General features: G+C 69.3%; 100 protein-coding genes (1 of these 100 running past the window's edge). 70 read left to right on the top strand and 30 right to left on the bottom strand.

The features are described 5' to 3' along the window. The 7 genes from VF557_00500 to VF557_00470 form a co-directional block, all read left to right on the top strand. Nucleotides 1-4624, top strand: the 3' end of a protein-coding gene (locus tag VF557_00500) for an SDR family NAD(P)-dependent oxidoreductase (protein ID HEX8078666.1). The gene continues 4913 nt to the left of window position 1, outside the view; only the last 4624 of its 9537 coding nucleotides appear in the window; its start codon lies off the left edge, out of view; its stop codon occupies nucleotides 4622-4624. After that, on the top strand, nucleotides 4621-5496 hold the full coding sequence (locus tag VF557_00495) for a 3-hydroxyacyl-CoA dehydrogenase NAD-binding domain-containing protein (protein HEX8078665.1): 876 nt from the start codon (nucleotides 4621-4623) through the stop codon (nucleotides 5494-5496). The genes VF557_00500 and VF557_00495 overlap by 4 nt, the downstream gene beginning before the upstream one ends. Nucleotides 5497-5546: 50 nt before the next feature. After that, entirely contained in the window at nucleotides 5547-5801 is a 255-nt protein-coding gene (locus tag VF557_00490; GenBank protein ID HEX8078664.1) for an acyl carrier protein, read from the top strand. Between the two features lie 2 nt (nucleotides 5802-5803). Then, a complete protein-coding gene (locus VF557_00485) occupies nucleotides 5804-6955 on the top strand; it encodes an acyl-CoA dehydrogenase family protein (GenBank protein HEX8078663.1) in 1152 nt (383 codons plus the stop codon). Next, nucleotides 6952-8034 carry an HAD-IIIC family phosphatase gene (locus tag VF557_00480; GenBank protein HEX8078662.1) on the top strand — a complete coding sequence of 361 codons (1083 nt, stop codon included), beginning with the start codon at nucleotides 6952-6954 and terminating at the stop codon, nucleotides 8032-8034. The genes VF557_00485 and VF557_00480 overlap by 4 nt, the downstream gene beginning before the upstream one ends. Beyond that, on the top strand, nucleotides 8031-8795 hold the full coding sequence (locus VF557_00475; protein HEX8078661.1) for an alpha/beta fold hydrolase: 765 nt from the start codon (nucleotides 8031-8033) through the stop codon (nucleotides 8793-8795). Before VF557_00480 ends, VF557_00475 begins: the two co-directional genes overlap by 4 nt. Before the next feature lie 171 nt (nucleotides 8796-8966). Next, nucleotides 8967-11135: an MMPL family transporter gene (locus VF557_00470; GenBank protein HEX8078660.1), complete on the top strand. Its 2169-nt coding sequence runs from the start codon at nucleotides 8967-8969 to the stop codon at nucleotides 11133-11135. Between the two features lie 101 nt (nucleotides 11136-11236). Here the strand turns inward: VF557_00470 and VF557_00465 are convergent, their stop codons facing one another. After that, on the bottom strand, nucleotides 11237-11743 hold the full coding sequence (locus VF557_00465) for a DUF1707 domain-containing protein (protein ID HEX8078659.1): 507 nt from the start codon (nucleotides 11741-11743) through the stop codon (nucleotides 11237-11239). A gap of 387 nt (nucleotides 11744-12130) precedes the next feature. Here VF557_00465 and VF557_00460 point away from each other — a divergent pair, with 387 nt between their 5' ends. The 5 genes from VF557_00460 to VF557_00440 all read left to right on the top strand — a co-directional run bounded on the left by VF557_00460 (nucleotide 12131) and on the right by VF557_00440 (nucleotide 23731). After that, entirely contained in the window at nucleotides 12131-12928 is a 798-nt protein-coding gene (locus tag VF557_00460) for an ABC transporter ATP-binding protein (protein HEX8078658.1), read from the top strand. Then, entirely contained in the window at nucleotides 12918-13712 is a 795-nt protein-coding gene (locus VF557_00455; protein HEX8078657.1) for an ABC transporter permease, read from the top strand. Before VF557_00460 ends, VF557_00455 begins: the two co-directional genes overlap by 11 nt. A 113-nt stretch (nucleotides 13713-13825) precedes the next feature. Next, complete coding sequence (locus VF557_00450) at nucleotides 13826-18601, top strand: SDR family NAD(P)-dependent oxidoreductase (protein HEX8078656.1); 4776 nt, start codon at nucleotides 13826-13828, stop codon at nucleotides 18599-18601. After that, nucleotides 18598-22584, top strand: coding sequence for an SDR family NAD(P)-dependent oxidoreductase (locus VF557_00445; protein HEX8078655.1), 3987 nt, complete (start codon nucleotides 18598-18600; stop codon nucleotides 22582-22584). The genes VF557_00450 and VF557_00445 overlap by 4 nt, the downstream gene beginning before the upstream one ends. Next, nucleotides 22571-23731: an acyl-CoA dehydrogenase family protein gene (locus VF557_00440; protein HEX8078654.1), complete on the top strand. Its 1161-nt coding sequence runs from the start codon at nucleotides 22571-22573 to the stop codon at nucleotides 23729-23731. The genes VF557_00445 and VF557_00440 overlap by 14 nt, the downstream gene beginning before the upstream one ends. Before the next feature lie 124 nt (nucleotides 23732-23855). On the opposite strand, the gene VF557_00435 is transcribed toward VF557_00440, so the two are convergent. After that, nucleotides 23856-24380 carry a hypothetical protein gene (locus tag VF557_00435; protein ID HEX8078653.1) on the bottom strand — a complete coding sequence of 175 codons (525 nt, stop codon included), beginning with the start codon at nucleotides 24378-24380 and terminating at the stop codon, nucleotides 23856-23858. 292 nt (nucleotides 24381-24672) lie between these two features. Here VF557_00435 and VF557_00430 point away from each other — a divergent pair, with 292 nt between their 5' ends. Next, complete coding sequence (locus tag VF557_00430) at nucleotides 24673-25236, top strand: DoxX family protein (protein HEX8078652.1); 564 nt, start codon at nucleotides 24673-24675, stop codon at nucleotides 25234-25236. Between the two features lie 12 nt (nucleotides 25237-25248). On the opposite strand, the gene VF557_00425 is transcribed toward VF557_00430, so the two are convergent. Beyond that, nucleotides 25249-27669 carry a helix-turn-helix domain-containing protein gene (locus tag VF557_00425; protein HEX8078651.1) on the bottom strand — a complete coding sequence of 807 codons (2421 nt, stop codon included), beginning with the start codon at nucleotides 27667-27669 and terminating at the stop codon, nucleotides 25249-25251. Between the two features lie 201 nt (nucleotides 27670-27870). Here VF557_00425 and VF557_00420 point away from each other — a divergent pair, with 201 nt between their 5' ends. From VF557_00420 to VF557_00410, 3 genes are read left to right on the top strand one after another with little or no spacing between them, the layout of a single operon-like run. After that, a complete protein-coding gene (locus tag VF557_00420) occupies nucleotides 27871-28428 on the top strand; it encodes a hypothetical protein (protein HEX8078650.1) in 558 nt (185 codons plus the stop codon). Further along, nucleotides 28428-28916: a hypothetical protein gene (locus VF557_00415; GenBank protein ID HEX8078649.1), complete on the top strand. Its 489-nt coding sequence runs from the start codon at nucleotides 28428-28430 to the stop codon at nucleotides 28914-28916. The genes VF557_00420 and VF557_00415 overlap by 1 nt, the downstream gene beginning before the upstream one ends. 38 nt (nucleotides 28917-28954) lie before the next feature. Then, a complete protein-coding gene (locus VF557_00410) occupies nucleotides 28955-29539 on the top strand; it encodes a hypothetical protein (protein ID HEX8078648.1) in 585 nt (194 codons plus the stop codon). Nucleotides 29540-29594: 55 nt separating this feature from the next. Here VF557_00410 and VF557_00405 read toward each other — a convergent pair whose 3' ends face one another. Then, the gene (locus VF557_00405; GenBank protein ID HEX8078647.1) at nucleotides 29595-31214 is read right to left on the bottom strand and encodes a DNA polymerase ligase N-terminal domain-containing protein; all 1620 of its coding nucleotides are present in this window, start codon (nucleotides 31212-31214) and stop codon (nucleotides 29595-29597) included. A gap of 90 nt (nucleotides 31215-31304) precedes the next feature. Between VF557_00405 and VF557_00400 the strand changes: the two genes are divergently transcribed. Both VF557_00400 and VF557_00395 read left to right on the top strand, forming a co-directional pair. Next, nucleotides 31305-32102, top strand: coding sequence for a putative protein N(5)-glutamine methyltransferase (locus VF557_00400; GenBank protein HEX8078646.1), 798 nt, complete (start codon nucleotides 31305-31307; stop codon nucleotides 32100-32102). Between the two features lie 290 nt (nucleotides 32103-32392). Continuing rightward, complete coding sequence (locus VF557_00395; protein ID HEX8078645.1) at nucleotides 32393-34885, top strand: fibronectin type III domain-containing protein; 2493 nt, start codon at nucleotides 32393-32395, stop codon at nucleotides 34883-34885. Between the two features lie 97 nt (nucleotides 34886-34982). On the opposite strand, the gene VF557_00390 is transcribed toward VF557_00395, so the two are convergent. Further along, the gene (locus VF557_00390) at nucleotides 34983-36053 is read right to left on the bottom strand and encodes a glycoside hydrolase family 43 protein (protein HEX8078644.1); all 1071 of its coding nucleotides are present in this window, start codon (nucleotides 36051-36053) and stop codon (nucleotides 34983-34985) included. Nucleotides 36054-36385: 332 nt separating this feature from the next. On the opposite strand from VF557_00390, the gene VF557_00385 reads away from it, so the two are divergent. Both VF557_00385 and VF557_00380 read left to right on the top strand, forming a co-directional pair. Further along, a complete protein-coding gene (locus VF557_00385; protein ID HEX8078643.1) occupies nucleotides 36386-39559 on the top strand; it encodes a S8 family serine peptidase in 3174 nt (1057 codons plus the stop codon). 305 nt (nucleotides 39560-39864) lie between these two features. Continuing rightward, entirely contained in the window at nucleotides 39865-40773 is a 909-nt protein-coding gene (locus VF557_00380) for a TIGR03621 family F420-dependent LLM class oxidoreductase (protein HEX8078642.1), read from the top strand. A 48-nt stretch (nucleotides 40774-40821) separates the two neighbouring features. Here VF557_00380 and VF557_00375 read toward each other — a convergent pair whose 3' ends face one another. After that, nucleotides 40822-43188 (bottom strand): BTAD domain-containing putative transcriptional regulator, encoded by a 2367-nt coding sequence (locus VF557_00375; protein ID HEX8078641.1) that lies wholly within the window; start codon nucleotides 43186-43188, stop codon nucleotides 40822-40824. A gap of 331 nt (nucleotides 43189-43519) precedes the next feature. Here VF557_00375 and VF557_00370 point away from each other — a divergent pair, with 331 nt between their 5' ends. From VF557_00370 to pepN, 15 genes are all read left to right on the top strand, one after another. Then, entirely contained in the window at nucleotides 43520-44608 is a 1089-nt protein-coding gene (locus VF557_00370) for a 3-oxoacyl-[acyl-carrier-protein] synthase III C-terminal domain-containing protein (GenBank protein ID HEX8078640.1), read from the top strand. 9 nt (nucleotides 44609-44617) lie between these two features. Further along, complete coding sequence (locus VF557_00365) at nucleotides 44618-46474, top strand: HAD-IIIC family phosphatase (protein ID HEX8078639.1); 1857 nt, start codon at nucleotides 44618-44620, stop codon at nucleotides 46472-46474. After that, nucleotides 46471-46731: an acyl carrier protein gene (locus VF557_00360; protein ID HEX8078638.1), complete on the top strand. Its 261-nt coding sequence runs from the start codon at nucleotides 46471-46473 to the stop codon at nucleotides 46729-46731. Before VF557_00365 ends, VF557_00360 begins: the two co-directional genes overlap by 4 nt. A gap of 16 nt (nucleotides 46732-46747) precedes the next feature. Beyond that, on the top strand, nucleotides 46748-48052 hold the full coding sequence (locus VF557_00355) for a SidA/IucD/PvdA family monooxygenase (protein HEX8078637.1): 1305 nt from the start codon (nucleotides 46748-46750) through the stop codon (nucleotides 48050-48052). Between the two features lie 19 nt (nucleotides 48053-48071). Beyond that, nucleotides 48072-48437 carry a cupin domain-containing protein gene (locus VF557_00350; GenBank protein HEX8078636.1) on the top strand — a complete coding sequence of 122 codons (366 nt, stop codon included), beginning with the start codon at nucleotides 48072-48074 and terminating at the stop codon, nucleotides 48435-48437. Next, the gene (locus VF557_00345; GenBank protein ID HEX8078635.1) at nucleotides 48434-50074 is read left to right on the top strand and encodes a class I tRNA ligase family protein; all 1641 of its coding nucleotides are present in this window, start codon (nucleotides 48434-48436) and stop codon (nucleotides 50072-50074) included. Before VF557_00350 ends, VF557_00345 begins: the two co-directional genes overlap by 4 nt. An 11-nt stretch (nucleotides 50075-50085) precedes the next feature. Beyond that, nucleotides 50086-51366: an ATP-grasp domain-containing protein gene (locus VF557_00340; protein ID HEX8078634.1), complete on the top strand. Its 1281-nt coding sequence runs from the start codon at nucleotides 50086-50088 to the stop codon at nucleotides 51364-51366. Then, entirely contained in the window at nucleotides 51363-52220 is an 858-nt protein-coding gene (locus VF557_00335; protein ID HEX8078633.1) for an arginine deiminase-related protein, read from the top strand. The genes VF557_00340 and VF557_00335 overlap by 4 nt, the downstream gene beginning before the upstream one ends. Further along, nucleotides 52217-52606: a hypothetical protein gene (locus tag VF557_00330; protein HEX8078632.1), complete on the top strand. Its 390-nt coding sequence runs from the start codon at nucleotides 52217-52219 to the stop codon at nucleotides 52604-52606. The genes VF557_00335 and VF557_00330 overlap by 4 nt, the downstream gene beginning before the upstream one ends. Further along, a complete protein-coding gene (locus VF557_00325; protein HEX8078631.1) occupies nucleotides 52603-54399 on the top strand; it encodes an ABC transporter substrate-binding protein in 1797 nt (598 codons plus the stop codon). Before VF557_00330 ends, VF557_00325 begins: the two co-directional genes overlap by 4 nt. A 72-nt stretch (nucleotides 54400-54471) precedes the next feature. Then, on the top strand, nucleotides 54472-55761 hold the full coding sequence (locus VF557_00320; GenBank protein HEX8078630.1) for an ATP-grasp domain-containing protein: 1290 nt from the start codon (nucleotides 54472-54474) through the stop codon (nucleotides 55759-55761). A gap of 6 nt (nucleotides 55762-55767) precedes the next feature. Then, nucleotides 55768-57090, top strand: coding sequence for an MFS transporter (locus VF557_00315; protein ID HEX8078629.1), 1323 nt, complete (start codon nucleotides 55768-55770; stop codon nucleotides 57088-57090). Between the two features lie 112 nt (nucleotides 57091-57202). Further along, nucleotides 57203-57553 carry a hypothetical protein gene (locus tag VF557_00310; protein HEX8078628.1) on the top strand — a complete coding sequence of 117 codons (351 nt, stop codon included), beginning with the start codon at nucleotides 57203-57205 and terminating at the stop codon, nucleotides 57551-57553. A 38-nt stretch (nucleotides 57554-57591) separates the two neighbouring features. Beyond that, nucleotides 57592-58104, top strand: a complete 513-nt coding sequence (locus tag VF557_00305) for a hypothetical protein (GenBank protein HEX8078627.1) — start codon at nucleotides 57592-57594, stop codon at nucleotides 58102-58104. 129 nt (nucleotides 58105-58233) lie between these two features. After that, nucleotides 58234-60726, top strand: coding sequence for an aminopeptidase N (gene pepN, locus VF557_00300; GenBank protein ID HEX8078626.1), 2493 nt, complete (start codon nucleotides 58234-58236; stop codon nucleotides 60724-60726). On the opposite strand, the gene VF557_00295 is transcribed toward pepN, so the two are convergent. The 4 genes from VF557_00295 to crtI form a co-directional block, all read right to left on the bottom strand. Further along, entirely contained in the window at nucleotides 60723-61178 is a 456-nt protein-coding gene (locus VF557_00295) for a VOC family protein (GenBank protein ID HEX8078625.1), read from the bottom strand. The genes pepN and VF557_00295 overlap by 4 nt on opposite strands. A 41-nt stretch (nucleotides 61179-61219) precedes the next feature. Beyond that, nucleotides 61220-62311 carry a phytoene/squalene synthase family protein gene (locus VF557_00290; GenBank protein ID HEX8078624.1) on the bottom strand — a complete coding sequence of 364 codons (1092 nt, stop codon included), beginning with the start codon at nucleotides 62309-62311 and terminating at the stop codon, nucleotides 61220-61222. Beyond that, nucleotides 62308-62955, bottom strand: coding sequence for a helix-turn-helix domain-containing protein (locus VF557_00285; GenBank protein ID HEX8078623.1), 648 nt, complete (start codon nucleotides 62953-62955; stop codon nucleotides 62308-62310). Before VF557_00285 ends, VF557_00290 begins: the two co-directional genes overlap by 4 nt. 68 nt (nucleotides 62956-63023) lie before the next feature. Beyond that, entirely contained in the window at nucleotides 63024-64517 is a 1494-nt protein-coding gene (gene crtI / locus VF557_00280) for a phytoene desaturase family protein (protein HEX8078622.1), read from the bottom strand. A gap of 217 nt (nucleotides 64518-64734) precedes the next feature. On the opposite strand from crtI, the gene VF557_00275 reads away from it, so the two are divergent. From VF557_00275 to VF557_00260, 4 genes are all read left to right on the top strand, one after another. Continuing rightward, complete coding sequence (locus VF557_00275; GenBank protein HEX8078621.1) at nucleotides 64735-65388, top strand: lysophospholipid acyltransferase family protein; 654 nt, start codon at nucleotides 64735-64737, stop codon at nucleotides 65386-65388. Beyond that, nucleotides 65385-66497, top strand: a complete 1113-nt coding sequence (locus VF557_00270) for a glycosyltransferase family 2 protein (protein HEX8078620.1) — start codon at nucleotides 65385-65387, stop codon at nucleotides 66495-66497. Before VF557_00275 ends, VF557_00270 begins: the two co-directional genes overlap by 4 nt. Next, nucleotides 66494-67672, top strand: coding sequence for a cytochrome P450 (locus VF557_00265; protein ID HEX8078619.1), 1179 nt, complete (start codon nucleotides 66494-66496; stop codon nucleotides 67670-67672). Before VF557_00270 ends, VF557_00265 begins: the two co-directional genes overlap by 4 nt. Nucleotides 67673-67820: 148 nt before the next feature. Next, nucleotides 67821-70127, top strand: coding sequence for a LamG domain-containing protein (locus VF557_00260; GenBank protein ID HEX8078618.1), 2307 nt, complete (start codon nucleotides 67821-67823; stop codon nucleotides 70125-70127). Nucleotides 70128-70143: 16 nt separating this feature from the next. Here VF557_00260 and VF557_00255 read toward each other — a convergent pair whose 3' ends face one another. Then, nucleotides 70144-70938, bottom strand: a complete 795-nt coding sequence (locus tag VF557_00255) for a class I SAM-dependent methyltransferase (protein HEX8078617.1) — start codon at nucleotides 70936-70938, stop codon at nucleotides 70144-70146. Between the two features lie 177 nt (nucleotides 70939-71115). Between VF557_00255 and VF557_00250 the strand changes: the two genes are divergently transcribed. Continuing rightward, nucleotides 71116-71751: a hypothetical protein gene (locus VF557_00250; GenBank protein ID HEX8078616.1), complete on the top strand. Its 636-nt coding sequence runs from the start codon at nucleotides 71116-71118 to the stop codon at nucleotides 71749-71751. Here the strand turns inward: VF557_00250 and VF557_00245 are convergent. The 6 genes from VF557_00245 to VF557_00220 form a co-directional block, all read right to left on the bottom strand. Then, entirely contained in the window at nucleotides 71692-72345 is a 654-nt protein-coding gene (locus VF557_00245; protein HEX8078615.1) for an SIMPL domain-containing protein, read from the bottom strand. The genes VF557_00250 and VF557_00245 overlap by 60 nt on opposite strands. A gap of 432 nt (nucleotides 72346-72777) precedes the next feature. Continuing rightward, nucleotides 72778-73311, bottom strand: coding sequence for a GNAT family N-acetyltransferase (locus VF557_00240; GenBank protein ID HEX8078614.1), 534 nt, complete (start codon nucleotides 73309-73311; stop codon nucleotides 72778-72780). A gap of 118 nt (nucleotides 73312-73429) precedes the next feature. Further along, a complete protein-coding gene (locus VF557_00235; protein ID HEX8078613.1) occupies nucleotides 73430-74038 on the bottom strand; it encodes a hypothetical protein in 609 nt (202 codons plus the stop codon). Nucleotides 74039-74047: 9 nt separating this feature from the next. Next, a complete protein-coding gene (locus VF557_00230; protein ID HEX8078612.1) occupies nucleotides 74048-75196 on the bottom strand; it encodes a zinc-dependent alcohol dehydrogenase in 1149 nt (382 codons plus the stop codon). Between the two features lie 125 nt (nucleotides 75197-75321). Then, on the bottom strand, nucleotides 75322-76107 hold the full coding sequence (locus VF557_00225; GenBank protein ID HEX8078611.1) for a cytochrome c oxidase assembly protein: 786 nt from the start codon (nucleotides 76105-76107) through the stop codon (nucleotides 75322-75324). Nucleotides 76108-76119: 12 nt separating this feature from the next. Beyond that, the gene (locus tag VF557_00220; GenBank protein ID HEX8078610.1) at nucleotides 76120-76593 is read right to left on the bottom strand and encodes a DUF2243 domain-containing protein; all 474 of its coding nucleotides are present in this window, start codon (nucleotides 76591-76593) and stop codon (nucleotides 76120-76122) included. 102 nt (nucleotides 76594-76695) lie between these two features. On the opposite strand from VF557_00220, the gene VF557_00215 reads away from it, so the two are divergent. The 3 genes from VF557_00215 to VF557_00205 all read left to right on the top strand — a co-directional run bounded on the left by VF557_00215 (nucleotide 76696) and on the right by VF557_00205 (nucleotide 79803). Next, nucleotides 76696-76983, top strand: coding sequence for a DUF1905 domain-containing protein (locus VF557_00215; GenBank protein HEX8078609.1), 288 nt, complete (start codon nucleotides 76696-76698; stop codon nucleotides 76981-76983). Nucleotides 76984-77078: 95 nt separating this feature from the next. Continuing rightward, nucleotides 77079-78779 carry a glutamate--tRNA ligase family protein gene (locus VF557_00210; protein ID HEX8078608.1) on the top strand — a complete coding sequence of 567 codons (1701 nt, stop codon included), beginning with the start codon at nucleotides 77079-77081 and terminating at the stop codon, nucleotides 78777-78779. A gap of 10 nt (nucleotides 78780-78789) precedes the next feature. After that, nucleotides 78790-79803 carry an alpha/beta hydrolase gene (locus VF557_00205; protein HEX8078607.1) on the top strand — a complete coding sequence of 338 codons (1014 nt, stop codon included), beginning with the start codon at nucleotides 78790-78792 and terminating at the stop codon, nucleotides 79801-79803. A 139-nt stretch (nucleotides 79804-79942) separates the two neighbouring features. On the opposite strand, the gene VF557_00200 is transcribed toward VF557_00205, so the two are convergent. Further along, complete coding sequence (locus VF557_00200; protein HEX8078606.1) at nucleotides 79943-80086, bottom strand: hypothetical protein; 144 nt, start codon at nucleotides 80084-80086, stop codon at nucleotides 79943-79945. A gap of 269 nt (nucleotides 80087-80355) precedes the next feature. Between VF557_00200 and VF557_00195 the strand changes: the two genes are divergently transcribed. Next, on the top strand, nucleotides 80356-82254 hold the full coding sequence (locus tag VF557_00195; protein HEX8078605.1) for a PhoX family phosphatase: 1899 nt from the start codon (nucleotides 80356-80358) through the stop codon (nucleotides 82252-82254). A 25-nt stretch (nucleotides 82255-82279) separates the two neighbouring features. Here the strand turns inward: VF557_00195 and VF557_00190 are convergent, their stop codons facing one another. Then, nucleotides 82280-82750: a hypothetical protein gene (locus VF557_00190; protein HEX8078604.1), complete on the bottom strand. Its 471-nt coding sequence runs from the start codon at nucleotides 82748-82750 to the stop codon at nucleotides 82280-82282. A 178-nt stretch (nucleotides 82751-82928) separates the two neighbouring features. On the opposite strand from VF557_00190, the gene VF557_00185 reads away from it, so the two are divergent. Then, entirely contained in the window at nucleotides 82929-83594 is a 666-nt protein-coding gene (locus tag VF557_00185) for a hypothetical protein (GenBank protein HEX8078603.1), read from the top strand. A 196-nt stretch (nucleotides 83595-83790) separates the two neighbouring features. On the opposite strand, the gene VF557_00180 is transcribed toward VF557_00185, so the two are convergent. The 6 genes from VF557_00180 to VF557_00155 all read right to left on the bottom strand — a co-directional run bounded on the left by VF557_00180 (nucleotide 83791) and on the right by VF557_00155 (nucleotide 87678). Next, nucleotides 83791-84057 (bottom strand): hypothetical protein, encoded by a 267-nt coding sequence (locus VF557_00180; protein HEX8078602.1) that lies wholly within the window; start codon nucleotides 84055-84057, stop codon nucleotides 83791-83793. A 17-nt stretch (nucleotides 84058-84074) separates the two neighbouring features. Then, nucleotides 84075-84467 (bottom strand): hypothetical protein, encoded by a 393-nt coding sequence (locus VF557_00175; GenBank protein HEX8078601.1) that lies wholly within the window; start codon nucleotides 84465-84467, stop codon nucleotides 84075-84077. Then, nucleotides 84464-85039: a hypothetical protein gene (locus VF557_00170; protein HEX8078600.1), complete on the bottom strand. Its 576-nt coding sequence runs from the start codon at nucleotides 85037-85039 to the stop codon at nucleotides 84464-84466. Before VF557_00170 ends, VF557_00175 begins: the two co-directional genes overlap by 4 nt. A gap of 453 nt (nucleotides 85040-85492) precedes the next feature. After that, nucleotides 85493-86008 carry a hypothetical protein gene (locus tag VF557_00165; protein ID HEX8078599.1) on the bottom strand — a complete coding sequence of 172 codons (516 nt, stop codon included), beginning with the start codon at nucleotides 86006-86008 and terminating at the stop codon, nucleotides 85493-85495. Nucleotides 86009-86020: 12 nt separating this feature from the next. After that, complete coding sequence (locus VF557_00160; GenBank protein ID HEX8078598.1) at nucleotides 86021-86569, bottom strand: MauE/DoxX family redox-associated membrane protein; 549 nt, start codon at nucleotides 86567-86569, stop codon at nucleotides 86021-86023. Nucleotides 86570-87153: 584 nt separating this feature from the next. Then, entirely contained in the window at nucleotides 87154-87678 is a 525-nt protein-coding gene (locus VF557_00155) for a DinB family protein (GenBank protein ID HEX8078597.1), read from the bottom strand. A gap of 54 nt (nucleotides 87679-87732) precedes the next feature. Between VF557_00155 and VF557_00150 the strand changes: the two genes are divergently transcribed. Further along, complete coding sequence (locus VF557_00150) at nucleotides 87733-88101, top strand: hypothetical protein (GenBank protein HEX8078596.1); 369 nt, start codon at nucleotides 87733-87735, stop codon at nucleotides 88099-88101. Nucleotides 88102-88251: 150 nt separating this feature from the next. Beyond that, nucleotides 88252-88599 carry a YnfA family protein gene (locus VF557_00145; protein ID HEX8078595.1) on the top strand — a complete coding sequence of 116 codons (348 nt, stop codon included), beginning with the start codon at nucleotides 88252-88254 and terminating at the stop codon, nucleotides 88597-88599. A gap of 104 nt (nucleotides 88600-88703) precedes the next feature. Here VF557_00145 and VF557_00140 read toward each other — a convergent pair whose 3' ends face one another. Further along, nucleotides 88704-89543: a class II fructose-bisphosphate aldolase gene (locus tag VF557_00140; GenBank protein HEX8078594.1), complete on the bottom strand. Its 840-nt coding sequence runs from the start codon at nucleotides 89541-89543 to the stop codon at nucleotides 88704-88706. A gap of 145 nt (nucleotides 89544-89688) precedes the next feature. Here VF557_00140 and VF557_00135 point away from each other — a divergent pair, with 145 nt between their 5' ends. Genes VF557_00135 through pfkB form a run of 3 tightly spaced genes read left to right on the top strand, consistent with a single transcriptional unit; the run spans nucleotide 89689 to nucleotide 92844 of the window. Further along, on the top strand, nucleotides 89689-91032 hold the full coding sequence (locus VF557_00135) for an FGGY family carbohydrate kinase (GenBank protein ID HEX8078593.1): 1344 nt from the start codon (nucleotides 89689-89691) through the stop codon (nucleotides 91030-91032). A gap of 43 nt (nucleotides 91033-91075) precedes the next feature. Further along, nucleotides 91076-91891, top strand: a complete 816-nt coding sequence (locus VF557_00130; protein HEX8078592.1) for a DeoR/GlpR family DNA-binding transcription regulator — start codon at nucleotides 91076-91078, stop codon at nucleotides 91889-91891. Then, the gene (gene pfkB / locus VF557_00125; protein ID HEX8078591.1) at nucleotides 91888-92844 is read left to right on the top strand and encodes a 1-phosphofructokinase; all 957 of its coding nucleotides are present in this window, start codon (nucleotides 91888-91890) and stop codon (nucleotides 92842-92844) included. The genes VF557_00130 and pfkB overlap by 4 nt, the downstream gene beginning before the upstream one ends. A gap of 31 nt (nucleotides 92845-92875) precedes the next feature. Here pfkB and VF557_00120 read toward each other — a convergent pair whose 3' ends face one another. Next, nucleotides 92876-93538 carry a hypothetical protein gene (locus VF557_00120; GenBank protein ID HEX8078590.1) on the bottom strand — a complete coding sequence of 221 codons (663 nt, stop codon included), beginning with the start codon at nucleotides 93536-93538 and terminating at the stop codon, nucleotides 92876-92878. 146 nt (nucleotides 93539-93684) lie between these two features. Here VF557_00120 and VF557_00115 point away from each other — a divergent pair, with 146 nt between their 5' ends. The 14 genes from VF557_00115 (at nucleotide 93685) to VF557_00050 (ending at nucleotide 108860) form a co-directional block, all read left to right on the top strand. Next, nucleotides 93685-94971 (top strand): AGE family epimerase/isomerase, encoded by a 1287-nt coding sequence (locus VF557_00115; GenBank protein ID HEX8078589.1) that lies wholly within the window; start codon nucleotides 93685-93687, stop codon nucleotides 94969-94971. Nucleotides 94972-94981: 10 nt separating this feature from the next. Further along, complete coding sequence (locus VF557_00110; GenBank protein ID HEX8078588.1) at nucleotides 94982-95536, top strand: AAA family ATPase; 555 nt, start codon at nucleotides 94982-94984, stop codon at nucleotides 95534-95536. A 124-nt stretch (nucleotides 95537-95660) separates the two neighbouring features. Further along, complete coding sequence (locus tag VF557_00105) at nucleotides 95661-96653, top strand: LacI family DNA-binding transcriptional regulator (protein ID HEX8078587.1); 993 nt, start codon at nucleotides 95661-95663, stop codon at nucleotides 96651-96653. Then, nucleotides 96650-98062: an FGGY family carbohydrate kinase gene (locus VF557_00100; protein ID HEX8078586.1), complete on the top strand. Its 1413-nt coding sequence runs from the start codon at nucleotides 96650-96652 to the stop codon at nucleotides 98060-98062. The genes VF557_00105 and VF557_00100 overlap by 4 nt, the downstream gene beginning before the upstream one ends. A 12-nt stretch (nucleotides 98063-98074) precedes the next feature. Next, complete coding sequence (locus VF557_00095; protein HEX8078585.1) at nucleotides 98075-99007, top strand: hypothetical protein; 933 nt, start codon at nucleotides 98075-98077, stop codon at nucleotides 99005-99007. 339 nt (nucleotides 99008-99346) lie between these two features. Next, the gene (locus VF557_00090; protein HEX8078584.1) at nucleotides 99347-100369 is read left to right on the top strand and encodes a zinc-dependent alcohol dehydrogenase family protein; all 1023 of its coding nucleotides are present in this window, start codon (nucleotides 99347-99349) and stop codon (nucleotides 100367-100369) included. A gap of 47 nt (nucleotides 100370-100416) precedes the next feature. Beyond that, nucleotides 100417-101958 carry an FGGY family carbohydrate kinase gene (locus tag VF557_00085; GenBank protein HEX8078583.1) on the top strand — a complete coding sequence of 514 codons (1542 nt, stop codon included), beginning with the start codon at nucleotides 100417-100419 and terminating at the stop codon, nucleotides 101956-101958. Nucleotides 101959-102030: 72 nt separating this feature from the next. Beyond that, nucleotides 102031-102801, top strand: coding sequence for an ATP-binding cassette domain-containing protein (locus VF557_00080; GenBank protein ID HEX8078582.1), 771 nt, complete (start codon nucleotides 102031-102033; stop codon nucleotides 102799-102801). Continuing rightward, a complete protein-coding gene (locus tag VF557_00075; protein HEX8078581.1) occupies nucleotides 102798-103883 on the top strand; it encodes an ABC transporter permease in 1086 nt (361 codons plus the stop codon). Before VF557_00080 ends, VF557_00075 begins: the two co-directional genes overlap by 4 nt. Nucleotides 103884-103894: 11 nt before the next feature. Then, a complete protein-coding gene (locus VF557_00070; protein ID HEX8078580.1) occupies nucleotides 103895-104956 on the top strand; it encodes an ABC transporter substrate-binding protein in 1062 nt (353 codons plus the stop codon). Nucleotides 104957-105118: 162 nt separating this feature from the next. Continuing rightward, nucleotides 105119-106168 (top strand): LacI family DNA-binding transcriptional regulator, encoded by a 1050-nt coding sequence (locus VF557_00065; protein HEX8078579.1) that lies wholly within the window; start codon nucleotides 105119-105121, stop codon nucleotides 106166-106168. A 9-nt stretch (nucleotides 106169-106177) separates the two neighbouring features. Beyond that, a complete protein-coding gene (locus VF557_00060; GenBank protein ID HEX8078578.1) occupies nucleotides 106178-106912 on the top strand; it encodes an SDR family NAD(P)-dependent oxidoreductase in 735 nt (244 codons plus the stop codon). A 40-nt stretch (nucleotides 106913-106952) separates the two neighbouring features. Beyond that, nucleotides 106953-107804, top strand: a complete 852-nt coding sequence (locus VF557_00055; protein ID HEX8078577.1) for a fumarylacetoacetate hydrolase family protein — start codon at nucleotides 106953-106955, stop codon at nucleotides 107802-107804. Nucleotides 107805-107825: 21 nt separating this feature from the next. Continuing rightward, nucleotides 107826-108860 (top strand): mannonate dehydratase, encoded by a 1035-nt coding sequence (locus VF557_00050; protein HEX8078576.1) that lies wholly within the window; start codon nucleotides 107826-107828, stop codon nucleotides 108858-108860. A gap of 17 nt (nucleotides 108861-108877) precedes the next feature. Here VF557_00050 and VF557_00045 read toward each other — a convergent pair whose 3' ends face one another. Next, nucleotides 108878-109642 carry an SDR family oxidoreductase gene (locus VF557_00045; protein HEX8078575.1) on the bottom strand — a complete coding sequence of 255 codons (765 nt, stop codon included), beginning with the start codon at nucleotides 109640-109642 and terminating at the stop codon, nucleotides 108878-108880. A 7-nt stretch (nucleotides 109643-109649) separates the two neighbouring features. Then, complete coding sequence (locus VF557_00040; GenBank protein ID HEX8078574.1) at nucleotides 109650-110618, bottom strand: MBL fold metallo-hydrolase; 969 nt, start codon at nucleotides 110616-110618, stop codon at nucleotides 109650-109652. A gap of 145 nt (nucleotides 110619-110763) precedes the next feature. On the opposite strand from VF557_00040, the gene VF557_00035 reads away from it, so the two are divergent. The 6 genes from VF557_00035 to VF557_00010 all read left to right on the top strand — a co-directional run bounded on the left by VF557_00035 (nucleotide 110764) and on the right by VF557_00010 (nucleotide 113991). Continuing rightward, the gene (locus VF557_00035; protein HEX8078573.1) at nucleotides 110764-110970 is read left to right on the top strand and encodes a type II toxin-antitoxin system VapB family antitoxin; all 207 of its coding nucleotides are present in this window, start codon (nucleotides 110764-110766) and stop codon (nucleotides 110968-110970) included. Next, a complete protein-coding gene (locus tag VF557_00030) occupies nucleotides 110904-111383 on the top strand; it encodes a PIN domain-containing protein (GenBank protein ID HEX8078572.1) in 480 nt (159 codons plus the stop codon). The genes VF557_00035 and VF557_00030 overlap by 67 nt, the downstream gene beginning before the upstream one ends. A 217-nt stretch (nucleotides 111384-111600) precedes the next feature. Beyond that, nucleotides 111601-111819 (top strand): hypothetical protein, encoded by a 219-nt coding sequence (locus VF557_00025; GenBank protein ID HEX8078571.1) that lies wholly within the window; start codon nucleotides 111601-111603, stop codon nucleotides 111817-111819. After that, nucleotides 111806-112132 carry a type II toxin-antitoxin system PemK/MazF family toxin gene (locus tag VF557_00020; protein HEX8078570.1) on the top strand — a complete coding sequence of 109 codons (327 nt, stop codon included), beginning with the start codon at nucleotides 111806-111808 and terminating at the stop codon, nucleotides 112130-112132. Before VF557_00025 ends, VF557_00020 begins: the two co-directional genes overlap by 14 nt. A gap of 65 nt (nucleotides 112133-112197) precedes the next feature. Further along, on the top strand, nucleotides 112198-113229 hold the full coding sequence (locus VF557_00015; GenBank protein HEX8078569.1) for a hypothetical protein: 1032 nt from the start codon (nucleotides 112198-112200) through the stop codon (nucleotides 113227-113229). Nucleotides 113230-113385: 156 nt separating this feature from the next. Next, nucleotides 113386-113991 carry a TIGR00730 family Rossman fold protein gene (locus VF557_00010; GenBank protein HEX8078568.1) on the top strand — a complete coding sequence of 202 codons (606 nt, stop codon included), beginning with the start codon at nucleotides 113386-113388 and terminating at the stop codon, nucleotides 113989-113991. A 27-nt stretch (nucleotides 113992-114018) separates the two neighbouring features. Here the strand turns inward: VF557_00010 and VF557_00005 are convergent, their stop codons facing one another. After that, entirely contained in the window at nucleotides 114019-115230 is a 1212-nt protein-coding gene (locus VF557_00005) for a class I SAM-dependent methyltransferase (protein ID HEX8078567.1), read from the bottom strand. Nucleotides 115231-115343 lie beyond the last annotated feature (113 nt).

Below are 115343 nucleotides of genomic sequence, written 5' to 3'. Positions count from 1 at the left end.
CACCGACCCGCAGCAGCGGCTGTTCCTGGAGGTCTGCTGGGAGGCGCTGGAGCAGTCCGGCTACGCCGCGGCAGAACACCGCGGACGGGTCGGGGTGTACGGCGGCGCCAACATCAGCACCTACCTGCTGCAGATGCCTGAAGAGGCGGTGCTGGGCAACGACGTCAGCACCTACGAGATCATCATGGGCAACGACAAGGACGCCCTGACCACGACGGTGTCCTACCTGTTCGACCTCTACGGGCCCAGCGTCGCGGTGCAGACCTTCTGCTCGACCTCGCTGGTGGCCACCCACCTGGCGATGCAGAGCCTGCGCAACGGCGAATGCGAGCTGGCGCTGGCCGGCGGGGTGTCGATCCGGGTTCCGAACAAGGTGGGCCACACCTTCGGCCCCGGCGGCATGGAGTCACCCGACGGTCACGTCCGCACCTTCGACGCCAACGCCCGGGGCAGCATGTTCGGCGACGGCGCGGCCGTGGTCGCGCTCAAGCGGCTGCCCGACGCCATCCGCGACGGCGACCACATCTGGTCGGTGCTGCGCGGCTCGGCGATCAACAACGACGGCGCGCTCAAGGTCGGCTACACCGCCCCGAGCGTGGTGGGCCAGGCCCGGGTGATCGCGGACGCGCTCGCCGACGCCGGTGTCACCGGTGAGGACATCAGCTACATCGAGGCGCACGGCACCGCGACCGAACTCGGCGACCCGATCGAGCTGGCGGCGCTGACCCGCGCCTTCGGCCCGACCACCGACAACCAGTACTGCCCGATCGGATCGGTCAAGACCAACATCGGTCACCTGGACCGCGCGGCCGGGGTGACCGGGCTGATCAAGACGTCGCTGGCGTTGCGTGAGGAGCTGATCCCGGCCAGCCTGCACTACACCAGCCCGAACCCCGAGATCGACTTCGAGAACAGCCCGTTCTATGTCAACAGCAACCTCTCGCCCTGGCGCACCCGGGACGGCCGGCTGCCGATGGCGGGCATCAACTCCCTCGGCATGGGCGGCACCAACGTCCACGTCGTGGTGGAGCAGGCGCCGACCCGCGCGCTGAGCGCGGCGCCGGAGTCGACGGCACGCCGTTACCAGGTGCTGCCGGTGTCCGCGCGGACCGCCGCGGCCGCGGGCCAGGCCTGCGACCGGCTCGCCGCGCATCTGGGCGGGGTGGCCGGCGCCCGGCTGGTCGACGTCGCCTACACCCTGCAGGTCGGGCGCAAGACCTTCGAGCACCGCCGGGTGGCGGTGGCCCAGGACCTGGCCGAGGCGGCCGGAGTGCTGTCCGGTTCGGAGAGCGCCGGCGGCGCGAGCCTGCTGAGCCGGGTGGACGCCGTTCGCGGCCGCCAGCTGGCGATGCTGTTCACCGGCGTCGGCGAGCAGTACCCCGGCATGGTCAGCGAGCTGTACCGCCGCGAGCCGGTGTTCGCCGCCGCGCTGGCGGAGTGCCTGACGCTGCTGAGTCCGGAGTTGCCCGACACCGACCTGCTCGACCTGCTGGCCGGCCCGCGCGGCGCGGTGGCGGGGCTGGCCGCGCTGCTCGGTCGCACCGACTCGACGCAGGACCCGCGGGCCGCTGCTCTGGAGCGCACCGAGGTGGTGCAACCGGCGCTGTTCGCCGTGGAGTACGCGCTGGCGCGCACCTTGCAGGCCTGGGGCGTGCAGCCGCAGGTGATGCTCGGGTACAGCCTGGGCGAGTACGTCGCGGCGTGCCTGGCCGGCGTGCTGTCACTGCCTGACGCCGTGGCGCTGGTGTGCCACCGCGCGAAGCTGATCGCCACCGTCGCGCCCGGCTCGATGATCGCGGTGTCCCTGACCGCCGAGCAGCTGCAGGCCCGGTTCCCGCTGTCCGAGCGGCAACTCGACATCGCCGCCTTCAACGGGCCGCAGGTCACCGTGGTCGCGGGTCCGGTACCGGCCGTGCAGGCCCTGGCCGAGGACCTGCGCAAGGCCGAAGTCCCGTGTCGGCTGCTGAGCACCACCCACGCCTTCCACAGCCGGATGCTGGAGCAGGTGGGCGAGCAGCTCACCAGCTGGGTCGCCGCGAACGTGCGCCTGAACCCGCCGCAGCTGAGCTACATCTCCAACCTGACCGGCGGGTACGCCGAGGCGGACCTGGTCTGCGATCCCGGTTACTGGGCCAAGCACATGTGCCAACCGGTGCAGTTCGCGGCCGGCGCGCAGACCCTGCTCGCCGACCCGGAGCTGGCGGTGCTCGAAGTCGGGCCCGGCCAGTCCCTGGGCGCGCTGATCCGCGGCGCGGGCGCAGAGCCCCGGCAGTGGCCGCTGATCCTGTCGCTGCTGCCGGCCGCCAACGACAACCGCCCGGACGACGCGGTCCTCACCGACGCCCTGGCCCGGCTGTGGCTGCTCGGCGTCGAGCTGGACTGGGTGAGCCACCACGACCGGCAGCCGGGCGCGCAGGAGCCTGAGCTCGACCTCCGGCCCGGCCGGGTGCCGCTGCCGACCTACCCGTTCCAGCGGCAGCGTTACTGGATCGACGGCGCGCCGCGCGGGCTGTCCGGGGCACTGCCGGCAACGGCGCCGGCCCAGTCCGAGCCGGCCTCGCAGGCCCCGTCGGAGATGAGCTTCGACACCATCGCCACGCTGCCCAAGCTGGACGAGGACGAGTGGCTGCATCTGCCGGTGTGGCGCCAGACCGCGCGGCCGGCAGCCGCCGAGCAGCAACCCGGCTTGTGGCTGGTCTACACCCGCGGTGGCACCGCCGACGAGGTGGTGGCCCGGCTGCGCCGGACGCTGCCGAGCACTGCCACGGTGGACGTGGTGCGCCCCGGTGACGGCTACGCCGCCGTCGAGGACGGCTACACCGTGCGGCCGGGCAACGTCGAGGACACCCTGGCGCTGTTGCGCGAGCTGCGCTCAGCCGGCCGCCCGTTGACGCGGGCGGTGCACCTGTGGGCCCTGGAGTCCGCGCCCGATGAGGTGATGCTGTCCCAGGGCGTGCACACCCTGGTGGCGCTGGCCCGCGCGGCCGGCGAGCTGGGCATGGACACCTGGTCGCTGGACGTGGTGGTCTCGGGCACCCAGCAGGTGCTCGACGACGACGTGTCCCGGCCCTACGCCGCGACACTGACCGGCCCGTGCCGGGTGATCCCGCTGGAGTACCCGAACGTCACCAGCCGGTTGGTCGACCTGGACCCGGCTCCGATCATGAGCCCGGCCGCGATCGCCGGCCTGCTGGCCGAACTGCAGAGCCCGCAGGCCGACGCGCTGGTGGCGTTGCGCCACGGCCGTCGCTGGTTGCCCGAGTACCACCGCATGGTGGCCCCGCCGGTCACCCAGGGCGCCGGCGGCGACGTGCTGCGCGAGGGCGGGGTGTACCTGATCACCGGCGGCCTCGGCGGCATCGCGCTGGCGATGGCCGAGCGGCTGGCCCGGGACTACTCCGCCAAGCTGGTCCTGCTGGGCCGCAACGGCCTGCCGGAGCGCTCGCAATGGCCGGCGATCCTGGCCGCGGACCCGGAGTCCGGGAAGGTCGATGACCGCACCCGGCGACGGGTGGCGGCGGTGTCGGGCCTGCTCGAGCACGGCGCCGAGGTCGAGATCGTCACCGGTGACGTCGCCAGCACCGACGACGTCCGCCGGGCTGTCGAGCTGGCTCTGGAACGCTTCGGCGCGCTGCACGGCGTGCTGCACGTCGCCGGCCTGCCGGCGATGGGGCTGATGCAGTTCAAGCGCCCGGCCGAGCTGGATCTGGTGCTGGCCCCGAAGGTCGCCGGCACCCTGGCGATCGCCGACGCGTTGCGGATCGGCAAGCCCGATGAGATCGAGCTGGACTTCCTGGCGCTGTTCTCCTCGATCACCTCGACCACCGGCGGCGGCCCGGGCCAGGTGGACTACTGCTCGGGCAACGCCTTCCTGGACAGCTACGCCTACCAGCTGGCGGCAACCGGCCGCCGGGTGCTGTCGATCAACTGGGGCGAGTGGACCTGGAACGCCTGGGAGGAGGGGCTCACCGGCTACGCCGACACCCTGGCGGACTTCTTCCGCGAGAACCGGGCCCGGATCGGCATCGGCTTCGAGGAGGGCTGGCGCTCGCTGCTGCGGGTGCTGGCCTGTGACGAGCCGCGGATCGTGGTGTCTACCCAGGACTTCGAGACCATGGTCGGTTACAGCTCGAAGTTCACGGTCGCGGCCGTGACCTCGACGGCGATGTCCGGCGGGGGCGGCACCAGGCACCCGCGGCCGGAACTGGTCACCTCCTACCAGGAGCCCAGCGGCGCCGTGGAGACGGCGATCGCTGCCATCTGGTCGGAGTCGCTGCGGCTGGAGCAGGTCGGCGCCGCCGACAACTTCTTCGAGCTGGGCGGCAACTCACTGCTGGGGGTGAGCATCGTGGCCGCGTTGCGCGCCGAGTTCACCTCGGTGGAGCTGCCGCCGCACATCCTCTACGAGGCGCCCACCGTCGCGGCGCTGGGCCGGGTCATCGAGACGGCCCAATCCGGCGACGCGGTGACCGGCGGCTCGGCGAACGGGGACGGCGAGGACGGCAGCCAGGTACGCGCCCAACTACGCAGATCAGGGCTGGAAGCCTCCGCCGGACGCCGCAAGGCACGGCAGGGCCAACAGCAGACCAAGGACCTAACAGGTACGGAGACGGAGCAGTCATGAGTGTGGTCGGAGTTATCGGAGCGGGAGTGATGGGTGTCGGGGTCGCGCAGGCCCTGGCGCAGACCGGGCACGACGTGGTCCTGGTCGACACCAGCGAGCAGATCCTCGCCGACGCGCTGGCTACCATCCGGCGCAACTGCCGGATGAGCCGGCTGCTGGGCGGTCCGGCGATCGACGCCGATCAGGTGCTGGCCAGGATCAGCACGGGGGTGGGCGCCGACGCGGTCGCCAAGGCCGACCTGGTCATCGAGAACGTCCCCGAGGACTGGGCGATCAAGCGCGAGGTGTTCGCCGAGCTGGACGCCGCGTGCGGCCCGGACACCGTCTTCATCGTCAATACCTCGGCGATCCCGATCGCCAAGGTCGCGACCGTCACGAGCCGTCCGGACAAGGTCATCGGGGTGCACTTCATGAACCCGGTGCCGATGAAGCCGACGGTGGAGATGATCCCGGGGTTCCACACCTCGGCCGAGACCATCGAGCGCACCCGGAGCCTGCTCGCCGCCATGGGCAAGAAGGCGGTCGACGTCAAGGACTCCTGCGGGTTCATCTCCAACCGGCTCTCGCACGTGTTCATGAACGAGGCCGCGTACCTGGTGTATGAGGGCGTGGCCACCGCGGAGGCCGTGGACGAGGTGTTCCGCAGTTGCTTCGGGCACCCGATGGGGCCGCTGGAGACGGCGGACCTGATCGGCGTGGACACCGTCCTCTACAGCGTCGAGGTGCTCTACCAGCACTACGCCGACAGCAAGTACCGGCCCTGTCCGCTGCTGCGTCAGATGACCGACGCCGGGCTGCACGGCCGCAAGTCCGGTCGCGGCTTCTACGACTACGCCGGATCCACCGACGTGCCGGCCCGCACGGCCGGCTGAGCACCACCTTCCTACAACCGCTGGTTTTACCGACATAGGAGTCGAAGACAATGTCAGAACACACGAATGCCCAGATTCTCGGTTTCCTGCACAGCCGCTTTCCGCAGGTGGAGATCGGCGAGGACGAGGACATCTTCCAGATCGGGTTCGTGAACTCGCTGTTCGCGATGGAGCTGGTGATGTTCGTGGAGAAGACCTTCTCCGTCACCGTTCCCAACGACGAGCTGCGGATCGACAACTTCCGCACCGTCACCTCGATGTCGGAGCTGGTGCACAGGCTCTCATCCCAACCCGTTGAGGTGTGAGCATGACTGATTCGGTCGTCCTCGCCAAGGATGTCGGCGTGGTTGGCGACCGGGCGTCGGCGCGTGCCTTCGTCGATGCGCACATCTCCCCGTACGCCAACGACTTCGAGCGTGCGGGTCGGCTGCCCGAGGAGCTGCTCGAGCGGATGAGCGCCGCCGGCATGTGGGCGCCGTTCCTGCCCGAGCGGTTCGGCGGCGCCGGCATGGACATGGTGACGTTGGGCCACCTGCACGAAGAGGTGGGTCGCGGTTGCTCCTCGGTCCGCAGCCTGCTCACGGTGCACACCATGGTGGCCTGGGCGCTGCAGCGGTGGGGGAGCGCGGCGCAGTGCGAGCAGTGGGCGCTGCCGCTTGCCACCGGCGCCACCCTCGGGGCGTTCTGCCTGTCCGAGCCTGAGGCCGGCAGCGACGCCACCGGTATCCGGACCAGCGCCGTGGAGTCCGGCGGCGGCTGGGTGCTGGACGGGGTCAAGACCTGGATCACCAATGGCCAGCGGGCCGATCTGTTCCTGGTGTTCGCCCGCACCGCCGGCAGCATCGGCGCCTTTCTGGTGCCGAGGAACACCCCGGGGGTCGAGGTCCGGCCGATTCCGGAGATCCTCGGCACCCGCGGGTCGATGCTCGGCAAGATCACGTTCACCGACGTCCGGCTCGGTCCGGACGCGCTGCTCGGTCCCAGCGGCTTCACCGCCGGCATGATGCTGACCGGCACCCTGGACCTCGGGCGCTACAGCGTGGCGGTCGGCTCGGTCGGGATCATCCAGGCGTGCCTGGAAGCCTGCGCGTCCTACACCAACCAGCGCAGCGTGGGCGGCACGACCCTGCGCAACCTGCAGCTGATCCAAGCCAAGGTCAGCGACATGGTCACCGACGTGCGGGCCGCCCGGCTGCTCTGCGGGGAGGCCGGCCGGCTCAAGGACGCCGGTGAAGCGGCAACCATCATGGCCACCTGGGTGGCGAAGTACTTCGCCTCCACCGCGGCCGCCAAACACGCCTCCGAAGCGGTCCAGATCCATGGCGCGAACGGGTGCGGGCCGGACTACCCGGTCGCGCGCCTGTACCGCGACGCCAAGGTGATGGAAATCATCGAGGGCAGCAACGAAGTCCAGCGGATCACCATCGCTGGCGCGGCATACCGGGAGATGAACCTGTGAGCATTGACCAGCAGAGCACCCTGACTCCTGCCCCACCGGCCGGCAAGCCGGTGCGGGGTCGGATCAAGTGCATCGTGTGGGACCTGGACAACACCCTGTGGGACGGGGTGCTGCTCGAGGACGAGGCGGTCACCCTGCGTCCCTGGGTGGTGGAGCGGATCAAGCGCCTGGATGAGATGGGCATCCTGCAGTCGGTGGCGAGCAAGAACGACCGCGCGGTGGCGATGGCCAAGCTGCGGGAGTTCGGTCTCGATGAGATCCTGCTGTACCCGCAGATCAACTGGAACGCCAAGTCCAGCTCGATCCAGCTGATCGCCAAGGCGCTCAACCTGGGCCTGGACGCGTTCGCCTTCGTCGATGACCAGGAGTTCGAGCGCGCCGAGGTCAACCACGTGTTGCCCGCCCTGACCTGCGTGGACATCCTGGAGCTGGACGAGGCACTGGAGCGCCCGGACTTCCGGCCCCGCTTCCTCACCGACGAGTCGGCCCAGCGGCGCGAGATGTACCGCGGCCAGATCGCCCGGGACGAGCTGGAGGAGGAGTTCGTCGGCACCAACGACGAGTTCCTGGCCAGCCTGGAGATGTGCTTCACCCTCGAGCGCGCCAAGCGGCAGGACCTGCAGCGCGCCGAGGAGCTCACGGTGCGCACCAACCAGCTGAACTCCACCGGGCACACCTACTCCTACGACGAGCTCGACGCCGTGCGCGAGTCGCCGGATCACCTGTTGCTGGTCGCCTCGCTCACCGACAAGCTCGGCAGCTACGGCAAGATCGGGCTCGCGCTGGTGGACAAGGGCGAGAAGGTCTGGAAGCTGCGGATGATGCTGATGTCGTGCCGGGTGATGTCGCGCGGCGTGGGCATGGTGATGCTGAACCACATCATGACCCTGGCCAAGGAAGCCGGCGTCGCCCTGCACGCCGACTTCGTCGAGACCGGCCGCAACCGGATGATGCAGATCACCTATGCCTTCGCGGGCTTTCGCGAGGTGAGCCGGGACGGCAACCTGGTGGTGCTGGGCGCTGACCTCGACGCGTTGCAGGAGCCGCCGCCCTACGTCCGGCTCGAGATCCTCACGTGACCCGGGCCGCCCAGCAGACCAGCCGCTGGCTGCCCTTGCACGCCTTTCCTGATCTCGGTGGCCTGCCGCTGTTCTGCCTTCCGCACGCCGGTGGCGGCGCCTCGGCGTACCGGGCCTGGCTGGGCCGGTTGCCCGGCGTCGACGTGCTGCCGGTGCAGCCGCCCGGGCGGGAGGCGCGGCTGCGGGATGCTCCCTACGAGCAGATGGCGCCGCTGGCCGCCGACCTGGCCGGCGTGATCACCGAGGCCGCGGCCGGCCGCCCGTTCGCCGTCTACGGCCACAGCCTCGGCGCGCTGGTGGCGTTCGAGACGCTGCGCGAGATCCGGCGGCGGGGCGGCGAGCAGCCGGTCCAGCTGTTCGTCTCCGGCTGCGTCGCGCCGCATTGCCCGATCGAGGACGGTCCACCGGTGACGGGGATGACCCAGCCGCAGCTGGTGCAGATGCTGCGCCAGCTCGGCGGCACCCCGGATTGGCTGCTCGCCGATCCCGAGGTGCTGCAGATGATCCTGCCCGCGGTCCGGGCCGATTTCAGCGTGAAAGAGACCTACTCCTACCAGCCGGAGCCCCCGCTGGACGTGCCGGTGACCGTGCTGTCCAGCACCGCGGACCCCCGCGCGCCGCACGAGTGGCAGCAGCGGTGGCACGAGCAGACCAGCGCCGGCTTCGCCCTGCACACCCTGCCGGGCGGCCATTTCGCGGTCTTCGAGCGCTCCGAGGTGGCCCTGGGCCACGTCGCCGGGGCGTTGCGCGGCTGGTTGTAGGCCTCGCAACTGTCACTTTGGTGACACTGGCAACTATCGGCCACGCGGCGGGTCTGTCGACCCACCTACTTCTCTGGGACCATTCAGGTACCGGGGCCTGACACTGATGTGCTGTGCGGAGGACGAAACATGTTCGCTTGGTGGGGAACGGTCATTGGCAGGCTCAGGTGGTTGGTACTGGTCCTGACACTGGGTTTCGTCGCATTCTCAGGGGTCTGGGGCATCGGGGTGTTCGACGCGCTGTCCGACGACTCCAGCCTGGACAACCCGGCAAGTGAGTCCCAGCGCATCAATGAGCGGGTGCTGGCCGAGGTCGGACCGCAGCACACCGACTTCATCGCGCTCTACTCCAGTGACACCCTGTCGGTCGAGGATCCGCAATTCCGCGGCGCGGTAGAGGCGGTCGCGACCCGGCTGCAGGCCTCGCCGGCGGTGGCCGAGGTGAACTCCTACTACAGCACCGGCTCGCCTTCGATGGTGTCGACCGACAAGCGCCAGACCTACCTGGCGATCCGGTTGTCATCCGAGGCCTCCGACGATGACGAGACGGAGATCCGCGACAATCTCGCGGCCACCGGTCTGCGCACCCAGGTGGGCGGCCAGACCGCCGTCGACCTCGACATCGACGGCCAGATCCCCAGTGACATCGCGCGGGCCGAGATGATCGCGATGCCGATCCTGCTGCTGCTGCTGCTCGTAGTCTTCGGCAGCGTGGTCGCGGCTCTGATGCCGGTGCTGATCGGCGCCGTCGCGGTGCTCGGCGCGTTCGCGCTGGTCCGGGTGATCACCATGTTCACCGATGTGTCGATCTTCTCGATCAACATCATCACCATCCTGGGCCTGGGACTGGCCGTGGATTACGGGCTTTTCATAGTCAGCCGGTTCCGCGACGAGCTGGACGCCAACGCGAGCGTCGAGCAGGCCCTGGCCCGCACGATGGCCACTGCCGGGCGGACCGTGGTGGTCTCCGGCGTGCTGGTGATGCTGGCGCTGTCCAGCCTGATGATCTTTCCGCAGGTGTTGCTGCGCTCGATGGGCCTGGGCGGCGCGGCCGCCGTCCTGGTGGCGATGGTGGCCAGCCTGACGGTGCTGCCGGCGCTGCTGGCGGTGCTCGGCCACCGGGTCAACGCGCTCAGGTTGCCCTGGGCGCGCAAGCGGGGGGTTGCGAGCGTGACCGGAGCGGTCGCGGCCGGCGCCGGCCGCGCGCTGCAAGACGGCCGGTGGGCCCGGATCGCCGGACAGGTGATGCGCCGGCCGGTGCTCTACCTGATCGGCGTGGTCGCCTTGCTGGCCGTGTTGACCATGCCGTTCCTGGGCATCCGCTTCGGCGGCATCGACGAGCGGATGCTGCCGCCCGGCACCGAGAGCCAGGTGGTGTCGGCCCGGCTGGCCGCCGACTTCCCGAACGGCACCATCCGGCCCATCCGGGTGCTGATCAGCTCTGCCGCGCCGGAAGCGGCGGCGGCCTTCAGGCAGCAGGTCGATAGCGTCCCCGGGGTCACCGACATCGCGGTGGCGGCGCAGCAGGGTGGGTCCACCTTGTTGACGGTCAGCTATGCCGGTGACGCCAGCAGCGAACCCGCGCGCCAGATCGTCTCCTCGATCCGTGACCTGCCGGCGCCGCCGGGCGCGCAGGTGATGGTGGGCGGGTCCACCGCGAGCGTGATGGACCAGCTCGACTCGCTGACCGAACGGCTGCCGTGGATGGCGTTGCTGGTCGCCCTGATCACCTTCGTGGTGCTGACAGTGGCGTTCGGCTCGGTGGTGGTCCCGCTCAAGGCCATCGTGATGAACGTGGTGTCGCTGGGCGCGGCTTTCGGCGCGGTGACCTGGATCTTCCAGGACGGCCACCTGTCCGGGCTGTTCAACTTCATCCCGACCGGATACGTCGAGTCCAGCCAGCCGATCCTGATGGTGGCGATCCTGTTCGGATTGTCCATGGACTACGAGGTGTTCCTGCTCTCCCGGGTCCGCGAGAACTGGGATGAGCTCGGCGACAACACCGAGGCGGTGAAGAGCGGGGTGCAGCACACCGGCTGGCTGATCTCCACCGCCGCCGTGCTCCTGTGCGTGGTGGTCGGCAGCTTCGCGACCTCGGGCATCACCTTCATCAAGATGATCGGCGTCGGGATGGTCGTGGCGCTGCTGGTCGACGCCACGCTGGTGCGGCTGATACTGGTGCCGGCCACCATGCGCCTGTTGGGCCGGTACAACTGGTGGGCGCCGTCGTTCGTGCAGGCGCTCTACGGCCGGTACGGCGTCAAGGAGACCCTGCCGCCGCAGGAGGCGACCGAGCCGACGGCACGCCCGGAGTCAGACCTGGCGTTGCACCGACACTGATCGGCTTCGCGCCACGGCGCGCGGCAACAGATCAGCGGTGTGCCGCACCGATCAGCGTTGTGCCACAACGGGAAAGCCCGGCGGATGGCCGGCTCCCGCGGTCAGCGCCGGCGGCGGGCCGCTGAGTCGCGCCGCTGGGCGGCCGCCGTGCGGCGGTTCCGCCCGATCACCGTCACCCCGATCGAGACTCCGAGCAGCGCGGCGCCGCTGGGGCCGGCCACCCAGGCGGGCCAGAAGTACTTCAGGTCCCCGGCCGCGCTGACCATGGCCCAGATCACCACGTTGATCAGGACCGCGCTCAACCAGATCGTCCAGAGCACCTTGAGGGCGATGGGCAGATCCCGGATGAAGCCGGCGGACGTGTCGGACAACCGCGGCGCGGGCGCGGGTGGCGGCGCGGGCCGCTTGGCGGCCGGCAGGTCGGCGGCCACCTCGGCAAGCTCGGCGTAGGTGCGCGCCTGGTAGGCCTGGGCCACCCGCTCGTTCCACTCGACCAGCCCGAGCCGGCCCTCGTCGACGGCGGTTCTGAGCTGATCGACGACTGCCTGCCGATCGCTGTCCGAGGCACGCACGCCGCCGGCCGGACGGGGCTCAGGTGACTGGTCCATTGGAAGTTCCTCCGCACGGTATGGGTAAAGCCAGTTCGCGGGGAGCCGCACCCTGAGGTGAGCGGCGCCGAGCACTGCAGCGATGATATCGACTCGACGGCGGCCGCCGGGCCACGCCGGCGCTGACAGGTAGCGGTCAGCGCCCGGACCAGCCACGCCGATGGCCTAAATTCTCAGACCACTTCTTGCCAATAGCGGTATCCCGCGGGCTTCCCTATCTTAGGAATTGCTCCTGGCAGATCACTTGATCGCCGCAGTACCGCCGAAGCACATTCGTGCGGCCCTAGCACCGATTTGGCGATGACGAGACGCCGCCATCGTCGGTGCACTTACCTGGGATGTGACACCTTGCTCGAAGTTCTGGACTTGACTAAACGTTACGGCGCAGTGACCGCGCTCGACGGGTTCAGCTTGCAGGTGGCCTCGGGCGAGATCGTCGGGCTCGTGGGCCACAATGGCGCGGGCAAGACCACTTTCGTGGAGATCGCCTCGGGCCTGGTCCGTCAGGACAGCGGCACGCTGACCATCAACGGCAGGCTGCCGGCGCAGGCCCGCGGCCAGGTCGGGGTGACACCGCAGCACATCGGCCTGTACCCCTCGATCACCGTGCGCGAGCACCTTGACCTCTTCGGCCGGCTCGCCGGCCTGCGCCGCGAGGCGCTCACCAACGCCATCGACGAGCTCGCGGTCGCGCTGCGGCTGACCGAGATCATGGACCGGCGCACCGGCGTGCTGTCCGGTGGTCAGCAGCGCCGTACCCAGGCCGCCACCGCCCTGATCCACCGGCCCTCGGTGTTGCTGCTGGACGAGCCGACCGCGGGCGCGGATCAGGAGACCCGGCAGGCGATGCTCGATGTCGTCAAGCAGCGGGCCGGTGAGGGCGCCGCGGTGGTCTACACCACCCACTACCTGCCCGAACTCACCGAGCTGCAGGCCACCATCGCCGTCATCCGCGCCGGGCGCATCGTCGCCAGGGGCAGTTATGACGAGCTGGTCCGGGGACTCCCGGGCGAGGTACGGGTGATCTTCGAGGACGAGGAGGACCTGCGGGTCTCCACCACCGAGCCGACCGTCACCCTGATCGAACTGCTCAGCTCCACCGACCGCCCGATCAGCGCGGTCGAACTACGTAACGCATCGCTCGACGATGTCTACCGGTCCCTGGCGGTCAACAATGCTTCTTGACACCCCGGCTGCTGCCGGCCCGATGGCCGGCCTGCGTGGCTCGGTCTACCGGATCTCGGCGATCACGCGGCACAACCTGACGATCCGGCTGCGCGACCCGGGCCAGATGATCAGCTACATCGTGATGCCGATGGTCCTGATGGTGGTGCTCAAGCCGCTCTACACCAGGGCGGTCGAGGGCGGCGCGGTGCAGGTGGTCACCGGCCTGCTGGTGATGTTCTCGGTCTTCGCGATCGCCATCGCCGGCAACTCGATCCTGGTCGAGCGGCAGTGGCACACCTGGGACCGGCTGCGCCAGAGCCGCGCCTCGGCGACCGAGATGCTGCTGGGCAAGACCCTTCCGATCTTCGCGGTGATGCTGCTGCAGCAGAGCTTGCTGTTCTGCTACGGCTGCCTGGTCATCGGGATCCCGTGGCCGCGCTCGCCCCACTACGTCGCGCTCGCCATCTTCGTCTGGACCTTCTCCTTGCTGGCCATGGGCGCCGCGCTTGCCACGGTCGCCCGCAGCCTGGGCGAGCTCGGCGTGATCTCGGACGTGGGCGCGCTGGTGCTGAGCTCGCTCGGCGGCGCTCTGGTGCCGTTGAGCATCCTGCCGGGTTGGGCCGGAACGCTGGCCCACATCTCTCCGGGGTACTACGCGCTGTCGATGTTCCAGGCCGCGGTCCGCGGTGACACCCGCGACGTGCTGGTGCCCGCCGCGATCCTGATGGGGCTGGGCCTGCTGGCCGGCGTGTACGCGGTGCGGCGGCTGGCTCGCGGATGGGGCCGAACCCGCCTGCTGTAGCCCGCCGGGCTGTCACCTCAACGGGCGATCCCGGACCCGTCCACCATGCCGAAGCGCGAGACGTCACATCTGGCCAGATGTGCGGTGATCGTTACTGATAGGGGCCGTGTTCCATGGAGCAGCACACCGTTCACACCGACGCGATGCCGTCGCCCCGTGAGCCAGAGATCGCGATCATCGGGATGTCCGGGCGATTTCCCGGAGCCGATGACGTCCACGACTTCTGGCGCAACATCAGCAACGGGGTCGAGTCGTTCACCCAGTTCACCGACGAGGACCTGCTGCTGGCCGGCGAGGACCCCAAGGTCTTCAACAACCCCGACTACGTGCGCTCGCGCCCGATCCTCAATGACATCCGGGGCTTCGACGCCAGCTTCTTCGGCGTCAGCCCCCGCGAGGCCACCCTCGCCGACCCGCAGCAGCTGATCTTCACCGAGTGCGTCTGGGAGGCGCTGGAGGCATCGGGTTACGGCACCCCGGAAGGCCGCGGCACCGTAGGGGTGTTCGCCGGCATGAACATCAGCACCTACCTGCTCACCCGGCCCAACGCCTTCCAGCTCAGCGTGGAGATCGACGGCCTGATGGCCGGCAACGACAAGGACGCGCTGGCCACCAACGTCTCCTACCGGCTGGACCTCAGAGGTCCCAGCCTGACGGTGCAGACGTTCTGCTCCACCTCGCTGGTCGCGGTGCACCTGGCCTGCGCGAGCCTGCGCCGCGAGGAATGCGACGTGGCCCTGGCCGGCGGCGTGTCGATCCGGGTTCCGGACCGGACCGGTTACCTCTACCACGAGGGCAACCAGGCATCGCCTGACGGGCACGTGCGGACCTTCGACGCCGACGCGCACGGCAGCATGTTCGGCGACGGGGTGGCCGTGGTGGCGCTCAAGCGCCTGGACCAGGCGATCGCCGACCACGACACCGTGCTGGCCGTCATCCGGGGCTCGGCCATCAACAACGACGGCGCCCTGAAGTTCAGCTACCAGGCGCCCAGCCTGGACGGCCAGCGCCGGTGCGTCACCTCGGCCATCGCCAACGCCGGCGTGCGCCCGTCCGACATCTCCTACGTCGAGGCGCACGGCACCGCGACCGAGGTGGGGGACCCGATGGAGGTCGCCGCCCTGACCAGCGCCTTCGGAGCCACCGCTGACAAGCAGTACTGCCTGCTCGGATCGGTGAAGCCCAACGTCGGCCACCTGGACCGGGCCTCCGGTGTCACCGGCCTGATCAAGGTGGTGCAGTCGTTGCAGCACGAGCTGATCCCGGGCACGTTGAACTTCCAGACCCCCAATCCGGAGATCGACTTCGACAACAGCCCGTTCCGGGTCACCGCCCAGCCCACCGCCTGGCCGCGCACCGCTGAGCGTCCCCGGGTCGCCGGGCTGAGCTCGCTGGGCACCGGCGGCACCAACGCGCACGCGATCATCACCGAGAGCCCGACCAGCCCGGTACGCGCGACGCGGTCCCGGCGCTGGCAGGTGCTGCCCATCTCGGCCCGCTCGGCCGCCGCGCTCGAGCAGGCCCGCGACCGGCTCGCCCAGCGCCTGGAAGGTTCTTCTGACCTCGACCTCGGCGATGTCGCCTACACCCTGCAGGTGGGGCGCAAGGTCTTCAGCCACCGCAAGGTGCTGCTCGCCGACACGGTCACCGGCGCGGTCACCGGCCTGGGCGATCCCACCCGGCTGCTCGGCCGGGTCGACGGCACCGCCGGGCGCAAGGTCGGCCTGCTGATCGCCGGAGTCGGCGAGCAGTACCCCGGCATGGTCGCGCAGCTGTACGCCGATGAGCCCGAGTTCCGCGCCGAGGTCGACGAGTGCGTCGCAATCCTGGGCCTCACCAACCCTGCCCAGCTGTCCGACGTCTTCACCGACAGCGCCCAGCCCAGCGGCGCCGGTGACCTGGCCAGGATGCTGGGCCGCGAGGGCCCGCAGGCCGCCCGGCAGCCCACCCCCGACGCCCACCTGATCCAGCCGGCGGTCTTCGTCGCCGAGTACGCCCTGGCACGCCAGCTGATGCGCTGGGGCCTGCAGCCGGAGCTGATGCTCGGCTACAGCCTGGGGGAGTACGTCGCAGCCTGCCTGTCCGGCGTGCTGTCCCTGCCGGACGCGCTGAGCCTGGTCGCCTACCGGGCCAAGCTGATCGCCTCGCTCCCCGAGGGCGCGATGCTAGCCGTGGCCGCCGACGAGGTCCGGTTGCGGGCCGTGCTGGGCAGCGGCTTCGACGAGCTGGACGTGGCGATCCGCACCGGCTCGCAACTCGTGCTCGCCGGCCCGATCGAGGCGGTGGACGCCGCCGCGCAGAAGCTGCTCACGGCTGAGATCAGCTGCCAGCGACTGCAGACCAGCCACGCCTTCCACTCCCGGATGCTGGCTCCGGCCGCGGCCGAACTGGTCGGCTGGATCGCCGACAACATCACCCTCAACGCCCCTCGCATCGACTACCTCAGCAACGTGACCGGTCAGCTGGCGACCGAGGCCCTGGTCACCGATCCGGAGTACTGGGCCAAGCACATGTGCCAGACGGTCGAGTTCGGCGCCGGGCTGGCCAACCTGCTGGCCGCCGGCGAGTTCGCGCTGGTCGAGATCGGACCCGGTCAGACCCTCGGCGCGCTGACCCGCGGCCACCCGGACTGCAAGCAGAGCCAGTGGCCGCTGATCCTGCGCACGCTGCCGGGCGCCGCTGATCGCGGAAACTCGCTGCTCAGCCTGACCGAGGCGGTCGCCCGGCTGTGGCTGACCGGCGTGCCGATCGACTGGGCGAGCCTGCACGGGATCGGGCAGAAGGGCAGCGAGGCGGCCGAGCTCTGGCAGCCCGGCCGGGTGCCGCTGCCGACCTACCCGTTCGAGCACCAGGACCACTGGCTGGAGGCCGAGCCCACCACCGGACCCACCGCCGCCGGACCGAACTTCGACGCCGATGACGCGGTCAGCGTGCTCAACGCGCTGCCGCTGCTGCCCGACACCGAGTGGATCAGCGTGCCGCTCTGGCGGCAGAGCACTCCTCGACCGCCGCGTGCCGAGGCGGCTCGCTGGCTGGTCTTCACCGACGACGGCGTCGCCGACGCCATCGCCGACACCCTTCGCAAACAACTGGAAAGCACCGGGGCGCAGGTGGTCTTCGCCCGCCCCGGCGAGCGGTTCTCGGTGAGCGGCGACGGCATCGTGCTGCGTCCGGGCTCGCCGCAGGACGCCACCGCGGCCTTGCTGCACCTGACCGAGTCCCAGCTCGCGCCGCAGCACGTGGTGCACCTGTGGACGGCGCAGGACGGCGAGGCCGGCGGCCCTGACGCCACCGCGCGCACCCTGGAGCGGGGCCTGCACACGCTGGTCGCGTTCGCCCGGGCTGCCGGTGACATCGGCCTGGAGCCCTGGCTGCTCGACGTGGTCAGCATCGGCAGCCACCGGGTGCTGCCCGGCGACGAGGTGCTGCCCGAGCGCGCCACCGTGCTGGGCCCGTGCCGGCTGATCCCGGTGGAGTACCCGAAGGTGCAGACCCGGCTGATCGACATCGACCTGGCGACGGCCACCAGCTCGCCGGTGGCCCTGCTGGCCGAGCTGCGCGCCGAGCCGGCCGACCAGGTGGTGGCCCTGCGCGGCGGGCGCCGCTGGGTGCCGGAGTACGAGGTGCTCGACGCCGCCAGCGCCACCGACCCGGCGGCCGCGGTCCGCGTCCGGCAGGGTGGCAGCTACCTGGTCACCGGTGGCCTCGGCGGTATCGGCCTGGCCATGGCAGAGCGGCTGGCCGCGGATTACCAGGCCCGCCTGGTGCTGCTGGGCCGCACGCCGGTGCCGCCGCAGGAGCAGTGGTCGGCGATCCTGGCGTCCCCGAACACCGCGGCCGAGGTCCGCCGCCGGCTGGAAGGCCTGCAGCGACTGCACAGCTACGGGGTCGAGGTGATCACCGTCGCCGGTGACGTCTCCAACCTCGCCGACGTCAAGGGCGCGGTGGACGCCGCTGTCCAGCGGTTCGGCCGGCTCGACGGCGTGCTGCACTGCGCCGGCGTTCCGGCAGCCGGGCTGATGCAGTTCAAGACCGCCTCCGACATCGCCAAGGTGCTGGCCCCCAAGGTGGCCGGCTCGCTGGCCATCGCCGAAGCCGTGCGAGGGCTTTCACTCGACTTCATCGCGCTGTTCTCCTCCACGACGTCGGTCACCGGTGGCGGCGCGGGTCAGGTCGACTACTGCGCTGCCAATGCCTACCTCGACGCCTTCGCCCAGAGCGAGCCGATCCCGGGCTGCCTGGTGAGCGCGATCGACTGGGGCGAGTGGACCTGGAACGGCTGGACCACCGGCCTGGAGAACTACGACGAGGGATCCATCCAGTTCTTCCAGGACTACCGGGCCAGGTTCGGGGTCTCCTTCGACGACGGCTGGCAGACGCTGCAGCGGGTGCTGGCCGCCGGTCAGACCCACGTGGTGATCTCCACCCAGGACTTCCCGACCCTGGTCAAGATGAGCCGGCGGTCCTCGATCGCCAGCCACTCCGCCACGGTGAAGAAGGCCCGGGACGCCCTCGGCCGCTCGCCCCGTCCGGAGCTCTCCACCTCCTACGTCGAACCGCAGTCCGTGGCCGAGCAGGCGATCGCCGGGGTCTGGGGCGAGGCCCTGGGCCTGGAGCAGGTCGGCGTGCACGACAACTTCTTCGAGCTCGGCGGCAACTCACTGATCGGCATGGAGATCATCGCCGAGGTGCGCAAGGCGTTGGAGATCGCCTACCTGCCGCCGCACCTGCTCTACGAGGCGCCCACCGTGGCGGCGCTGGCGGCAGCCGCGACCGCCGGACAAGAAACCGATGACCAGCAAGACCCACAGGCCACGCAGGCCGATGACCAGCAGAGGTCTCGGATCGAGCAGCGGCGCAGCACGCTTCGGAGCAGGAGAATGCCATGACGGAAACGGACTACAGCTCGGCGATCGCACTCATCGGGATGTCCGGCCGGTTCCCCGGCGCGCGCAGCGTCGATGAGCTCTGGCGCAACGTCCTCGCCGGAGTTCCGGGCTTGCGCGAGTTCAGCCACGAGGAGCTGACCGCGGCCGGCATCGATCCCGGCCAACTGGCCGACCCGCGCTACGTCCGGGTCGGTGGCTCGGTCAGTGACGCCGACCTCTTCGACGCCGCGGTCTTCGGGATCAACCCGCGCGAGGCCGAGACGATGGACCCGCAGCACCGGCTGTTCCTGGAGTGCTCCTGGGAGGCGATCGAGAGCGCCGGCTACTGCCCGACCGGCACGCCCGGCCAGGTGGCGGTCTTCGGTGGCTGCGGCTTTCCGGACTACATCGTGCAGAACATGGAGGCGCTGGCCTCCGAGCCCGGCGGCGCGTTGCTGCTGGCGGTAGGCAACGAGCGTGACTCGCTGGCCTCGCTGGTCTCCTACAAGCTCGGCCTGCGCGGCCCGGCGATAGCGGTGCAGACGTTCTGCTCCACCTCGATGGTGGCCGTGCACCTGGCCTGCCAGAGCCTGCTCACCTACGAGTGCGACATCGCGGTGGCCGGCGGCGCCTACATCCCGCTGCCCCAGCCCTCGGGCTACCTCTACGTGCAGGGCGGCATCACCTCGCCGGACGGCATCGTCCGCAGCCTGGACTCCGAAGCCAACGGCACCGTGATGGGCAGCGGCGTCGGAGCCGTCACCCTCAAGCGGATGTCGGAGGCGCTCGCCGACGGCGACATCATCCACGCGGTGATCCTCGGCTCGGCGGTCAACAACGACGGCCGGGTCAGGGCCGGTTACACCGCGCCCGGGGTCGAGGGCGAGGCCGAGGTGATGGAGCTGGCGATGGGCGTCGCCGGGGTGAAGCCCGACACCATCGGTTACGTCGAGTGCCACGCCACCGGAACCACCCTGGGTGACTCGATCGAGCTGTCCGCCCTGAACCGGGCCTTCGCCCTCGATCGCGAATCCCCTTGCGTGCTCGGCACCCTCAAGCCCAGCATCGGCCACCTGGACCGCGCCTCGGGCGTCACCGGGCTGATGCGCGCGGCGTTGAACGTCAAGCACGGCGTGCTGCCGGCCACTCCCAACTACCAGAGCCCGAACCCGGCGCTGGCCACCGCCCAGGACCGGTTCACGGTGCTCACCGAGCACCAGGCGTGGCCTGAGGGAGCGCATCCCCGCCGCGCCGGCGTCAACTCCTTCGGCCTGGGCGGCACGAACGCCCACGTCATCCTGGAGGAGCCGCCGACCCGGCCGGCTCGCCCGCACCGGGACGGGCCGCACCTGCTGACCTTCTCAGGGCTGGAGGACAAGGCGCTCAACGAGATCGGCGAGAACCTGCGCCAGTACCTGATAGCCAATCCGGACGCCGACCTCGCCGACGTGGCGTACACGCTGCAGGTCTCGCGCGGGGCGTTCGCGCTGCGCCGGGCCGTGGTGTGCCAGGACAGCGCCGACGCCCTGGAGGCACTCGCCGACTCGACCCGCTGGATCGAGGGCAAGACCCAGCGGCGCAACCCGAAGGTGCGGCTGCAGGCCGGCGACTCCCAGCCCGAGGGTTGGTGGGCCGAGCTGGCCTCGGTCGCCGACCGGCTGCGAGGCGCCGCCGGCGACAGCGCGGTTGACCGCGACAGCGCGCTCGGCAAGCTCGCCGCCGCGCTGACCGGCCTGGGCGTTCGACTGACCCAGGACGAGGCCGAGGACTCCGGCACGGTCGAGGAGGTGCTGGTCGCTCCCAGCAATGACGGCGAGTCAGCCGCCGGGTGGCTGCTGGCCACCCTTGCCCGGCTGTGGCAGGCCGGCAGCAGCATCGACTGGCCGACGCTGCACCAGGGCGAAGGGCGCCGCCTCGAGCTGCCCACCTATGCCTTCCAGCGCCGGCGGTACTGGGTCGAGACCAAGACCAAGGTCGAGATCCCGAACGTCTGGTGGTCAGCTCCCACCACCCTGACCCGGAGTTTCGACCGCTCGCAGTGGACCTATCAGCCCACCTGGCAGTTGCAGCCACGACGGGTCGCCAACCTCGACGAGCAGCTGCGGCTGGCCGGACCCTGGTTGGTGCTGTCGGCAGAGGCCCGGGGCGAGGCGCTGATCCAGCGGCTGGAGGCCGCCGGCGCCGAGGTGACCGCGGTCCGTCCGGGCCAGAGCTTCGAGCGCGACGACGCCGGCAACGTGCGGATCGCGCTGGACGCCCCGCAGGACATGGCCGAGCTGATCAGCTCGCTGCTGGTAAGCCCCCGGGTCATCGTGCACGGGTTCAGCCTGGCCAGCTCCGAGGCCGATCCGGCCGATCCGATCGGGCACTTCGAGGCCGAGCAGGAGCGCGGATTCCACTCGGCGCTCTCGCTGGCCCGCCAGCTCGTGGACGACAGCGGCACCGCGCCGCGCACCGAACTGGTGCTGCTGACCTCAGGAGCGGTCGGTGTGCTCGGCTCGGACCTGCTGCACCCCGAGCACTCCAGCCTGGCAGCGCTGGCTCCCAGCCTCGCGCAGGAGAACCCCCGGCTGCGCAGCCGGTGCATCGACGTCGACGAGGCGCCTCGGCTCAACGCCGGCGCCCTGGTCCGGATGGCCGATGAGGTGCTGGCCGCGACGGTGACCGCCCACGAGGGCCCGGTCGCTGTCCGGGCCGGCCAGACCTGGCTGCGTCGCTATCAGCCGCTGCCGCTGGAGGAGCCGACAGAGCTCGACGCCCCGGTCGGCGAGGGTGACACCGTGCTGATCACCGGCGGTCTCGGCGACGTCGGCCTGGTGATCGGGCGGCACCTGGCAAGCCGCTACCACTGCAACCTGGTGCTGACGGCGCGCTCGCCGCTGCCGCCGCGCGAGCAGTGGCAGCAGTTCCTGGCAGAGGTGCCCGAGGGCGGCGAGCGAACAGCCCGCCACATCACCAGCATTCTCGATCTGGAAGAGCGCGGCGCGCAGGTGATCGCCATGTCGGCCGATGTCGCCGACCGCGACCAGATGCAGGCCGTCGTCGACGCCGCGGTCGAGCGCTTCGGCCGGATCGACGTGGTGGTGCACGGCGCCGGCGTGCAGGACGGCCGGTTCTTCAACTTCGCCCACCTGTCCGACCGGGCCAGCTGCGACGCTCATTTCGCCGCCAAGGTCACCGGCTTCCACGTGCTGCAGCAGGTGCTGGGCGACCAGGCGCTGGACCGGCGGATCACCATGTCCTCGCTGGCCGCCGTGCTCGGTGGCATGACGCTCGGGCCCTACGCCTCGGCCAACGCCGCGCTGGACGCCTACTGCCAGGTGGCCCGGGCCTCCGACGCCGGGCGCTGGATCACGATCGACTGGGACACCTGGAACATCGACCCGGACCGGTTGAAGGGGCACAGCCAGGGCGTCACCGACTACGCGATGGTGCCCGCCGAGGCACTCGACGTGTTCGAGCGCACCCTGGCGGCCGGCGCGCATGTCGGCCAGCTGGTCATCTCCACCGGCCCGCTGGGCACCCGGCTGGACAAGTGGGTCACCGGAGACCTGCACGGCGGTGACGACGACGCGGTGGCCGATGACCGCGAGCGCTACCCGCGTCCGGAGCTCGACACCCCGTTCACAGCGCCGCGGGAAGGCACCGAGGCCACCCTCGCCGAGATCTGGTCGCGGGCCCTGGGCATCGAGCCGATCGGCGCCGACGACAACTTCTTCGAGCTCGGCGGCCACTCGCTGATCGCCATCGATCTCACCGCCCGGATCCGCAAGGCGCTCAACGCCGCCATCCCGGTCACCGGACTGCTGGAGTGCCCCACCGTCCGGCAACTCGCCCAGCTGATCGACTCACCGCCGGCGCCGGCGACCGATCAGGCGCCAGCGGCTGATGAGGCACCGTCGGCTGATGAGGCACCGTCGGCTGATCAGGCACCGGTGACCGGTCAGGCGCCGTCGGCCGAGCTCGGGAGCAATGACAGGGCGGACTCAGATGAGAGCGCCTGAGTACGTCCGCACCGTCCAGTCCTTCGCCCGCCGCGAGCTGATCGGGCAGGAGCAGCAGTTGGATTCCCGGGCGCTGCCGCCCGAGGTGCTCTACCAGCGCTTCGCCGAGACCGGGCTCGGCAACTGGTGGGTGCCCAAGGAGTACGGCGGCCTCGGCTTCGGCCTGCAGGAGAGCGTCAAGATCGTCACCGAGCTGGCCTACGGCGACGCCGGCGCGGCGTTCACGCTCTTCATCCCGGTGCTCACCACGAGCATGCTGGGCTGGTACGGCAGTGACGAGCTCAAGGACGCCCACCTGAACAGGATGGTCGCCGAGAACGGTTGCGCCGCCACGCTGGGCAGCGAGCACGCGGCCGGCAGCGAGCTGGCCCGGATCACCACCACCGTGCGTCGCGAGGGTGACAGCCTTGTCCTCAACGGGAAGAAGGCATTCTCCACCGACGCCGACTTCGCGCAGTTCCTCATCGTGCTGGCCAGGGTGGAGGGCAGCACCTCGGAGTTCCTGACCGTGCTGGTGCCGCGCGAGACCGCGGGGATCACCGTCGACAAGCGCTGGGACATGATCGGCCTGCGCTCCTCGGGGACCTACCAGATCAGCCTCACCGACTGCCGGGTGCCGGCCGGCAACGCGTTGAAGGGAAACGGCCTGCGATTGCTGGAGGTCGGCCTGAACGCCAGCCGGATCCTGATTGCCAGCACCGCGCTGGGCATCGCCCGCCGGGTGCGCGACGTCTGCATGGATTACGCCAAGACCAAGTCAGTCAAGGGCGCGCCACTGGCCAACAACCCGGTTTTCGCCGCCAAACTCGGCCAGTTCGAGATGCTGATCGAGGTGATGACCAACCAGTGCGAGGCGGCGGCCCGTGACTATGACGCGATCGCGAGCCGGCCGGACGCCGGTGAGGAGTTCCTGCGGGTGGGCACCCTGAAGTCGGCGCTGACCACCAAGATGTTCTGCGGGCAGACCGGCTGGCAGATCGCCTCAGCCGCTTCGGAGATGTTCGGCGGCCTCGGCTACACCCATGAGGCGGTCATCGGCAAGCTGGTGCGCGACGTGCGGTACGTGTCCATCGTGGAAGCCGGCGACGACGTGCTGCGCGATCTGATGTTCAACCGCTACGTGGTGCCGGTGTCCAAGCGTTCCTGACCGGCTGGCGACCGGTCAGCGGTCATCGCCGACCGGTCGGCCAGCCGGGCTGTGCCTGGCCGGGGGAGCCTTTCCCGTGGGGAGCCCTGTGCCGCGGGCCGAGCTTCGTGCCCCCGGGGCCGGGCTAGGAGAGGCTTAGCCTGCGGGTCAGCCCGCCCAGCACCGCGTGCGGCCGCTGCTGCTCACCCGCGTAGGCGCTGATCAGGACGAGCACGCCGGTAAGCGCCGGAACCGCCCACTGCAACGCGGCAAGCTGCTTCTGGGCGGCGGCCACCTCGGCCGGGGTGCCGGCGGTCGGCGTGGTGGCGTCAGAGGCCGGCACCGCGTGGTACTGCGAGACCTTGCGACCAAGAATCCGGGAGTAGCCGGTGGCAGCCAGCGCCGCGGCGGTCACTCCGGTCTTGATCATCGACATGGTGGCCACGCCCTGCTGGGCGGCCAACCGGTCGCTGTTGCTCACCAGCTGACCGACGCTGCCGATCAGGTGCGCGCCGATCGCGGCGGCGTTCACCGGCGTCCAGCGGTCCCAACCGGCATTGGCCACCGCGCCGGCCGAGCTGGCGTCGCCCGCCTCGCCGGCGGCGCGATTGAGGGCTACCGCGTTGGCCAGCGTGCCGCCGAACCAGGCCGCCAGACCGACGTCATGCATCGAGCGCGTAACAGTGTTGAAGAGCACAGGAACTCCAAGGAGGAGGAAGCGATGCGCACCTCGCGGCGCACGCCGGATCGCTGTTGATCCGCGGGGACCAAGGGCCCGTGATCCCACCGTAACTTCCGGGGGCTGCCCCCACAAACGTCCCCGGTCGCCGTGGAACCGCCCGCGCAGACCGTAGACAGCCGCCCGCAAGGCGGTAACGTGGGCAGGACCGGTGAGAGGTGAGTCACCCCGCCGCCCCTGTGAACAGCACTGGGACCCCTCGAAGCGACACGGGAGTACGAGCATGAGTGTGGGACGACTGGCGGCGCGTGCGGTCCTAGGTGGTCTGTTCATCGGCCACGGCACCCAGAAACTGTTCGGCTGGTTCGGCGGCCCGGGCCGCAGCGGCACCGAGGGGATGATGGAGTCCCTGCAGATGCGTCCGGCCAAGCTGCACGCCACCCTGGCCGGGGTCACCGAGACCGCCGGCGGCGCCATGCTGGTGGCCGGCCTGGGCACCCCGCTGGCGGCGGCCGGCCTGACCGGCGTGATGACCACCGCGATCAGCAAGGTCCACCTGCCCAACGGGCCCTGGGTGGCCAATGGGGGCTGGGAGTACAACGCGGTGATCATCGGCGCGCTGACCGCGCTGGTCGAGACCGGACCTGGAGCCCTGTCCTTGGACCACTACCTCGGCAGGGAGCGCAAGGGCACCCTGTGGGCGCTCACCGCGCTGGCTGCCGGGGTCGGCACGGCCTTCGCCACCATGGCTGCCGGCCAGCGGGGCACGCCCGATCCGGTGCTGGCCGTCGCCGCGCCGGTCGCGGCCGAGGACACCGCGGGCGATCCCAGCACCGTGGGCGCCTGAGCGCTCGCACCGTCACAGGTGGGCGGTGAACACCTGCTCCACCGCCGCCGTGGTCGGCAGGTTCTGCCCCCGGCGCAGTGCCTGCTCGAACGCCTCGCCGATGGCCAGCCTGCCCTGCGCGATGGTCCGGTCCTTCAGCTCCAGGTCGGGCAGGTAGTAGTTGTAGCCGCTGCCGAAGGAGCCGGCGAGGGTGGACTGGGCCGCTCCCATCAGCAGCGCCGCGCGTTCCCATCGGCCCGCCTGCCCCTCCACCACGGCGAGCGCGTCCAGGAAGTAAGCGATGTTGGCCCGGTCACCGGTCTCCTGTGACAGCGCCACGCCTTCGCGCAGCAGCTCAGCGGCGGAATCGAGCTGGCCGGCTGCGGTGGCGGCCTGGGCCAGGTTGTACAGCGCGATGTAGCTGACCAGCCGATCCGCTCGCTTGCGCGCCAAGGCCAGACCGCGCTCGAACAGCCCGGTCGCGGTCACCGCATCGCCGCGGACCAGCCGGACGGTGCCCAACCAGACCAGCACGAGCGAGTGCAGCCAGTCCGCGGCGGCCTGCTCGGCGATCCGCAGCGCGTCTTGGAGGAAGGCCTCGGCGCGGTCCAGGTCACCGGTCGCCAGTGGCACCAGGCCGAGGCCCGCGACGGCGTTGGCCTGCATGCCGAGGTCACCGGTACGCCGGGACAGCTCCCAGGCCTCCTGCCAGCGCGCCCGGGCGGTCTCATAGTCGCTCTGGACGTAACTCAGGCAGGCGGCGGCCGTCGCGGCGCGAGCCCGGACGTCGTCGCTCAACTGCTCCCGCAACGCCGCCTCGACCCATTCCTGGCCCTGCTGGTCACCGCCGCGCATCCACCAGGCCAACCACATCGACCAGCACATCCGGGCCGCGGTGTCGGCATCGCCGGCATCCAGCGAGTGCGAGATGGCACGCCTGATGTTGTCGTCCTCGCGCTCGAGCCGGCCCAGCCACTCGACCTGGGCGCCGGTCTGCAACGCCGGGCCGGCTTCTTCGACCAGCGCCAGGTAGTACTGCGCGTGGGCGGCCAGCACGGCCGGCCGGTCGGCCTCGCCCAGCAGCGACTCGGCGTACTGGCGGATGGGCTCGAGCATGCCGTAGCGGACCCGGCTCTGGGCGTCGCGCTCGACCGTGACGAAGGAGTGCTCGACCAGGCTGCGCAATGCGGGCAGCACCTCCCGCGGTGCCAGCTTGCCCGCCGCGACCGCCTCGGCGGCGTCGAGGCCGAAGCCACCGGCAAACGCGGCCAGCCTGGGCAGCAGCGCCTGGGCAGCCGGGTCGAGCAGCTGGTAGCTCCAGTCCAGAGTCGTGCGCAGCCCGCGCTGGCGAGCCGGCAGATCCCGGGTCCACCCGGTGGACAGCGCCTGGTCCAGGCGCTGCAACAGGTCCGCCGGCGACAGCAGCGTCAGGTTCGCGGCGGCCAGTTCCAGGGCCAGCGGCAGGCCCGCCAGCCGCCAGCAGATCGCGGCGACGTCGCCGGCGGTGGTCTCGGTCAGCTCGAAGGACGGCAGGACTGCCCTGGCCCGGGCGAGGAAGAGCTCGCCGGCCGGCGAGGCGCTGACCTCTGCCGGGACGGCTGCCTGCGTCGAGGGCGGCAGGCTCAGCGGGGGAACGCCGCGCTCCTGCTCACCGCGCACCCGAAGCGCCGCCCGGCTGGTGACCAGCACGCTGACGCCGGGAGCGCCGGCGAGCAGGGTGGTCACGGTCGGGGCGGCGTCGAGCAGCTGCTCGAAGTTGTCCAGCACCAGCAACAGCTCCAACGTCCGGAGCTGCTCGACCAGCGCGGCGGCCGCGGCCTCGGGGTCCGAGGTCGCCGAGCCCAGTTCTCGCAGACCCAGTTCCCGCGCGATGGCCGCCGGCACCGCCGCCGGGTCAGACACCGGCGCCAGCGGCACGAACGCCACCCCGTCGGCGAAATTCGGCGCGGCGCGCTCGGCCACCTCGACAGCCAGCCTGGTCTTGCCCACGCCGCCGGGGCCGGTCAGGCTGAGCAGCCGGCAGTCGCGCCGGGTGATGATCTCCAGGACGTCGGCCAGCTCGGCGTCGCGGCCCACCAGCGGCGTCAAGGGGGCCGGCAGGCCGCGCGCCGGCGACGCCGCCTCGCCCGCCTGATCACCGGCCTCGGCCTGATCACCGGTTCGGGTCTGGCCGCCGGTTCGGGTCTGGCCGTCGTCGCCGGAGCCGTTGCTCCGCAACGGCGCGATCAGCCAGTCCCGCTCGGAGTCCGACAGCCGCAACGCCTCGGCCAGGCTGCGCACGGTGTGCGGGTGCGGGCGCCGGCGGGTGCCGCGCTCGAGCGCGCTGACGCCGTTCGTGCTCAGCCCGGCCTGCTCGGCAAGGTCGTCCTGAGTGAGTTGCGCTGCCTGGCGCAGGATCCGCAGCCGTTCACCGAACGAGCTGACGGCTGCGGAGGACTCAGGGCGGGTCAGCACGAAATCCATCCTAGGAACCAAGGTCATGTAATGGGTCGGCTACTTCCTGCAACAGCCCTTTGCGCCACGGCACATTCCTGGCACAGCGCATCCGGAGTAACACAAGGCGGTTTGTGTGGGCAGTGTGCGGGTACTGAGCGTTCCGCATCGGCGCCCGCCCACGCAGGCTGGGAGACGACTTCAGCGGCCAAGGAGCGAGCAGTGACCATGACGGCACGGCAGGCGGTGTACATCCCGGACGACCTGGCGGGTACCGCCACGCCTTGGGGCGATGTGGTCACCGAGGTGCTTGCCGCGTCCCTGTCCGCTGGCGCCCTGTGCTGCCTGTCCGTCCGGCTGTCCACCGCCACGAATCGTCCGGCCTACGTGCACCATCGCTGCGACGAGGCGGTCTACGTCCTCAGCGGCCCCGTCACCATCACCGTCGGCGAGCGGCGGCTGGCCGGCCTGGAGCTGGGCGCCTGCGTCTACATCCCCAGGGGGCTGAGCAGGTCGTTCAGCACCGACAGCGCCGGCGCCCGTCTGCTGATCGTCCAGACACCGGCCGAGGAGCTGGACGAGGCGCTGGCTGCCCTGGCGCACGACACCGGCCTGGACCGCTCCGGCGGCCCCTTCCAGCCGTCGGCCCAGCTCATCCAGGCACTGGGCGCCAGTGGCGTAGAACTCATTTTCCAGCCGGAGCGTCCGGCGACCAGTGAGCCAACACCCCTTGTGACGCAAGGATGTCAACCCACCAGAGAGGAACCGAGAATCCCATGATGAAGCGAGCAGCACTAGCCGCTGTGGCCACCGCGGGCGCGGTGCTGGGCCTGGCGGCCCCCGCGGCGGCGGCGCCTGCCCAGAACACCCAGCCCGAGATCGCCTGGGTCAACGACAACGTCTTCCTGTCGGCCGACGGCAGCAGCGCGACGGTGCTGGGCAAGTACCGCTGCTCGGGCGGGCAGCCCGGCACCCACCTGTGGGTGTCGGTCAAGCAGGGGCCCGGCATCGACGCCGAGCACACCACCAGCAACTACGCCAGCGCCTGGTACGACACGAACTACTACTTCGGGCAGGACCCGGCGGGCATGACGCTGGACTGTGACGGGCGCTGGCACGTCAGCCGCATCACCGTCAAGCCCGTGTTCGGGACGCTGGACGCAGGCTCGGCCTACATCCAGTGGTGCGTCTACGACAGCCTCGGCGGTGACGCCGCGCAGAACCAGTTCAGCACCGTCAAGATCAACCACGGATCTCACGGCAGCTGAGCGAGCCCGATCCGCTTCGCAGAAAAGGGAAATCTGACATGAGACGTCTGGCCCGTACGGCGCTGGCGTCGGCAGCCGGCCTGGCGATGCTGGCCGGCCTCGACGGAGTCGCCTACGCCGAAGACCCGATCCTGGTGGCTCAGCACGGCAGCCACTCGGTCTACCTGGTCACCGGTGAGCAGTACATCACCGGGAATCCCCAGTCGTACTGGGACTTCGTTCCGCTGGACGGGATGTGCGGCTTCGCGGGCAGCGCGCTGACGCTGGCGAACATGGACGAGGTGTTCGGCATCCAGACCAAGACTCGGGGTGCGCAGGCGGGCTCGTTCACCGGCATCGGCAAGATCCTGAACGAGACGTTCACGCTGCGACAGCTGGCCGCGGACGGGACGGTGCTGCGCACCTTCACCGGCACCGGCACCGAACTGGCCCAGATGCGAGGCACCGGCGAGGCGGGGCAGCAGGCCGATGTCAGTGTCAACCTCCGGGTGTCCTTCCGGGGTTCGGCCGAGGACGGGACGAAGATCGCTTTCACCATCACGGCGCGGATGCGCACGGCCGCGGATGGCTCCCACCGGCCCGAGCGGTTCGACGCAGCCGTGACCAGCTGCCGGCTGAGCTGAGCCCGAGGCAGCCCGCACGGCCCGGGCGAACGGGGGCGCCCGGGCCGTGGGGCTGCTAGCCGAGCACCGGCAGCTGCTGATCGGCGTTGAGCAGCGGGCGGAACAGGTCGCCCTGCTCGGCGATGCGTTGCGGAACCGTCCGCATCGCGAAGCCGTCCGGTCTGAGGTCCGGGTCGTCGAGCTCGTCCCAGCTGATCGGCATCGACACCGGCGCTCCGGGCGCCGGGCGGGCGCTGTACGGCGCGACCAGCGTCTTGTTGATCGCGTTCTGGGTGTAGTCCAGTCGCGCCTTGCCGGCCCGCTCGCGCACCTCCCACTTCCAGCTCAGCAGCTCCGGCACGACCGCGCCGACGGTCTTGGACAGCTGCTCCACCCACCGCCTGGTGTCGGAGAAGCGGGGACCGCGGCTGATCGGCACCCAGATCTGGATGCCGCGGCGACCGGTGACCTTGGGACAGGCCCGCACCCGCAGGTGCTCGAAGGCGGTGCGGTGCAGCCGGGCGAGCACCAGCACGTCCTGCCACGACGTCGAGTCGCCGGGGTCGATGTCGATCAGGGCGTAAGTGGGCTGGCGCGGCTGGTCGGTGAGCGAGGTCCAGGCATGCCATTCCAGCGCGCCGAAGTTGGCCGCCCAGACCAGGGCGGCCGGTTCGTTGACCACCAGGTAGGTGCGCGAGTCGCCCTGGTCGGCCTCCGGGTTCTCCCACCTGGGCAGCCAGCCGGCGGCGTGAGCGGGCAACTCCTTGTGCCAGAAGCCCTTGCTGTCGGCGCCGTTGGGAAAGCGGTGCATGTTCAACGCCCGACCGGCCAGGTAGGGCAACGCGACCGGCGCGATCTGAGCCGAGTACCGCAGGAACTCGCGTTTGGTGATGGGCTCGTGGTCGGTCGAACCCGGGAAAAGCACCTTGTCGAGATTGGTGACTCTCAGCTCGCGGCCGAAGATCTGCCACTGCCCGGCGGCGGGCAGGTCATCCAGGGCCGCCAGCTCGTCCGGGCTCGGCCGCTCGACCTCGGCGCCCGTCACGCCCTTCAGCGCGATGGAGGCCTCGCCGGCCGGCAGGTCCGAGCGCCACATCCGGTCCGGGTCGGCCAGCACCTCGTCGTTGGTGCGGCCGCTCAGCACCGAACGCGGGTGCTCCTCGGCGTCCCAGCCAGGAACCGCGAACTCGTCGTGCTTGTGCAGCAGCAGCCACTGCTCCTTGCCCCCGGAGTCCTGCCTGGTCCGCACCAGGACGAAGCGGCCGCGCAGCTTCTCACCGTGCAGCTCGGCGTGCAGCTCGCCGGCCGCCACTGCCGCGGCAGGGTCGGCCTCGCCCGGCTCCCAGGTGCCGGCGTCCCAGACGATGACGTCGCCGCCGCCGTACTCACCGGACGGGATCACGCCTTCGAAGTCGATGTATTCGATCGGGTGGTCCTCGACATGAAAGGCCGCGCGCCGGGCGGCGGGGTCCAGGGTCGGGCCTTTGGGCACCGCCCAGCTCGCCAGCACCCCGTCGATCTCGAACCGCACGTCGTAGTGCAACCGGCGGGCCCGATGGCGCTGCACCACGAACCGGGGCGCCGCGGCCCCGGCGGCGCCAGCGGCGTCACCGGACGGTTCGGAGGTGCGGCTGAAGTCGCGCTTGCGCCGGTAGGCAGTCAGCTTCTCGGCAGCCGGTGCTGAGGTGCGAGCCATGAGGTCGAGTCAAGTACCTCAGCACCTGATACCGCAAACGTCCTCAGCTGCTGGCCGATCCCGTCGCCGGGTGCGAGGTAGATTAACGCGATGTCAGCCTCGGCAGATCCGCTGTCCGCGGCCACCGACGCCCTGCGGGCCGCCGGGTGCGTCTTCGCCGAAGAAGAGGCGCGCCTGCTGCTGGACGCGGCCCGGACACCGGAGGACCTTGCCGGCCTGATCCGCGAGCGGTCCGCCGGCCGGCCGCTGGAAGTCCTGCTGGGGTGGGTGGAATTCCGCGGCGTGCGGGTGGCGGTGGACCCCGGCGTGTTCGTGCCTCGCCAGCGGACCGCGTTCCTGGTTCAGCTGGCCGTCGCGCGCGCCCGGACCGGTGCCGTCGTGCTCGACCTGTGCTGCGGCACCGGCGCCCTCGGCCTGGCGATCGCGACGGTGCTGGGGCGGTTGGAGTTGCACGCCAGCGACCTCGATCCGGCCGCGGTCCGCTGTGCCCGCCGCAACCTGGCGCCGGTGGGCGGCCGGGTGTACGCCGGTGACCTCTACCAGCCGTTGCCGACCACGCTGCGCGGCCGGGTCGAGGTGCTGGTCGTCAACGCGCCCTACGTGCCCACCGACGCCATCGCGCTGATGCCGGCCGAAGCGCGCGAGCACGAGCCCCGGCTGGCGCTGGACGGCGGTCCGGACGGCGTCGACGTCCAGCGGCGGGTGGCGGCCGGCGCCCGCGAGTGGCTGGCGCCGGGCGGCAGCCTGCTGATCGAGACCAGCCGGCGCCAGGCCGTCCACACCGCCGAGGCCGTCACCGGCGCCGGGCTCGACGCGCGAGTCCTGGAGTCAGCGGCGTTGCAGTGCACCGTGGTGGTCGCAACTGACGATGAGAACAGCGCCCTCTGATCCGTATTCACCTCGTGAGAACCGTCCCCTACCCTTGGAACACGCCCGCGGTGGCTCAAGCGAACCCAGTGGTGACGGGGAGTAAGCCCTTTCTGTGTAAAGGTCAAGCCAGCTTGACAGGCCTGCTCGGGCAAAGTCAGGATCGGTGGGTTGGGATGTGCGCTGAAGCCTGCGCGAACCATATTCGCGGCGCGAACAGACGCGCTACGCGGTACTACGGGGGAACTAACTTGTTGTCTTCATTTCGTGCTGCCGCCGTTACCCGGCCCGCCAGGTCGCGCCGCTGGTCGGTGCGGGCCGGTGTCGTGCTGGCCGCGGTGAGTTCGATCGCCGCCTCGACGTTCCTGGCCGCGCCGTCGGCGTCGGCGCACAGCTCGACGCTGATGCGCTATCCGTACCTGACCGACCTGACGACGACTTCGGTGCAGGTCACCTTCGACACCAGCGTCAAGGTGGCCAGCGCCGCCAACGCGGTCCAGTGGGGGACGCCCAGCGGCACCACCGGCTGCACGCTGACCTCGAAGTCGGTGACCAGCTCCAACAACACGGTGAACGCTCCGATCACGGTGGCCGGCGTAGTGGAGTACCAGACCTCGATCCGGATCACCGGCCTGACCGCCGGCGCCACCTACTGCTACCGGATCTTCACCGGCGGCTCGGCGCCGGTCGACCTGCTGGAGACCGACGTCGCGCCGCGTTTCACCACGATGGGCCACAGCGGTGAGTTCAGTTTCGCCGTGCTGGGGGACTGGGGCGACAACAGCATCGCCGGCGGGCTGAACCAGAAGAACGTCGACGCGCAGCTCGCCAAGAGCGGCGTTAAGTTCGCCGTCTCCACCGGCGACATCGCTTACCAGAACGGCAGCCAGGACAACTACGGAAACCTGGTGGCGACCGGCCCCGGCGTGAGCCAGGTCTTCGGGGCCGACTACTGGAAGGCGCCCGGCGCGTCGATCCCGCTGTTCGCGACCAGCGGCAATCACGGTCGCAACGCCATCTTCCTGAGCACCTGGAAGCAGGCGGCGACGGTCGCGGCCTCCAACGGCAAGTACGTGATGGAGACCTACTCCGGAATCGACGACACCAACCCCGCCAGCTACCCCTCGGTCTGGTACGCCTTCAACTCCGGCGGCGCCCGCTTCTACATCCTCAACGCCGACTGGAGCAGCAGCAACGTCGGCACCGCGCCCGGCGGCGCCTACCAGGTCGACCGGGACTACCACTGGCAGACCACCAGCCCCGAGTACCAGTGGCTCAAGGCCGATCTGGAGGCGAACACCAACAGCGTCAAATTCGCCTTCTTCCACTACCCGCTGCGTGCCGACAGCGCCACCGAGGGCAGCGACGTCTACCTGCAGAACGACCCGAACACCCCGACCTCGATCGACTCGCTCGAGGGACTGCTGGCCAACAACGGGGTCGACCTGGCCTTCAACGGCCACGCCCACATCTACCAGCGCAACTATGCCCCGCCCGGTGGCGTGACCAGCTACGTCACCGGCGGGGGCGGCGCCAAGGTCGCGCCGGTCAGCGGATGCGACACCACCGACGCCTACGCGATCGGCTGGTCCAACAGCAGCGCCTCGGGCAGCCGGTGCGGCGCGGCGGAAAGGCCCACCTCGGACGCGCAGGTCTATCACTTCCTCAAGGTCACCGTGAACGGCGCCACCGTGACCGTCACGCCGACCGACTCCACCGGCGCCCCGTTCGACCCGGTGACCTACAACTTCACCCGCAACACCACGGCGCCGGCGGCTCCCACCGGGCTGGCGGCCGCCACGTCGGGCACCGCGGTCCGGCTGACCTGGACGGCCAGCGCCAGCAGCGACTCCAGTGCCCAGGACATCTACCGCAACGGCCGGTGGCTGGCCACCGTCGGGCCGAACGTGACCTCCTACAGCGACGCGGCGCCGGTGGCCGGAGCCAGCTACACCGTCCGGGCGCACGACCTGCTCGGCAACCAGTCCGGTGACAGCGCGCCGGCCACCGTGCCGGGCGGCACGACAGACACCACACCTCCGAGCGCGCCCGGCAACCTGACAGCCACCGCTACCGGACCCACCTCGGTGAACCTGAGCTGGACCGCGAGCTCGGACAACGTCGGCGTGACCGGCTACGAGGTCTACCGCAACTCCGCCAGCACCCCGCTGGCGACCCTGAGCGCCGGCGCCACCAGCTACACCGACACCACGGCGGCCGCTGAGCAGACCTACACCTACACGGTCAGGGCCAAGGACGCGGCCGGCAACGGCGCCAGCGCCACCTCGGCGCCGGTGACCACGCCGCCCGCCACCAGCGGCGCCACCGCGACGGCCATGGCCAGTGACGACGTGACGATCGCCCAGTCGACCCCGACCACGCAGCCCAGCGCCACCGCCACCCGGGTCAGCGCCGACGGCAGTCCGGTCACCGACGCGGTGCTGCAGTTCAAGCCCGTCCTGCCGGCCGGCTGCACCACGGTGACCAAGGTGCAGCTGAGCCTGACCGTAGGCAGCGGCACGGACAACGGATCGGTCAAGGGCGGTGACTTCTACCTCACCGACAACCGCTCCTGGGCACAGGCGGCGGTGAACTGGAACACCGCGCCGCCGCGGGTGGGCTCTGCCATCCACGTCCAGGGGGCGGTGGCCCTCAGCCAGACCATCACGATCGACCTGACCGGCAAGGTCGACGTCACCCAGCCGTTCACCATCCGGGTGGGCAACACCAGCGGGGACGCGGCGGCGTACTACTCCAAGGAAGGCTCGGCCACCCTCGGCCCGCGCCTGAGCGTGACCTGCTGAGCTCGTTCGGAGGGGTGAGCTGAGCGAAACGGACCGGCGCGGGTAGGCCTTCGGGCCGCCTGCGCCGGCCTTTCGCATAGAACCGGTGGGTCTGGTGTCAGTCCGGTGGCGCCACGCTCGGCTGCCCGTTGCGCCACTCCAACCGCTCCATCCAGAGCTGGCGGCCCGGAATGGTGGAGCCGATGGCGTCGGGCGGCCAGGCGTGGAAGAACATCACGCTGGAGCCGTCGGGCAGGTCGAGCACGAAGTTGTGCCCGGGGCCGGCCGCCGCCGGAGCCGTGCTCAGCAGGGGTTCGGCAGACCGGTCGACGCACGGGCCGGTCGGGCTCTGGCAGCTGGCATAGCCGACGGCGTACTTGTCCGAGCCGTAGTCGTTGGCCGAGTAGAACAAGAAGTACCGGCCGTCGTGGACGACCATCTCGGGCGCCTCGATGAGGTTGCCGTGCCAGGGCTTGGTGTTGGACAGCAGGGCCACCGGGGCGCCGCGCAGGCTGGCCGCGTCCGGGCTCAGCTGCTGCACCCACAGCCGCACCGGCTGCCCGCAGCAGTTGCCGTCGTTCTTCCAGTACAGGTACAGGGCGCCGTCGGCGGCCCGGATCGGGTTGGGGTCGATCGAGCCGCCCAGCTCGGCCTGGCAGACCAGGGGGGCCCGGCTGTCATCGACGAACGGCCCGCCGGGCTTGTCGGACCGGGCCCGGCCGATGCACTGCTTGCCCGACTTCTGGTCCTGCTCGGTGTAATACAGGACGTAGGCGCCCCCGACCGCCAGCACCTCCGGCGCCCAGGTCTTTCCGCCGGTGGCCCAGCTGCCCAGTTGCGGCAGGGCGTCGGGCGCCTGGCTCCAGCTCACCAGGTCGGGCGAGGTGAGCACCTGGATGTTCGAGCCGCCGCCCTGGGTGGCGTAGGCGTAGTACTGCGAGCCCACCCGAAGCACCGCGGGGTCGGGAAAGTCCTGGTCATACACCGGGTTCTCATACGAGCGCCCCAGCACCTTGTTGTTGTCGCCGGCCGCCGTGCCCGACCCGGACGGCGCCTCTGATGCGCTGGACTGCGTCCCGCCCGGCGACGGCGACCGTGGCTCCTCGCTGCCCCCGCAGGCCACGGTCAGGACCGCCGCGGCCAGCACCGCGGCACCCGTCTGAAATCGCCGGTGAGCAGCTCGTCGCATTCTCCGCACGGGCTCGCCTTTCGTCTAAAGATCTTTTACCACCGATTTGTACAACGATGTACAGCAGGCGATAAGGGCGCTGTGACATCGCTGATCTCTGATAGTGGCCGATGCCGGCGGCTGAGCGCCAGACCCCGCACTCACAGCTGCCACGTTCCAGTGGCACCGGTGTGACGTACTTCGCATAGGATGTTTAGTGGACGTATACGATTGCATCTTGACCTTATGCATCCGGCATGACTGAATTAGCACTGTCACCCCAACTCCCCCCCAACCTTTACAAGGTGGATTGCATGCATATTTCGCGTGGTTCGAGGGCTCGCCGTAGCACGGTGGCCCTCACAGCGCTCGGCGCACTCGTCGCCGCCGGCGTCTCCGCACCGTCGGCCTTCAGCGCCCCCGGCGCTCCGGCCGGCTCGGCCAAGCACTCCCAGCTCGGCAAGCACGACCGGGAACTGCTGGCCACCGCAACGGCCAAGGGCGCGTCCACGGTGACGCTGCTGATCGCCGCGGCGCCCGGCAAGAACAACGCTGTCATCAGCGGCCTGAAGTCCCTCGGCGCTGTGATCCGCAAGGCTGACGGCGACGTCAGCTACATCCGCGCCGACGTGCCGACCGCCAAGGCGGAGGCCGCGGCCAACCTGGCGGGCATCGTGGCGGCGGACCTGGACGAGATCGTCCCGCTGGACGACCCGATCCCGGCCGGCGCTGAGGACCCCACCCCGCAGGCGCCCCCGAACGCGACCACTCCGCGCGACAACCCCTACATGCCTGTCGGTGAGACCGGCGCGGCCGCCTTCACCGCGGCCAACCCGACCTGGGACGGCCGGGGCACCACCATCGGCATCCTCGACACCGGCATCGACCTAGACCACCCCGCGCTGTCGACCACCACGACCGGCGAGCGCAAGATCACCGACTGGGTGACCGCGACAGACCCGTTCACCGACAACGACCCGACCTGGCTGAACATGGCCGCCCAGGTCAGCGGCCCGGCGTTCACCTTCGGGGGCGTCAACTACACCGCGCCGGCCGGCGCCTACCGGACCGCCACCTTCGTCGAGGGTGACTCCCGCCTCGGTGGCGAGGTCGGCAGCGACGTCAACCGCGACGGCGACACCACCGACAAGTTCGGCGTGCTGTGGGACACCACCGCCAACACCGTGCGCGTCGACAGCAACCAGAACAACAACTTCAGCGACGACGCGGCGATGACCAACTACGCCACGAAGTTCGACGTCGGCCACTTCGGTGTCGACAACCCGGCCACGCCGATCCAGGAGACGATGCCGTTCGTCGTGCAGATCGACGGCCAGAACAAGTACGTCAACATCGGCATCGTGTCCGGCTTGCACGGCAGCCACGTCGCGGGCATCACCGCCGCCAACAAGATGTTCGGCGGCGCCATGTCCGGTGCGGCCCCCGGCGCGAAGCTCAAGAGCGTCCGGGTCTGCATGTTCACCACCGGCTGCACCAACCACGCCCTCATCGAGGGCATGACGTTCATCGCCAAGCAGGGCAACGTCGACGTGATCAACATGTCGATCGGCGGGCTGCCGGCGCTCAACGACGGCAACAACACCCGGGCGGTCCTCTACAACCGCCTGATCGAGCAGTACAACGTGCAGATCTTCATCTCGGCCGGCAACAACGGCTCAGGCATCAACACCATCGGCGACCCGTCCGCGGCCTCCGATGTGGTGTCCGTCGGCTCCTACATCAGCAAGGCGACCTGGCAGAAGAACTACGGTTCGGACTCCAGCCACGTCGACAACATGCACGGCTTCTCCTCCCGTGGCCCCCGTGAAGACGGTGGCTTCAAGCCCGAGATCATCGCTCCCGGAGCGGCGGTCTCGACCGTCCCGATGTGGCAGGCGCCCTCTCCGCTGGCCGGCACGTACCCGCTGCCCACCGGCTACGGCATGGCCAACGGAACCTCGATGGCCGCACCCCAGTCAGCCGGCGCCGCGGCGCTGCTGGTGAGCGCGGCCAAGCAGTCCGGCGTGCAGAGCCAGCCGGCTCAGCTCCGTCAGGCCATCACCTCCTCAGCCCGCTACATTCCGCGTTACGGCGCCTTCGAGCAGGGCAACGGCCTGTTCAACGTCCCCGCCGCGTGGAACCTGCTCAAGACCAACATCAAGCCGGTGACGATCACCTCTTCGGTTCCGGTCAACACCGTCCTCTCGGGCTTCCTGGCGACGCCGGGTCGCGGCGAGGGCATCTATGACCGTGAAGGGGTCAAGGCTGGCGACAACTACGTCCGGACCTACACCTTCACCCGCACCTCCGGCGCAGGCGGAGCCCAGAGCTTCAACCTGAGCTGGGTCGGCAACGACGGCACCTTCAGCACCGCGGCGACCTCGATCTCGCTGCCGCTGAACTCGCCGGTCACGCTGGCGGTCAACGTCAACCCGACCAGTGCCGGCGCGCACTCGGCGATCCTGAACCTCGACGACCCGTCGACGGCCGGTATCGACGGGCAGACGCTGAACACCGTTGTCGCGGCGGAGCAGTTCTCCGCGGCGAACAACTACTCGATCGCGCACTCGGGCACGATCGGTCGCAACCAGGTCACCAGCTACTTCTTCAACGTCCCGGCCAACACGCCGGCGCTGAAGGTGGACCTGGTGGGTGGCGGCGACACTCCGGGAGCCGGGCAGATCCGCTTCCTGCGGTTCCACCCGTACGGGGTCGCCCTTGACGCCAACTCCTCGTTGAGCTGCTACAACCCCTCGTCCGGCAGCTGCGTCGGCTCGCCGACCAGCCGTACGACGAGCAACCCCTTCGCCGGTGTCTGGGAGGTCACGATCGAGGCTCGGCGTACTTCCGATGCCGAGAACGCGCCGTACACCCTGACCACCTCGATCCTGGGCGCGACCGTCTCGCCCAACCCCGACACCATCGCGTCGGCCACGATCGGGACTCCGGTGGCTCGCAGCTACACGCTGAAGAACATCTTCGGTGAGTTCACCGGCCGGGCGGTCGGCACCGCGCTGGGCAGCGCCCGGATCGAGAAGCCGACCATCGCCAACCTGGCCTCGCAGCAGCGCCAGCTGACGGTGGCCCCGGGCTCCACCTCACTGCGGGCCACCATCGGTGGCACCAGTGACCCGGGGGCTGACCTCGACCTGTACGTCTACAACTGCACGACTGGCAGCTGCGTGCTGGCCGGCCAGGCAGCGGACGGCGACAGCGAGGAATCGGTCACCATCGCCAACCCGGCGGCCGGCACCTGGGTCACCCTGGTTGACGGCTTCGCGGTGCCGGCAGGCTCCACCACGTTCAACTACGTCGACGTCTTCGCCAACCCGGCCTACGGGACGGTGTCGGTGACCGACGCGAACGCGGTGCGGCCGGCCAACGCCAGCTGGACGGTTCCGGGATCGGTGACCGCGAACGCGGCTCCGGCTTCGGGCCGGGCGTTGCTGGGCACGGTTGACGTGCGCACCAACGGCAACGTGCTGGTCGGCTCCGGCGACGTGATCGTGCAGAGCGTCACCCCGTAACAGCCAATACGCACAACGACAAGGCCCCGCCGGAGCGATCCGGCGGGGCCTTCTCGCGTTTGCGATCAGCGCCCCCTGGCGGGATTTCTTCCTTGAACCATAGACATCTTGTCCTGAAGCGGTAATCTGCCTGTCTACGTGCTGACGAGCACGTGAGGCAGAGACCATTACCGCCAGCGGGCAGCTGGCTGTCGCAGGCGAACTCCCCGACCGGGCAGCGAAGCTCCGGTTCGTTACTCCAACCTGATGAGGTGTGTGTTGAGCGACTTCGACTTCTCCGACGCAATCACGCGGCTGGTGCGATCATGACGGCGTTGAACAAGCCCGCGGCCGAACGGGACTTCCGGTTCGGGTTCACCCTTGCCACCCCTCGCGGTCGGCAAGAACTCGTCGACACCTGCCAGCGTGCCGAGGCTTACGGCTTTGACGTGGCGGTCGGCGTGGACCATCTGGGGCCCAGCCGCACGTCACCGTTCCTGGCGTCGATGGCTGCCGCTTACTCGTGTGAGCGGATGCACGTCGGCACCTACGTGTTGGACGTCGGGTTCTGGCATCCCTGGTTCTTGGCGCGTGAGATCGCCACGGCCCAGCGGCTGACCGACAGCCGGCTGGAGGTCGGGATCGGAACGGGCCTGATCAAATCCCAATTCGACGAGTCCGGCATCGAGTGGCAGCCGTTCCAGCAGCGTTACGAGCGGGTGCGAACCACGATCGAGAAGGTCGAGGAACTGCTGGTCCTGGAAGAGGGCGTGACCTCACCGCCGTGGCTGATCGGCTCCGGCGGCGAGCGAATGGTGGGACTGGCCGCCGAGAAGGCGGACATCGCGAGCTTCGCGGGCCGGTTGCAGGTATCCGGACAGCCCCCTGCCACCTTGCGCCTCACCACCGCCGAGGAGACCCAGCAAGCGGTCGACTACTTCTGCTCCAAGGCAGGGGATCGGGTGGATCAGATCGAGCGCAACGCCTTCATCCTGGGCGTCGAGGTGACCGACAACCGGCGGCAGGCGGCCGAGAACGCCATGGAGGACTTCGGCCCCTACCTGACGATGGAGCAGATGCTGGAGTGCCCGTTCCTGCTGATGGGCACCGAAGAGGAGATCGCCCGTCAGATCCTGGAAAGCCGCGAGCGTTATGGCTTCTCCTACTTCAGCGTTCAGCGTCCGCACATGGAGGTTCTGGGTCCCATCATCAAGCGGGTACGCAGCCTCGTCTGATGTCCGACGCGGCGTCCACCGGGTAGGGCTTACCCGGTGGGCGCCGCGTCAGCCGTGCAGGTCGAGCTCGCGCTCGCCCGACAGCTCGCTGGCCAGCTGCGCCTGCGCCAGTGCGTCACGGTAGCGACCCTGCCGGTCCAGCACCCACGACAGCAACCGGTAGGAGTGCACCTGGCCGGTGCGGTGGCCGATTTCCTGATACAGCGCAAGGGCTTGCCGCGCGTGCAGCTCGGCGTCATGGTGCCGGCCCAATTGGGCGTAGGCGTAGGCCAGGCAGCCGTGACAGATGGCCTGCCCAGCCGGATGGCGCGGCTGCTCCTCGTGTGAGGGCCTGCTCCGGTGAGCGGTCCTGGAATCCCTCGGGTAGTCATCGCCTTCCAGGAATGACTCGAACGTCCAGGCCAGCTGCCGCAGGCTCTGGTCCACGCCATCACCGGCAGCTGGGCCGAGTGCGCAGCGCAGTCCTGGATGCTGGGCGGTGAACCAGTCCAGCGCGTCGTGGTGAGCGGGGGAATCGTCAGCGCTGACCGGTGATCGGTTCGGTCGCCAGATCCGGTTGTCTTCCCCGAACTGGCTGAGCAACCGATCCGCGCGGTGCGCCGGGTGCAGGCAATGCTCGGACAGCCCGCGCAGCGCCCGCCGCCGCTCCTCGTCGGTGTCATAGCTGAGACTGAGCTCGCTGGCATAGGCCCGGTGCAGCTCGTGCATGGCGTGCAGGCCGGGCTTGGTCTCGTTGATCAGGTTCGCGCGGCGCAGTTCGAACATGGGGGATTCCACCTCTGGCAGCTCGATCCCCGCCAGGCCGGCCACCACGCAGCCGGTGAAGTCCGGACGCGGCAGCAGCGGCAGCAGCCGGAACAGCCGGGCGGCGGCGGGGCTGAGGTAGCGATACGAGCCCGCCAGCAGGCTCCGCAGGTTCGCGGTCTCATCGCCTCCGTCGAAGGCGTCCAGGCTGCCCTGAGCCGCACGCAGCCGGTCTGCCACGACAGCCAGGGGAAAGTCCGGCACCGCGCGGGCGGCGACCACGGACAGCGCCAGTGGCAGCCCCGCGCACGCCTGGACGATCTGCTCCACCGCCGCGGCTTCCTGAGCGACCCGGTGCGCGCCGAGCCGGCGAGCCAGCAACGCCTGAGCGTCAGAGTCCGACAGCGGCTCGATGCCCAGCAACTGGGCGCCGTCGATCGCGGCCAGGCTGGTCAGCTGGTTCCGGCTGGTGAGCAGCACCCGGCAACCGGCTGAGCCCGGCAGCAGCGGGCGCACCTGCTCGGCGTCGTGGACGTTGTCGAGCACGATCAACACCTGCTGGCCACTGAGCACGCTGCGGTAGAGCGCGGCCCGGGCTTCCAGGCCGGCCGGGACCTGCGACGCCGGGACGCTAAACGCCTCCAACACCGTCCGCAGCGCCTCACCCGGGTCCATCAATGGCTCAGTTGGATCATGTCCACGGAGGTTCAAGTAAACTTGTCCATCTGAAAATCGGTCTCGAATTTGATGCGCCCAATGTACCGCTAGTGCAGTTTTGCCGACACCCGTCATTCCATGGAGCGCAGTCACCTCTGGGCCTTCTGAACCCGGCGCAGCATTTATCAACGAATTTAGTTGGTGCAGTTCAGAGTCGCGGCCGACAAAGGTGGACAAATCGCGAGGTAGTTGCGCCGGCATCGGAATATGCTCGCGGGGCGGACCGGCGCTCACCGTGATCGGCCCTGACGGGGCCGGTGGCGCCAGGTCCGGATCGGCGGCCAGGATCTGTTGCTGGAGCCGTTGCAGCGGGGCGGCCGGCGCCACGCCGACCTCGTCGCGCAGCTGTCGGCGGGCGTCCTGATAGGCGGCCAGGGCATCGGCCTGGCGCCCCGAACGGTAGAGCGCCGACATCAGCAGCCCGCGCAGCCGCTCCCTCAGGGGGTAGTCCGCGACCAGCGCGCGCAGCTCGGCGATGACGTCGAGATGGTTGCCCAGGGCCAGGTCCAGGTCGATCCGTTCCTCCAGCGCGCTGATCCGCCGCTCTGCCAGTTGTTCGCGTTGAGCGTCCAGATATGGGCTGATCAACCCGTCACAGGCAGGTCCGCGCCACAGCTGCAGGGCTGAGTGCAGCGCCGCGGCCGCCTTCGGAAGGTCACCGGCCACCCGGGCTGCCCGCGCCAGGCTGACGCTGCTGTCGAACTGCTCCAGGTCCAGGTTGCCCGAAGCCACGGTGAACAGGTAACCGCCGTCGGTCCAGACCACCCGGTCTGAGGCCGCGCGGGCAGAGCGCTGCGGCTCGAGCACCCGGCGCAGCGACGAGACGTGCCGCTGCAGCAGGTTGACCGCATGCGTGGGGTGCGCCGTGCCCCACACGGCGTCGATGATCTGCTGCCGACCGATGGGCCGATTGGTGTGCAGCAGTAGAACCGCCAGGACGACCCGTTGTTGCACTGGTCCGAGTGGCAGCGCGGCGCCGTCACGCCACGCACGAAGCGGACCAAGCACTTCGAATTTAATCCCAGCGCTTTGGACATCCTCCATTAGCGCCTCCTGCTGCGCTGAGCAGCAATGGCAAAAAACTAGGGGTTCTTGGTAGGCAGGAACAATACCTATAAAACTTCATAAGACCAGAGGTAACTGTCTAGTGCAGTCATTAGTGCAGTGACTGGTACAACGTCGATGGTCAGGATAGGCGGCGCGAAGCAAGCGCGAAGTAAGCCGGGAGCAACCCCCTCGTCGGGGCGCTCGGCCGCGCATCCACAACGACGTGAAGGACCAATAGATGGCTGACAGCGCCAGCATCCTCCAAGCAACCGCCGCCGGTGACTCTCAGAGGGCCCCAGGAAGCCCGGTCGTCGACTTCGGCATCCTGGCCTTCGGTTACGCCTTCGGGCAGGACCTCGACGTGAGCGAGACCGCCGGCTCCTACGTCACCGACCCCGAGCGGGTGATCCGGTGGGGGTACTCCACGTTCCACCGGGCCGCTCCGGAGGTCACCGCGACCGCCCTGGCCGCCGACGCGGCCCGCAAGGCGCTGGCCGAACTGAACATGGACGCCTCCGAGCTCGACCTGGTGGTGCTGGCCACCTCGGAGATGCCGGACTACCTCTACTGGGACACCTCGGCCGGGCTTGCCCGGGAGCTGGGTATCGAGAAGACCCAGACGCTGCTGCTCAACGAGGGATGCGCCTCCGGCGTCACCGGCCTCGGGATGGTCGCCGGCCAGCTGGCCATCCAACCCGAGCTGCGCACCGTGCTGTTCGTGGCGGTGAACCGGGTGAGCGAGTTCCACCGCAACCGGATGAACGTCAACAACGCGGTGCACAGTGACGGGGCGGTGGCAGCGGTGCTGCGCCGCGGTCACGACCAGCTGCGGTGGCTGTCCACCGCGCAGTTCACCGATCCTGACCTGTGCGACTTCTTCCGCTGCGACTTCGGTGGCGCGGTGACGCCGCAGCCGCCGGCCGACTGGTCGACCGCCACCGCCCCCAGCGGGCTGGAGCGGGTGCTCAACCACTTCCAGAAGGACCCGAACCGGCTTCGGGAGTTCCAGGAGAAGCTCAGCGGCCGGATGACCGAGGTGATCCAGCAGGCCTGCCAGCAGGCCGGTGTGGCTACCGACCAGCTGGCCCACGTGATCTACATCAACGACAGCGCGGACACCATCGAGGAGGTGGCGGCGCCCTTCGGCGTCACGGTGGAGCACACCAACGCCGAGATCTCGGCCCGGCACGGGCACATGGGCGCGGCCGATCAGCTGATCAGCCTCGGCGAGGCCCGGCAGCGCGGCGACATCAAACCCGGCGACCTGGTGGCGATGTCAGGCATCTCGATCGGTATGCGCTGGTACTGCACGCTGGTTCAGGTCTGACCCGGCCAGATGACGAACTCAAGCACGCTGCTGGAAGGGGTGCGCAGCGCGGTAGCCGAGCGCCGCGCGCCGACCACCGAGGTACGGGTGTCGCTGGCACAACTGTCGGATCCGGCGCTGGCCCGCAAGCTGGGCCGGCTGCTCGGCGGCCTCGAGCCGCAGGACGCGAGCCTGCCGCCGGTCACCCTCGCGGTGCTGGCGACCTGCACCGTCGGCCCGTTCGAGCCGCTGTTGCGGACCAGCCTGGTGGGGGTGGGGGCGCTACCTGCCATTTCGGTCGGTGACTACGGCAACTTCGAGTTCTCCCTGGCCTCCGGCGCCTTCGCCGCCGAGGGCGAGCCCGATGTCCTGGCCTGCCTGATGGAGGAGTCCTACTTCCTGCCGGGTGACTGGAACGGCGGGGACGTCGAGGCGGTGACCGAGCACCTGCAGGCCCGGGTCCAGGAGTTCCGGGCCCTGATCTCCTCGGTGTCGCAACGGAGTTCGGCAACCCTGGTGCTGCACACCCTGCCGTTGCCGGCCGAGGTGCGCGAGACCTTCCTGAGCTGGCGGGCCAGGGCCGCGCTGGCCCGGGCCTGGCACCAACTCAACGCCGACCTGCTGGCGCTGGCCGAGGAGCACCGCCAGGTGGTGGTGGTGGATCTGGTCGGCCTGCTTGCCGACCAGCCCTTCCCGGCCCGCGACGCGCGGCTGCACCGCTACGCCGACCTGCCCTACACCGACGGCGCCTTGCACGTGCTGGCCCGGCAGGTGGCCCGGGTGGTGCAGGCTCGAATGGGCTTGTCGCGCAAGGTGCTCGCGCTCGACCTGGACAACACGCTGTGGGGCGGAGTGCTCGGTGAGGTGGGCGCGCCCGGCGTGCAGCTGGGCGGGTTGTATCCCGGTTCCTGCTTCCTCAACCTGCAACGCAGCGCGCGCCGGTTGCGCGAGCAGGGCGTCATCCTGGTGCTGGCCAGCAAGAACGACGCCGCCATCGTCGATGACGCGCTGGGAAACCATCCCGAGATGCTGCTGCGCTCGGACGCCTTCTCCGTGACCGCGGTGAACTGGTCACCCAAGGCCGACAACCTGCGCCAGGCCGCCGAGTCGCTGAGCCTGTCGACAGGCTCGTTCGTCTTCATGGACGACTCCGCGTTCGAGCGCGGCCAGGTGGCCAGCGTGCTGCCCGAGGTTGCCCTGGTGGCAGCCGACGGCGACCCGGCCCACCTGGTCCACTCGCTGCTGGAACCGGGTTGGTTCGACGTCCTGGATCTCACCGAGACCGACCGCGATCGCCCGGCGCTCTACCGGACCCGCGCGCTGCGCAGCGATTTCCAAGGCGGCTTCGGATCGTCTGAGGACTACCTGCACGCGCTGAACATCGAGCTGAAGGTCGAGCCGGTCACCCAGTTCGGGGTGGCCCGGGTAGCCCAACTGGCGGCCCGCACCAACCAGTTCAACCTCACCGGCATCCGCTTCGACGAGGCGCGAACGGCTGCGATGGCTGCCGATCAGCGGCACCTGGTCGCCTCGCTGACGGTCGCGGACCGCTTCGGGGACGAGGGAGTCGTCGGGGCGCTGTGGGTGGACTGCGGCGAGCAGACCTGGCGGGTGCTGAACATGGTGCTGAGCTGCCGGGTGCTGAGCCGGGGCATCGAGCTGGCCGCCATCGACTGGCTCGCTCACCGGGCGAACGAGGCCGGCGCGACCACCCTGCAGGGCAGCTTCATCGCCTCCAGCAAGAACGGCACGGCGGCCGGCTTCTGGGAGCGCGCCGGATTCCGTCCGGCCGCCGAGGACGGCACCTTCACCCTTGATCTGCGCGACGGATGGGATCCGGCGCCCAGTTGGATAACGCAACCGGACAGAGAGCGAGCAACCCGATGACTGAAGCAGCCTCGATAGAGCAAACCGTGGTGAACATCCTCAGCGATGTCCTGCACGAGTCAGTGGACGACCTGAACAACCACCCGGTGCTGGCTGCCTATGACTGGGACAGCCTGAGCTCGCTGGAGGCGCTGGCCCAACTGGAGAGCCAGTTGGGCATCACCCTTGACCTGCGTTCCTACCAGGCCGCGCGCCGGATCTCCGATCTGGTCGACCTGGTGCGGGACGCCAGCACGACGACCGCCGGACAACGGTAGCCATCACATGACGAGATTGGGGAATACCTTGGACCGGCAGGAAGTAGAGGTACTGGCGATCGGCGCCGGACCCGCGAATCTGGCGCTGGCAGTCGCGCTGGAAGAGCTCGCGCCCGACGTGGCACGCGAGACCGTGATCGTCGAGCAACACGACACGGTGGTGTGGCAGCGCGGCCTGCTGCTGCCCTGGTCGCAGAGCCAGGTGTCGTTTCTGAAAGACCTGGTGACCCGGCGCAATCCGCGCAGCCAGTACTCGTTCATCAACTTCCTGCACTCCACCGACAGGCTGGACGACTTCATCAACCTCGGCAGTTTCACCCCGTACCGGTTGGAGATCTCGGACTACCTGAGCTGGGTGGCACGCAACCTCAACCAGGTTCGCATCCAGTCGGGCCGGCGCTGCGTCAGCATCGAGCCGGGTTACGGCTCGGACGGCGAGGTCAGCGAGTGGCTGGTGCGGCTTGCCGACGGTAGCGAGATCGCCTGCCGCAACCTGATCTTCGGCGCCGGCCGCGATCCGCACATCCCTCGGGTCTTCGAGCAGATCCCTCGTGAACGGCTCATTCACAGCACCGAGTTCTCATCACGGATCACCGGCCTGGAGCGCGAGGGCGAGCACCGGATCGTCGTGCTCGGTGGCGCCCAGAGCGCGGCGGAGATGCTGTGGGCCAGCCACCAGGAGTTCCCGAACGCCCAGTGCACCATGGTGATGCGCTCGATCGGGCTGAACTGCTACGAGAACAGCAAGTTCACCAACCAGCTGTTCTTCCCGTCGTTCGTCGACGAGTTCCACGCCGCGCTTCCCGAGGCCCGCGACCAGTTGCTGCGCGAGATGCACCGCACCAACTACTCGGGCCTGAACCCTGCCCTGCTGGACGTGCTGTACAAGCAGATGTACCTGGACAAGCTCACCGGCGTCGAGCGGTTGCACATGATGACGATGTCAGAGGTCGCCGACGCCAGGATGAACGACAACGAGGTCGTGCTGACGCTGAGCGACCGCAAGAACGGTGGCTCGGAGGAGTTGCGGTGCGACCTGGTGCTGCTGGGCACCGGCTTCAACCGCCAGATGCCGAAGGTGGTCCGTGACCTGGCCGCGTCGGTGTCGGTCGAGGAGGTCTCGGTCAGCCGCAGCTACCGGATGAACCTGCCGCCGAACGTGCGGGCCGGCTGCTACCTGCAGGGCGTCAACGAGGCCACCCATGGCATCGCCGACTCGCTGCTGAGCCTGCTGGCGGTGCGGTCGGAGGAGATCGTCCGCGATCTGCTTGCCCATCAGCCGAGCCACCAACTGGTGGCCACAGTTCCGGTACCGAGCTAGTCGAAAGGCATTCGAGAAAATGGAAATCCACAGCCTGTCTCGCGAGGACCTCAAGCTGGACAACGGCTTGCGGGCCCAGCGATTGATGCCGTGGCCGGCGTTGAACGCGCCGTTCGAGGGTTCCTGGTGCGTGGTCGCGCCGGGCGCGGCCTCCGGTCCGCACTCCCACCACGAGTACGAGATCTGGATCGCGCTCACCGGCTCGTCGAAGATCCATTGCGAGGGGGAGGAGGTGCCCTTCGTGGCCGGTGACATCGCCCACTTCAAGCCCGGGTCGACCCATCAGGTGGTCAACGACGGCGACGCCGACTTCCAGATGTACTCGGTCTGGTGGGACGCCGACCTCGCTGCCCAGTTCACTGCCCGGCACGAGGAAGAGAGATGACCGGCTCGGGCGGCCCCGCCCGCCCAGCGATCGTCATCGCCGCCACGCCGACTCCCAACGGCGACCTGCATGTAGGGCATCTGGCCGGTCCCTACCTGGCCGGTGACATCTACGCCCGCTACCTGCGGGCGATCGGGCGGTCGGTGATCTACACGACGTGCACCGACGACAGCCAGACCTACGTGGTGGCCACCGCCGCCAAGCGGGCGACCACGCCCCAGGCGTTGTGCGAGACGTCCACGGCGGCCATCCAGCGGTCGCTGACCGCCATCGGCATCTCGATGGCAGGGCTGCCGCCGATCGATGAGCGGTACCGCCAGAGCGTGCTGTCCTTCGTCACCAGGTTGCACGACGAGGGCCGGTTGCGCGCCCGGACGGTTCGGCTGCCCTATGCCGAGCACAGCGGGACCTACCTGTTCGACGGCCTGGTCACCGGCGCCTGCCCGGTGTGCCTGGCGGGAAGCTGCGGGGGCACCTGCGAGAACTGCGGCCATCCCAACAGCTTTGACGAGCTGCTGGATCCGCATTCCACCCTCGACCCGGCCGAGCCGGTGAGCTACCGGGAGCACACCATCCTGGTACTGCCGATGGAGGACTACCGCGAGCGGTTGAGCGCCTACTTCGAGGCGCGTGAGGACCGCTGGCGGCCGCACTCGATGCAGCTCATCCGTGAGCTGCTGGCCGGGCCACTGCCCGAGATTCCGATGACGATGCCGGGCGACTGGGGGATCGCCGCACCGTTCGCCGAGACGCCGGGTCAGATCCTCTACCCCTGGATCGAGGCGATGCCGGCGTCGATGTACAGCACCTGGTGGGCCGCCGGCCAGCAGGGCGAGCAGCAGCCGGAAGCGTTCGACGAGCTGTGGCGGGCCGAGCACGGCGCCGAGGTGGTGTACTTCCACGGTTTCGACAACACCTACCACTGGGGCCTGATGGACCTGGTGCTGTTGATGGCGCACGGCGAGCGTTACGTGCTGCCGGAAAGCAACGTCTGCAACGAGTTCTACAACCTGGACGGCGCGAAGTTCTCCACCAGCCGCAATCACCTGATCCGGGGGACCGAGCTGCTGGCCGACACGCCACGCGACCTGGTCCGCTTCTTCCTGGCGCTGACCGCGCCGGAGTACCAGCGCACCAACTTCACGCGGCAGGCGCTGCGCGAGGTGACCGAGCAGCGACTGGTCGAGCCGTGGAACGCCCTTGCCGAGGCGGTCTCACTGCTCATGACCGGCCGGGCCGGAACTACGCTGGCGACCACGCCCGCCGGCCGGGCCCGGGCCGGATTGGTGCTGGCCAGGCTGCGGAGCTGCTACGAGCTGGGCGGTTTCAGCGTCGCCCGGGCCGCTGAGACGATCGCCGACCAGCTGGCCAGGCTGCGGACGATGGCCGAGGACGGCCCGGCCGAGCCGGGTGACCTGCTGCTGGAGGTGCGGACGCTGCTGGCCGGCGCCGCCCCGATTCTGATCGGGCTTGCCGAGCAGGCCACCGCGGCCGGCCTGGAACTGGATCTCAGCGCCGAACCCGCCGGCGAGGTGCCGGTCTTCGAGCTTCCACGGCTGGCGTTCCACCACCAATCACTCGACAACCCCACGGCTGAGCTGATCACCCGCACTCCCGCGCTGGACGGCGCGGTCTAAAGGAGTCCGCCATGAAGTTGCTCGCGATTGAACCGCAGCAGTACATGCACTACTACCAGGCCCGCTACCAGCGGGCCGAGACCTACGGTCACGTCGTCTACGTGCTCAACGGCATCGGCACCACCGACTTCTGGCCGGAGGACCGCTACCGGCTGGTGGGCAGCAAGGACATCGGCGACATCATCGCCGAGGCCCGCCGCTGGCACGCCGAAGAGCACTTCGACGGTGTGATCACCTATGCCGAGTTCGCAGTGACGGCGGTCGCCGCCGTCGCCGAGGCGCTCGGCCTGCCCGGCATCGACGCGCAGGCGGCGGTGCAGAGCCGCAACAAGTACCTGATGCGCCAGGCCTACGAGCGCGGGGGCGCCCCGATCCCGTCCTACCGCTACGTCGCCGAGCTGCCGGAGGCGCTGGCCGCCGCCGAGGAGTTCGGCTACCCGGTGATCCTCAAGCCGACCCTGGGCGCGGCCAGCTACTACGTGTTCAAGGTGCACAGCGCGCAGGAGATGACCGAGCGGTTCACCCAGGCGCAGGAGGGCATCGCGCACCTGGGCGACCTGCTCGCTGACGCCGACGGCATGGACCTCGGCCCGAACGGCCTGCTGGTGGAGTCCTTCCTCAACGGCAAGGAGTACCTGATCGAGGGCGTGGCATGGGATGACGAGGTCTACCTCGGTTCGGTGGTCGACCGGATCACCCAGGAGGGCGACAACTTCGACGACGACGTGCACCACGCGCCCACCACGCTGGGGGCCGAGGACCTGGCCAAGGTCCACCGCGCGGTCACCGTCGCCGCGCACGCGCAAGGCCTGCGGCGCAGCATAATGCATGCCGAGGTGCGCTTTCACAACGGCGAGCCGCACCTGCTCGAGATCGCGGCCCGGGTGGGCGGCGGCGGCCTGGAGACGATCGCCCAGCTGACCGCCGACCACGATCCGATCGAGGCGACCGTGGACATCGGCCTCGGCCGCAAGCCGAAGGTCCGGCACTTCCAGCCGACCGGGACGCACATCACCGCGATGTGCCTGATCAGCGAAGCCGGCTACGTCGACGAGGTCATCGTGCCGGACGAGGTCAAGAACTCCGACAAGGTGTTCCTGCTCAAGATCACCGCCAAGCCCGGCGACAAGATCAAGCGGCCACCGGACGGCAACACCATCATCGGATTCCTCGGCGCCAAGGGAGATTCCTTCGAGGAGGCGTTCAACACCATGAACGACTTCGCGTCCAAGATCCAGGTCACCTTCAGGACACCGGTGGCCTCACATTCCGAGCTTTTGGAGCACGCGTGACACTGACGACCAGCACGCCGGCGCGTGCCCAGCGACCGGCGCGCACGGCCCGGCCCAGGCGGTACCTGATGTGCCCGCCGGTGCACTTCGACGTCTGTTACTCGATCAACCCCTGGATGGAGCCCGAGAAGCCGACCGATGGCCGGCTGGCAGTGGTGCAGTGGGAGCGCCTGATCAACCTGTTCCTGGGCCTGGGCCACCAGGTGGAGCAGATCCACCCGGTTCCCGGCCTGCCCGACATGGTGTTCGCCGCCAACGGCGCCACCGTGGTCGACGGCAAGGTGCTGTCGGCGCGGTTTCGCTACCCGCAACGGGTCGATGAGGCCGATGCCTACATCAACTGGTTCCGCGAGCGTGGCTACCAGGTGCACGAGGCCGAGCACATCAACGAGGGCGAGGGCGACTACCTGGTCACCGGCTCCCGGATCCTGGCGGGCACCGGATTTCGCACCGATCCGCTTTCCCATGACGAGGCCGAGCGATTCTTCGGCCGCCCGGTGCAGAGCCTGACCCTGGTCGACCCGCGGTTCTACCACCTGGACACCGCGCTGGCCGTGCTGGACTACGACGAGATCATGTACTACCCGAAGGCGTTCTCGGCTGCCAGCCAGGCTGTTCTGCGGGAGCTGTACCCCGACGCGATCCTGGCCACCGACTCCGACGCCGAGGTCTTCGGACTGAACGCGGTGTCCGACGGCCGGCACGTGCTGCTGGCCTCGCAAGCCAGCAATCTCATCGACGAGCTGTGGTCCCGCGGCTTCGTGCCGATCGGAGTCGACCTGTCCGAACTGCTCAAGTCCGGTGGCAGCGCCAAGTGCTGCACGCTGGAACTGCGCGAGCTGCCGGCCCGGTGAGCACGTTGACGCTCAATTACGACGGGCGGCGGTTCTCGCCGTCCGACGGGGTGCCCGGTGAGGGCAGCCGGGTCGCGGTGTACCGCCAGGACGGTGACCTGCTGTGGGGCGAGTTCTCCGGCGGCCGGGTACGGCGCGGAGCGCTGGCCGGCAACTGCGCGCCCGACGGCACGCTCGATTTCGCCTACAGCATGGTCTTCGAGGGCGGCGAGATCGTGTCCGGGCGCTGTCACAGCACTCCGACGCTGCTCGCCGACGGCCGGATCCGGTTGCGCGAGGAGTGGGAGCGCTACGGCGCCGGCGCCAGCCACGGGGTGTCCTCGATCGAGGAGATCCCGGCCAACGGCGCACAGCAAGAGCATTCGAGAAACCGGGAGGAAGTATGACCGCGCAGTTGACCGACCTGGCCAAGGCCGAGGGCCGACCGAAGAAGGGCGGCGTCGTCACCTGGGCATGCGCCCCGGGATTTCCGCCGGCGGTCATCTTTCCGTTCACCCCGCCGGAGCGGATGGGCACCCGCAACGTCATCGAGTTCCAGGCGCTGATGTACCGCACGCTGTACTACTTCGGCAACACCGGCAAACCCGAGGTCGACTATGACCTCAGCATCGGCGAGGAACCGCAGTGGAGCGAGGACGGCCTGACTGCGACCATCACCGTCAAGCCGTGGAAGTGGTCCAACGGTGAGACCCTGTGCGCTGACAACGTGCTGTTCTGGGTCAACCTGATGAAGGTCAAGGGCGCCCGGTACGGCGAGTACGTGCCGGGCTACTTCCCCGACAACTGCGTCGACTACGGCAAGGTCGCCGAGGACAAGGTCTATTTCACCTTCGACAAGGCCTACTCCAAGCGCTGGATGCTGATGAACCAGTTCAGCACCATCACGCCGCTGCCCAAGTCCTGGGACCGGACGGCTGCCGGACCGGCCAACGCCAGCGGCGACCTCGCTGACGTCGAGGCCGTCTACGAGTACCTGATGCAACAGCAGGGCAACGCCGTCGAGGAGGACAACGCGCACCGCACCCAGTGGGCCGAAAGCCCGATCTGGAGCACCGTCAGCGGTCCGTGGCGGCTGAAGAGCTACACCCAGGAAGGCATCGTCACGTTCGTGCCCAACGAGCACTACTCAGGTCCGAACAAGCCCCACCTGGACGAGTTCCGCCAGCTGCCGACCTTCTCCGACGAGGAGCAGTTCGAGATGCTGAAGTCCGGCCGCGTGCAGGTGGGTTACCTGCCGTTGAGCTTCGCCGACGGCTCCACCGATGACCCCACCCGGGGCGGGGACAACCCGCTGGCCCAGAGCCACAAGCTGGTGCCGCAGGTGGTGTACTGCATCCGCTACATCAGCCTGAACTTCAACAACCCGACGGTCGCGGGCAAGCTCATGGCCCAGACCTACCTCCGCCAGGCGCTGCAGAGCAGCCTGGACCAGGACACCGCGGTCAGCGAGATCTACCAGGGCTATGCCTACCGGCAGAACGGGCCGGTGCCGATGATCCCGGCGACCGACCTGGTTTCGCCCGGCCAGCGCGGCGTCGCGTGGCCGCTGCCCTTCGACGTCGCGCGGGCCAAGCGACTGCTGGAGGACAACGGCTGGGACACCAGCCGCACACCGGCGGTCTGCGTCAATCCCGGTACCGGCCCCGGCCAGGCCGGCGAGGGGATCCCGGCCGGAACCAAGCTGAGCATCCTGCTGCGTTACGTCGAGGGCCGCCCGGCGCTCACCGAGCTGATGACACGGTTCAAGCGGGCCGCCGCCGAAGCCGGCATCGAGCTTCGGCTGCAGGAGGTCTACGGCTCGATCCTGGTGGCCGAGGACGCCCCGTGCGTGCCGAGCGAGGACACCCCGTGCCTGTGGGAGATGTGCTGCTGGAACGGCGGCTGGGTGTATCACCACCCGACCGGAGAGATCGTGTTCAAGACCGACGCCGGCGGCAACTTCGGCCACTACACCGACCCTCGCGCCGATGAGCTGATCCAGCGGACCGTCACCAGTGATGACCTCGATGTGCTGTACGAGTACCAGGACTACATCGCCGAGCAGGTGCCGGTGATCTTCACGCCGAACTTCCCGATCCGGCTGCTGGAGGTAGCCCACAACCTGCGTGGCGCCGAACCGATCAACCCGTTCGCGAACATCGCCCCCGAGAACTGGTACTACGTCGAGGACGAGGCCTGAGATGGCACGCCGCCGGCGCTCGCACCGCTCACCCGTCCTCGGCTCGGCCCGGCCTGCTAGGAGGAAACGACGATGACCGATCTCCCACCGCGGCGGCGCCCACTGCTGCTGCTGATCTCGACCGGAATACGGCCCTACCGGCAGTACCTGCTCCGCTCGATCGGCTCCGAGTTCCGGATTCACCTGTTCCACACTGCCGAGCCGAGCTGGGAGAAGGAGTTCCTCACCGGCTGGTCGGTGCTGCCCAGCACCGCCGACGGCCCGGCGATGGCGGCGGCTGCCCGCCTGCTGAACGAGCAGGAGCCGATCGACGGGGTGCTCTGCTGGGACGAGGCGCGCATCCATGCCACCGCTCAGGTGGCCCAGGCGCTGGGGCTGCGCAACGGCGACCCCGAGGTGATCGCCCGGCTGCGGGACAAGGGCCAGACCCGGATCGCGCTGGATGCGGCGGGGGTCAGCCAACCGCGATCGGTGCCCGTGAAGGACCTCAGCGAGGCGCTGGCCGCGGCGGCGCGGGTCGGCTATCCGGCGATCCTCAAGCCACGCGGCCTGGGGGCCAGCCTCGGCGTCGTCCGGGTCGAGAACGCCCAGGACCTGCGGCGGATGTTCGGCTTCACCCGCGACACCCGCGCCCCCGAGCCGGTGGAACTGCCTGAACGAGCGGTCCTGGTCGAGGAGTGCGTGATCGGCGAGGAGATCAGCATCGACGCGGTGGTGCGCGACGGCCGGGTCACCCCGCTGTTCATCGGCCGCAAGGTATTGGGCTACCCGCCCTACGCCGAAGAGGTCGGGCATTACGTCAGCGCCTCGGATCCGTTGCTCACCAATCCGGCTCTGCTGGCAGCTCTCCAACACACCCATACGGCGCTGGGCTTCTCCGACGGCTGGACGCACACCGAGTTCATGCTGACCAGCAGCGGACCGCAGGTCATCGAGGTCAACGGCCGGCTCGGCGGGGACCTGATTCCCTACCTCGGGCTGCTGGCGACCGGCATCGACCCGGGGCTGGCGGCCGCGCGGGTGGCCTGCGGGCTGCCGCCGGAGCTGACGGCCACCCAGGACAGGGCCGCGGCGATCCGGTTCTTCTATGTCGCGGAGGAGAACACCGAGATCTCCTCGGTCAGCTTCGAGACGGCGTCGCTGCCCGATGAGGTGTACGAGGTGGTCGCGGTGGCCCAACCCGGCGCGGTTGTCTCGCCGCCTCCGAAGGGAACGGCCTGGGGCAGGATCGCCCTCGCCATCGCGGTCGGGGAGTCCGCCGCCCTCTGCGCCACGGCACTGGACGCTGCCGAGGCCGCGCTCGTCATCAGCGGCACGGTGCAGGCAAGCACCGTGCCGGACCCCTCCCTAGAAGAAGTGTGAGCAGGAATGTCGACTAAGGCAGCACGGGCGGAAAGCGCCGGCGTCTGGCGGACCTTCAACGAATCCCCGACCGCGGTCAAGGCGATCTTCGGCGGGGTATTCGTCAACCGGCTCGGCGCGTTCCTCAACATCTTCCTGGTCCTGTTCATGGTCTCGGAAGGGCATTCGGTGGCAGAGGCCACCTTCGCCCTCGGCGCCTACGGCGCCGGCGGGGTGCTCGGGCTGCTGATCGGCGGGATGCTCGCCGACCGGCTCGGCGCCCGCAACGCCACCGTGATCAGCATGTTCAGCTCCGCCGTGCTGGTCGCGTCCCTGCTGTACGTGCCCAACTACGGCATGCTGCTGGTAGCGGTGACCGTGGTGGGGCTGGTCAGCCAGATCTTCAAGCCCGCCTCGGCCACCCTGCTCTCGGAGCTGACCCCCGAGAGCCGCCAGGTCATGATCTTCGCGATGTACCGCTTCGGGTTGAACCTCGGCAGCACCGCGGCGCCGCTGCTCGGATTCGCCCTCTACCACCTCGACAACGAGCACTACACCCTGCTGTTCTGGGGTGAGGCGCTGGTGGCGGTGGCCTACGGCGCCCTGGCGATGGTGACGCTGCCGCGCCGCGAGCGAACCAGCGCCGAACCCGGCGCCGGGGTGAAGGCGGCCCCGGTCGGCAGCTACCTGTCGGTGCTGCGCGACCGCCGTTACACCCTGTTCCTGATCGCCACGTTCCTCAACGCCGCGATCTACGTGCAGTACCTGTCAACCCTTCCGCTGGACGTCAAGGCCGAAGGGGTGCCGATCTTCTGGTACACCGCCGCGGTGGCGCTCAACGGCCTGGTCGTGATCGCCTTCGAACTGCCGCTGACCAAGATCTCCCAGCACTGGCCGTTCAAGATCCTGGTGGGGTTGGCCTTCGGGCTGGTCGGGCTGGGCGTCATCAGCTACGGGCTGCCGCTGGGACCGGCGGTGATCATCCTGGGGACGTTGATCTGGACGCTGGGTGAGGTGATCGGCGCGCCGGCGGTGTTCGCCTTCCCGGCGATGGCCGGCCCGGCGCACCTGAAGGGCCGCTACATCGGCAGCTTCCAGTTCATGTTCGGCCTGGGATCGGCGATCGGCCCGGTGATGGGTGGCGTGCTGTTCACCGCCTTCGGCCGCCAGGTGTGGCTGCTGCTGGGGATCGTGTCGGTGGTGGCGACGGTGCTCGGGGTCTACGCCGTGCACACCCCGTCCAAGGGCGCGCCCGAGGTCGAGGCCGATGTCGAGGCCGAGGACAGCCCCCACGTGCCGCCGGTGGCCGACGTGCCCAGCACCAACCTCGTCAAGGACTCCCAGAGCTGAATGCCGAAAACCGACCGGTGACGCCGGACCCGAGAGCGGTCGGCTCGCGTCAACCGGCAGACAATCCGCGCGGCGCTCCTGCCGTGCTCATCACCACCCGAGGAGGCTCCACGTGACCGAAGCCGAGAGCTGGTTGCTGGAAATGCGACTGTTCAAGCTGCAGCCGGGCACCCGGTCGGAATTCGACCGGATCAGCCGGGACGGAACCATCCCGATGATGCGGCGCTACGGCATCAACGTCCTGGACTTCGGGCCGATGCTCAACGACGAGGACGGATACTTCCTGCTCCGCGCGTTCCGCTCGGAAGAGGATCGGGTCGAGAAGTCCCAGGCCATCTATGCCACCACCGAGTGGGAGGAGAACTACGACGCCCCCGTGACGGCGATGATCGCCGACTACCGGACGGCGGTGATCCCGGCGACCCATGCGCTGGCCCCATCGCTGGTCGGCGAACCCGTATAACGCGCGGTCGCCGAACGGGCCTGGAATACCATCCTCCGATGACTACACAACTGCCCGACCTGTCCAGGTTCGGAAACATCCCGAGCGACTACAAGCACATCGCCAAGCTTGCCGTTCCAGGCGAGGACGTCGTACTGCCCGACGGCTACCTCAAGTGGTACGACGTTCGCGCGGAGGACGCGGTGATTCCCGCCGAGGTCCGCGCGGAGGCGCGCGAGTTCCTGCGGAGCGAAAGCGACTCCGGCAATTTGAAGCTCGATGGCGATCTGGGTTTCGTCATCTTTCACCTCTGCGGCGAGTCCTTCTACTTCCTGATCGTGCTCACCTGGCGCAATCAGAACGAGATGTGGGAGACGCTCTACGCCCAGGACGTCAAGACCGGCGGTGGGTTCAGCCTGGTGCCTCAGGGAACCCATCTCGAGGTGATCTGCGTCTGGGAACTGGGCGCGGTGGTGCACGAACGACAGGCCTGGACCGACTACCTGAATTCAGCCCGCGACGAAGAGGCCAAGGCGGCCTACCTGCAAAGCCGGTTCACCGGATTGGTGTGAGGCGGTGAACCGGGTGTCCTGCGCGGGCGGACACCCGGCACCGCCGGGCCGGTGTGATGGGGCCGGCCAGCCGGTGACGAAGCTTCACCAACCGCGATATCGAGGAGATCAAGCCATGGAGATCACGTCATGCCCAGCCTGACCCGCACCGAGGCTGCCGAACGCGGCGCCGTCCTGACGGTCGGCTCCTACCTCATCGACCTGGACCTCACCACCGGAGCCGACACGTTCCGATCGAGCACCACCATCTCCTTTGACGCCCGGCCCGGCTCGAGCGCCTTCCTCGACGTCCAGCCCGAGACACTGCACTCGGTGCTGCTCAATGACACCCCGGTCGACGTCACGGCCCTGCGGGAGGGCCGGCTGCCGCTCAGCGGGCTGGCCGCCGAGAACCGCCTCGTGGTGGTCGCCGACATGCGGTACTCCAAGGAATGCGAAGGTCTGCACCGCTACGTCGACCCGGCCGATGACCAGGTCTACCTCTACGCCTTCGTCTACATCGACAACGCGCCCCGGGTGTTCGCCTGCTTCGATCAACCCGACCTCAAGGCCCCGTACACGTTCACGCTGACTGTGCCGCGGAACTGGCAGGTGCTGGGCAACAGCGAGGCGACCCAGATCGAGCCGGGCCGCTGGGAACTGGGCCCCACCCCGCCGCAAGCCACCTACCTCACCACCCTGGTGGCCGGGCCGTACGAGTCGGTCTACCACGACCACGACGGAATCCGGCTGGGCTTTCACTGCCGAGCGTCACTGGCCGAGTTCCTCAGCGTCGACCTGGACGAGATGTTCGAGGTCACCGGGCAGTGCCTGGACGAGTACGAGCGGCTGTTCGGGGTGCGCTACCCGTTCGGCAAGCTCGACCACGTCTTCGTGCCGGAGTTCAGCCTGCTGTCCCTGGACCATCCGGCCTGCGTCCTGTTGCGCGAGCTGTACCTGTTCCGCACGCCGGGCACCGCGAGTGAACGCGAGACCCGGGCTGTCGTGCTGGCGCACGGGATCTCGCTGCAGTGGATGGCCGCACTGGTGACCAACGCCTGGTGGGATGACCTCTGGCTCGGCCAGGCCTTCGCCGACTACATGGCGCACCGGGTCCCCAGCGAGGTGACCCGGTTCCCCGGCCCGCCGACGACGTTCGCCGCCCGGCGCAAGGGCCAGGCCTACGTCGCCGACCAGCGTGGCTCGACCCATCCGATCAGCCTCGACGGTCCGGACGTGCAGACCGTGCTGCTGGAGATGGACCGGATCTCTTACTTCAAGGGACATTCGGCCATCCGCCAACTCGCTGCCCGGGTGGGCACCGAGGCGTTGCGGGCCGGCCTGCGCACCTACTTCGACCGGCACGCCTTCGGCACCGCCACCTACGCCGACTTCCTCGCCGCGCTCAGCGACGCGACCGGCGAGGACATGACCGGCTGGTTCGATCGGTGGTTCAAGGAGTCCAACGTCAACACGCTCTATCCCGAGATCGAGGTGAGCGGCGACGTCATCTCCGCCGCGGCGATCGTGCAGACCGCTCCGGACTCCCATCCCGTGCTGCGGCCGCACACGCTGCACGTGGGCCTGTACGGCGGTGGCCGTAGCACCGCGATCAGGGTCGACATCGATGGTGAGCGCACCGAGCTGCTGGCACTGATCGGCCAACCGGCCCCGGAGTTCGTCCTGCTCAACGACGGTGATCTGACCTACGCCAAGATCAGGTTCGACGAGAGCTCGCTGGCGGCGCTGCCGCGGGTGCTGCCCACGCTGTCACCGCTGAACCGCGCGATGGTGTGGTGCCAGTTGCTGCTGGCAGTGCAGGACGCGGTGTTCCCGGCGGCGGACCACCTGGAGCTGGTCACTCAGATGGTGGCAGTGGAGTCCGAGCTGTCGATCATCACCGAAGTGCTGGAGCAGGCCCGCTTCGACGTCGCCGACCGGTTCCTCGCGCCCGCCGAGCGGCCGCACTGGATGGACCGGATCGCCGACAGCATCCGGCAGCGGCTGGCACGCACCGAGGCCGGCGACGAGCGGCAGATGTCGCTGTTCCGCAACCTGATCGACTTCAGCAGCGACGTCGCCGAGCTGCGCGGGTTCCTCGACGGGGTGGCGGTGCCCGACGGCATCGTGCTGGATCCCGACACCTGCTGGCGGATCGAGTACCGGCTGGCGGTGCTGGGCGAGCTGGACGAGGCGCAGATCCAAGCGGCCTTCGAAAGGGATCCGAGCACGGCAGGCGAGGTGTTCGTGGCCAAGGCGCGGGCGGCCCGGCCCGACCCGGCCGCCAAGAGCGCCGCCTGGCAGGCCATGACCAGCGACACCACGCTGTCCAGTTACCAGATCTGGGCGCTGGCAGAAGGGTTCTGGCAGCCCGAGCAGCTGGAGTTGACCGAGCCCTACGTGCAGCGGTTCTTCGCCGAGATGCCAGAGACCGCCAAGCTGCGCGGCGACCTGGTGCTCTCCGAGCTGATCCGCTTCTTGTACCCGAGATACGCGGCGACGCCTGACACCGTCGAGTTCGCCACCGGGCTGATGGAGCGCTCGGACATCTCGCTGCCGCTGCGCCGCCGGGTCGCTGACTTCACCGACGACCTCACGCGGGTGATCCGGGCTCGCGAGAGCCAGCTGGCGGTCAGCGGCTAGCTACCAGAGGCTGAATCGGCGGCTGAATCGGCAGTGATGACGCCGTACTGCACGAGTTCGATCAGCAGGGCGGCCGGCTTGGGAACGTACATGAACGCCACCCGCATCCCAGGCCGGGCGCCGGCGCACGGCGCCGCGTCCACCGGCACCAGGCCGCTGCCCCGCAGCCGGGACAGCTCGCCGTCCAGGTCATCGACCTCGAACGCGACGTGGTAGAGCGAGGGAGAGCGGCGCGAGAAGTGATCGCTGAGCGCGGAGTCCTCGCGCACCGGCGTCACGAGCTCGATGGCGGGCTGGCCACCGGCCGCCGGATAGGACCAGAATTCGCACGCCACCCCGTACTCGGCGGCTACCCCCTGATCGTCCATGCCCATGCCCAGCGCGGTCAAGAATGCCGCGACGCCAGCTGGGTCTTCGGTCGCGAGCCCGATATGGTCGATGCCGATGATCACAGCCCACACCCTATCGCCTGCCCAGCCGGGGTGGACGTCGATTAGCTGATCGTGCGGGCCCACATTGCCCGCAGCAACCCGCCGCCGGCCACCTTCACCCGACGCGGCAGGCTGACCGACGCCCGGCAGCTGAACACGTCGTGATCGAGCTTCTCGATCTGGTCGAGGATGGCGCCGTACAGCGTCCAGGCGGTCCGCAGGCAGTCCCTGGAACTGCGTTCGACGAGGTCGATGCCGGGCCAGGCCGAGCGGTACAGTCCGCGCGCCCGTTCGAGTTCGAAAGCGATGAGCTGCCGGATCGGCTCGCTGGCCGATCCGGTAGCCCGGGCCCGCAGCAGCGCCGCGCGGTCGACCCCGAACCGCTCGAGGGACTCCTGCGGCAGGTAGATCCGGCCACGGTCGAGGTCCTCGCCGACATCACGCAGGAAGTTGGTCAGCTGGAAGGCCAGCCCGAGGTCGGCCGCGTGCCGGCCCAGCCTGCTCCAGTCCACCCGCTCGTCCTCACGGCCCAGGATCGGCAGCATTTGCAGGCCGATCACGGCAGCCGAGCCCCACATGTACTTGGCCAGGTCATCGAAGTGCTGGTACTCGGTGACCGTCAGATCCATCCGCATCGAGTGCAAGAAGTCGACCAGGTGCTCCGGCGGTATCTGCCAGCGGTCGACGGTGTCGAGCACCGCCTGACAGATCGGGTGGGCCGAGACGCCCCGCTCCAGATCCGCGACGAAGGTCCGGGCCCAGGCGTCGAACCTGCGCGCTCGCTCAGCGGTGCTCAGCCGCGGGTCGAGGTCGTCGACGATGTCATCGGCGTAGCGGGCGAAGCCGTAGAGCGCGTGCACATAAGGCCTTTTGGCCGCTGGCAGCAGCCGGGTCGCCAGGAAGTAGGTCCTGCCGTGTTGGGCGTTGAGCGCCCGTGCCTGGACGTAACCGGCTTGCGCCGCCCGATCGTGGATTCCGGCTGCCCGCAGCTCGCGCCGGGCCCCCGCGCCGGGCTGGGACGCCGGGTTGAGCTGGCCCGGGCCACCGGGTGTGCTGCCGCGCCAGCGAGTGGCTGGGCCTGCGGACCCATCGACCGCGGCGGTGGCGACCCGGGTCGGTGACACCTGATTCTCCTTGTAGCGATTGCCTGTCATCGCGCTGCTTCCGTCTTGACCAGAGGGCCGAGCCCGGTGCGCAGGGTGCTGAAAACTTCGTCGATCAGGGGCTGCAGCTGCACCCGCGCCTGGCCCAGCGGCTGCCCATCGAGCAGCCGGGCCCGCAACTGCGCGCCGACCACCGCCTCGGCCGCCAGGTACTGGGCGGCAGCCAGCTCGACTGTCAAAGCAGGGGTGTCGGTGCCCAGTGCCTCAGCGAGGGCGCGGGTGAGAACCTGCCGGCGTTCGAGCTGGATGTGCTGCTCGCGGCGCTGCAGGTCAGGGCTCTCGACGACGGCCGCGTGGAAGCGAGCGACCTCGTCGGCGTCGGCGTCGGTGCGCCCGGCCGTCAGCTGGTAGAAGACCTGGTGGCGCAGCGCGAGAAGCACCGAGTCCCCGGGTGGGCAGCGTCGCACGGCATCGACCAGCGCGGCTTGCAGCGGCTCCACCTCGTCGAAGAACAAGTCCTCTTTGGTGTCGAAGTAGTTGAACACCGTGGCGACCGAGACGCCGGCCTGCCGCGCGACATCGGCGACCGTCACCGCGTCATAGCCGTGCTGGAAGAACAGCGACATCGCGGCCGCCCCGATGGCGTCCCGGGTTCGCCGCTTGTGCTGCTCTCGCAGTCCCAGTTGCTCGCTCACATCCACCTCTCGGGTCCTCGGCCGGTCGCCCCTGCTGTCAGGGCGCTCGCTGTCAGGGTCATCAGCCGCTAACCGCCGGTGATGCGGGCCGCCGCGAGCCGGCCCGACAGCAACACCATCGGAACTCCCACTCCCGGCTGGGTGTTGGAGCCGCAGAACACCAGGTTCTCGACCTGCCGGTCCAGGGTCGGAAACCGGAACGGCCCGGACTGGAAGAAGGTGTGAGCCGCCGCGAACGGGGCACCGGCGGCCAGTCCCTGGTCCTGCCAGTCCTGAGGGGTCACGACCACCTCGACCTCGACGCTCTGCTCGAAGCCGGGCAGGCCGCGCCGGTCCAGCGTGGCCATGATCTCGTCCCGGTAGCGCGGGCCGATGACCGGCCAGTCGATTGCCGCCCGGGTGTTGGGGGAGGGGAACAGGACGTAGTAGCTGGCCCGTCCCGGCGGCGCCATCGACGGGTCGGTCCGGCTGGGATTGCTCACCAGGAACGACGGATCACTCATCAGCCGGCCCTGGTCGATGATCTCGGAGAACGTCGTGCGCCAGGCCTGGCCGAAGAAGATGGAGTGGTGTGCCAGGTCGGGGTAGTGAGCCGTCGAGCCGGCGTGCACCAGCACGCACGACGGCGAGTACCGCAGGCGCGCCAGCCGGCGCGGGCGCGACCGGGCAGGCAGCAGCTGCTCGTAGGCAGTCGGCAGGTCGGCGTTAACGACCACGGCATCGGCGGGGATCCGGTCGCCGTCGCAGGTGAGCACCGCGCGGGCCCGGTTGCCCGAGACCTCGATTCGCTCGGCTTTCGTCCCGTAGCGAAAGGTGACTCCGTGCTCGGCGGCCGCGTCGGCCAGCGCCCGGGAGACGGCGTGCATGCCGCCGCGGGGAAAGTACACACCGGCGACCGTGTCCATGTAGGCGATCACGGCGTAGATCGCCAGCGCGTCCTGCGGCGCCAGCCCGGCATACATCGCCTGGAAGGAGAAGATCCGCCGCAACCGGTCGTCCTGCAGGTATTGCCCGACCTTGGGCGCCAGCCGCCGCAGGCCGCCCAGGGCCAGCAGCTTGATTCCGGCGCTGCCCAGCAGCTGCAACGGCGAATCGAGATTGCGGTCGATGAAGTTGCGCTGCTCCAGCCGGTACAGCTCGTTCAGGAACCGCACCAGCTCCCGGTAGCCGGCCGCGTCCCGGGGTGAGGCCACCTCGGCGATCTCGGCCGCCATCATCTCCAGGTCGGTGTGCACGTCGATCCTGGAGCCGTCGGCGAAGTTGGCCCGGTAGGCCGGGCTCAGCGGCAGCAGCTCGAGCCGGTCGGTCAGGCGCTCCCCGACGCAGGCCAGGGCGTCATCGATGAGCTCGGGCATCGTCAGCACCGTCGGGCCGGTGTCGAACTGGTAACCGTCCTGGCGCAGCACGCCGGCCCGGCCGCCGGGTTCGGCCGCCTGCTCGACGACGGTCACCCGGCGACCGGCGCCGGCCAACCGGAGCGCGGCCGACAGGCCGCCCAGGCCGGCTCCGATGATCACCACGTCATCGGTACGGCCGGGCACCACCCGCGATGTCCGGAGCATGAGGCGCCCCTCTCGGCTTCCCCCGCGCAGCCGCCAGGAGCTGTTGTCCCGCTGCGTCCAGTCAATGTTAGAGTCACTCTAGGTTCAAGAGCAGCCGCGCCACCACCCGAGGCCGTGAAACCAGCCACAGCGTGGCTTCAGACCCGGGTTCAGCCGCCCCGGGAGCTGCCATGCCCTGCATCGCGCGGACGAGCGCCGACCCGGCGGGCCGGCCGCGATGATCCAGCAACGGGCGCCCTTGCCGGCCCGAGCGCTGGGAGCCGGCTTCGAGCGGCTGGTGCGGCGCGGCCTGCGTGGGATCTGGACGCGCGGGCAGCTGCCGCCTGGTGGTTGCGTCTGGGCGGCGAATCACCACAGCTGGTGGGACGGCTTTCTGGCGGCCGCGGTGTTGCGCCGGCAGCGGCGGGCCGCGGCGCTGCTGATGGAAGGCGCCAACCTGTCCGACTACCGCTTCTTGACCTCGATCGGCGTTATCCCGACCGACCGCCCCCGGCAGGCGTTGACCAGCCTGCGCGACGGCCGGGTGCTGGTGATCTTTCCCGAAGGCGAGCTGAGACCGGCCGGTCCGCTCGGTGAGCTGGCGCCCGGCGCGGCGTGGCTGGCGCGGCGGGCCCCGGCGACGCTGCTGCCGGTCGCGGTGCGGGTAGCCGCCCGTGGCCACCAGTACCCCGAAGGCCTGATCGACATCGGAGCGCCCTGCCCGCCGGACCGGCTGGCCGCCGCTCTGGCCGGGCAGCTGGCCGGCCTGGACGCCACGCTGGCCGTCACCGATCCACGCGAGCCGCCGCCCGGGTTCCGATGCGTGGTGTCCGGGCGGTCCAGCTGGGACGAGCGGATCGATCGCTGGTCATCGAGGGTAGGCCGGCGGTGAGCGTCCTGTTCCGGGCAGTTCTGGGTTTCCTGCTGGTCAAGCTCACGACGCTGGCGATGAACCTGGCGTGGTTTCCGGTGCTGGGCAAAGGGCGTTCGGCAAGCGGGCAGCTCGGGTCACCGCACGACCCCGGGTCACCGCACGGCACGGTGTCGCTGCTGGTGCCGATGCGCGACGAGGCGGTCACCCTGATGCGGTTCCTGCCGGCGTTGCTGAACCAGTCGGGGGTCACCGAGCTGATCGTGCTGGATGACCAGTCCGGTGACGGCTCGGCCGCGCTGGCCCGGTCGATCATGGCCGGGTCGGCGCACGCCCGGCTGGTCAGCGGAACGCCGCCGCCGCCGGGTTGGGTGGGCAAGACCTGGGCCTGCGAGCAGCTGGCCGCCGAAGCGTCCGGCGAGCTGCTGGTCTACTGCGACGCCGACGTGCTGCTGGCTCCCGGCGCGATCGAGGCGGTGCTGCGGGCGATGGCCGAGCAGCGGGCCGACGTCTTCTCGGTCTTTCCCCGCCAGCTCACCGGCAGCCTCGGTGAGGCGCTGCTGACGCCCCTGATCGAGGATGTGCTGCTGTGCTTCCTTCCTTTCAGGCTGCTGTCGGTGGACGTGCCGGCAGCCGCCACCGCCAACGGGGCGTTGCTGGTGTTTCGCCGCCCGGCCCTGGACCAGCTTGCCGGGTTCTCCTCGGTGCGCTCGGAGATCGTGGAGGACGTCGCGCTGGCCAGGCGGACCCGGCGAGCGGGTCTGCGGCTCGGGCTCGCCCTGGGCGGTGACCTGGTGCAGACCCGGATGTACACCAGTTACCGCCAGGTCGTCGCCGGGCTGGGCAAGGGATTGCTCGCGGTGACCGGGGGATCGCGGTGGCGGCTGGTCGCGGCCGCCGGCTGGCACCTGGCCGCCTACACGCTGCCACTGGTCGCGGCGAGCCAGCGCCGGCGCTGGCTGTTGCCGTTCGGGTTGGGGCTTGCCGAGCGGCTGCTGGTCGGGCTGAAGTGCCATCCCAGGGCTGCCTGGCAGGCGGGCCTCACCCCGCTGAGCCCGATCGCGTTCCTTCCGGTGGCCATCCAGGCGATGCGCAGGCAGCAGAGCTGGAAGGGCCGCAGCTACCCGTGACAGCCCCCGCGCCTCGATCTCAACCGGTGGTCGGCCACCTCGGCCGGTGGGGCCGGCAACCGCTGCCGCTGCTGGAGGAGGGCGCGGCGCTGGGCCCGGTGTTCAGCCTGCGGCTGTGGCGAAGCACCATCGTGGGCTACTCACCGGACTGGAACCGGTTCGTGCTCGGTGACCTGGATCTTTTTCGCAGCAGGGGCAGCATGAGCGGGTTGTCACCGCACCTGGCGGCGGGCATCGTGCAGACGGAGGCGCCGCGGCACCGGCAACGCCGCGCCGAGCTGAACCCGCCCTTCGCCCGGCGACCGATCTCGGCCCTTCGCCCGCGTATCCGCGCGGTGCTCGACCGCACCCTGCCCAGTGGTGAGTTCGACGCGGTGGCCTGGTCTGCCTCGGTCACCCGCGAGATCCTTGCTGCCACGTTCTTCGGCGGCGCGCTGCCGGACCGGACGCTGGACGCCTTCCTGCGACCGCTGGACAGCCCGCTGCCCGGGCCGTTGCTGCGCCGGCCCGCCCTGTTCCGGCGAATGAACCGTGCCCTGGAGCGGGCGCTGCCCGAAGCGCCGGAGGGTTGCCTGGCCACCGCGTTCCGCGACCTTCCGGGCGGGCTGGAGGAGGTGCGGGTCGCCCTCAGCGCGGGCTATGACACCACCGCGCACACCATGGCCTGGTTGCTCTACCACGTCGGCCGCCAGCCGGAACTGCTCGCCGCCGAGCAGCGGCCGCTGGCGGTCAACGAGGTGTTGCGGCTCTACCCGGCGGGGTGGCTGGGCAGTCGCCGGGCCGCCCGGGACACGGCGTTCGAAGGCATCTCGATCCCGCGGGGCGCCCTGGTGCTCTACAGCCCCTACCTGACCCATCGCGATCCGCGGTTGTGGCCGGAGCCGCTGCTGTTCCGGCCACAACGATTCCTCGATCCGCTGCCGGCGTGGGGTTTCCTGCCGTTCGCGGCCGGTGAGCGGACCTGCCTGGGCAGCGCCTACGCCAGGCTGGTCCTGGACACCGTGCTGGAGGCGTTCGCCGGCAGCCGGCTCAGCGTGGTGGCCGGGGACCCGAAACCCCGGGCCGGCATCACGCTGGCGCCGGCCGGCCCGCTGCTGCTGCGGCGGGAGCAGCGCTCGATGGCTGCCCATGGCGACCGGGCGGCTGACGCCCCCGCCGGCCGCCAGCCGCGGTAGCGCCTTGCTTAACCCGCCAGCGCGGGTTAACTTATTAGCAAGGATCTAACAACTGGGCAGCCAGCAGGCGCTGACCCCCATCCGCACTGCCGCTTGGGCGTTGAGCGGTCAGCGGTTACCGTGAAGTGCCTATCAACACGGGGGAACAATGCGCGCTAAGCGCCTCATCGCGAGCATCGCCACGACCATTCTGGTGGCCTCCGGCCTCTCGCTCGTGCAGGGCGCCGCTCCGGCCGCCGCGATCGAGGGGCCGTTGCCGTCCAATGTCGCGCCGACCTGGCAGACCAACGGGCAGGTGACGGCCATCGCGGTGGTGGGGGAAAATGTCTACATCGGTGGCAGATTCACCAGCGTCCGGCTGCCCGGGCGGCCCATCGGCTCGGGTGAGATAGCTCGCAACCACCTCGCCGCGTTCGAGGTCGCCACCGGTCGGCTGGTCACCTCGTTCAATTACGACGTCAACGCTCCGGTGCACTCCCTGCAGTCCAGCGCCGACGGCAAGACCCTCTATGTCGGCGGTGACTTCAGCACCGTCAACGGCGTCGCCCGCAACCGGCTCGCGGCCATCACCGTCCCGACCACCGCTGTCCCGGCCGGCGTCCTGACCTCCTGGAACCCCGGCGCCAACGCCCGGGTGACCAGCATCGCCGCCTCCCATTCGGCGGTCTACGTCTCCGGCTCGTTCACCTCGGCCGGCGGCGCCGCCAAGCAGCGGCTGGCCGCGCTGAACCCGGGCACCGGCGCGGTGCTGCCGACCTTCACAGCCGCTGCGGACAACGTGGTCTACCAGCTCGCGCTGTCGTCGGGTGGCACCAAGCTCTACCTGGCCGGCGCCTTCCAGAGCGTGAACGGCGACCCGGACTCTCACGCCGCGGCGGTCCTCGACAGCGCCACCGGCACGATCCTGCCGTTTCCGGCCGGTTCGGTGATCCCGCCCCGGACCGCCTCCTGCATCGTCGAGGCCAAATCCGTCAAGACCGACAGCAGCGGCGCGTACTTCGGCGTCGAGGGCTCGGGCCTGGGCTGCTTCGACGGAACGTTCGCCGCCAATAACGATGGCACGCTGCGCTGGCAGAGCAAGTGCCTGGGCGCGACCCAGGCGGTGCAGCCGATCGGCGGCATCCTCTACACCGGTTCGCACACCCACGACTGCAGCGGTGATCGGCCCGCCGACCCGAACGCCTTTCCCGAGCTGGGCTCACTCAAGGGGCTGTCACGGCACCTGCTGTCACGCTCGACCACGAACGGGCTGCTGGGCACCTGGTACCCCAACACCGACGGCGGTCCGAACAACGCCGGCCTGGGCCCGCGGGTGATGGCCACCGACGGCAGCCAGCTGTTCGTCGGCGGTGAGTTCACCACCGTCAACGGCCTGCCCCAGCAGGGTTTCGCCCGGTTCGACCCGGCCACCGGTGATCTGGCCAGCCCGTCGCGCCCGGCCCCGCCCACCGCGGTCGCCCGGGCCGGCGGCAAGGTCTCGATCTACGTCCAGACCTCGCTGGACACCGATGACACCCACTTGACCGTCCGGCTCTTCCGGGACGGCGGCAGCACGCCGATCGCCACTGCGGCGGTGAACTCGCTGTTCTGGAAGCGCCCCGTGCTGACCTTCAGCGACGACGCGCTGCCCGTCGGCACCAGCCACAGCTACACGGCCGACGTCAAGGAGACCTCCGGCCCTCGCGTCGGTCCCAGGTCGCTGCCCAGCCGGACCATCACGGTGATCAGGACGGCCACGGGCTACCCGGCCGCGGTCGACCCGGACAGCCCGGTGCTGTTCTGGCGCCTCGGTGACGCGGGCAGCCCGCTCACCGCGGACAGCTCCAACACCAAGAACCCGGGCGGCCTCACCCTCGGCGGCGGCGGCCTCAGCTACAACGCCGCCGGCGCGATCGCCGGAAACACCGCCGTCACGCTGAACGGCACCACCGGCTACATCTCCGCCACCCGCGGCCAGAACTCGCCGGGCACCTTCTCGATCGAGGCCTGGTTCAAGACCACCAGCGTCAAGGGCGGCCGCATCTTCGGCTTCGGCAACCAGCAGGGCGGCCTGGACCTCTACGGCAACCCGGTGCCCAGCCGGCAGTACGACAAGCACCTCTACCTGGCCAATGACGGGCGGCTGGTGTTCGGCGTCCACGCCGGCCGGGCCATCACCCTGACCACCCCGGGCCGCTACAACAACGGGGCGTGGCACCACGTCGTCGGCACCCAGGGACCGCTGGGCATGACCCTCTACGTCGACGGCCGCAAGATCGCCCAGAACACCCAGGCCACCAACGCGCAGTACTACGGCTACTGGCGGATGGGCGGTGACAACCTCACCGGTTGGCCGCTGGCACCGACCAGCAGGTTCCTCGCCGGCACCCTGGACGAGGTGGCCGTCTACAACCGGGTGCTCGCCCTCACCTCGGTGCAGCGGCACTACGTCGCCTCCGGACGCCGGCTGTCCTGAGCGGGACTGCCGGCGGCTAGGACGGCTTGCGGGCGCTCACCACGAACGCCGCCAGGTCGCCGTCCACCGGCCCTGCGCCCAGCCTGGCGGTCATCTCCTCCCGCAGCGAGCGGGTAAGGCCCTCCAGCGAGCCGCGTTCCTGCAAGGCAAAGCGCAGCGGCGTCCCCAGGCAGAATCCTCTGGCGAGCTCCTCAACGGTGGAGCTGCCGCGCAGCACGACCCGCTCGATGCCCTCGACCACCAGCCCACCGGCCTGCAGGTCCGCGGTGATCCGCTCCGGATCGTGGTAGCCGTGCGGCACCCGGACGACGAAGTCCGGTGAGCCGTCTCCCAGCATCGCGGTGAGGCCGTCGACCATCGCCGCCGGGAAGTCCGAGGTCTCCACCGCGTCCCACACGGTGAACAGCAACGGCGCGCCCGGTTCCAGGACCCGCGCCGCTTCGGCGAAGGCGGCCGGCTTGTCCGGAAAGAACATCACGCCGAACTGGCAGACCACCAGGTCGAAGGAGCCCTCGGGCAGCTCGAGTCGTTGCGCGTCGGCCTGCAGCCAGGTCGGGCCGGGGACCCGGCCGGCGGCCCAGGACACCATCGCGGGATTGAGGTCGGTGGCGGTGATCTCGGCGTCGGGCAGAGTGCGCAGGAGTTCGGCCGTCAGGATGCCGGTGCCGGCGGCGAGTTCGAGCACTCGCCGGGGAGCCAGCCGCGCGGCCGCCGCGGCGACGTGCTGGGCGTACGGCGCGAACAGCGCCGGCCCGAGGCAGGTGTCATACACCTCGGGCATGCTGGTGACCCACTGCGAATCGGTGTCCATCCTGCTGATCATGGGGCAACGAGCCCACCGGGGCCAACTCGACCGGTCGGAAGGTCAGAGCGAGCCGATCCACTGTGAACCGTCGGGCGGGCGTTGCATCCTGGGTAGGGCGTTGCGTCCTGGGTAGGGCGTTGCGTCCTGGGTAGGGCGCTGCACCCTGGAGGGGAGGAGGTCGTCATGTCCATCGACGCGTCCACATCACTGTCGAGCGATGCCGCACCCACCGTGCTCGGCTTTCCACGCCGGCTGGCCGAACGCAGCCGGCTGCTGCGGCGCGAGCGGGCCAACGAGCTGTTGGTCGAGCTGCATTCGGCCCGGGCGCTGGTCACCGACGCCGCCAGGGTGGTGGCTGCCGGCTGGGTCCAGCGGGCCTGGTTCGCCTACCGGGACGAGCAGGGCCGCGAGCGTTTCGTCGGTGCGCACGACCTGCACCGGATCACCGGCCGGCAACCCACCGCCGCCTGCCTGGTCGGCGCGGTGGTGCATGCCGCGGGTGGCCTGCCGGCCGCCCGCACCGAACGGGTTCACCGCGCCCTGAACCTGACCTGGCAGGCGTGGTCCGGCGGCAGCGCCGAGCCGATCGGCTTCTGGCCGTCTCCGGTGACCCGGCTGGCCCGGGTCCGCGACCTCACCGCGTGGAACGATCAACCTCAGCGCCGAGCCGAGGACGTCACCGCTCTGCTCGATGCCGCCAGCCAGGTAGCTGCCCGCCAGCTGGCCGGAATGTCGCACCGGCGGCAGGGCAGTCGATGCTCAACTGATGTCGTAGACGAGGTCGACCGAGACGATCAGCTCCAACTGGCCGGCTTGTAACGGCACCGACTCCGCCGCCCCGGCAGCTGAGCGCATGTCATAGCTGATCGAGTGACCTGGATCCATCAGTTCGGTGAGGGACCGGATCCGGCCCAGGCTGACGCCGGCCGCCTTGGCAAGCTCGGCGGCCTGGGCCTTGGCCTGCTCGACCGCCCGGGCTCGGGCCTGGGCGCGCAGGGCGCTGTCGTCACCGACCGAGAACGAGATCTGCTGGACCCGCACGGCGTTTCCGACGGCGCGGGCGGCCGCGTCGATGAGCGCGCCGGCGCCGGCGATGTCGCGCGTCGTCGCCTGCACCATGTTGTCGACCTGGTATCCGGTGATGGTTGCCTTGTCGCTGTAGGTCGGGTGGATGTTCAGCTGGCGGGTCTGCAGGTCCTTGGCGGCGACGCCGCTTGATCGCAACAGGTTCAGCAGCGCGTTGCTCTTGGCGTTGTTGGAATCCAGGGCTGCCTTGGCGCTGGACGCCTGCGTCGAGACGCCGATCATGATCGTGAGCGTGTCGGGGGTGCCGCTGGCCCTGCCCACGCCACGAGTCGTGATGGTGTGGCCGTCCAACGTCGCGGGCGTGCTGACCGGCGCGGCTGCTGCCATGGGAAGCGCTCCTCTCATCTGGCTCGACACGCTCACCGCCGCCGCCGCGTCAATGGTTGTCGGGCCCATCGGTTTCCCTGTCCCCATCGACCCACCCCCCATCGACGTCCCGCTTCCCATGGACGTTCCTCCGCCCATCGGCTCCGGGGCGCCGACCATCGGTTCCTGGGCGCCGACCGCGGTCCCCCCGATCGGCGCCGTGTCGACAGGGGCTGGGCGGTCCTTGCTGCCGCCGCACGCGGTGAGCAGCAAGCCTGCGACGGCGACCGGGACTGCGGTGCGTGCGACGGTGAGCATGTCGGTCCTCCAGGTGGCGTGCCGGCAGCTGGGCGTGCCGACATACCCCCTAGATGACGTCGGGCCCGGAAAACGTTGCACCCGGTCAGCCGGTCACCCGGTCAGCCGCGCGCGGAGTGATCTCGCTCGCCCGTCTCACCAGGTGTCGCCGTCACGCCAATCGCAGACCAGCTCGCCTCGCCAGTCCAGCTCGGCCGACATCGGCAGGACGTAGATCCAGCCGTCCTCCTCCTCGGTCCGCACGACGCCGGTCAGGGTGAGCGCCGAGGTGGGTCCTTGCCAGCGACGCCACCCGCGGCCGGTGTAGAACGGCACCGCCTCCTCGGTGGCTCCCAGGGCTCCCAGCTCGTAGGCGTTGCGCGCCAGTTGCTCCAACGCCGCCATCATCGTCGCGCCGTGCCCGCGCCGCCGGGCCGTCGCGCGCACCCCCACGCCTTCGAGGTAGCCGGTGCGCAATGCTCGGCCGTTGTGCAGCAGCCGTCGTTGGATCAGGGCGGCGTGCCCGACCAGCTCATCGCCTTCCCACACCAGGGCATGCACTCCGCCGAGGCAGTGCTCCCAGTCCTGCTCGGTCAACTCCCCGTCGAAGACCTGGTCGAGCAACTGGTGGGCCGCGCTCAGGACGGCCGGGTCGAGCTGGCCGGTGTGGGCCAGGACAAGCTTGGTCATGCCGGCATTCTCCACCGAGCGCCGGCTGGCTTCCTCCCACCGAGCGCCGCTGGCTTCCTCCCACCGAGCGCCGCTGGCTTCCCACCGAGCGCCGCTGGCGCGGGGACGCCGGATGGGGCTAGCCGCGCGAGCGCCGCACGCGCCGCACCGAGGCCCTGACCAGCCGGTAGCCGAGCACGCCGCGCAGCGCCCACGGAGCGCCGACGATGATCGGGTCCAGCCACTGGTGCTTGACGTCGGTGCGCTTCTTGCCCAGCCGGGAGGACAGCCCGTGATGGGAGAACTCGCTCAGGACGCCGGTCTCGGTCACCGGGTTGTCCGGCCGGCGGCTCACCATCGAGGCCAGGTTGGCCTCCACGGAGTTCACCCGGTCAGCGGCGATCAGGAGCAGCCAGTGGGCGGCTCGCGCTTCGCTGTAACGGCGGTAGGCGTACTTGCGGATCGCTCCGGACAGCCCGGTGGGCGGGCAGGAGGTGCCGAAGACCGGGGTGAGAAAGGCGTGCTCGATCGAGCGCTCCCGGGGCCACTTCTCAGGCTGGCGCTCGGGAAAGTCCCAGTGCGCGCCGGTGGGCTCGAAGCGTTCCCGCGGCACCGAGGGGCGGTCGTGGGGGTCCAGGTCGGCTCCCCAGCCGGGAATGGTGGCCCGCAGCTCGTCGATCGGAACCGGCAGCGATGGCTTGTCCGGCGTGTAGACCGGCAGCGACGGCTTGTCCGGTGTGTAGACCATGATTGCTCCCTACGCGGCGTTCGGAACGACGAGCGGCTTGATGCAGTCATCGAGCTTGGCGGAGAAGATGTGGTAGCCCTCGGCGATGTGCTCCAGCGGGATGCGATGGGTGACGATGTCGCTGGGCTTGAGGTAGCCGTTGCGGATGTGCTCGAACAGCCGGGGCCACTGCCGCTTCACCGGGCACTGGTTCATCCGCAGCGTCAGGCCCTTGTTCACGGCGTCCCCGAACTTCACCGCGCTGAAGATCGGGCCGTAGGCGCCCACCACCGAAACGGTGCCGCCCTTGCGCACCGAGTCGATCGCCCAGTTCAGCGCGACCGGCGAGCCGCCCTGCAACTTCAACTTCGCGGCCGCCACGTGCTGCAGGAAGTTGCCGTCGGCCTCCGCGCCCACCGCGTCGATGACGACGTCCGCGCCGAGGTGGTCGGTCGCCTTCTTCATCTCCACCACGATGTCGTCGTACTCGGTGAAGTTGTAGGTCTCGGCGTGGGCGAAGCTCTGCGCCTTGTCCAGCCGGTACTGCAGGTGGTCGATGACGATCACCCGGCCGGCGCCCATCAGCCACGCCGACTTGGCCGCGAACAGGCCCACCGGGCCCGCGCCGAACACCACGACCACGTCGCCCTCGACGATGTCGCCGAGCTGGGCTCCGAAGTAGCCGGTCGGCAGGGCGTCGGTCAGCAGCACCGCATCCTCGTCATCCATCCAGTCGGGGATGATGCTGGGCCCGACATCGGCGAAGGGCACCCGGACGAACTCGGACTGGCCGCCGTCATAGCCGCCGCAGGTGTGGGAGTAGCCATAGATGCCCCCGACCGCGGTGGCGTTGGGATTGACGTTGTGGCAGTTGGAGTAGAGCCCGCGCGCGCAGAAGAAGCACGAGCCGCAGTAGACGTTGAACGGCACCATCACCCGGTCTCCGGGCTGGAGGTTGCGCACCGAGGGCCCGACCTCGTGCACCACGCCGATGAACTCGTGCCCGAACGTCATGCCGATTCGGGTGTCGGGCATCATGCCGTGATAGAGGTGCAGATCCGATCCGCAGATGGCGCCCAGGCTCACCCGCACGATCGCGTCATTCGGGTGTTCGATGGCCGGGATGTCTTTCTCCTCGACCCGGATCCGGTACGGCCCGCGATACACCATGGCTCGCATGTGTCCCTCCGCAGGGAAGCGGCCCTGAGGCTCGGTCCGGACGAGTCACAGCTTGACTTCGGGACCGGCGACCGCGTCTTCACCCTAACCCCGCGCCGCGCTGACCCGCCATGCCCTGGCTGCCTTCAGTCCGATCGACGAGCCGGCCGCCGCGCCGGAGGGCGCGCTGCCCGGTACCACTGGGCGCAGAACAGCACGATCAGGGCGAGTGCCAGCAGGTCGCCGCCGTAGTACATCAGCAGCGCGCCGCTTTCGGCCGCCGCGGCCGGCGTCCCCGCGGGAGGGTGGCCGTAAAGGTGCTTGGCCAGGATCGAATGGGCGGCGATGGCGAGCACCACCACGACCAGTCGCAACCGGAAGCTCCTGCGATGCGGCGCGGGGTCGACGCCGACGATGGAGGCGGTGAAGAGGTAGCCGGTGAGAAAGAAGTGGGTCAGCAGGAGAGGGTGCAGGGCCGGCTTGCCCAGCATCGCGGCGCCGAGCGGGGTCGCGTAGAGCGCCCACAGCGAGCCGACGTTGAGGATCGCCGCCGGCGCCGGGTCGGTCAGGAACCGGGCGGGCCGGCTGTTGAGCAACCGTGAGACCCGACGCGCGCGGCCCACGTCGAGCGCGCGCAGCGCCAGGGTCACGGGGGCGGACAGCACGATCAGCAGCGGGGCGAGCATCCCGACCAGCAGGTGGGCGGCCAGGTGCGCCGCGAAGTCGTGGTGTGCCGCGTCGGCGAGCGGGCCGAGGGCCGCCGTCGCGATCGTGGCGAGCCCGAGCAGCCACAGGATGCCGCGATGAGCGGGCCAGGCGGTGGCGCCGGCCCGCGTCCGGGAGCGGGCGGCCGCCAGGTAGAGCACCGCGGCCACGGTCAGCGACGCCAGCAGCAGCCAGCTCGCCCCGGGCTGGCCGTGATCCTCGGGCACTGTCCTCGGCGCTCAGCGGGACGGGCGCCGGCCGGCCGCGACCGTCAGCGCGACACCCAGTGCCAGCAGTGCCAGCGCGAAGGCGTTCCACGCGAGGTCATAGGGCAGGATCTCGACGCCGTAGCGGATCTGGTGCACGCCCAGGACCTTGTGGTCGATGACGCCGTCCCAGAGCTGGAACAACCCCGCTCCGGTGAAGAAACCGGCCCAGGCCGCGACGGGTGAGAACGCGTTCCTGCGCCGGGCGTCGGCGAGCAGGAAGAAACCGGCCACCAGCGCGACCAGTTCGGCCGCGTGCAGCACCCCGTCGGAGAGCAGGCCGATCTCGGAGGTCGACCTGTCATAGAAGTGGTGCCAGTTCAGCAGCTGGTGGAACACGATCTCGTCGACGCCGGCCATCACGGCGGCGCCGATGGCGAACGCCGACCAGTACGACTTGTCCCGCAACGCAGACGCCCGCTCGAAGCGGGGTGCAGCTGGCGCCATCGGCCCCCCCGTTCGAGTCGGCGCTTCTTCCATGGAAACCCTACGTGCGCTGTCGAAGCCGCGCCTCGACCGCTGGAACCGGCCGGCGCCTATCCTGGGCGGATGAACCTGGAGTTCAGCGGCGAGCTGTGGTTCTGGAAGGGCCCCGCACCCTGGCACTTCGTCACCGTGGGGGAGCCGCAGTGCCACGAGCTGGAAGCTGCGTCGGCGATCGTGTCCTACGGCTGGGGCATGATCCCGGTCACGGCGCGGATCGGCCGGACCAGCTGGGCGACGTCGCTGTGGCCCAAGGACGGGCGCTACATCGTGCCGGTGAAGGCCTGGGTGCGAAAGGCCGAAGGGCTCGAACTGGGTGACATCGTGACGGTGCGGCTCGGCCTGGGGGCCTGACCGCCGCCGGCGATCACGTCGGCCGAGGGTGAAGTAGGCTTGCCGGATTCGACGAATCCGCGGGCCAGCTGAGCCCCAAGCCCGGCGAGGCGGTTATGTCCAATCTGCGTGCGACGGCCCTGGACCGAGCAGACGTCGATCAGCTGTTCCCCTCCGACCTTCCGTCGCCGGCCGACTGGGAGCGCGCCTACCCGCCCCGTGACCTGCCCAGCGGCGCGCAGGTCACCCGGTTCGGGCCCTCACCCACCGGGTTCGTGCACATCGGCGGCCTCTACGCCGCGCACATCAGCCAGGACGTCGCCCGCCACTCCGGCGGCGTCTACTTCGTCCGGATCGAGGACACCGACCAGTCCCGTGAGGTCGAGGGCGCCCTCGTCCAGTTCGACCGGGCCTTCAGCTACTTCGGCCTGCACTCCGACGAGGACGACGTCACCGGGGGCTACGGGCCCTACCGGCAGTCCGAGCGCGCTCGCATCTATGAGACCTACGCCCGCGAGCTGATGCGCACCGGTCAGGCCTACCCGTGCTTCGCCACGGCCGAGGAGCTTGCCGGGATCACCGAGCGCCAGAACGCGGCCAAGGAGGCGCCGGGTTACTACGGCAAGTGGGCGATCTGGCGTGACGCCGACCCCGACCGGGTGCGCGCGATGCTGGACGCTGGCACGCCCTACGTCATTCGGCTGCGCGCCCCCGATGACCCGGGCCGGATCACGTTCACCGACGTGGTGCGCGGTGAGCGTGAGCTGGACGGCAACCGCAACGACGCCGTTCTCCTCAAGTCCTCCGACCGCTCGCCGCGGTTGCCGACCTATCACTTCGCCCACGCCGTCGATGACCACCTGATGCGGGTGACCACGGTGGTGCGCGGTGACGAGTGGTTCTCCTCCATCCCGTTGCACGTGCAGCTGTTCGAGGCGCTCGGGTTCGACCGGCTGGACTACGCCCACATCGCGCCGCTGTCCAAGCCGGTCAAGGGCGGCCGGCGCAAGCTGTCCAAGCGCAAGGACGTCGAGGCCAGCGTCGACTTCTACATCGAGGCCGGCTACCCGGCTGAGGCGGTGCTCTACTACCTGCGCGGCCTGGCCAACGGCCGGCTGGCCGAGCTGCCCGAGCCCGAAGCGCTCAGCACGCCCATCCGGCTGGACCTGCTCGGCGTCGCCGGCCCGCTCGTGGACCTGGTCAAGCTCGAGGACATCAGCGCCGATCACATCGGCACGATGGCGGACCGGGCCGTGTACGACGAGCTGCTGGTGTGGGCGACGGCGTATGACCCGGAGCTGGCCGTGGTGCTGCGCGCCGAGCAGGAGCAGGCGCTGCGGGCGCTGTCGGTCGAGCGCGGCGGCGTGGCCAACCCGCGCAAGGACCTGCGCAAGTGGAGCGACTTCCGCGCCCACTACGCCTTCTTCTTCACCGCGCTGTTCCAACCGGTGACGGGATTCGACGATGAGCGCGTGCAGGCCCTCGGAGTGGACGCCGACGCGGGCGCGGCCTTCGTGCGGCTGCTGGTGGAGCGCTATCGCGCCGATCCGGACTCAGACGCCTGGTTCGCCCAGATCCGGTCGGCGGCCGCCGAGGCCGGGTTCGCGGCCAGTGCCGCCGAGCGCCGGGCCGATCCCGATCGCTACGCGGGGGTTTTCAAGGACGCTGCGCAGCTCGTCCGGGTCGCGATCACCGGATCGCCCCGCAGCCCGGACCTGCACGCGATCAGCGAGGTGATCGGGGCGCAGGAGTTCCTGCGGCGGCTCACCCCCTTGGTGAGCCACCCACCCGGTGACCAGCCACCACGCGCTGGCTAGGAGTCAGGTAGTGAGCGAGACAGAACACGACGTCGCATGGCAGCCCGACATCCTGGGTGAGGGCTACGTCCAGCAGGTGATCGACCTGGGCGCTGACCCGGACGGCGAGGGTGACATCGCGGCGGTGCTGGTCCGGCGCGACCGGCGTGCCACGGAGGTCTCGCACGGCGCGGTGCTCTACGTGCACGGGTTCTCGGACTACTTCTTCCAGACCGAGCTGGCCGACTTCTTCGCCGACCGCGGGTTGGCGTTCTTCGCCCTGGACCTGCGCAAGTCCGGCCGGTCCCGCCGGCCGGGGCAGACAGCGCATTACGTCTCGGACCTGGCCCGCTGTGACGCCGAGCTCGAGGCGGCGCTGGACATCGTGGCCGGCGAGCACCCCGGGCAGCCGGTCGTGGTCGTCGCGCACTCGACGGGCGGGCTGATCACGCCGCTCTGGCTGGATCGCCGCCGGCAGGCCGGCCGGGTCGCTCCGATCGCCGGGCTCGTCCTCAACAGCCCGTGGTTCGACCTGCAGGGCAGGGCCGTGCACCGTGGCCCGCTGACCCAGGCGCTGCGCGTGCTCGGCCGGGCGCAACCGCTGCGCCAGCTGAGGCTGCCTACCGGCGTGTACGGCTCGACGATCCACACCAGCGGCACCGGTGAGTGGTCCTTCGACCTGGAGCTCAAGCCGCTGGAGGGGTTCCCGGTGACCGTCGGCTGGGTCAACGCGGTTCGCCGTGGTCACGCCCGGCTGCACCGCGGCCTGGACATCGGGGTGCCGTCCCTGGTGTTGCGCTCGGACCGCACGCACTTCTCGACCCGGTACTCCGACATCAGCGACCGGGCTGACGTGGTGCTCGACGTCCGGCAGATCGCGCGCTGGGCCGGTTGCCTGGGCGGCGAGACCACCGTGGTGCCGATCGCCGGGGCGCGGCACGACGTCTTCCTGTCCCGGGCGGAACCGCGGCAGCAGGCCTATGCCCGCCTGGACCGCTGGCTCGGCGAGCACGCGCTGATGGCGGAGTTCCCGACTCGCGATTGAGTTCTGTCCCGAGGCGCGGAGCATTTACTTCGATGGGGTGCTTCGATGGGGTGCTTCGACGGCGATGACCGGAACATAGGTCCCGGCCGGGTACTCGGTCACCGAGTAACCCGGCCGGGCTGTCGTTTTCGTCCTCGGGTCAGGTCGGAGCCGTGCCGCCGCCCATGTACGGATTCGGCTCCATCGGCGGGTCGTCGTCTGCGGAGTCCTTATCCGGTAGCGGTGGCAGCGTCTGGTCGCTGTCGTCCTCAGCGGTCGGGTCGGGGATGACTGGTTCGCTCATGAGACGCTCCTCGGGGTCGGCGTTGCTTCACACACATCAGACGCACGGGATGGCTGATTGGTTGCTTGCTATCTCAGTGCGGTACCGGCGTCGCACTGCCTGATACGGCTTGGTCACCAGGTTGGGCCGTCTCGTCTAGAAAGGCATGGCGCAACGTCTGACGTGAGGGCGAGGCCTCGACTCCACCGGTTGTTCACTCTGGCGTGGGTCGCGGGTCATGGAGCTCGCTTACGTTCGCTGGGCAGCCAGCGACCCTAGGAGAGCGATCGATGATCCAGCCTTACGACGACGAGGCCGACCTGAACCCGGCCACCGGCACCCACCTGCGCGAGGTGATCGCCTCCCGTGTCTCGCGCCGTTCGGTGTTGACCGGTGGCGCCGCGCTCGCGGCCGGGTTCTTCTCCAGCGGACTGCTCGCCCCTGCCGCGCGCGCCGCGGCGCCGCGGGCGGCGAAAAAGGGCCTACTCGGGTTCACACCGATCCCGCTCAGCCGCGGTGATGAGGTGGCGGTCCCGCCGGGTTACAGCGCGCGGGCGTTCATCCCGTGGGGCACGCCGCTGCTCGGCGACTACCCCGACTTCGTGCCCGGCGCCAACACCGCCGACGAGCAGGCCCAGCAGGTGGGTGCGCACCACGACGGCATGCACTACTTCGCGCTGCACCACGGTCGCAAGGGCAGCACCCACGGGCTGCTGGTGCTCAACCACGAGTACGTGGACGAGGGCTACCTGCAGACCGGCACGCTCACCGTCCCGCCCGCGAGCGGGTGGACGCCGGAGATGGTCCGCAAGTCGCAGAACGCGCACGGCGTCAGCGTGGTGGAGATCAAGGAGTCCGGCGGTGACTGGGAGGTGGTGCGCGGCCGGTACAACCGGCGGATCACCGCGAACACCCCGATGACCTTCGCCGGCCCGGCCACCGGGCACCGCCTGTTGCGGACCGCTACCGACCCGGCCGGCACGACGCCGCTGGGCACGTTCAACAACTGCGCGCACGGCTACACGCCGTGGGGCACGTACCTGACGTGCGAGGAGAACTTCAACGGCTACTTCCGCCTCGATCCCGGCGCCTACACCGCCGAGCAGGCCGCGAACCAGGGCCGCTACGGCATCGGCGGAGACCGCAACCGGTGGGCGACCAACGATCCGCGCTTCGTCGTCACCCCGACCGATCCGAACGAGCCCAACCGCTTCGGCTGGGTCGTCGAGGTCGACCCGTTCGATCCCCACTCCACCCCGGTCAAGCGCACCGCGCTCGGCCGGGTCAAGCACGAAGGCGCGACCGTGCACGTCAGCAAGGGCGGCCGGGTGGTCGTCTACCTGGGCGACGATCAGGTGAACGAGTACCTGTACAAGTTCGTCAGCGCCGGCAACTGGAAGGACCTGCTGCGCGAGCAGGGCAAGAGCCCGCTGGACGAGGGCACGCTCTACGTCGCGAAGGTCAACGACGACGGAACCGGTCAGTGGCTGCCCCTGGTGCACGGCAGCGGGCCGCTGACGGCAGCCAACGGCTTCGCCGACCAGGGCGACGTCCTGGTCAAGACCCGCCTTGCCGCGACCGCGCTGGGCGCGACGCCGATGGACCGGCCGGAGTGGACCGCGGTCGACCCGATCACTGGCACCGCCTACCTGACGCTGACCAACAACACCAGCTCGGCGAAGGTGCTCAGCGCGGCCAACCCGCGCAAGCCCAACGTCTGGGGCCACATCCTCGGCTGGAACGAGGCCGGCGGCGACCACGCGGCGACGTCCTTCAGGTGGGAGCTGTTCCTGGTGGCGGGGCAGGGCCGCGGCAGCGGCGACGGCTCGACCATCGCCGACTCCGACGCCTTCGGCTCGCCGGACGGCCTGTGGGCCGACCCGGACGGCCGGCTGTGGATCCAGACCGACGGTTCCCAGCCCAGCGGCGCCAACGACCAGATGCTGGCGGCCGATCCCGGGGTCCGCGACGCCCACGGCGCGCCCGAGGTGCGCAGGTTCTTCACCGGTGTCACGAACGGCGAGGTCACCGGCGTGGTGTGCACCCCCGACCAGCGCACCATGTTCGTCAACATCCAGCACCCCGGCGAGGGCGGCGGCAGCACCTGGCCGCGGCTGGACGGGATCACCACCCCGAGGTCGGCGACCGTCGTGATCACCAAGGACGACGGCGGGGTGATCGGCTCCTGAGCTCAGGGTCTGCCGGCCACGTTGGTCAGCTGCTGCTTGCCCGACCGCGCTCCATCTGCTGGATCACGTCGAGCAGAGCGGGCTTGGCATAGGCCCAGTTGTGGCACTTGAAGCTGCGAAGCCCCTCGAACGAGGCGCCGCAGTTGACGCAGCTGACGTGGGCGATCGCCTTCGGCGCCTCGGTGTTGACGTACTTCTGCTCGCCGAGGATGACGTTGGCGATCATCTCGGCCGAGTGCACGCGGGCCAGCCCCGACGCGACGATGTCCAGCCAGCTGATGGTGCGATCGCACTCGGCGCAGGTCTTTCGCTCACCGCTAACCCACAGCGGCGCGCCGATGGTGTCCGGCGGCATGTTGAGCAACTTCTCGATCTCGCGCACGTCCTGATCGCTGGTGAGCCAGCGGTGCCGGCCGGGCAGTGAGGCCGGCGAGTCGTACACCTGACGGAACACCGCGTCGTCGACGGCGACGGTGTGGCGCTGTTCGTCCTGCATGGGGAGCCTCCAGGGTGATCAAGGTGACGCACGAGCGCGCGCCGACGTAAGAGCCGGAGGCGGTTGAGGCCAGCAGCCTGTGTAGTAGGGGAGCGCGATGATCCGGTGATACGTCCGATGTGCCAGCGCGCCTCGGGCAGCCGCTCCGCCTAGCGGCGAGGACCGCTACCGTCTGAACATGCTCATCGCTGGTTCAGTCGATTTGAACGAGGTGTTGGCGCAACTGGCCGTCGCCCGTCCGGTGTTCCACTCCGAAGCCGACTTCCAGCTGGCCTTCGCCTGGCTGGTCCAGCGACACGATCCTGCGATGCGGGTGCGGTTGGAAACCCGGCCAGTGCCGGGCGTGCGCCTGGACTTGGACTTCGCTCGTCCGGACCTCGGCCGCGCGAGCGCAATCGAGCTCAAGTACCTCACTCGGCGCTGGACCGGCCAGGTGGACGACGAGTGGTTCGAGCTGAAGGATCAGGGGGCACAAGACATCCGCGGCTACGACTGCGTTAAGGACATCGTGCGGGTGGAAACGTTCGTGGCCAGCCGCTCTGGCTGTGACGGGGCAGTGATCGTGCTGACCAACGACCCGAGCTACTGGAAGCCTGGCACGGGGTTAAAGGACACCAACGCCGCTGCCTTCAGGCTCGGCGAGGGCACTGTGCTCTCCGGCCTCAAAGCCTGGGGCCCTAACACCGGAGCCGGGACACGTAAGGGCCGAGAGTTGGATCTCGCGCTCACGGGAACCCACACGCTGGGCTGGGCCGACTACTCACAGCTGCCGGGTGAGGCGACAAGAGGCCGGCTGCGTGCGTTAGTTGTGGAGATCCCAGCAACCCACAAGCCTGCTGTGTAGCACTGTTTCCTTCTGAACGCGGGTGATCCGATGCTGAGGCTCAACGTCCGGTGCGGATCAGTTCGCCAGGTTCACGCGCGGGACCGGCTTGCTTCGGGTCTAGAAGCCCGGCGGCCGGCTTGGCGGGTGCCGACCATGCCGGCAACGGCCACCGGCGCTCGGACGCATAGGAACCAGGCCGGTGCGTCCTTGACGACTACGGGTGGTTGTCATACCTCGGGTAGCGGACGCTGACCACGCCGTCGACGCTGCCGATTACCTCGACGATCTCTTTGGTGTACCGGTCCTTGCCGTGGGGAGTCAGTTTGACATCGGGGTCGATGTTCACCTGCCGCGCATGGTGGTGTTGGGCGTAAACGTCGGTCGGCTTGCCGTTGATCACCTTGGCGCAGACCGACAGGGACGTCGTTCCATCGGCCTCTGCGTGGACGACGAGCATGCCACGATCGGTGGGAATGGGCATGGGTGTGTCTACCTTTCTTATCGATCATCGGTTGGGAATTCCAGTGGCGAAGGCTTGGGCTGGCCGGCGCCGAACATCACCTGCCGCCAGTCGCCGGCGTAGCAGAACACTCCGGCGCGGGTGTTGATGCCGAGGCGGTGAGGCACCCGCGAAGCGTAGATGTGGCGCGGCACGCTGCCCATGGAGTAAACGCTGTCAAGGTCGCGCCACAGCGACATGCTCAGCACCGTGCGGGCCCGCCAGTCGCGCAGCATCACCGCCCCGAGGTATCCCTCAGCAAGTTGGGCCACCTGCCGTTTGATTCGTGCGTGTAGCACCACGACGACTACCATGGCAAAAAAGCTTGGGCATTCGAACCGGGTGATCATCACCTGACCTCGGGTCGGGTCGATGTCGAACGCCGGGCTCAACCGGTCACGCTCATGAGAAGCGTGCCCAGTCCCGCGGCCAGCATCGTCGCGCCGGTCGCCCAACGAGTCCGTCGTATCCATGTCCAGTCCAAGCCGCCTCTCATGGCCACGGCCCAAGCGGTCATGCTCAGGGTAAGGACCCCGGCCGTCGCGGCCAGGCTGAAAGCAATCAGGGCGGCTGGGACCAACCCCGGATCCAGCAAAGTCACCGCGGCGATGGACAGCCACAGCAGTGATGACGCCTTCTGGGTGGTGACGAGAAGACCCAGGTCGAAACCCCATGTCAATCCGAGGGCTCCGGGCGGCAGCGACCGGACCAGGCGTTGGGGCACTTGACGCCACACGTGCGGCGTACGCCCGGTCAAGTCCGCCAGGCCGAGTGCGAAGGCTAGGCCGACGAGCAGGACCATCTTTACCGGTAGTGGCATGACCCTCCCGGCGAGGTGCCCGGCCAGGTACAGCGGTACGGCCAGGACCAACCCCGCGCTGATGCCCCCCACCGCGAGACCGGTCAGGAAGCGGGCGCCGCTGGCGCGGCTTCGCTGCAACATCGGGCCGGCGACCCCAGCCATGGACAAGCCTCAAGGGCTCAGTATCTGCAACAGCGCCCCAGCCACACCCATGATCACCCAGACGGTCACTGCGCAAGTCCTATCGGGGCCAACACGCGTAGGCGGAATACCTGTAGCCGGAGGTCTCGCAGCATTCGCACTGATACGGAATTCCATTCCTGGAGTAATAACAGCGCCACGAGTAAACCGCATTCGACATGCAGTTCTGATAACCGATGTTCGACGGGCAGTGGGCGAGATTGCAACACCCGCAACCACCAGCGGCGGAGGCGCTAGAGGCGCGGCCGAAAGTTGCGCCAGCTACGGCGAGTCCGCCGATACCGACGCGGGCTAGGAACTTGCGCCGCCCCAGCCCTGGCGCATTTTCTCTGGGGGTCGGGTCAGGTGGCTGCGCTGTCATACCGTCTCCTTGGTTTGTAAAAGCGTCAGTTAGGTGGTGGGTCGTCCGTCCGGCTACGTGACCGGGGAAACTGCGGACTGCAGGGCCGCGACATCGGTGAACACCAGCGCCGAGCTCACTTGGCCGTCCCGCAAAATCAGCGCCGACGGGCTGGTCAGCACGCCGAATTCCTTGGTCACCCAAGCCCCGTTGACGTCGACATACACCGAAGCCCGGGGGAGGCCGTGCTCCCGCACGAAGGCCTCGGCACGGTCAGGATCGGCAGTGGATAGGACCACGCCCGTGTCATAGCCAGCCATCGGTTCGAAGCGGTCACGCAACTGCCCCGCGACCTGGGCGCAACTGGCACATGAGGTACTCAGCACCAGCAACACCGCGTCGGTGGCCGTCGCCAGTGGAGCCAACTCCTGAGGCCAGGCCTGGGGGCGCTGTCCGACCTTCGCCTCTTCGAGCGGACCGGTAGCGGCGGGCGCGGGCCCAACCCGGGAGTACAACTCTCCCAGCATTGCGAAAAACATGATCATCACAGCCACCATCAGCAGGATCATGAACGCCAGGGCATAGATCATCAGCCGGTACTCCTAATTCTGTGAGACTTTGCGGCCACGCAACCCGAGTGAGGGAGCCAGGTCCCTGATCATGTCCCGGTACAGCCATCCGGCGAGCACCGCTGCCGCCGCAGCCGTGCCCAGCATGGGGAGACCCTCAGGCGCCGCCCAACCACCGGAGCCGCCCCGGAACAACAACGCCGACAAGCCAGCGAGTATGAAGCCGAAGACCACGTTTCGTGCTCCCAGCGACCGGCCACCGGCCCGGCCGAAGCAACCGCAGGGCGTGCCGAGCCCGCGGCTCGAAGCGAGGATGCCGGCACCGGCGAACGTGGCACCGAGCACCACTCCAGCGGCAGCGCCTGCCCCGCGTGCCATCGGCACCGACAGGGCGAGCGCCGTACTGATCTCGGCCACCGCCACCAAGCGGGCCAGCACCATCGCGCGCGACCCCACCGCAGGCACCAACTCACCGATGGCCCGGCTCAGATGCGACGGGACCGCCAGCTTCGTCATCCCAGCACAAAGGAGGGTGCCGGCGAGCAGAACGGCGAGAGCGTCAAAGAATGCGGCTACCGCCATCGCATCGCCTTTCGCCAACTATGCGAGGCAATACGGTATCAGCTAGTACATAAACCGACCAAGCATTAGGTTATGGCATTGTTTACCCAACAGGCGAATTGCACACGAGTGCACTGCGGAGATTGGATCGCTGTGCCCGGGGAACCGGACACATGCCCGGACCGACTCAGCCGCGCGGCCGGGATAAGTTGAATCACGCTCTCGGGCCACGTCGCCCTTAACCGGCATCACACTAACCGTGCCCTCAGGGCTAAGGGTCTACCGGACGAGTACGAATTGACTCCTACGGTCGGGACAACGCCTTATGACCATCGGAACGCTCCTGGCTAAAGCTGAAGCCACAGTTGATAGCAGCGATGCAGGACACCATGACGACGAGCCCACGCGACAACTCGACGAGGCGAAAACCCGAGATCGCAACCATCGATTGGAGCGACCCGATGACGCGCGGCGCGAGCCGGCGGCACTGGCGGACCAGCCTCGGACCTGCAGCGTCAGCTCTCCACGCTGGAGGTGCGGCAGATCAGCAATGGTGTGCGCGCGGGTGACGCACGCCGACAGGGCAGCGCTGATCCATGGAAGGCTCAGCGGCCGGTGGCGCCGTCGATCAGCTCGCGGAGGATGTCGGCATGGCCCGCGTGCCGGGTCGCCTCACCGGTGGCGTGCGCGATCACCCAGCGCAGGCTGAGGTATTCGCCGTCGATCGGCACCACCACGCGAGCCTCGGGGTCACCGACGCGGCGGATCAGCTCGTTGCTCTCCTCGATCGCGGCACGGTAATCGGCGATGACCTCGGCCCCGCCGCGGTCGGCAGGGACCGCCATGTCGAAGTCGAAATCGGCGTCCTCGCCGATGCCGGCGAGCTGGTGTCCGAACCAGAACCGTTCGCCCACGGTCAGGTGCTGGATCAAGCCCAGGATCGAGGTGCCACTCGGGACGACGGCCCGGCGCAGTTGCTCCTCGGTGAGACCGGCCGCCTTCTTGAGCACGCAGGACCGGACGAAGTCCAGGAAGGCCAGCGCGGTGTCGAGTTCGCCGGTGTCGACGCGCGGGACGGGCTCGCGTTGGGTCTCGAAGTCCGGCGGCCGGCTTGGTGTGGTTTCGACCATGCGGCAACGGTAAGACTTGCAACCGGTACCTGGGTACAGGCTTACCGTGTGCTTATGACAACGACACCGGGCGCGGGCCTGGGGTGGGCGCCCGCCGCCTGCGCCCTGCCGACAGAAGAGCAACCGTTGCGGATCGCCGAGTTCGACACCCTGTTCTCCCGCCACGTCCAGCAGGTGCGCCGGGAGGGCACGACCCGGCTGCTGCTGGCGCTGTCGAGCGGGCCGGAGGTCGCGGCGACGGCAGCGGCCCTGGCCGTCCGCGAGTCCCGCTGCTGCTCGTTCTTCACCTTCGACCTGCGGATCACCGACAGCGCGCTGACCCTCGTCGTCAGCACGAGCGACGCGCACGCCGGCGTGCTGGCCGCCCTGGCGGACCGGGCCGCGTCGCTGTCCGGGCGGTGTGACCGGGCTGCGGACCGGTGAGGTCGCCAAAAGCTTCGCCCTGCCCGCTGCCGTTCGTCGAGCTGCGGTTCGTCGAGCTGCCGTTCGTCGAGCTGCCGTTCGTCGAGCTGGCGCGAGCGCAGCAGCAGGCGTGACGCGCGGGGCCGAAGCCTGTCGCTCTACGATCGGTCGGTGACCATCGCCCGCTCGATCCTGCTGTTCGTGCTAGCGGCGGTGGCCGAGATCGGCGGCGCCTGGCTGGTCTGGCAGGGCGTCCGCGAGAGCAAGGGACTGGCATTCGTCGCCGCCGGCATCGTCGCGCTCGGCGCCTACGGCTTCGTCGCCACGCTGCAGCCGGACGCCAACTTCGGGCGCATCCTCGCCGCTTACGGCGGCATCTTCATCGCCGGCAGCCTGCTCTGGGGCATGGTCGTGGACGGCTTCAAGCCCGACCGGTGGGACCTGTGGGGCGCGGCCATCTGCCTCATCGGCGTGGCCGTGATCATGTACGCACCGCGCGCCGGCGCACTGGAGGCATGACCCGGCGCGCACGCGGCCAGGGGCCCGACGGCGAGACGAGCGATCACCATCCTCGACGAGGTCGGCGGGTGGCGGATCGGCTGGCGAGCCGCTGAGACGTCGGGTCAGGCCGGCCGGGACACCGTCGCGGCCAGCCGCGCCACGACGGCGGCGAGGTCAGCGCGAGCCGGGGTGAGGTACTTGCGCGGATCGACCAGCGAGCCGTCGGTGAGAGCTTGGCGGATCGCGCCGGTGAACGCGACGTTGAGGATCGTTCCGATGTTGACCTTGACGATGCCGCTGCGCACCGCCGCCTGAAGGTCGGGGTCGGGCACTCCGGAGGAGCCGTGCAGCACCAGCGGAACGGGCACCACCTCACCGATCCTGGTGATGAGGTCCAGGTCGAGGGACGCCGTGCGCTCGGTCATGGCGTGCGAGCTGCCGACCGCGACGGCGAGCGCGTCGACCTCGGTGTCGGCGACGAACCGCGCTGCCTCGTCGGGATCGGTCCGCACCCCCGGGGTGTGCGCGCCACCCTTGCCGCCCACCGCCCCGAGCTCGGCCTCGACGTAGAGCCCGTGAGCCCGGCCCCAGCGGGCCGCGTCGCGGGTGGCGGTGACGTTGTCGGCGAAGTCCAGCTTGGAAGCGTCATACATCACCGAGCTGAATCCCGCGTCCGCGGCGCGATGCAGCAACTGCTGGTCCTCGACGTGGTCCAGGTGCAGTGACAGGTCGACCGCGGCGCCGGCAGCGACCGCGGCGGACGCCGCCGCGATCGGAAACACATTTCCATGGTGGTAGGCGACGGCGTTCTCGCTGATCTGCAGGATCACCGGCGTGCCGGCTGCCTCCGCGCCGGCGGCGATCGCCTCGGCGTGCTCGAGGGTGATGACGTTGAAGGCCGCGACGCCCCGACCTGCCTTCCGGGCGGCGTCCACGATCTGGCGGGTCGATGCCAGCGGCATGTCCGTAGGCCTTTCGGTTGTCTGCTCCGCGGTCTCGCTGCCGCGCCGTCGCCGAGGCTTGACGAAATCCCATCGAAACGCAACGATACCCAAGAACAAGCAACGAAGGCAATGGGTGCGTGGCCTGGCCCCGAGGGTGAGCGGCATGGACTATCTGGTCGGTCTCGATGTGGGCACCACCTCGAGCAAGGCTGTCGTCCTGGACACCGGCGGAGCGGAGGTGGCACACGGCCGCGCCCCGACCTCGTGGCACGCCGCCGCGGCCGGTGGCGTGCAGACCGAGGCGCCGGCCGTCCTCGAATCAGCCCGCCGCGCGCTCGCCGCGGCGCTGCGCAAGACCCCCGGTGGTCCGATCATCGCCGTGGGCGTCGCGAGCATGGGGGAGTCCGGGGTCCTGCTCGACCGCGACGGCGACCCGATCGCCCCGGTCATCGCCTGGCATGACAACCGGGACGAGAAGGAAGTGCGTCAGCTGGGCGAGACGTTCGGAGCCGAGGGCTTCGCACGCCGGACAGGTCTGCCGCTGCGCTCGCAGTGGAGTCTGACCAAGCACCGCTGGCTCATCGATCATCACGCTCCCAGCGAGAACGCCGTGCGGCGCCTGGGCATCGCGGAGTGGGTCGTCCGCCGGCTCGGCGGCGAGGAGGTCAGCGAGGAGTCGCTCGCCTCCCGGACTGGTTGGCTGCAGCTGGAGGCCCGGGACTGGTGGCCCGAGGCGCTGGAATGGTCCGGAATGAAGGCATCGCTGCTGGCCCCGCTGGTCACGGCCGGCACCGCGGTGGGCCGGGTCTCGCCCACGGTGGGCCTGGACGGCTTGAGCGGCGCTGTGCTGACGGTCGCCGGACACGATCATCAGGCCGCCGCCATCGGTGCGCGGGCCGCGGCCGCCGGCGACGTGCTGGACTCGTGCGGCACGGCAGAGGCTCTCATCCGGACGGTGCTGCCAGGACTGGACGCGGATGCGGTGCTGGCTCTGACCGGCGCGGGAATCACCGTCGGATGGCACGCGCTGCCCGACCACTGGTGCCTGCTCGGCGGCACTCAAGGTGGCTTGGTACTCCAACGGGTCCTGACCGCTCTCGGCAGGACCGGGTCGGACCTGGCCAGTCTTGACCCGCAGGCCCTCGCCGCCGATCCGGCAGGCGTGCGGATCAGCGGTGACGACCCGGTCGGCATCAGCGGCATCACCGAGGGAACGGGGCCCGCGCAGATCTGGCGCGCCGCTCTGGAAGAAGTCACCCGGCGGGCCGGGGTCCTCGACGCGGCCATGACAGCCGTCAGCGGCCGGGGCAACAAGTTCATCGTGACCGGCGGCTGGGCCCGCAGCGCGGCTCTGCTCGAGATCAAGCGGCGCGCGTTCGGACCGCTGACCCACACCGACGTGCGCGAGGCCGGCGCGCGCGGAGCGGCGATCCTGGCGGGCGTGGCGGCGGGTGTGTACCGCGACGTCGACCATGCCCAAGCGCTCACCAGGGCCGCGAGCTCCTAACCAGCCGATGGCCGACAACCTGTCATGAGGGGCGGAAGAGACCGTGGCCCGTAACGCGAGCAGGTCTACCGGGCGGGCGGACTCCGACAACGGTCGCAGTCCGTACTCGCCGCAACGGCAGCAAGCGATCATCTCCACCCTCCGGACGTCCGGACGGGTCGACGCGGCCGACATGGCACGCAGGTTGCGGGTCACCAGCGAGACCGTCCGCAAGGACATCATTCAGCTCGAGCGGCAGGGATTGCTGCGCCGGGTGCACGGGGGAGCGGTGCCGATCGGCGAGCTGCACTACGAACCGGCGGTGACCGCCCGGACGGAATACGCCGCGGAGAAGGACCGCATCGCCACCGCGGCGCTGGCACACCTGCCCTCATCCGGCTCGGTGTTCATCGATGCCGGGTCCACCACCGCTCGGCTGGCCGCGTTGCTGTCCGATGACCGTGAGCTCACGGTGTTCACCACTGCCCTGCCCATCGCCCTGACGCTGCTGGCGCGGCCACATCTGACGGTGTTCGTGATCGGTGGCCGGTTGCGCAGCCGGACGGTCGCCACCGTCGGCAGCTGGGCGGCCCGGATGCTGGCTGAGATCAACGTCGACGTGGCCTTTCTCGGTACGAACGGCATCCGCGTCGACCGCGGCCTGACCACGCCCGATCACGAGGAGGCGGCGATCAAGCGGCTCATGCTGAAGGCAGCCCGGCGCAGGGTGCTGCTCGCCGATCACAGCAAGGTCGGGCAGCTGAGCGTCTGCCAGCACGCCGACCTCGCCGACATCGACCTTTTTCTCACCGACACCGGGCTGGCCCCCGACGACCTCGCGGCCCTCCGAGCGACCGGACTCACCGTGGAGCTGACGTGATCATCACCCTGACCCCCAATCCGAGCGTCGACCGCACCCTGGAGATCTCGTCGCTGACTCCCGGCGGCGTCCACCGTGCCACCGCGGAGCACGAGGAGCCCAGCGGCAAGGGCGTCAACGTCAGCCGCGCCCTGACCAACAACGACGTGGCGTCGCTGGCGATCCTACCGATCGGCGGCTCCGCCGGAGCCCAGCTCGAATCGCTGCTGCGCGCCGAACGGGTCGACTTCGAAGCGATCCCGATCTCTGAGGCGGTTCGGGTGAACATCTCCCTCACCGAGCCCGGCGGCCGGGCGACCAAGATCAATGCGACCGGGCCGGAGCTGAGCGCCGCCGAGCTGAGGAGTCTCACCTCGGCGCTGCTGGACCGGGTCAGCGAAGGCGACTGGGTGGTGGCGTCGGGAAGCCTGCCCCGCGGCGTCAGCAGCGACTACTACGCCACGGTGGGCGGGCTGGTTCACCAGGCCGGTGGCTGCTTCGCCCTCGACGCCAGCGGACAGCCGTTGCTCGCAGGCCTCAGCGCGGGACCCGACGTGATCAAGCCGAATGTCGAGGAGCTTGAAGAAGCGGTCGGCCGCCCGATCCACACCCTCGGCGACGCGGTTGCCGCTGCTCGGCAACTGATCGAGCGGGGCGCCCGGTCAGCGGTGGTCAGCATGGGTCGCGACGGGGCGCTGCTGGTCGATGCGGATCAGGTGCTGCACGCGTCGGCGCAGGCGCCGAACCCGCGCAGCACCATCGGCGCCGGTGACGCGCTGCTGGCCGGTTTTATCGCCGGCGGCGGGGACGGTGAGACGGCGCTGCGCGAGGCTGTCGCGTGGGCTACCGCCGCAGTGGGGATGGAAGGAAGCCGGGTACCCGTCATCACGGAGCACCACAGGTCACTCGTGCGCGTCAGCGAGCCCGCGCCTGCCTACCGGCTGCACCGCGACGGCGCCCCGGCCCTCGGCTGAGCAGGAATCCCTCGGCTGAGCAGAATCTCGATCAGGCCTGAAGCAGGAGCCGGTGGGTACGGATGATCTCCTGGAGATCCAGCCGGACCATCACTTCCAGCCACTCGGCGGCATCGGCTGACAGGACCTCGAACTCTTGCTCGTGTCGCAGGAAGGTAGCTGCCACCAGCATCGTCGCGGTCACGGAGTTCCTGCCGGGCCGGCTGCTGTGCAGCGCGACCACGAACGGTTCGGGAGTGCCGAAGTCCGGCGCTGACAGGCAGGCATAGCGGTAGCCGGTGACTTCGTGCGGCTCGAGGTCGCCCGGGATGATCCGCCGGAGGGTGGACACGTTGCGCGGGTCGGTGAACAGCATCGACACGCTGACCGGATTGCTCCTGCTCGGGTCTGCGGGGCCTCCGCGCAAGGCATGGGAGATGGCGTCGAGCTCGGCGACGGTCAAGTCCTCGGGGAGCCCCTTCTCGGCGAGCAGGGCCCACACCGGTTCGGACTCGGACACCGCGCGAAGCACGTCCTCGGCGACGCGCCCTTCCACCCCGATGTCCCGGCGGCGCAGCAATTCCAGGTCCTCGCTGCTGAGCGCCTCCCCGGCGAGCCGCATGGCTGCCTTGCGCACCAACCCGCCGTCGTTGTAACGGCTCAAGCGCACCCGAAGTTCTTGGGTGTCCTCGGGGCCTGGGCCAGGGAGCTCCATGACGTCGTCCCGCCTGTCAACAATGGTCGGCGTGCACCAGCCTACTCGGGGAGAAAGGGGGTCATCGGCCTCGCGAAGGGGCGTGCTGTAGCCGCACCGGAGGTCCCGATGCCAGCGGATCTCCGGGCAGGTGCACAGTGGTTGCCATGGAGAACACGCAGTTCGCGGGACCGAAGTGGACGACCCTGCCGTCGCACCGCGCGTGGCTGGCCGAGGAATGCGTTCGGCTGCTGGATTTCGCCATGGCCTCGGCGCACCCCGACGGGGGATTCGCCTGGCTCGACGACAACGGCGTCGCGCTGCTCGATCAGCCTGTTCATACCTACATCACCAGCCGCATGACTCACGTGTTCTCTCTCGGCCAGCTTCTGGGCCTGCCGGGGATGGGCCGGCTTGCCGATCACGGGGTCGCGGCGCTGTCAGGCCGCCTGCGAGACCTTGAGCACGGCGGATGGTTCACCGCCGTCGGACCGAATGGCCCTACCGCAGGGCAGAAGCGCGCTTATGAGCACGCGTTCGTCGTGCTCGCCGCCTCCAGCGCGGCTGCTGCCGGCCGCGACGGCGCCGCGCGACTGCTCAGCGATGCCTTGGCGGTGGTGGAGGAGCAGTTCTGGGTCGAGGAGGACGGGCTGCTCGTCGATGAGTGGGACGAGCAGTTCCGAACGCTGGATCCCTATCGAGGGGTCAACGCCAACATGCACGCCGTCGAGGCCTTTCTCGCCGCGGCCGACGTCACGGGTCTGGCGCTGTGGCGGGACCGGGCGCTACGCATCGTCGAGCGCGTCGTGCACGGGTTCGCCCGCTCGAACAGCTGGAGCCTGCCGGAGCATTTCGATTCCTCCTGGCAGGCGCTGCCGGACTACAACACCTCTGATCGGGCCCACCAGTTCCGCCCGTACGGGGTCACCATCGGGCACCTGATGGAGTGGGCTCGGCTGGCGCTGCACCTGCGCGCCGCGCTGGGGCCGGCGGCTCCGGACTGGCTGCTTGCCGACGCCGAGTCGCTGTTCGGAGCGGCGGTGCGCCTCGGCTGGTCGGTCGACGGGGCAGAGGGGTTCGTCTACACCGTCGACTGGGACGGGACCCCCGTGGTGCGGGACCGGCTGCACTGGGTTCTCACCGAGGCACTGGGAGCGGCCGCGGCCCTCGGCGGGGTCACCGACGACCCGCGGTACGAGCACTGGTACCGCCTCTGGTGGGATCACGCGGCCGCGCTCTTCCTCGACCCGGTCGGCGGGTCGTGGCGACATGAACTCGACCCCCGCAACCGGCCGGCTGCCACCGTCTGGAGCGGAAAACCCGATGTGTATCACGCCCTGCAGGCCACGATCATCCCGGTGCTGCCGCTGGCGCCCACGTTCGCGACAGCGCTGGCCAGGGAGCTGGGGCCTGGAGTGAACGCCGACGCGCGACCCCGTTCAGCCAGCCGGTGAGGTCCTTGTCGTGAGGCCTCCCGTGATCCTGGTGACCGGAGCCCCCGCGACCGGCAAGAGCACCTTGGCGGCCGCCCTGGCCGCGCGGATGACCGCAGCGCTGATCGACCAGGACGTGGCCACCGGCGCGCTCGTCGAGGTCATCGGCTCGCTCATCGACGTCCACGACCTGGACGACCCCCGGCTTGTCGCGCTCACCCGTGCCGCGCGGTACGAGACGATCCTCCACCTGGCCGAGGACAACCTGCGCTGCGGTTCGGCCGTCGTGCTGGTGGCCCCGTTCACGACCGAGCGGCGTCAGCTCGACGCGTGGCAGCAGCTGGAGCGCCGGCTGGAGGCAGCCGGCGGGGTGCCGGTCCTGGTGTGGCTGCAGCTGGAACCGCACCAGCTCCTCGCGCGGATGCGGGCGCGGGCGGCGCTGCGAGACGTCGACAAGCTCCGCGACGAGGCAGGCCTGCTCGCTCGGCTGGATCTCGATCCACCGGTCGGGCCGCACCTTCGGCTGGATGCCGCGGCTCCGGCCGAGGACTTGGCGGAGCTGGTTTCAGCGCGACTCCGGCGCTAGCTCGCAGGGGTTTGCCATCGATGGCAAAGCCGTGCCATAGTGGTTTCAGTGCAGCTTTGCCATCGATGGCAAAGCTGGTGTGAAGCCCCGATCAACCGATCGACGAGAGGTCGATGACGCTGGCATGAACGGCCGAACCATCCTGCGTGATGTCGCCGAGGCGGCAGGCGTGAGCCTGCGCACCGCGTCCCGGGTGCTCAACGATGACCACCGGGTGGCTTCGGCCACCAGGCAGCGCGTGCAGCAGGCGATGCGTGAGCTGCAGTTCCAACCGGACGCGATGGCGCGCTCGCTGCGCGCCGGCACGGACACCACGATCGGCCTGATCGTCGAGTCGGTCGCCGATCCGTTCTTCTCGGCGCTGACCGAGGCAGTCGAGGCGGCCATCACCGTGGACGGCAAGTCGGTTCTGGTCGCCAGCACGCACCGTGACAGCGCCGCGGAGCGCCGCATCGTCGACCGGATGCTGCAACGGCGGGTCGGCGGCCTGCTGATCTCGCCTACCGGTGACGACCACAGCTGGCTCGCGCACACCCCGGCGCCCGTCGTGTTCGTCGACCGCGCCGCCTACGGCCTGCAGGCCGACCTGGTCGGTATCGATGACCATCGAGCCGCTGTCGAAGCGGTCAGTCATCTCCTGAAGCACGGCCATCGCCGGATCGCCTATGTCGGAGACAGCCCGGCGATCACGACATCGGCGGCTCGCCTGGCCGGCTACCGGGATGCCCTTGCCAGCCACGGTGTGACGGTGGAGGAGCAGCTGGTCCGCTTGGACTGCGTCACAGCGCCGGACGCGGCGGCGGCCACAGCGGCGTTGCTGGACCTCGAGGAACCTCCCACCGCTATCTTCAGCGCCGGAACCCGCAGCTCGCTCGGCGTCGTGCCCACCCTGCACGCGCGCGGCCGCGCCGGCATCGCGCTCGTCGGCTTCGGCGACTTCGCCATGGCTGACACGTTGCGACCGGCGATCACCGTGATCGACCATTCCGCATCCGAGGTCGGGCGCGCGGCGGCGGCTCGACTCCTCGCTCGAATCGCCGATCCGGGACTTCGGGTCGAACACCTCCAGGTGCCGGTGCGCCTCATCCAACGCGGTTCCGGAGAGCAGCGCCCATGACCTCATCGTCCGACGTCTTCATCGGCCTGGACCTGGGAACCACAACGTCCAAGGCGCTCGTACGCACCGATGACCACCGTGACCTCGCCATCGTCGAAGCTCCCACGCCATGGCACAAATATCCCGACGGGCGTACCGAGACCGGTCCAGAGATCCTGCTGAACCTTGCGACGCAGCTGATCTCCCGGGCGACCTCCACCGCGGAGTCAACCGTCGGGCCGGTTCGCGTTCGTGGCATCGCGGTTGCGGGCCTGGCCGAAAGCGGTGTTCTGCTGGACCCCGCCGGACGCCCGATGGCTCCCGTCCTGGCGTGGTTCGACCGCCGCGGCCACCAGCAGGTCGATCGGCTCGCGGCAGCCGATCCGGGATTCGCCGAGCTGTTCGCCGCCAGGACCGGCCTGCCCTGGGACTGCCAGGCGAGCATCGCGAAACTGATGTGGTTGCGGGACAACGGCTGGACCATCGGGCCGGGCGCTCGATGGCTCAGCGTCCCCGAGTGGATCGTCCACCAGCTCGGGGGTGACCAGGTCCGCGAGCCGTCACTGGCATCGCGAACCGGCTTGATCGATCAGAACACCGGCGATCCATGGCTGGACGGGCTCAGCGCCGCGGGGCTGCCGGCCGGGCTGCTGCCGCCGGCGCTGCCCGCCGGACAGTGCGCCGGGCGGCTCCGCCAGGACCTGGCGCCCACCGGCAGCGCCCAGGCCGCGCTGACCGTGGCCGGCCACGATCATCCCGTCGCGGCGCTCGGCAGCGGCGCCGTCGGACCCGACGAGCTGTTCAACTCCAGTGGCACTGCCGACGTGGTGGCCCGCTCGATCCCTGGCCGCCTGGACGACCGGCAGCGCGGGATCGTTGTCGGCTCCGGTTGGTCGGCAGGCAGCCACGTCCTGCCCGACAGCACCCTCATCCTCGCCGGGGTGCGGGGTGGCCTGCTGCTGCGCCGGGTCCTGACCTCGCTCGGAGCCGACTCGCCCGAGGGCCGCGCCGCCGTCGATCGGGCAAGCCTGGCCGTCGACACGCTGCCGCCGGGGCTGGAGGTCTCCGGCGCGGGCCCGACCGGCAACGACGTCGTCATCCGGTTCGGCGACGACGCGACTCCGGCGGCGATCTGGGCCGCTGCCACCCGGTACACCGCCGCGGAGATCAGGACGCTGCTGGCCAACATCGAACGAGTGGTCGGTCCGCACCGGCGAGGGATCGCCTCCGGTGGCTGGACGCGAATGGCCAGCGTTCGGGCCGCGAAAGCCTCGGCGATCGACAACCTGTGCTTCTCACCTGTCACCCAGCCGGGCGTCACCGGCGCTGCCCTGCTGGCCATGTACGCCGTCTCGGACGGCTCGACCCCGCTTGCCGACTTCGTCGTCCAGGCAAGCCGCGACACCGACCCCATCACAGTTCACCATTAAGGAAGAAACGAGATGACAGCAGTCACCACCAAGCCCATCAAGACCCTCGATGACATCGCGGCGGACAACGGAGTGTTCTCCATCATCGCGATGGACCAGCGAAACACGCTGCGTCGCATGTTCACGGCCGTCGGCCTCGATGCCAGTGACGAGGACCTGCGCACCGCCAAGGCCGATGTCGCCCGCGTGCTCACTCCCGGTGCCAGTGGCATTCTCTTCGATCCCACCTACGGTGTCCCGGCAGTCATGCAAGCCGGCGCGCTCGCGGCGAACTGCGGCTTGCTCGTCGCGGCCGAGCCGTCCGAGCGTCACACCTACAACGGCGAGCCCCGGACCCACCGTGATCCGGAGCTGAACGCCCGCTGGGTTCTCGACCAGGGCGGCGACGCTGTGAAGTTCTTCGTGCAACTGCGTGCCGACCGGCCTGCTCCTGCCGCCGGCGCCCCGGATCTGGTCGCCGAGGTGCTCGACGTCTGCCGTGAGGTGATCGCTGACTGCCGCGCCGAAGGGGTGCCTGCGGTGATCGAGAACCTGGTGTACCCGTTGCCCGATGAGGACCTGAGCGGCAAGGCTCGCGAGGACGCCATCATCGAGTCAGCGCGGGCGCTGAACGAACTGGACATCGACCTGCTCAAGCTGGAGTACCCGGGTTCCCCGGAGGGTTGCCGGCGGCTGGCGGCGGTCCTCGACCGGCCGTGGGCCGTCCTGTCGGCCGGCGTGCCGTTCGAGGAGTTCACCGAGGTGCTGAAGGTCGCCTTCGACGACGGTGGCGCTTCGGGCTTCATCGCGGGCCGCTCGGTGTGGCGGGAAGTCCTGCCGTTGACCGGCGCGGCGCGTCAGGAGTTCCTGGAGAGCGTCGCACGCCCCCGCCTCGACGCGCTGGTGAGCGTGGCCGCCGACCGTGCCGTGCCGTGGACCGAGGCGCGCCACCGAACCGCGTCCTGATCGCCGCAGGTCACGAACGGCTTGCCTGACAAAGGCGATCCAGGCGGGGCACAGGTGTGAAACGCGACGTACCTGCTTAACGCGGTAGCTGTCTGACACCGGTGACAGATGAGAGAGAAAATCTTGTATGACACCGGTGACAGCGGCGTTTCCATGTGATTTAGTGTTGTGACACGCATCTCTGACAGCGTGAAAATCCGCCGGCCGACAGTGGCCGGTTCAATCCGGGACCACGATTCGGCGCCTGACGCCGCCCGCCGGCGACCTTCCTGCCGCACCGCTCCTTGCTCCGTCCACCGGTTTCTTCGGGTACCCCGGAAACTGTGAGAGGAAGAATCGATGAAAGCCGTCGTGTACGACGCCCCCCGCAGTTATGACATCAAGGAGGTCCCGACACCGACGGCCGGGCCCGGGCAGGTGCGGATCAAGGTGGACCAGGTCGGCGTCTGCGGAACCGACCTGCACATCCACCACGGTGATTTCAATGCGGTGTTCCCATTGATCCCAGGCCATGAACTCGTCGGTGTGATCGACGAGCTGGGTGAGGGCGTGACGCGCTTCCAGGTGGGCGAGCAGGTGAGCGTCAACCCCAATGTCTACTGCGGTTACTGCGACTACTGCCTGTCCGGACGTTTGATCCTGTGTTCCAACGCGAAAGGCTTGGGCAGCAACTATCCCGGCTTCTTCGCCGAGTACGTGACCGTCTCGCACCTGCTGGTCTTCAGCGTGGCTGGACTTGACCGCGACACAGCTGTTTTCACCGAGCCGGCTGCCTGCGCGATGCACGGGCTCGAGACGCTGAACCCGCGCCCGGGTAGCAAGGCGCTGGTCTTCGGCGCCGGGCCCACCGGCCTGTTGCTGGCTCAACTGATCGCCACCGGCGGCGCGGCATCGGTGACCGTGGCCGGCCCCACCCGGTTCAAGTTGGACCGCGCGGCGGCGTTGGGCCTGGAGCATCAGGTCCAGATCCAGCGCGACGATCCCGAAGCCACCCTGGCCACGCTGCTGGAAGCCTCCGGCGGTGACGGCTACGACGTCGTGGTGGAAGCCACCGGCTCCACGGTCATCGGTGACATCTGTGTTCCGCTCACCCGTAACGGCGGCACCGTGCTGGTGTATGGAGTCACCCGCGCGGACGAGGTCGTGAAGTTCCATCCGTTCGACGTCTTCCGCCGTGAGATCACCATCAAGGGGTCATTCGCCGAGATGACCTCGTTCGGCGCGGCGATAGCCGCTCTGCGGAGCGGTCGGGCCAGGACCGACGGGATCATCACCCATCGATTCGGCCTGGACGACTACGGAAAGGCCCTGGACGCGCTGGCGTCGGACCCGTCGGCGCACAAGGTGGTCATCGAGGCCTGACAGCGCGTCGGCCAGACCGCAATCATCAGTCAGTGAGGGGGGACCCGGTGACATCGAAGGCAGCCGCAAGGCCTGCGTCGCTGGGCATCGACCTTGGCACCAGCTCGGTCAAGGTTGTCCTCACAGATCTCGAGGGCGTCGTCCTCGCAGAGGCCGCCGGAGACTACCCGGTCGTCAACGAGCGGCCCGGCTGGGCAGAGACCGATCCGGCCGACTGGCTGGCTGCCACCGTGTCGACCGTGCGGCAGTGCGTCAGCCGGGCCGGCGTTGACCCGTGGGCGATAGGGCTGTCGGGGCAGATGCACGGCGTCGTGCCGGCAGATGCGGCGGGACGGCCCGTTCGGCGCGCCATGCTGTGGTCCGACGCGCGAGCCTTCCAGGAGCTGGACAAGTACGAGAACCTGCCGGACAAGGCGCGGGCACGCCTGGCCAATCCTCTCGCGCCCGGCATGGCCGGCCCGATGTTGGCCTGGCTGGCCGTCCATGAACCCGCCGCCCACACCCGAATGCGGTGGGCGCTGCAACCCAAGGACTGGCTTCGCGCGCAGCTGACCAGCTCCTTCGCGACCGAGCCCAGCGATGCCTCTGCCACGTTGTTGTACGACCTCCCCGGTGATGCCTGGGACGCCGAGGTCATCGAGTTCCTCGGCCTGGACGCCGCGATCCTGCCTGACGTCCTGCCGGCCTCGGGGCACTGCGCCGGCGAACTGGGCCCGCACGCCGCCGAACTCCTCGGGTTGCGTGCCGGCATCCCGGTCGCCGCCGGCGCCGCGGACACCGCGGCGGCCGCTCTCGGATCGGGACTGGTGGAACCGGGCACAGCGCAGCTGACGATCGGGACCGGCGCGCAGATCGTCACGCCGCTGCCGGCCCTGCCCGCCGAGTCGAGCGGGCAGCCCGTGACCCACCTTTATCGAACCGCGACCGAACACGGCTGGTACGCGATGGCCGCCGTGCTCAACGGCGGGTTGACCCTGGCGTGGGTGCGACAGGTTCTCGGCATGTCCTGGCAGGAGCTCTACGATTCGGCCGCCCTCGAACCCGCGGCGGATGACCCGTTCTTCCTGCCGCATCTCAACGGTGAACGCACCCCGTACCTTGACCCGGGCCTGCGTGGGGCATGGACGAACCTGGCTCCACGGCACGACCGGCAGCGACTGGCGCGGGCCGCGTTGGAGGGTGTCGCCTTCGCGATCCGCGATGGTCTCGGTTGCCTGGACCCGGCAGGCAGGATCGAACACCTTCGCCTCGCCGGTGGTGGCAGCAGGCACCCTGCCTGGCAACAGCTGCTCGCCGATGTCCTGAATTACCCGCTGCGCTCGGTCGAAGTCGCCGCCGCGTCCGGGCGCGGGGCCGCCGCGCTCGGCTCCATCGCGGCCGGCCTCGGGGATGAGCCCGAGCTGCTCAAGCAACTGGCCCCGGTGACGAGTTCGGCGGCGCAACCTCAGGCAAGCCGGTCGGACGGGTACGTCGAGCGTCATCAGGCGTTCGTGCGGAAACTCCACGCGCTGCGTGCCACCGACCCGGACGAGATGGGCTCCAGCGACGCGGCTCCTCGGGCGCGGTTGCCCGGGGCCGAAGGCAAGTGACCGATCAGGTGATCCTGGCGGCAGAGATCGAGGGGCACCAGGCCCCCCGCGTAGTGAGGTGGTGGTTATACCGTGGCGACACCGATTCTCGAAGCCAGGGGCATCTCCCGGAGCTTCGGACACGTTCGTGCTTTGCAGGACGCCGACTTCGACATCATGCCGGGGGAGGTGGTGGCACTCATCGGTGACAACGGCGCCGGCAAGTCGACGATGGTCAAGGCGTTGACCGGCAACCTCGAACTCGACTCCGGGCAGTTGTTCTTCGACGGCGAGCCAGTCAAGATCACCAATCCGCAGCAGGCAACCCACCTGGGTATGGAGGTCGTCTATCAGGACCTCGCGCTGGCGCCGCATCTCAATCCCTTCCAGAACATGTTCCTCGGCCGCGAGATCCCACGACGGGGGATCCTCGGAAAGCTGGGGTTCATGGACGACAAGGCGATGAAGGCGAAGGCGAAGGCCGGCTTCGACGACCTGGGGGGCACGGTGCGGTCGATGACGGCGCCGGTGGGCTCGATGTCCGGTGGGCAGCGCCAGCAGATCGCGATCGTGCGGGCGATCGCGTGGGCGGGCAAGGTCGTCTTCCTCGACGAGCCCACCGCCGCCCTTGGCGTGGTGCAGACCAAGAACGTCCTGGACACCATCAAACGTGTCCGCGACAGGGGTATCGCTGTGGTGCTGATCTCCCACTCGATGCCGCATGTGCTTGAGGTCGCCGACCGGATCCAGGTGATGCGGCTGGGCACCCGGGTGGCCACGTTGCCCGCGAAGGGCACCACCGTCGAGCAGCTCGTCGGCGCCATGACCGGCGCGCTGGAGTTGGCAGGAAGGGCACAGTCATGAGCGTTCTCACTACGATTCCTCCCGAGAAGGGAGATGTCGCCGTCCCGGATCCGACCGAACACCACCCTTCGGTGGTCAAGCGGATCCTCAGTCTTCAGTCGGTCTGGATCCTCGGTGTCCTGCTCGTCATCGTCGCCTACTTCTCGATAGCCGCGGGCAGCAAGTTCCTCTCCACCAGCAACTTCTCGCTGATCTCGCAGAATGTCGCCGTCTGGGCGGTGCTGGGCGTCGGGATGACCTTCATCATCATCACCTCCGGCATCGACCTGTCCATCGGGTCGGTGCTGGTGTTCTCCTCGGTAATCGCGGCCAAGGTGATGGAACGCGTCGGCGGCGACGGCTGGGCGGTGGCGTCCATCGGGATCCTCGCCGCGGTCATCGCAGGCACCGCGTGGGGAACGTTGAACGGGTTCCTGGTCGCCAAGTCGAAGATCCCACCTCTCATCGTGACGCTGGGAACGTTGTCGGTGGCCCTGGGTTTGGCACAGGTGATCACCAAGGGCATCGACATCCGCGCGGTCCCGATGGCGATGACGGACTTCAACACCTATATCAAGGTGCTCGGCATCCCGTCGCTGCCCTTCGTCGCGTTGATCGTCGTGATCATCGGCGGGGTCATCCTGCACAAGACCAAGTTCGGGCGGTACACCTACGCGATCGGCTCGAACGAAGAGGCCGCGCGCCGGGTCGGGATCAAGGTCGACCGGCATCTGATCATGATCTACGCCCTGTCCGGGCTGCTGGCGGGCTTCGCCGCGTGCCTGTCGCTGGCCCAGTTCGGCACCACCACGATCGCCGGTCAGTCCCTGACGAATCTCAACGTCATCGCCGCGGTGGTGATCGGCGGCACCTCCATCTTCGGCGGTGAGGGATCCATCTTCGGCACCGTCGTGGGCCTGTTCATCCCGGCGGTCCTGCAGGCCGGCTTCGTCATCGTCGGAGTGGAGGCCTTCTGGCAGGGCGTCGCCGTCGGCACGGTGCTCGTGGCGGCCGTCTACGTCGACCAGTCCCGGCGCAGGGCAGCCCTGCGCGGCGCCGGACGCAAGAACCCGATTCTCGCCCTGTTGACCCGGACCAAGTAGAAGGAGCAGCTGTGACCTCGTCCAGAATTCCTAAGACCGCGATCGGCTTGGCATGCCTGGTCTTGCCGCTGGCTGCCTGCTCGAACTCCAAGCCGGCCCCGACCGTCACGGTCACGGCCGGCGCAACCGGCGGCACGGGTGCGGCCGGCGCCCCTGAAGCGACGGCGACGTCGGTAGCCGCGCCTGCCAAGGCCAGCAAGAATTACAACCTGACCTTCATCCAGGGCGTCGCCGGTGACGAGTTCTACATCACCATGCAGTGCGGCATCGAGGCCGAGGCACGCAAGCTGGGAGTGTCGGTGCGGGTCCAGGGCCCGCAGAAGTTCGACCCCACCCTCCAGAGGCCGATCCTCGACTCCGTCGTCTCCTCCAAGCCGGACGCGATCCTGATCGCGCCCACCGACGTCAGCGCGATGCAATCGCCCTTGCAGGCGGCGGCGCAGGCAGGCATCGACGTGGTGCTGGTCGACACCACGGTGAAGGACCCGTCCTTCGCCACCTCGCAGATCGCCTCGGACAACATCGGCGGCGGCAAGGCGGCGTTCGAAGCCATCAAGCAACTGGCGCCCCAGGGCGGCAAGGTGATGATCATGTCGGTCGATCCCGGCATCTCCACCACCGACGCGCGCGCGAAGGGATTCGAGGACGCGGTCAAGGCCGACTCGAAGTACCAGTACCTCGGCATCCAGTACTCGCACAATGATCCCGCCACCGCGTCCAACCTGATCAGCTCCGCGCTGCAGAAGGACCCTGACATCGTCGGGGTGTTCGCGGCCAACCTGTTCTCCGCCGAGGGAACGGCCACCGGTGTGCGGCAGGCCGGCAAGCAGAACCAGGTGAGCATCGTGGGCTTCGACGCAGGTCCGAACCAGGTGAAGGCACTCAAGGCAGGAACCGTGCAGGCCCTGGTCGCCCAGCAGCCGGCCGCGATCGGCCAGTACGGCGTCGACGCCGCGGTCGCCAAGCTGGACGGCCAGACGCCGCCCGCGAAGGTTCAGACCGGCTTCACCGTCATCACCAAGGACAACGTCGACGGCGCCGGGGCAGAGGCCATCTACAAGTCCGACTGCTGACCCGTCGAGGGGGGACCGGGCAACTCGCCCGGTCCCCTCGCCGGACCGCCCGCCACGACCCCAGCGTCGAAGTGACGGCCTCCCGTATCAGTAAACTGACCGAGATGTGCGAGAGATCCGGTAAGGACAAGGCTCGCGGATGAGGCGTCCGGGAGGTGTGCGATGACAACGATGCGCGATGTGGCCCTGCGCTGCGGCGTGAGTGTCAAGACGGTTTCTCGCGTCTTCAACGATGACCCGTACGTCAGCGCCGACACCCGGGAGCGGGTGCTGCGGGCGATGCGCGAGTCGAACTACGTGCCGAACCTGCTCGCGCGCACGTTTCGCAGCGGACGTGACACAGCGATCGCCATCGCGGTGCCTGACCTCTCGGATCCCTTCTTCGCCACCCTGACGCACGCTGTCGAGCAGGTGGCCCACCAGCGGGGCGTCGCGGTGGTGATCGCGAGCATGGGCTATGAACCGGACGACGAGCAGCCGGCAATGGAGGCGTTGTTGCACCGCATGGTCGTCGGCGCGATCGCCACTCCCATCTCGAGCGACCAGTCCTACCTCAAACGCTGGCAGCACAAGACGCCCATCGTCTTCGTCGACCGGACTCCGACGGGAATAGTCGCCGACAGCATCGTCTCCGACGACCACGGCGGCGGTGTGACCGCCACCCGGCACCTGCTCGATCACGGGCACACGAGCCTCGCCTTCGTAGGGGACACCTTGAACGTTCAAACCACCCGACGCCGGCTGGAGGCCTACCAGTCGGTCCTGCACGAGGCCGGCATGGTCGACTCGGCGAACTCGGTGGTACTCGGTGGCACGTCGAGTTCTGAGATGGCCAGTTCCTTCGTGGAGTTCCTGCGGGAGTCCGACGAGCCCACGGCGATCTTCTCCTCCAACGCCCGGTGCACGATCGGGCTCATACCGGTGCTGCAAAGCCTCGGACGTACCGACATGGCAGTCGTGGGTTTCGGAGATTTCCCGCTCTCGGGCAGCGTCCGACCCGCTATCTCCTTCATCGAGCAGGACCCGGTCCGACTCGGTCGCGCGGCGGCGGTTCGGCTGTTCCAGCGGCTTGACACTCCCAACCGACGACTGAAGCGACAGGTCATGCTGGACGTCGGGTTGGTCGCGTGCGGCTCCGGTGAGCAGCCACCGCCTCGGCGATCGGTCAAGACCAGGCACCGGTACGCCGCGGTCGACCTCGAGCCGGCGTAGGGGGCTGCCATGGGCCGGTTCGAGGGCCGCAGCGTGCTGGTGACCGGGGCTGGCTCGGGCATCGGCTTCGAGATGGCCGATGCGTTTCTGGCCGAGGGTGCCACGGTGTACGCCGCCGACATCGCGCCCGCCGGCTGCCCGGACGGCGCCAGGGCGGTACCGCTCGATGTCACCGACGACGCGGCGTTCGGCAGCGTCGTCCAGCGCATTCTCAGCGACACCGGCAGGCTGGACGTGTTGTGCAACAACGCCGGCATCGGCTCCACGGCCGATCCGTTGACCTGCACCGTAGCGGAATGGGATCGGGTGTTCGCCGTCAACGCCCGAGGCGCCTTTGTGGGCATCCGGCACGCGCTGCCGCCCATGCTGGCCCAGGGCAGCGGCGCGATCGTCAACACGGCCTCGGTGGCCGGCCTCGTCGGCCTGCGCGATCGCACCGCCTACTGCGCCAGCAAGGGGGCGGTGATCGCGCTCACCAGGCAGGTGGCCATCCAGTACGCCGGCACCGGCGTCCGGTGCAACTGCATCTGCCCCGGCACCGTCGACTCGCCGTGGGTGGGGCGACTGCTGGACCAGGCCCCGGACCCCTCCCGAGCGCGGCAGTCGCTGATCGACCGCCAACCCATGGGACGGCTGGGACAGCCGCGTGAAGTGGCGATGGCCGCCCTGTATCTCGCCTGCGATGACGCCGCTTTCATCACCGGAACCGAGCTGGTCATCGACGGTGGTCTGGTCGCCGGGTGAGCGGGGGCTGCCGGCATCGAGGTGTCGAAGGAGGGCGGACATGCGGCTGATGCGGATCGGCGAGCCTGGCCTGGAGCGGCCGGTGCTGCTCGGCGCCGACGGCGTGCACCGGGACCTCAGCGGGGTGACCCGCGAGCTCGACGGGTCGTTCCTGGGCGACGGCGGCCTGGATCGGATTCGGCGGGCGCTGGACAGCGGTGATCTGCCAGAGATCGACGTGACAGGCCAGCGGATCGGCGCCCCGGTCGCCCGGCCGTCGGTGGTGCTGTGCATCGGGATGAACTACGCGGCGCATGCCGCCGAGTCCGGTTCAGCGCCTCCTACCGCGCCGGTGATGTTCTACAAGGCTCCCAACACGATTGTCGGGCCCGACGACGACGTCCTCATCCCTCGCGGCTCTGCCAAGACCGACTGGGAGGTCGAGCTGGCGGTGGTCATCGGCAGCCGGGCGCGCTACCTCGACTCGCCCGAGCAGGCGCTGCGCTGTGTGGCCGGATACGCCATCAGCAACGATGTCTCCGAGCGTGCCTTCCAGCTGGAGAGCAGCGGGGGCCAGTGGTCGAAAGGAAAGAGCTGCGAGACCTTCAATCCGCTGGGACCGTGGCTGGTCACGGCCGAGGAAGTGGCGGACCCGCAGTCGCTCCGGCTGCGCTCCTGGGTCAACGACGAGCCGCGGCAGGACTCGAGCACGGCTGACATGGTGTTCAGCGTCGCGGAGTTGGTGTGGCAGCTGAGCCAGGTCACGGTGCTGGAGCCCGGCGACATTCTCAACACCGGCACGCCGGAGGGAGTGGCGCTGTCCGGGAGGTTTGCCTACCTGGCGCCGGGTGACGTCCTGCGGCTCTCGATCGACGGCCTCGGCAGCCAGACACAGCGCCTGCGGTCAGCCTGACCGGCCAGAAGGGTAACGATCATGGGCATCCGCCTCTCGCTCGGGCACATCGACGAATACGACGACGCGGTGGCGACCTTCGCGCACCAACTCGGACTGCCCAGCGTGCAGTTGCACACGCCGAGCGCGCTGCCGGGTGAGCAGGGTTACTGGACCCTCGGCGAGCTGCAGGCCCTGCGGGACCGCTGTGACCGCGACGGCCTCGCCATCGACGGCCTGGAGAACGTGCCGGCGGCCCACTTCTTCAAGATCCAGCGCGGCCTCTCGGGGCGGGACGAGCAGATCGAGAACTACCACCGGACGATCCGCAACCTGGCCCGGGTCGGCATCGACCTGCTCGGGTACAACTTCATCGCCACCTACGTGTGGCGCACCGACATGGGTGGTACTGGCAGGGGCGGCGCCAAGGTCACCGGGTTCGACCTGGCACGTGCCGGGGAGGGCAACGCGCTGGCCTCGTACAAGCTGACGCCCGATGAGCCGATCACCGAGCCGATCACCGCCGAGCAGATGTGGGCCAACTACCAGTACTTCCTGGACGCGGTGCTTCCGGTGGCCGAAGAGGTCGGCGTCCGACTCGCCCTGCACCCCGACGACCCGCCGGTGGACCAGCCGTTGGGGCAGGCGGCGCGGATCTTCACCTCGCCCGCGGCCATCGCCGAGGGCTACCGGCGCGCGCACGGAAGCCCCGCCTGGGGACTGAACTTCTGCCTCGGCACCGTCTCGGAAATGGCGGGGGAGGACTCCGTCAACGAGGTGATCGACCAGTTGGGGCCGCTGGGCCGGATCTTCTACGTCCACTTCCGCGACGTGCGGGGCACCGTCCCGCGGTTCACCGAATGCTTTCTGGGCGAAGGCAACCTGAATCCCGCCCGCGTCATCCGCCGGCTGCACGCCGCTGGGTTCGACGGGTTTCTGATCGATGACCACGTGCCCGCGATGATCGGTGACCTGGACACCTGGGGCAACACCTCGTCCGAGGCGTACTGCAGCCGCGGCCGGGCGCACGCGATCGGTTACCTGCAGGGGGTGCTCAACGCGCTGCAGCTCGACTGAGAACGCGGCGGGCCGCGTCAGTAGGAGGCCAGCAGCCCGCCGTCGACCACCCAGGTGGCGCCGGTGACGAACGAGGCTGCTTCGGAGAGCAGGAAGGCCACCACGCTGGCCACCTCCTCCGGCCGGCCGATTCGCTTGAGCGCGTGCATGTCTGCCCAGGCACGCAGCGCCTCGCCGGGGTCGTGCGGCGTCAGCTCGGCCGCGTTCTGCCGCACCAGCGGGGTGTCGATGGTTCCCGGAGCGACGGCGTTCACCCGGATGTCTTGCTCGGCGTGATCCAGCGCCATGGCGCGCACCAGGCCGAGCGCGCCCGCCTTCGCCGCCGCGTAGGCGGCCACCGACTTCTGGGTCGCCAGGCCCTGGATAGATGACAGGACGACGATCGCGCCACCGCCGCCGGCAGCCATCAGCGGGATGGCGGCCTGAGCGGCGAGGTAGGCGCCCTTGAGGTTCACTGCCTGCGTGACATCCCAGGTGCTCTGGTCGGTGTCGATGACCGAGCCGTGCCGCTCGATGCCGGCCGAGTACACCAGCGCCCCGAGCGGGGCGCGCTCGTGTGCCTGCGACATCAGCCGGGAGAGGTCCGACGCGGAGGTCGCGTCCGCCTCCAGTTTGAGGATCCGGTCGGCGGCCTGGTCAACTGCCTTGTCTATGACAGCCTTGTCCGGAAAGGCGATGTCGCCGACGCTGACCAGCCAGCCCTGCCCGTCGAGCAGCTCGGCGCAGGCTTTGCCGATTCCGGAAGCGCCGCCGACGACCACTGCGGATCGGATGCCGTCCATCGCACCTCTATCGCTGGAGCCGAACCTGGCCATCCGAGCGTAACGCCACGTACAGATCGGGTCCTACGCACCGGGCGCGCCCCGCGGCGACCGCCTCGCGCAGGTGCGCCTGCACCATCGCAAGCCCGCGAAACTCCTCGACCCGACCCAGCTGCGCACAGGTGTGCCGCCACACCTCGGCCAGTGACCGCGGGGTGGCGTCCAGGGCGCCCTCCACCGTGTCGGTTACCTGATCGAGGTACCGCTCGACCTCGGTGAGCAGCTCGAGGAACTCGGCTGCCGTTCGACTGGCGTAGTGCGCCAGGCACACCAGCCGCACGTCCTCGTTCAGGGTCAGTGCCCGTAGCCGGTGCAGGGAGCCACGCAACTGCGTGGGCAGCAGGTGCCCGTGAAAGAAGCTCCACGACGTCCCGGTCACGATGTCGCCGAGCAGCAGCGTGCGCGAGGACCGCTCCAGCCAGCCGAGCTCTCCCTCGACATGACCGGGTAGCCGCAGCGCTTCCAGCACGACTGGACCACCCAGTCGCACCGTGCCCCCGTCGGTGATGGTCACGTCGACCGGGCAGGGCCTGCCGAAGGTCGGGGCCAACTCGGCTCGCAGCTCGGGTGAGTCGGCGATGATGTCCGGGCGATGCAGGGCGAACTCCCGCAGGTTGACCTCGAGATCCTCGATCCAGCGCACCGCTGCCGGGTCGGCCACCACTACGGCCGAGGTGCGCGAGCGCAACTCGGCGAAGGCGCCGATGTGGTCGTGATGGCCGTGGGTGTTGAGCAGGAAGCGCAGGTCGCGGTCCCGCACCCCGGCCGCCGCCATCAGCCGTTCGATCCATCCGAGGCTGGACGGCAGGCCACCGTCCACCAGCGCCGAGCCTTCGGGGTCGACGACCAGGTGAAGGTAGAGCGGCACCTCCTCGCTCAGTTCCTGCCGGATCTGCCACACGCCGGGAACGAGTTCGACAGGGTCATCGCACGCCATCTGCCCATCATCACCCTCGCCGCGGAAGTTGACGCCGTCTTGAAGGCGTGGCGCCAAGGGCTGGGCACGACACGCTACGTGAGGAGTCCTGGCAACCGATGCCGTGTATATACTCAGGGCGGCTTCAGTATATGGAGGTGCGGCCGTGACGAAGCGGTTGATCGAGCTGGATGATGAGCTGCTCGCCGAGGCGCAACGCGAGTTACACACCTCTGGCGTCTCCGAGACGGTACGCGCGGCCCTGCGGCTGGCCGCGGCAGGCGCCGCCCGAGAGCGCCAGGTGCAGTGGCTGACCGAGGGCGGCCTGGAGCCCATGACCGAGCCGGAGCAGCGAGCCGCCGTGTGGCGCTGATCGCCCGCTATCTGCTCGACACCAGTGCGGTAGCCCGCATGAGGCATCCCATCGTCGCGGCGCGGCTCGCGCCGCTGATCGAGGGCGCGGTCGTGGCCACCTGCGCCACGTTGGACGCCGAGGCGCTGTACAGCGCTCGTAGCCCCGACGAGTACGAGCAGCTGCGTGCCGACCGACGCCAGGCCTATGAGTACCTGCCCACCGATGACCGCCACTGGCAGCAAGCCTTCGACGCTCAACGCGAACTGGCCCGCAGCGGCCGGCACCGTGCAGTGGGCATCGCCGACCTGCTCACAGCTGTCCTGGCCAGCGAGCACCGCATCACCCTGGTCCACTACGACTCCGATTTCGACGTCGCCGCCGAAGTGCTCGACTTCGAGCACCGCTGGGTCGCCGCCCGCGGCGCACTGTGACCTCACCTAGGACTTTCACCGAGCAGCGCTTGACAATCGGGACTGTACGACAGATTGTATACGCATGGCTCAGACCCCACGGCAGGCCGGTGCGTCTCCGCGCGCACGAAAAGCAACGAAGCCGGCCGTCACGAGTGCGCTCACCCAGTCCCGGGGCCGGCGTGACTCTGACCGGGCAGTCACAGTCGACAGGAGTGGAGCGGCTGGCGCGTCCGAGGTGTGGCAAGCGCGTATCGGTCGAGACCTCGCCGAGCAGTTACGAGCCGACGCCGAGGTGCTCGGTCTCCAGGGGCGCACCGACATCGTGAAGGCGGCTCTTGCCCTGCTGCATCGGCAAGCCGCTGAGGAGCGCATGGCGCAGTCCGTGGACGAGTTCTACGGCGACTCGACGCCGCCCTTGCCGCTCGGCGTCGCTCCGGCTGATGACGGTTCCTGAACCATTCCGCGCGCAGGTCTGGGATGTCGACTTCGAGTTCGGTCGGCATCCGGCCGTCGTGCTGAGTGCCAACCCGCTGAACAGCCGGCTCGGCCACGTCGCCGTCATCCCGATCACCGGGACGCCTGGTCCGCCCGGTACGCACATCCCGCTCGACGCCGATGCCGGACTGACAAGGCATGACCAGTCGTTTGCCGACGTGACATCACTGCGCCCTGTCGCGCGAGCGCGCCTGCGCAAGCAGCGTGGCCTGCTCGCTCAGGCCGAGATGGCGCGCATCGAGACTCAGCTGCGGACCTACCTCGGTCTGTAGCCTCGTTGCCCTGGTGGATTGCGGCGCGGTACATGGTGGGTGAACTGGGGTCCTAGGAGGCAGGTATGCCGTTCGTCGCGGGATTTCTTCCGAGCGAGAACGCTCCGCTGTTCCGCAACAGCCCGTGGCCGTCCGGAACCGCTCTGACGGTCGCTGTCCCGGGGCTGCCGGACGTGTCGATCAATGCGACCCGGATGGGCCTGTGCGGCGGCATGTCGTTCCTGGCACGCGACATCTTCGAGTCGGGCGCCCCGCCGCTTCGCGGCCGGGATTCCTCACAGATCCCGCTACCGGTCGCATCGCATCTGCAACGCCGGCTGGTGCAAAGTTTCGACGGCGCGCGAGGTGTGATGCGCTGGCTCTCGGCCACGCGAGCGCTGGACCACGACACAGTCTTCCGGGGTCGGGGCCTGTTCGGGCAGACCGTCACGGAGTGCGCGGGCGTCATGACTGACATCGACGCGGGGGCGCTGTGCCCGATCGGGATCGTGCTGGTCCAGTCATTCCGACTATGGGACGTGTTCGGAAATCACGTGGTGCTCGTGTGGGGATACGAACTCGTCGGCACAGCGCTGACCCTGCACATCTATGACTGCAATCGCCCCGGCCGTGACGACATCGTCATCCAGCTCGACCTCAGCGCGCCCGCGCCGGCGAAGCCGATCACGACCAACGGCACAGCCGCGCCGGGTTCGAACACGATCCGCGGCTTCTTCCGATTGCCGTACTCCCACGCGGATCCGGCGCCGGCCTACATCGATGACGCCGCTGTCTCAGTAGCGGTGGCACCGCCGCTTGAGCTGGCGGCGGGTTCGACGGCTCAGGTGGTCGTGACCGCGACCAACCGCGGGTCGACCACCTGGACGCCAGAACTCGGTTACCGGCTGGGCAGTCAAGCGCCGCAGGACAACACCACCTGGGGGACCCATCGGGTGGAACTGCCCGGGCCGGTCGACCCGCAGGGCAGCGTGTCATTCGCGTTCGACGTGACCGCGCCCGCGGCGGCCGGCAGTCACGCCTTCTGCTGGCGGATGGTGAGGGAGGGGGTGTGCTGGTTCGGCGCGCCGACCGCGACCGTGCCGATCGTTGTCAAGTAGAGGACCTGAGACCACCTGGACTCCTCCCTGGTCCTCCTTTGGTTGAAATAGCAGTCAGCTTTCTTTTCCTGGGCTTCTTCTCTTCTATACTGAGAGCTATCTGGACTTCCACTGGCGGCAGAACTCCGGTAACCGTGCTGACTCGAGGAGCCTGCATTGTCTGCTATTCATGCCAAGCGCAACAGCATTGGTGTCTTCTGCGGCTCCCGGGCCGGCACGCGGCCGCAATATGTCAAGGCTGCGCAGGATCTAGGCGCCACTATGGCCCGCCGAGGCGCGAACCTCGTCTACGGCGCAGGCGGCAGTGGAATCATGGGCATGGTGGCCAGCGCCGCCCGTGACAATGGAGCGCTGGTCACCGGTGTGATTCCGCACCAATTACTTGAGCAGGAGCGTCGGGACAAAGCTGTTGGCCAAATCTTCGTGGTCAATTCAATGCATGCGCGGAAATTACTCATGTATCAACTCTCGGGCGCGTTCGTCATCTTGCCCGGTGGTTTCGGCACGTTCGATGAATTGATGGAGGTGGTCACGTGGAATCAGCTGGGATTCCACAGCAAGCCCGTGGTGGTGGTCAATGTCGAAGGGTTTTTCGACCCATTACTCACGATGCTCGATCGAATGCGGGACGAGGGCTTCGCCGCCGATAATCACCGCGATATCGTGCAGGCCGCGTCGAGTCCGGCTGCCGCGCTCGACGCGCTCGCCGTGCAACCGGCCAACCGGCCCGCGCAGGTGGCCGAGCAGCGGCTCGCCGGATGAGAATGGACAGCCGATTTCAGCCCGAGCTCAGGTCATCGCGACGAGGTAGGGACTAGCGGGGGTCGTCAGCTCGATGCGCGTCCGGCGCAGCTCGCGCGGTCCGGGAAGCTCACCTAGCTGTAGGTAGATCTCGCGCATCGGTCGCTCGCCGTCGATCGCGGCGACCAGGTCGGCGTAGTCCGGAACGGACCGGGCCGGCACCACGGCGGATTGGTCCAGTTCCCGGTAGCCACCGGACTTCTGCAGAAGCCAAACCCGCTCAGTAGTCGACACCGGCTTCAGCACTGTGTCGAGAAAGGCCTCATCTCGTTCGCGTTCGGTCAGGGCGGGTATCGGATTGTCCGAGCGCCGGGCATAGAACCAGAGCAGTGGAGAGCGATCCGTCAGCAGCAGGTTGGACAGCTGCCATCGCAACACATCGTCCAGGCTGTCGACATGCTTGCGGATTCGCTCGTCGGTCAACGAAAGTTCCCAGGTGTAGGCATCCGCGGCCTTGCCGACCTGGCTCAGGCAGGGTGCCTCCAAGGTAAGCCCAGCGGTCGCCGCAAGAGTAGAAAGCCCCTGTACGGTAAAGGTCTTCTCACACGGGTTCAGCCAAGTGTCGGCGAACTGCATGTCCGGCTCATCGATCTCAGCCCGCAGCTGGCAGATCAGCGAGCTGTCGGCGTCAATCGATCGCGCGAAGCGCTTGGCGTAGAACAGGTCCTGATCACGGCCGATCAGCCGCATGGCCTCCTGGAACGCCGTGATCTCCCTGCGGTGGAATTCGTTGTAGACCATCAGCTCCAGCACACCGGTTGGTTTCAATGCGGCGCCGATGCGCTTGAGCAGCGCGCTCGGGTCGGGATTGTGATGAATAACGCCAGTGCACACGATGTAATCGAACATCGCGTCGTGATCGACCTCGGTCAGACCTTCCCGGCGCAGGGTCAGGTTCTCAGCGCCGACCTGCGCGGCCGCGGCTGAGCACAGCCGCAACGACTCCTCAGAGACATCGCTGCCGATGACGCTCGCGTCCGGATACTGCAGCGCGATGATCAGCGCCTGGTTGACGCCGCAGCCGGGCACCCAGATGCTGGCATCCTTCGGCAGCCGGCGATGGCGGTAGTCGCCCAGTTCCTGGGACAGCAACGCCGGATAGAGGCTAGCGTCCGCGACTCGGGCAAGCCGGGTGACCCGCCAGGGGTAAGGGAACTCCGAATAGAACTCCCCGATGGCCGATTCGTGTTCGGAAGACATGCCTCACCTCACCCGAGGCTCTGCGGCCGGGGGGCTGGCCGACTGATTCGGGGTGCGACTCAAGGCTTCTCCCAGTATGAGCCCACGTAGGACGGCGGCGAGCGAGCCGACGG

It is taken from the genome of Jatrophihabitans sp. (assembly GCA_036389035.1).
In the GTDB taxonomy this organism is placed as follows: Bacteria; Actinomycetota; Actinomycetes; order Mycobacteriales; family Jatrophihabitantaceae; genus Jatrophihabitans_A.
This window is presented reverse-complemented; position numbering and strand designations above follow the sequence as displayed.

What these genes read in the sequence shown, in the direction of transcription:
- VF557_00495 (HEX8078665.1), top strand. Translation starts at nt 4,621, where the DNA reads ATGAGTGTGGTCGGAGTTATCGGAGCGGGAGTGATGGGTGTCGGGGTC.
- VF557_00490 (HEX8078664.1), top strand. Translation starts at nt 5,547, where the DNA reads ATGTCAGAACACACGAATGCCCAGATTCTCGGTTTCCTGCACAGCCGC.
- VF557_00485 (HEX8078663.1), top strand. Translation starts at nt 5,804, where the DNA reads ATGACTGATTCGGTCGTCCTCGCCAAGGATGTCGGCGTGGTTGGCGAC.
- VF557_00465 (HEX8078659.1), bottom strand. Translation starts at nt 11,743, where the DNA reads ATGGACCAGTCACCTGAGCCCCGTCCGGCCGGCGGCGTGCGTGCCTCG.
- VF557_00455 (HEX8078657.1), top strand. Translation starts at nt 12,918, where the DNA reads ATGCTTCTTGACACCCCGGCTGCTGCCGGCCCGATGGCCGGCCTGCGT.
- VF557_00450 (HEX8078656.1), top strand. Translation starts at nt 13,826, where the DNA reads ATGGAGCAGCACACCGTTCACACCGACGCGATGCCGTCGCCCCGTGAG.
- VF557_00445 (HEX8078655.1), top strand. Translation starts at nt 18,598, where the DNA reads ATGACGGAAACGGACTACAGCTCGGCGATCGCACTCATCGGGATGTCC.
- VF557_00440 (HEX8078654.1), top strand. Translation starts at nt 22,571, where the DNA reads ATGAGAGCGCCTGAGTACGTCCGCACCGTCCAGTCCTTCGCCCGCCGC.
- VF557_00435 (HEX8078653.1), bottom strand. Translation starts at nt 24,380, where the DNA reads ATGCATGACGTCGGTCTGGCGGCCTGGTTCGGCGGCACGCTGGCCAAC.
- VF557_00430 (HEX8078652.1), top strand. Translation starts at nt 24,673, where the DNA reads ATGAGTGTGGGACGACTGGCGGCGCGTGCGGTCCTAGGTGGTCTGTTC.
- VF557_00415 (HEX8078649.1), top strand. Translation starts at nt 28,428, where the DNA reads ATGAAGCGAGCAGCACTAGCCGCTGTGGCCACCGCGGGCGCGGTGCTG.
- VF557_00410 (HEX8078648.1), top strand. Translation starts at nt 28,955, where the DNA reads ATGAGACGTCTGGCCCGTACGGCGCTGGCGTCGGCAGCCGGCCTGGCG.
- VF557_00405 (HEX8078647.1), bottom strand. Translation starts at nt 31,214, where the DNA reads ATGGCTCGCACCTCAGCACCGGCTGCCGAGAAGCTGACTGCCTACCGG.
- VF557_00400 (HEX8078646.1), top strand. Translation starts at nt 31,305, where the DNA reads ATGTCAGCCTCGGCAGATCCGCTGTCCGCGGCCACCGACGCCCTGCGG.
- VF557_00390 (HEX8078644.1), bottom strand. Translation starts at nt 36,053, where the DNA reads ATGCGACGAGCTGCTCACCGGCGATTTCAGACGGGTGCCGCGGTGCTG.
- VF557_00380 (HEX8078642.1), top strand. Translation starts at nt 39,865, where the DNA reads ATGACGGCGTTGAACAAGCCCGCGGCCGAACGGGACTTCCGGTTCGGG.
- VF557_00370 (HEX8078640.1), top strand. Translation starts at nt 43,520, where the DNA reads ATGGCTGACAGCGCCAGCATCCTCCAAGCAACCGCCGCCGGTGACTCT.
- VF557_00365 (HEX8078639.1), top strand. Translation starts at nt 44,618, where the DNA reads ATGACGAACTCAAGCACGCTGCTGGAAGGGGTGCGCAGCGCGGTAGCC.
- VF557_00360 (HEX8078638.1), top strand. Translation starts at nt 46,471, where the DNA reads ATGACTGAAGCAGCCTCGATAGAGCAAACCGTGGTGAACATCCTCAGC.
- VF557_00350 (HEX8078636.1), top strand. Translation starts at nt 48,072, where the DNA reads ATGGAAATCCACAGCCTGTCTCGCGAGGACCTCAAGCTGGACAACGGC.
- VF557_00345 (HEX8078635.1), top strand. Translation starts at nt 48,434, where the DNA reads ATGACCGGCTCGGGCGGCCCCGCCCGCCCAGCGATCGTCATCGCCGCC.
- VF557_00340 (HEX8078634.1), top strand. Translation starts at nt 50,086, where the DNA reads ATGAAGTTGCTCGCGATTGAACCGCAGCAGTACATGCACTACTACCAG.
- VF557_00325 (HEX8078631.1), top strand. Translation starts at nt 52,603, where the DNA reads ATGACCGCGCAGTTGACCGACCTGGCCAAGGCCGAGGGCCGACCGAAG.
- VF557_00320 (HEX8078630.1), top strand. Translation starts at nt 54,472, where the DNA reads ATGACCGATCTCCCACCGCGGCGGCGCCCACTGCTGCTGCTGATCTCG.
- VF557_00315 (HEX8078629.1), top strand. Translation starts at nt 55,768, where the DNA reads ATGTCGACTAAGGCAGCACGGGCGGAAAGCGCCGGCGTCTGGCGGACC.
- VF557_00305 (HEX8078627.1), top strand. Translation starts at nt 57,592, where the DNA reads ATGACTACACAACTGCCCGACCTGTCCAGGTTCGGAAACATCCCGAGC.
- pepN (HEX8078626.1), top strand. Translation starts at nt 58,234, where the DNA reads ATGCCCAGCCTGACCCGCACCGAGGCTGCCGAACGCGGCGCCGTCCTG.
- VF557_00290 (HEX8078624.1), bottom strand. Translation starts at nt 62,311, where the DNA reads ATGACAGGCAATCGCTACAAGGAGAATCAGGTGTCACCGACCCGGGTC.
- crtI (HEX8078622.1), bottom strand. Translation starts at nt 64,517, where the DNA reads ATGCTCCGGACATCGCGGGTGGTGCCCGGCCGTACCGATGACGTGGTG.
- VF557_00275 (HEX8078621.1), top strand. Translation starts at nt 64,735, where the DNA reads ATGATCCAGCAACGGGCGCCCTTGCCGGCCCGAGCGCTGGGAGCCGGC.
- VF557_00260 (HEX8078618.1), top strand. Translation starts at nt 67,821, where the DNA reads ATGCGCGCTAAGCGCCTCATCGCGAGCATCGCCACGACCATTCTGGTG.
- VF557_00255 (HEX8078617.1), bottom strand. Translation starts at nt 70,938, where the DNA reads ATGGACACCGATTCGCAGTGGGTCACCAGCATGCCCGAGGTGTATGAC.
- VF557_00250 (HEX8078616.1), top strand. Translation starts at nt 71,116, where the DNA reads ATGTCCATCGACGCGTCCACATCACTGTCGAGCGATGCCGCACCCACC.
- VF557_00245 (HEX8078615.1), bottom strand. Translation starts at nt 72,345, where the DNA reads ATGGCAGCAGCCGCGCCGGTCAGCACGCCCGCGACGTTGGACGGCCAC.
- VF557_00240 (HEX8078614.1), bottom strand. Translation starts at nt 73,311, where the DNA reads ATGACCAAGCTTGTCCTGGCCCACACCGGCCAGCTCGACCCGGCCGTC.
- VF557_00235 (HEX8078613.1), bottom strand. Translation starts at nt 74,038, where the DNA reads ATGGTCTACACACCGGACAAGCCGTCGCTGCCGGTCTACACGCCGGAC.
- VF557_00230 (HEX8078612.1), bottom strand. Translation starts at nt 75,196, where the DNA reads ATGCGAGCCATGGTGTATCGCGGGCCGTACCGGATCCGGGTCGAGGAG.
- VF557_00220 (HEX8078610.1), bottom strand. Translation starts at nt 76,593, where the DNA reads ATGGCGCCAGCTGCACCCCGCTTCGAGCGGGCGTCTGCGTTGCGGGAC.
- VF557_00215 (HEX8078609.1), top strand. Translation starts at nt 76,696, where the DNA reads ATGAACCTGGAGTTCAGCGGCGAGCTGTGGTTCTGGAAGGGCCCCGCA.
- VF557_00210 (HEX8078608.1), top strand. Translation starts at nt 77,079, where the DNA reads ATGTCCAATCTGCGTGCGACGGCCCTGGACCGAGCAGACGTCGATCAG.
- VF557_00200 (HEX8078606.1), bottom strand. Translation starts at nt 80,086, where the DNA reads ATGAGCGAACCAGTCATCCCCGACCCGACCGCTGAGGACGACAGCGAC.
- VF557_00195 (HEX8078605.1), top strand. Translation starts at nt 80,356, where the DNA reads ATGATCCAGCCTTACGACGACGAGGCCGACCTGAACCCGGCCACCGGC.
- VF557_00190 (HEX8078604.1), bottom strand. Translation starts at nt 82,750, where the DNA reads ATGCAGGACGAACAGCGCCACACCGTCGCCGTCGACGACGCGGTGTTC.
- VF557_00185 (HEX8078603.1), top strand. Translation starts at nt 82,929, where the DNA reads ATGCTCATCGCTGGTTCAGTCGATTTGAACGAGGTGTTGGCGCAACTG.
- VF557_00180 (HEX8078602.1), bottom strand. Translation starts at nt 84,057, where the DNA reads ATGCCCATTCCCACCGATCGTGGCATGCTCGTCGTCCACGCAGAGGCC.
- VF557_00170 (HEX8078600.1), bottom strand. Translation starts at nt 85,039, where the DNA reads ATGGCTGGGGTCGCCGGCCCGATGTTGCAGCGAAGCCGCGCCAGCGGC.
- VF557_00165 (HEX8078599.1), bottom strand. Translation starts at nt 86,008, where the DNA reads ATGATCTATGCCCTGGCGTTCATGATCCTGCTGATGGTGGCTGTGATG.
- VF557_00160 (HEX8078598.1), bottom strand. Translation starts at nt 86,569, where the DNA reads ATGGCGGTAGCCGCATTCTTTGACGCTCTCGCCGTTCTGCTCGCCGGC.
- VF557_00155 (HEX8078597.1), bottom strand. Translation starts at nt 87,678, where the DNA reads ATGGTCGAAACCACACCAAGCCGGCCGCCGGACTTCGAGACCCAACGC.
- VF557_00150 (HEX8078596.1), top strand. Translation starts at nt 87,733, where the DNA reads ATGACAACGACACCGGGCGCGGGCCTGGGGTGGGCGCCCGCCGCCTGC.
- VF557_00140 (HEX8078594.1), bottom strand. Translation starts at nt 89,543, where the DNA reads ATGCCGCTGGCATCGACCCGCCAGATCGTGGACGCCGCCCGGAAGGCA.
- VF557_00135 (HEX8078593.1), top strand. Translation starts at nt 89,689, where the DNA reads ATGGACTATCTGGTCGGTCTCGATGTGGGCACCACCTCGAGCAAGGCT.
- VF557_00120 (HEX8078590.1), bottom strand. Translation starts at nt 93,538, where the DNA reads ATGGAGCTCCCTGGCCCAGGCCCCGAGGACACCCAAGAACTTCGGGTG.
- VF557_00115 (HEX8078589.1), top strand. Translation starts at nt 93,685, where the DNA reads ATGGAGAACACGCAGTTCGCGGGACCGAAGTGGACGACCCTGCCGTCG.
- VF557_00105 (HEX8078587.1), top strand. Translation starts at nt 95,661, where the DNA reads ATGAACGGCCGAACCATCCTGCGTGATGTCGCCGAGGCGGCAGGCGTG.
- VF557_00100 (HEX8078586.1), top strand. Translation starts at nt 96,650, where the DNA reads ATGACCTCATCGTCCGACGTCTTCATCGGCCTGGACCTGGGAACCACA.
- VF557_00095 (HEX8078585.1), top strand. Translation starts at nt 98,075, where the DNA reads ATGACAGCAGTCACCACCAAGCCCATCAAGACCCTCGATGACATCGCG.
- VF557_00090 (HEX8078584.1), top strand. Translation starts at nt 99,347, where the DNA reads ATGAAAGCCGTCGTGTACGACGCCCCCCGCAGTTATGACATCAAGGAG.
- VF557_00075 (HEX8078581.1), top strand. Translation starts at nt 102,798, where the DNA reads ATGAGCGTTCTCACTACGATTCCTCCCGAGAAGGGAGATGTCGCCGTC.
- VF557_00065 (HEX8078579.1), top strand. Translation starts at nt 105,119, where the DNA reads ATGACAACGATGCGCGATGTGGCCCTGCGCTGCGGCGTGAGTGTCAAG.
- VF557_00060 (HEX8078578.1), top strand. Translation starts at nt 106,178, where the DNA reads ATGGGCCGGTTCGAGGGCCGCAGCGTGCTGGTGACCGGGGCTGGCTCG.
- VF557_00055 (HEX8078577.1), top strand. Translation starts at nt 106,953, where the DNA reads ATGCGGCTGATGCGGATCGGCGAGCCTGGCCTGGAGCGGCCGGTGCTG.
- VF557_00050 (HEX8078576.1), top strand. Translation starts at nt 107,826, where the DNA reads ATGGGCATCCGCCTCTCGCTCGGGCACATCGACGAATACGACGACGCG.
- VF557_00045 (HEX8078575.1), bottom strand. Translation starts at nt 109,642, where the DNA reads ATGGACGGCATCCGATCCGCAGTGGTCGTCGGCGGCGCTTCCGGAATC.
- VF557_00040 (HEX8078574.1), bottom strand. Translation starts at nt 110,618, where the DNA reads ATGGCGTGCGATGACCCTGTCGAACTCGTTCCCGGCGTGTGGCAGATC.
- VF557_00020 (HEX8078570.1), top strand. Translation starts at nt 111,806, where the DNA reads ATGACGGTTCCTGAACCATTCCGCGCGCAGGTCTGGGATGTCGACTTC.
- VF557_00015 (HEX8078569.1), top strand. Translation starts at nt 112,198, where the DNA reads ATGCCGTTCGTCGCGGGATTTCTTCCGAGCGAGAACGCTCCGCTGTTC.
- VF557_00005 (HEX8078567.1), bottom strand. Translation starts at nt 115,230, where the DNA reads ATGTCTTCCGAACACGAATCGGCCATCGGGGAGTTCTATTCGGAGTTC.